This window comes from Rathayibacter sp. PhB152 (assembly GCF_003751395.1).
Lineage (GTDB): Bacteria > Actinomycetota > Actinomycetes > Actinomycetales > Microbacteriaceae > Rathayibacter > Rathayibacter festucae.
Genome location: NZ_RJUT01000004.1, coordinates 111,663 through 225,672, shown reverse-complemented (window position 1 = coordinate 225,672; position 114,010 = coordinate 111,663). Strand labels below are relative to the sequence as shown.

Here is a 114,010-nt window from a genome sequence, read left to right as displayed (position 1 = left end):
ACGAACGGGGGCGCGGGGAGTGCAATAGGCTTGTCGTCACTGCCCGTTCGCGGCTGAGCGCGGTCGTCGGCCTCCGGCTGTCGAGCACCGAGGCCGAGGGGCGGGACGACAGCGAAAGGCGGCACCCGATGCTGACTCCAGACGGCGACATCGACACCGTGTCCACCCCCGGCACCGTGTCACCCGACGACAGCGCGTCCTCCGAGACGACCGACGCTCCCGAGAGCACCGGCGCCCCCGAGGGCGCCGACGGCCCGGCCGAGACGGACGCTCCCGAGACGGGAGAGGACTCCCCCGAGGCGGCGACGTCCGGATCCGAGACGGCCGAGGCGGCGACCTCCGACGACGTGGCGGCACCCGAGGAGGCAGCGACCACCGTCGAGGCGGTGCCCTCCGACGAGGCGGTGACTTCCGACGAGGCCTCGACCTCCGAGGAGGCGACGACTCCCGAGGGCGCGGTGCCTCCCGCCGTCCCGACGGCTCCCCGCCCGCAGGCGGGCGCCCGGCAGCCGTGGGGCCGCGTGGGCGACGACGGCACGGTCTACGTCCGCGTCGGCGACGAGGAGCGCGAGGTCGGCCAGTACCCCGACGCGACTCCCGAGGAGGCCCTCGCCTACTACGAGCGCAAGTACACCGAGCTCGCCGGGCAGGTCTCCCTGCTCGAGCAGCGGGCCAAGCGCGGCGCTCCGGCGAACGACGTGTCGCGCGGGGTGCAGACGCTCACCGCGGCCATCTCGCAGGCGCACGCCGTCGGCGACCTCAACGCCCTGCAGGCCCGCGTCAGCGCGCTCAGCGGTTCGGTCGAGGATCTGACCGAGCAGCAGGCCGCCGAGACGAAGGCCGCTCTCAGCGACGCGATCGCGCACCGCGAGGCGATCGTCGCCGAGGCCGAGGCGCTGGCCGCCGTCGACCCGGCGAAGACGCAGTGGAAGCAGGCCAGCGCCGCGATCGACGACCTCTTCGCCCGCTGGCAGAGCCACCAGCAGCAGGGTCCGCGCCTCCCCAAGAACGACGCCAACGAGCTGTGGCGCCGCTTCCGCGGAGCGCGCACGACGATCGAGCAGAACCGCAAGGCGTTCTTCGCCGACCTCGACTCGGCGCACCGCGAGGCCAAGCAGGCCAAGCAGTCGCTGATCGATCAGGCCGACGCCCTGGTCTCACGCGGTGCCGAGGCGATCCCGGAGTACCGGGCCCTCCTCGAGCGCTGGCGGGTGGCCGGTCGCGCGGGCAAGCGGTTCGACGACGCCCTCTGGGCGCGCTTCAAGGCCGCCGGCGACGCGATCTACGGCGCGAAGGCCGAGGTGGTCGCGCAGGAGAGCGTCGAGTACACCGAGAACCTCGACCTCAAGCTCGCCCTCCTCGAGGAGGCGGAGCCGCTCCTGCAGGAGCAGGACCGCGAGAAGGCCAAGCGCGTGCTGCTCTCCGTCCAGGAGCGCTGGGACGCCGTCGGCCGCGTGCCGCGCGAGCAGGTGCGCACCGTCGAGGACCGCCTCCGCAAGGTCGAGGCGCACGTGCGCAAGCTCGACGAGGAGCACTGGAACCGCAGCAACCCCGAGCGCAAGGCGCGCTCGGAGGGTCTCGCCTCGCAGCTGACCGCCGCCATCCAGAAGCTGCAGGACGAGCTCGACGAGGCGAAGGCCCGCGGCGACCGTGCCGCCATCGCCCAGGCCCAGGAGGCCCTCGACGCCCGCAAGGTGTGGCTGGACGCCCTGGGCTGATCCCGGGTGTACCGAGAACCACTCCTCGAGCGAGGTGGATCTCGAGACGCCCGCTGCGCGGGCTACTCGATCAGCATGAACAAGCGTCCGTGACCGGCATGCCGGTCGAGTAGCCGCCGGAGGCGGCGTATCGAGACCCACTCCTCGGACGACGTGGATCTCGATACGCCCGCTGCGCGGGCTACTCGATCAGCATGAGCACGCGCCCGTGACCGGCATGCTGGTCGAGTAGCCGCCGGAGGCGGCGTATCGAGACCCACCGCTCGCAGGCGGGAACCGCACAGCGCTGGTTCGGGCGGATCCGTCCACAGATGTGTCCCGGATGTCCCGCGGGGGCCGCGGCTCGGCCAGCATGGGCGGATGACGCGCCTCCTGCCCTCCGTGCTGCTCCCGGGGCAGCTGCCACTCGCGGAGCTCTGCGCCGCCCGTCTCGACGGCGAGGTCGTCGCCCTCGACGAGGGCTTCCTCCTCGCCGATCTGCCGGTCGGCCCGGCCGAGCGCGGCGCGGCGCTGCGGGCGGTCGTCCCGTCGAAGGCGGTGGCGGACCGGCTGTCGGCGGCCTGGGTGCACGGCGCGATGCCCGCCGCTCCCCCGGTGCACAGCGCCTCCATCGACCGACGGAACCGGCTGCACCCGCCGATGCTCGCGCGGGTGCGCTTCCACGAGGTCCGGCTCACCGACGAGGACGTCGTGCTCCTCGGCGGCTGCTCCGTCACGACCCCCGAGCGCACCCTGATCGATCTGGCGCGCACCCGCAGCACCTGCGACGACGACCTCCTGCGCAGCCTCGCGGCCGTCAGCGGCGTCTCGCTCGAGCGGGTGCTCGAGCGATTGGACAGCGGCCCTCCGGTCTCGAGCCGCCGGATCGCCCTGCTCCGCCTGACCGCGGCGCTCAGCTGACCCGACCCTGAGCCCGGGTACTGCGCTGGCCGCGCCGGCCGATCAGCCCGCGTTCACCCGGTAGACGTCGTAGACGGCGTCGATCCGACGGACGGCGTTGAGCACCCGGTCGAGGTGCGTCGTGTCGCCCATCTCGAACACGAACCGGCTGATCGCCAGTCGGTCGCTGGAGGTGGAGACCGTGGCCGACAGGATATTCACGTGGTGCTCGGAGAGCACGCGCGTGACGTCGCTGAGCAGGCCGGACCGGTCGAGCGCCTCGACCTGGATCTGCACCAGGAAGATGCTCTTCGAGGACGGCGCCCACTCGACGTCGACGATCCGCTCCGGCTCCTTGAGCAGCTCCTGCACGTTGTGGCAGTTGGCCTGGTGCACCGAGACGCCGGCGCCGCGGGTGACGAAGCCGACGATCTGATCGCCCGGAACCGGGGTGCAGCACTTCGCCAGCTTGACCAGGATGTCCGGTGCGCCCTTGACCAGGACCCCGGACTCGCTGCTGCGGCTGCGCGGACGCGGGGAGCGCGGGAGGGTGACCTCGTGCTCGTCCGACTCCGGGTCGCCCTGGATGGTCGCGACGACCTTCTCCAGCACCGACTGGGTGGAGACGTGCCCCTCGCCGACCGCGGCGTAGAGCGCCTCGACGTCGTTGTAGCGCAGCTGGCTGGCCACCTCGGTGAAGGTGTCCTGGCTCATCAGCTTCTGCAGCGGCAGGTTCTGCTTGCGCATGGCCCGCGCGATGGAGTCCTTGCCCTGCTCGATCGCCTCGTCGCGGCGCTCCTTGGTGAACCACTGGCGGATCTTGTTGCGGGCCCGCGGGCTCTGCACGAAGTTGAGCCAGTCCTGGCTCGGACCGGAGTCGGGGTTCTTCGAGGTGAAGACCTCGACGACGTCGCCGGTGGTCAGCGAGGACTCGAGCGGCACGAGGCGCCCGTTGACCTTCGCCCCCATGGTGCGGTGGCCGACCTCGGTGTGCACGGCGTAGGCGAAGTCGACCGGGGTCGCGCCGGTCGGCAGGCCGATGACCCGCCCCTTCGGCGTGAAGACGTAGACCTCCTTCGCCCCGATCTCGAAGCGGAGGGAGTCGAGGAACTCGTTCGGGTCGGTCGTCTCGGACTGCCAGTCGGAGAGGTGCGCGAGCCAGGCGAGGTCGGTGTCGTTCGAACCGGAGGCGACCTTGCCCGTCGCCATCTGCTCCTTGTACTTCCAGTGCGCCGCGATGCCGAACTCGGCGTGCTGGTGCATCTCGTTGGTGCGGATCTGGATCTCGACCGCGCGGCCCTTCGGCCCGATCACCGTGGTGTGCAGCGACTGGTACAGGTTGAACTTGGGAGTCGCGATGTAGTCCTTGAAGCGCCCGGGCATCGGGCTCCAGCGCGCGTGGATTGAGCCGAGCACGGCGTAGCAGTCGCGCACCGAGTTGACCAGCACGCGGATGCCGACCAGGTCGTAGATCTCGTCGAAGTCGCGGCCTCGGACGACCATCTTCTGGTAGATCGAGTAGTACTGCTTCGGCCGGCCGACGACGCGGCCGCGGATCTTGCCCGCCCGCAGGTCCTCGCCGATGAGGTCGATGATGCTCTGGACGAACTCCTCGCGCTGCGGGGTCCGCACCTTCACGAGGCTCTCGATCTCGTTGTAGATCTTCGGGTAGAGCACCGCGAAGGACAGGTCCTCGAGCTCCCACTTGATCGCCTGGATGCCGAGGCGGTTCGCGAGCGGCCCGTAGATCTCGAGGGTCTCGGTCGCCTTGCGGGCCGCGGACTCGGCGGGGACGAAGCCCCAGGTGCGCGCGTTGTGCAGGCGGTCAGCCAGCTTGATGATGAGCACGCGGATGTCCTTCGACATCGCCACGATCATCTTGCGGACGGTCTCGGCCTGCGCGCTGTCGCCGTACTTGACCTTGTCGAGCTTGGTGACGCCGTCCACCAGCATCGCGACCTCGTCGCCGAAGTCGGCGCGGAGCTCGTCGAGCTTGTAGTCGGTGTCCTCGACGGTGTCGTGCAGCAGCGCGGCGGCGATCGTCTTCGAGCCGATGCCGAGGTCGGCGAGGATCTGCGCGACGGCCAGCGGATGCGTGATGTACGGCTCGCCGCTGCGGCGCTTCTGGTTCGCGTGCGCACGCTCGGCGACCGAGTAGGCCCGCTCGATCAGCGCGATGTCGCTCTTGGGGTGGTGCGTCCGCACCGTCCGGACGAGCGTATCGACCGCCCCGGAGGGCTGTGCGCGCGAGAAGATCCGCGGGACCAGCCGGCGCAGGGCGGCGGTCGAGGACGTGGTCGTGGTGTCGCTCACGCGGAGATCTCCATCGCCTCATTATCGCCCGTCGCGGGGCGCCTCGTGACCGGTCCGCCGGGAGCGGACAGGCCCGCGGTCAGTCGATCCGGCCCGGACGTCCCTCATCGTCGACGACCTCGCCGCCGGCGGCCGCCCAGGCAGTCATCCCGGCCTCGATGTTCGCCGTCTCGTAGCCGGCACCGTCGAGCGCCTGGACGACCATGGCCGAGCGGACGCCGGAGTGGCAGACGACGAGGATCGCCGCGTCGCGCGGGAGCTCGTCCTGCCGCTCGCCGATGCTGCCCATCGGGATGTGGTGCGCGGCTGCGGCGTGCCCGAGCGCCCACTCGTGGGGCTCTCGCACGTCGAGCAGCCACACCTCGTCGCGCTCGACGAGGCCGATCGCGTCCGCGGCGGTGACCTGTGCGTAGTCGGCCACGATCAGCCCTGCACAACGGGGGTCGCGGCGCGCTCGCGGGCCGAGACGACACGCTTGTCGTGCTTGCCGATCTCGGCCTCGCCGCTGCGCAGCTGCGCGTAGAGCGGGGCCGCGACGAAGATCGTCGAGTAGGTGCCGACGATGATGCCGATCAGCAGGGCGAGCGAGATGTCGCGCAGCGTGCCGGCACCGAGGACGAAGGCGCCGATCACGAGGATCGCGGCGACCGGCAGGGCCGCGACGATCGAGGTGTTGATCGAGCGCACCAGCGTCTGGTTCTCGGCGAGGTTGACCGTCTCGGAGAAGGTCTTCGTGGTGCTGCCGAGCGCCTCCGCGGTGTTCTCGCGGATCTTGTCGAAGACCACGACGGTGTCGTAGAGCGAGTAGCCGAGGATCGTCAGCAGACCGATGACCGCCGCCGGCGACACCTCCGTCCCGGTGATGCCGTAGACGCCGGCCACGATCACGAGGTCGTGCAGGAGCGCGACGATCGCGGCGAGGGACATCTTCCAGGTCCGGAAGTACGCCCACATCGCCAGGGCGGCGAGGATCACGAAGATGATCAGGCCGCGGACCGCCTGCTGCGTGACGTCCGAGCCCCAGGCGGCGCCGATGAAGGACGACGCGACCTGCTCCGTCGGGACGGAGTACGCCTCGGACAGCGCGTTGCGGACCTGGGTCGACTCGTCGGTCGACAGCTGGCTGGTCTGCACCCGGATCGAGTCGTCGCCGACGATCGAGACGCGCGGGACGGCGTCGGGCGAGACCGAGGTGACGGCGTCCGTCGCCGCGGTCTGGTCCAGGTTCTCCGGTGAGGTGACCGTGAACTCCGAGCCGCCGGTGAACTCGATGCTGAAGTTGAAGCCACCGCGCGCCGCAGTGCCGAGCACGGTGAGCAGGATGATCGCGATCGAGATGAGGTACCAGGTGCGCCGGCGGCCGACGAAGTCGACCGAGCGCTTGCCGGTGTAGAGGTCGTTTCCGAACTGCGAGAAGCTGGCCATCACGCGTCCTTCCCGTTCGAGTCGTTCGAGGAGCTGCGCGCGGCGGCCGCCTCGGCGGCCTTGCGCTCGGCGATGGTCTGGCGGCGGGCGGCCTCGCGGGCGGCGGAGGAGCCCTTGCCCGAGGCGCCCTTGCCGGCGAGCACGGCGTCCTGCGGACGGAACGCCGCTCGGCCGCGGTAGACCGCGCCGAGTGCGCGCGGATCCAGTCCGGAGGCCTTGTGCCCCTCGGAGAAGAACTTGGTCGTCGCGAGCAGCTGCAGCATCGGGTGGGTGAAGAGGATCACCACCACGAGGTCGATCAGCGTCGTGATGCCGAGCGTGAGCGCGAAGCCGCGGACGCTGCCGACCGCGAGGGCGAAGAGCACGACGGCGGCGAGCAGGTTCACCATGTCGGAGGCGAAGATCGTGCGCAGCGCGCGCCGCCAGCCGGCCTCGACCGAGGACTCGAGTCCGCGGCCGTCGCGCAGCTCGTCGCGGATCCGCTCGAAGTAGACGATGAACGAGTCCGCCGTGATGCCGATCGCCACGATCAGACCCGCGACTCCCGCGAGCGAGAGGCGGAGTCCCTCCCGCCAGGAGAGCAGGGTGACGACGAGGTAGGTGACGATCGCCGCCACCATCAGCGACGCGATGGTCACCGCGCCGAGCACGCGGTACTGCGCGATCGAGTAGACGACGACGAGGATGAGGCCGATCAGGCCCGCGAGCAGGCCGCTGGCGAGCTGGGTCGAGCCGAGCGTCGCGGAGATGCTGTCGGAGCTCTGCACCTGGAAGCCGATCGGCAGGGCGCCGTACTTCAGCTGGTCGGCGAGGGTCTTCGACGACTCCTGGGTGAAGGAGCCGGAGATCTGAGCGTTGCCGTCGGTGATCGCCGCGTTGGTGGAGGGCGCCGAGATGACGCGGCCGTCGAGGACGATCGCGAACTGGTTCTGCGCCCCCTGCAGGCCGACGAGGCGCGAGGTGACGTCGCCGAAGGCCTGGGTGCCCTGGTCGTCGAAGGAGAGGTTGACGGCCCAGGTGCCGGTGCTGGCGCCGGAGGACGTCGTCATCAGGCCGTTCGAGGCGTCGGAGATGTCCTCGCCGGTGATCTCGACGGGCCCGAGGATGTACTTCGCCGTGTCGTTGTCGTCGCAGGTGATCAGGGGCTGATCGGCCGGCGCGAGATTCGGGTCCTGGTCGTTCAGGAACGCGCAGTCGAAGGAGGTGTACTGCGCCTCGAGCGCCGGCGTGATGTAGGCGAGGTCGCTCGCGCTGGTCGGCGCGGCCGTCGGCTCGGTGGCGAGCGAGGGGTCGACCGGGGTCGGCGTGGGCGAGGCGGTCGAATCGCCGCCGACCGAGCTGTTGGTCGCCTGGCTGGCGACGAGCACCGGGCGGAAGTCGAGCTTCGCCGAGGCCTCGATGCGCTGCAGCGTCGCGTCGTCCGGCGTCCCCGGGATCGAGACGACGATGTTGCTCGAGCCCTGGGTCGTGATCTCGGATTCGGAGACGCCCGCGGCGTCGATCCGCTGGCGGATGATCGAGACGGCCTGCGTCAGCTGCTCGGACGAGACGGTCTGGCCGTCCGAGAGCTGGGGCTGGAGCACGATCTGGGTGCCGCCCTCGAGGTCGAGCGCGAGCTTCGGCGTCCAGGAGCCGCCGCCGAAGGCGACGGCGGCGGCGTTGAGGCCGACGAGCGCGAGGATCAGGACGCCGAGCCAGCTCAGCGAGCGCCGAGCCTTCCGGACGGGGGTTGATGCGGCCACCCAGGGCTCACCTTCTTCTTCGGTCGGCGCCGGCTCTCCGGCCGACGCTGGCTCTGCGGTCGACGTCGATCCTCGCGCAGGCGCCGACCCCGGGGGCCGCGCCTGTCGTCCGATCGACGGTCTTCGGTCCGGGGCGCACCCCGGACGTGGAAGGGCGGGCGGGGTGCCGATGCACCCTGCCCGCCCTGGAGACTACTGCGCGTCGGGCCTGCGGTCGCGCTCGATCGGGTCGACCAGCGGGTCGGACGTGTGCGCGGCGTCGCGCTCGCCGAACGCGGGCGACTCGACGGCTGCCACGGACTCGGCCTCGTCCTCGTCGGCGACGACCGCGTTCTCGGTCGGGTCGATGAGGCGGGCGATGGCCTGACGGTGGATCGTCAGGAGCGTCCCGGGGGTCGACTCGATGACGATCTTGTTCTCGTCGTCGTCGATCGAGACGACGGTGCCGAACAGGCCGGAGCCGGTCATCAGCTCGACACCGGGGACCAGCCCGGACTTCATCTTCTCCGCGTCGCGCTGCCGCTTCTTGTTGTTGCGGAACATGAAGATGATCATCACGGCGAGAAGCAGGACGAGCAGGATGATCGTCGGATCCATGGGTGAGCCTTCCGGAGTTGAGGGTGATCCGCCGCGCGCACAAGGGGTGGCGCATGCGGATCGAGCGGCCCGTCGGGCCTTGAAGATTATAGGTCATCTCCGAACAGGGGCCGCTGGGAGGCCGAGGCGGCTCCCCCGCGCGGATCCACGCCGAAGTGCCGGTACGCGGCCGGGGTCGCGACGCGGCCGCGCGGCGTGCGGGTGAGCAGCCCGATCCGGACGAGGAACGGCTCGACGACCGCCTCGACCGTCTCCGCCTCCTCGCCGACGGAGACCGCGAGCGTGTTGAGCCCGACAGGTCCGCCGTCGAAGCGGGTGAGCACGATGTCCATCACGGCGCGGTCGAGGCGGTCGAGGCCGAGCTCGTCGACGTCGTAGAGGTCGAGTGCGGCGCGGACCGCGGTGACGTCGGCACGGCCGCCGTGCACGAGCGCGAAGTCGCGGACCCTGCGCAGCAGGCGGTTCGCGATGCGCGGGGTGCCCCGGCAGCGGCCGGCGATCTCGGCGACCGCCTCGCCGTCGATGTCCAGGTCGAGCAGCCGCGCGGCGCGGGTGAGCACCTGGCGCAGCTCGTCCTCGGCGTAGAACTCGAGGTGGGCGGTGAAGCCGAAGCGGTCGCGCAGCGGATTCGGCAGGAGGCCCGAGCGCGTGGTCGCGCCGACGAGGGTGAACGGCGCGAGATCCAGGGGGACGGAGGTCGCGCCGGCGCCCTTGCCGACCATGATGTCGATCCGGAAGTCCTCCATCGCGAGGTAGAGCATCTCCTCCGCGGAGCGCGCCATCCGGTGGATCTCGTCGATGAAGAGGATCTCGCCGGGCAGCAGCGAGGAGAGCACGGCGGCCAGGTCGCCGGCGTGCTGGATCGCGGGGCCGCTGGACATCCGCAGCGGCGAGGAGCTCTCCTCCGCCACGATCATCGCGAGGGTGGTCTTGCCGAGGCCGGGCGGGCCGGCCAGCAGGATGTGGTCGGGCGTGCGGCCCTGCATCGCCGCCGCCTTCAGCAGCAGCTCGAGCTGGCCGCGGACCTTGCGCTGGCCGACGAACTCGCCGAGGTTCTTCGGGCGGAGCGCGCCCTCGAAGGCGATCTCGGCCTCGGAGGCGACCTCCGGGCCCATCACGTCGTCGCCGCTCACGAGCGCGCCGCCGGACCGAGCCGGGCCAGGGCGAGGCGGAGCAGGGACTGCACGCTCGCGGCGTCGGAGGCCTGGGCGTCGAGCAGGATCTCGTCGACGACCTCGGCGGCGACGCGCTCGGGCCAGCCGAGACCGACGAGTGCCGAGAGCACGCTCTGGGCGGCCGTCGCACCCGGCCCGGAGCCGCGGGCGGCGCGCGGGCGGACGGCGAGCTTGCCCGCGAGCGACAGGATGATGAGCTTCGCGGTCTTGGGGCCGATGCCGGAGACCTTGCGGAAGACGGCGTCGTCCTCGTCGGCGACGGCCTGCGCGATGCGCTCGGGCTCGACCGCGCCGAGCACGCCCAGCGCGGACTTGGGGCCGACGCCGGTGACGCCGATCAGCAGCTCGAAGATCTCGAGCTGCTCCTCGTCCGGGAAGCCGTACAGGGTCAGCGAGTCCTCGCGCACGATCAGCGTCGTCGTCAGCACGGTCTCGTCGCCGACCCGCAGCTCGAGCGCGTGCTGCGGCGTGACGTTGACCGCGTAGCCGACGCCGTGGACGTCGACGACGGCGAGGCTCCCGCGAGCGGAGAGGACGGTGCCGCGGAGGGAGGAGATCACCGCGTCAGTCTAGAGGCTCGAACAGGCGTTCGAGTGGCGGCCTCCGCGGCGCGCCAGGCCCGCTGGGCCGCGGTCTCCCCCTCGGCGGCGGCGGGGCCCGCGGCGAGGGGACCGCGCCAGGCGTGGCAGACGGCGAGGGCGAGGGCGTCGGCGGCGTCGGCCGGCTTCGGCGGGGCGTCGAGCCGGAGGATGCGCTGGATCATCGTGGTGACCTGGCGCTTGTCGGCCGATCCGTAGCCGGTGACCGCGGCCTTCACCTCGCTGGGTGTGTGCATGCCGACGACGAGATCGCGGCGGGCGGCCGCGACCAGGGCCACGCCGCTGATCTGGGCGATGCCCATCACGGTGCTGACGTTGTTCTGCGCGAAGACGCGCTCGATCGCCACGGCCTCGGGCCGGTGCTCGTCGAGCAGCGCCTCGATCCCGTCGCCGAGGGCGAGCAGCCGGCGCTCGAGCGGCGCGTCGGCGGGGGTCCGGAGGACGCTCACGTGCACGAGCGTCGCGCGGCGGTCGCGGCCGACGTCGACGATGCCGACGCCGCACCGGGTGAGCCCCGGGTCGATCCCGAGGACGCGCATCAGCGCGCCCGCCCGGGACGAGCCGGGGTCACCGGGTCACTCCTCGTCGTTCTCGAGCTCGGCCCGGACCTCGGGCGTGATGTCGAGGTTCGTGTAGACGTTCTGCACGTCGTCCGAGTCCTCGAGCGCGTCGATCAGGCGGAAGACCTTGCGCGCCGTCTCGGCGTCGGCCTCGACCTGCAGCGAGGCGACGAACTCGACGTCGGCGGCGTCGTAGTCGATGCCGGCCTCCTGGAGCGCCGTACGCGCCGGGACGAGCTCGGCGGCCTCGGTGCGAACCTCGAAGGACTCGCCGTGGTCGATGACGTCGTCGACGCCGAAGTCGAGGACCGCGCCGAGCACGTCGTCCTCGGTCACGCCGTCGCCGTGCGGGACGGTGATGACGCCCTTGCGCGCGAAGTTGTAGGCGACGCTGCCCGGGTCGGCCATCGTGCCGCCGTTGCGGGTCATCGCGGTGCGGACGTCCGCGGCGGCACGGTTCTTGTTATCGGTGAGGCACTCGACGAGCAGCGCGATGCCGTTCGGGCCGTAGGCCTCGTACATGATCGTCGTGTAGTCGATGACCTCGCCGGTGAGGCCGGCGCCGCGCTTGATCGCGCGGTCGATGTTGTCGTTCGGGACCGAGGTCTTCTTCGCCTTCTGCACGGCGTCGACGAGCGTCGGATTGCCGGACATGTCGGCGCCGCCGATCTTGGCGGCCACCTCGATGTTCTTGATCAGCTTGGCGAAGGACTTCGCGCGGCGCGAGTCCTTGATCGCCTTCTGGTGCTTGGTCGTGGCCCACTTGGAATGCCCGGACACGGTGCTCCCTCGGAAATCTCGTTCGTGCGACTCCCTCGGGCGCCGCTGATGGCTGGTCCAGTGTAATCGAGCGCCGGGCGGGGCGGTCCGAGCCGCGCCCGAGGGCCCGAGGACGCATGCCAGGGCGGCTTCGGCACCGGGAAGCGCGTCCGGCTCGTCGGAACCGGGCGGTTCTGCGAGCCGGAGGGGGTTCCACGAGCCGGAGGTTGATCGCGCGGCCCTCCGGCACGGACCCGATCGTCGGGGACCTCTGCGGAAGCCCGTCGTCCAGCGGATCGGTGACGATCCGACGAGCGGGATCCGTGCGCTCGGGATCGTCCGATCGAGCCACCGGCACGATCTGCGCCAGCGATGCGGCGCCGCCCGCTCGTCGTCGGCAGAGTGGCCGGCGAGCCGGGTCGCACCCTGCCGTCCAGTCGACGCGAACGAGAACGAGGACACCGATGCCACCCGATGAGCGCCACCCGCACGACGACGAGCGCCGATCCTCCCCTCCGCCGGGCATCGCACGGCGGACCGCTGTCACGGCCGCGTGGACGACCCCGGTGGTCGCCGCCGCGGTCACCGCTCCCGGCGCCTCGGCGTCCCCCGCCCCGGTGGGAGACGGAGCGTTCCTGGGTGTGACTCTTCAGGGCTACCGCTCCGGTGTCTTCGTGACGGCGGTCCTCCTCAATGTCCCTCAGACGTCCTTGTCGCCGATCGTGCTCGAGCGCGCCGCGGAGATCCGGATCACGGCGGGGCACGACGTCGCGTACTGGGGATCCGGGATCGTGGCGGAGAGCCCCCGAGCGGGCCGCCTGCTCGTCCCTGCGGGCTCGTACTCGGTCGACGCCATCTACGACATCGCCGGACGACGCATCTCGGTCGCGTCCCCGCTCGGACAGCTGACCTCCGGACTCACTGCCTCTCCGACCGGCTCGTTCCCCGTGACCGTCGCTGTGGTGAGCGGACCGGTCTACCCCGGTCCCGACCCGTCCGTCACGCAGGGATACGGGCTTCCGTCGCAGACCGTCATGATCACGGTCTGACGATCGCCGGCGGTCAGCGCGGCAGCTGGGAGAGGACGCGGTCGGCCTCCGACGCGTCGCCGGTCCGGAAGGTCGGGCGGAGCGGGCAGCTCTGCGGCGTCGATCGGATCGGATTCCGTCCTCCGCCAGGAGGCTGTGGGCGGACGGCCGGAGTCGCCGCCGAGGCCGCGCTCCGCGGCAATCCCGCCAGGCGGCACGATCGGTGCCAGAGATTCGCCCCTCGTCCCCTCACACCGAGAAGGTGATGCCGGCGCTGGAACGCTCCGCGCGGCGCCTGCGGTTCGAACGAGGACGATGACCCACCAGGACGCAGGGCCGCGCGGCCGAGACGAGAACGAGGACCGCGATGACGAACGACCCGCAGAGGGACGACACGACCGGACTGGACGGGGATCGTCCACCGGGGATCGGGCGCCGGTCGGCGCTCGCGGTCGCCTGGACGGTCCCGGTGATCGCGGGCGCCACGGCCGCCCCTGCGGCCTCCGCCTCCACGCCGCCGAAGGAGGACGGCACCTTCCTCGGCGTCTGGCTCGCCTCCCTCGGCGGCGAGTCCCCGCGGGCCTTCCGCGTCGAGGTGTACCTCAACGGGACCGGGACTCCGGGGACCCCGGTCGTCCTCCCCCAGGACGCGGTTGTGCGCGTCGACTCACCGGACCACGACGTCGCCGTCTGGCCGGACGGGATCGTTCCCGAGGGGCCTCGGGCCGGCACGATCACGATCCCCGCCGGGGTCTACCCCACCGTCGAGACCTACACGGTCCGCACCAGGAGCGTGGTGGTCACCGCCCCGTACCCGGGGCCTCAGACCGTGTGCGAGCTCGCCGCCGATCCGCGGGGACGATTCGCAGTGGAGGCGAAGGTGACCCGGGGACCCACCTACCGAGGTCCCGACCCGTACGCGACCGGCATCCACGGCCGCCCGTCCGCGGTGGCCGTCCTCACGTTCTGAGAGGCGTTCCGGCACGCTCGAACCGGTCGATTGCGCACGTCGGAGAGTGTGCCGCGCGCCGGGGATCAGCGGCGCGGCTCTCCGGCACGCGGAGCTGCGTCCGGCACGTCCGAACGGACCGATCCAGCGAGCCGGGGGATGTTCCACGAGCCCGAGGTCCGCCCCGCGGCCCCTGGCACCGACGTGCAGGATCCGCGCGCTCGGGATCGTCCGATCGAGCCACCGGCACGATCTGCGCCACCGATTCGGCGCTCACGGCCCCTCGTCGGCAGAGTGGCCGGCGAGCCGGGCAGCTCTCTGCCGTCCGGTCGCCGCGAGCGAGAACGAGGACCGATGACACCCGACGAGCACCCCCCGCACGACGACGAGCTCCGATCGTCCCCTTCGCCCGGAGTCGCGCGGCGGACCGCGGTCATGGCCGCGTGGACGACCCCGGTGGTCGCCGCCGCGGTCGCGGCACCCGGAGCCTCGGCGTCACCTGCGCCGGTGACCGCCTCCACCTTCGTCGGGGTGAAGGTCTCGACATACGTCGTCGGCACCTTCGGCGTCACCGCCTACATCAACATGATCGGAACCACCGGGTCGACCGTCCAGCTGGACGAGGAGACGTGGGTCGACATCGCGACCGACCAGGACGTCTCGCACTGGGATTCCGGGCTCATGGCGATCGGCCCCCGTGCCGCCCGCCTGGTCGTCCCCGTCGGCCCCTACCGCGTGGACCGGACCTACCTGATCGGCGGCCAGACCGCCTCGGTCTCCTTCAACGAGACGTACACGTCGAACCTCAGCGCAGAGCCGAAAGGCAGATTCACCGTGTCGGCCACCGTCACGCGCGGTCCCGTCTACCTCGGGCCCGACCCCGGCGCCGCCCAGCAGTTCGGAGCGTCGTCCTCCACGGCGAGCGTGCCGAACTGACCGCGCGCTACTTCAGCAGGCGGGAGAGGACCCGGTCGGCCAGGAGCTTCCCGCCGGTCTGGCAGGTCGGGCCGAGCGAGCGGTCCTGCGGCGTCGATCGGAGGAGGTCCGGTCCTCCACGAAGAGGCTGTGGGCGAACGGCCGGAGTCGCCGCCGAGACCGCGCCCGCGGCGGATCCCGCCAGGCGGCACGATCGATGCCAGAGATTCGCCGCTCGCCCCCTCCCCTCGGGAAGGTGATGCAGGCGCAGGAACGCTCCGCGCAGGAACGCTCCGCGCGGCCCCGCGATTCGAATGAGGACGAGGACGAGGACACACCATGACGCAGGACCACCACCACGACGACGGTCTCCGCTCGTCTCAGCCCCCGGGCATCGCGCGCCGCACCGCCGTCGCCGCCGCATGGACCACCCCGGTCGTCGCCGCCGCCGTCGCGGCTCCCGGCGCCACCGCGTCACCCGCACCGGTCGGCACCGGGACCTTCGCCGGCGTCATCCTGTCGAGGGTCTACCCCCGCAGCTTCCAGACCAGGGTCATCGTGAACGGGGACCGGACCGCCACCGGGCAGATCGTGCTCGCGGAGGACGTCGAGGTCAGGATCACGGTCGAACACGACGTCGAGTCCTGGGGGACCGGCGTCGTAGCCGAGGGACCCCGCTCCGGGCGCTTCCTGTTCCCCGCCGGATCGTACCCGGCCATCGAGAGCTACCCCTTCGGCACCACTCTCATCTGGGTCTCCTTCTCCTCCAGGCCCCCGGTGACACGCCTCAGTGCCAGTCCGACGGGCGCGTTCTCCGCGACGATCGCCATCGTGCGAGGGCCGGTCTTCCCGGGCCCGGATCCCTCCGCGACCCGAGGATGGGGTCTGCCGTCCGCCACCAGCACCATCGACGTCTGACCGGAGCTCCTCCGCTCCGAGCCGAGCCGAGGAGGACGTCCTCGGCGGCGAGCGCGCCGAGCCGATGGCGCGCTACTTCAGCAGGCGGGAGAGGACGCGGTCGGCCAGCGGCTTCCCGCCGGTCTGGCAGGTGGGGCAGTACTGCAGCGTCGAGTCGGAGTAGATCACCTGGCGGATCGTGTCGCCGCAGACCGGGCAGGCCTCGCCGGTGCGGCCGTGCACGCGCATCCCGAGCTTCTTCTCGCGCTTGAGATCGGCGGCGTGCAGGCCCTCGGCACGGCCGAGCGCCTCCTCCAGGGTGTAGTGCAGGGCGGTGAACAGGCGGTCGAGCTCGTCCGGCGTGAGTGTCGCCGGCTTGAACGGCGACATCTTCGCGACGTGCAGGATCTCGTCGGAGTAGGCGTTGCCGATGCCCGCGATCCGGGACTGGTCGCGGAGGACGCCCTTGAGCTGGGCGCGACCGGCGGTGGCCAGGATCGCGCCGAGGATCTCACGGGTGAACTCGGGGTCGAGCGGATCCGGCCCGAGCCGCTCGACGCCCGGCACGTCCCGCGGATCCGCCACGATCGAGATCGCCAGGCTCTTCTTCGTGCCGGCCTCGGTGATGTCGAAGCCGGAGCCGTCGTCGAGGATCAGGCGCGCGGCGAGCGGGCCGCGGCCCGGCTTCACCGGCGCGGTCGGCCGCTCGGGCCGCCAGCGCACCCAGCCCGCGCGCGCCAGGTGCAGCAGCACGTGCACGTCGCCGATCGCGAGATCGAGGAACTTGCCGTGCCGGCTCACCCCGTGCACCGTCTCCCCCGCGAGCGAGGACGGCGGGATCGCGACGGTCTTCAGCGCGGAGATCGCGAACACGTCGAGTCGCTCCAGCACGCGGCCGCCGAGGCGCTCGTCGAGGTCGCGGGCGAGCGCGTGCACTTCGGGGAGTTCGGGCATCCCCCTACTGTGCCGTGCCGAGGCGATCGGCGGCGACCCTCAGGAGGAGCCGCCGATGGTCGCAGTAGAGGAGCACGGCGCACATCGGTATGTCGGATCCCGCCAGCGCACATCGGCCGCGCCACGGGTTCGTCGGTGCAGGCGCTCAGCCGTCAGGCTCTCGGTGGCCCGGCGCGCTCGCACCGCGCTGCAGACGACCCACGACGAGGAGCACCACGATGATCGGCCGCCACCACGACCACCCCGACCACATCTGTCGAGGCACGTCAGATCCGGACGGCTGCGAGAGCGGCGTCGACCGCAAGGCGTCGCCCCGAGTCGCGCGGCGCTCCTCAGCGGCGGTCGCCTCGACGAGCCCGGTGATCGCCACCGCCGCCGCACCCGGCGCCCCCGCGTCCGTCCCGCCGTCGAGCGCATCGTCGGGCCGCCACTCCGCCCGGGCAACGACGCGGGGAGACTCCTCCGGAGACGTCGCGGACAACCGAGGATCGGACCTCACGGCGAGGAACACGACCGTCGAGGTCTGAGCAGTCCCTGCGGGCCCGCTCTCCGTGCGAGCGGGTCCGCGGCCGAGGAGACCGGCGCGCCCCTAGGCGTCGGCGCCGAAGCGGGTGGCCGCGACCTTGCGCAGGAACAGCTCGTGGAAGCGGTAGTCGCCGGTGATCTCGGGGTGGAACGAGGTGCCCAGCAGGGCGCCCTGCTCGACGGCGACGACCCGGCCGTCGGCCAGGGCGGCGAGGGCGTGCGCGCGCTCCCCCAGCTCCTCGACGACGGGGGCGCGGATGAAGACCGCATGCATCGGCGGGTCGCCGATGCCGTCGATGTCGAGGTCGGTCTCGAAGGAGTCCAGCTGGTTGCCGAAGGCGTTCCGGCGGACCGTCACGTCCAGGCCGCCGAAGCTGCTCTGGCCGTCGATGCGGTCGAGCACGCGGTCGGCGAGCATGATCAGCCCGGCGCAGGTGCCGTAGACGGGCAGACCCGCCGCGATCGCGGCCTTCACCGGCTCGGCGAGGCCGAACAGGCGCGAGAGCTTGTCCATCACCGTGGACTCGCCGCCGGGGATCACCAGACCCGCGACGGAGTCGAGTTCGGCCGGGCGGCGCACCAGCACCACCTCGGCGCCGAGCTCGCGCAGCACGTGCGCGTGCTCGCGGAAGTCGCCCTGCAGGGCGAGGACGCCGACCCGGAGCCCCGCGAGGGACCCCCGGGTCTCGTCCTCGCCCGCGACGGGCGCGCTCTCGCTACCAGCCACGCTCGGAGAGCCGGTGCGGCGCGGGCACGTCGGCCACGTTGATGCCGACCATCGCCTCGCCGAGACCGCGGGACGCCTCGGCGACGACCTTCGCGTCGTCGAAGAACGTCGTCGCCTTGACGATCGCAGCGGCGCGCTTCGCGGGCTCGCCCGACTTGAAGACGCCGGAGCCGACGAAGACGCCGTCGGCACCGAGCTGCATCATCAGCGCGGCGTCGGCCGGGGTGGCGACACCGCCGGCGGTGAAGAGCACGACGGGGAGCTTTCCGGTCTGCGCGATCTCGGCGACCAGCTCGTAGGGCGCCTGCAGCTCCTTGGCGGCGACGTAGAGCTCGTCCTTGGTCAGCGACTTCAGGCGGTTGACCTCGGCCGAGATGGTGCGGATGTGCTTGGTGGCCTCGGAGACGTCGCCGGTGCCGGCCTCGCCCTTGGAGCGGATCATGGCCGCACCCTCGGTGATGCGGCGCAGGGCCTCGCCGAGGTTGGTGGCACCGCAGACGAACGGGACGGTGAACTTCCACTTGTCGATGTGGTTCACGTAGTCGGCGGGCGAGAGGACCTCGGACTCGTCGATGTAGTCGACGCCGAGCTCCTGCAGGATCTGCGCCTCGACGAAGTGGCCGATGCGGGCCTTGGCCATCACGGGGATGGAGACGGCGGCGACGATCCCGTCGATGAGGTCGGGGTCGCTCATCCGCGCGACGCCGCCCTGCGAGCGGATGTCGGCGGGGACGCGCTCGAGCGCCATCACGGCGACGGCTCCGGCGTCCTCGGCGATGCGCGCCTGCTCGGCGTTGACGACGTCCATGATCACGCCGCCCTTGAGCATCTCGGCGAGCCCGCGCTTGACGCGGCTCGAGCCGAACTGCTCCGAGGCGGAGGAGGACGTGGGGGTGGTGTCGGTCATGTTCGCGAGTCCTGTTCTGTGCGGCGACTTCCGCCGACGGCAGCGTCCAGTCTACGAGACGGGGCTGCCCGACATCGGCGCTGGACATGCGGGCGGGGCGGGTCTCGAGACGCGGCTGCGCGGCCGGCAAGGAGGGCGGCATGAGGCGGTCCATGCTGATCGAGTAGCCCGCGGAGCGGGCGTATCGAAATCCACCGGCGTCGGGACTGGAGTCTGCAGACTCGGCCTGCTGACGACGGTGGGTCTCGATACGCCCCTGCGGGGCTACTCGACCAACATAGGTGGCCGCTGCGCGACTACTCGAGAGGCGGCGGGGCTAGGGGCGGGGCCAGGCCGCGGCGAGGCTCGCGCGGACGTCGCCGAGGAGCTGGGGCAGGGCCTTGGTGCGGGCGATGATCGGGAAAAAGTTGGCGTCGGTCGCCCAGCGCGGCACGACGTGCTGGTGCAGGTGGGCGGCGATGCCGGCGCCGGCGACGGCGCCCTGGTTCATGCCGAGGTTGAAGCCGTCGTTGTTCGAGACCTCGCGGAGGACGCGCATCGCCGTCTGGGTGAGCGCGCCGATCTCGGCCACTTCCTCGGGAGTGGCCTCGTCGTAGAGCGGGATGTGCCGGTACGGGCAGACCAGGAGGTGGCCGGAGTTGTACGGGAAGAGGTTCAGCAGGACGAACGCGTGCTCGCCGCGCGCGACGATCAGCGCCTCCTCGTCGCTCAGCGTCGGCGCGACGCAGAACGGGCAGTCGTCGTCGCCGGGCTGGCCCTTCTGGATGTAGACCATCCGGTGCGGGGTCCACAGGCGCTGGAACTCGTCGGGGACGCCGGCGAGGTGCGCGGAGGACTCGGCACCCTCGGGGACGGCGTCGTCGAACGGCTCCGCCATCGCTAGACCTGGGCCTTGGTCGCGATGGCCTCGCGGATCCGGGCGACGGCGTCGGCGACGGGGATGCCGTTCTCCTGGGTGCCGTCGCGGAAGCGGAAGCTGACCGCTCCGGCGTCGCGGTCCTTCTCGCCGACGATCAGCTGGAACGGGACCTTCTGCAGGGTCGCGTTGCGGATCTTCTTCTGCATCCGGTCGCTGGAGTAGTCGATCTCGGCGCGGACGCCGGCCTTCTTCAGCTGACCGACGACGTCCTCGAGGTAGGGCAGGTACTCGTCGGCGATCGGGATGCCGACGACCTGCACCGGCGAGAGCCAGACCGGGAACGCTCCGGCGTAGTGCTCGGTGAGGATGGCGAAGAAGCGCTCGATCGAGCCGAACAGGGCGCGGTGGATCATCACCGGGCGCTTCTTCGAGCCGTCGGACGCGGTGTACTCGAGCTCGAAGCGCTCGGGCTGGTTGAAGTCGAGCTGGATGGTCGACATCTGCCAGGTCCGGCCGATGGCGTCGCGCGCCTGGACCGAGATCTTCGGGCCGTAGAACGCGGCTCCACCCGGGTCGGGGACCAGCTCGAGGCCGGACTCGACGGCGACGGCGCGCAGCGACTCGATCGCCGACTCCCACTGCTCGGGGTCGCCGACGAACTTCGGGTTCCCCTCCTCGTTGGTGGAGAGCTCGAGGTAGAAGTCGTCGAGGCCGTAGTCGCGCAGCACCTGGAGCACGAACTCGAGGTTCCGGGTCAGCTCGGCCGACACGTCCTCCTGCGTGACGTAGATGTGCGCGTCGTCCTGGGTCAGCCCGCGGACGCGGGTCAGGCCCTGCAGGGTGCCGCTCTTCTCGTAGCGGTAGACGGTGCCGAACTCGGCCAGGCGCAGCGGCAGCTCGCGGTAGCTGCGCCCGCGCGAGCGGAAGATCAGGTTGTGGAACGGGCAGTTCATGGGCTTCAGGTAGTAGTCCTGGCCCTGGCGGGTGACGGTGCCGTCCTCGTCCTGCAGCTCGTCGAGGTGCATCGGGGGGAACATGCCCTCGGCGTACCACTGCAGGTGGCCGCTGGTCATGAAGAGGTCGCCCTTGGTGATGTGCGGCGTGTAGACGAGCTCGTAGTCGTGGGCGAGCAGCTGCTCGCGCATGTACTGCTCGATCTCGTAGCGGATGATGCCGCCCTTGGGGTGGAAGACCGCGAGGCCGGAGCCGATCTCGTCCGGGAAGGAGAAGAGGTCGAGCTCGTGGCCGAGCTTGCGGTGGTCGCGGCGGGCGGCCTCCTCGAGGCGGGCCTGGTGCGCGCGCAGCTCGTCCTTCGTAGGCCACGCGGTGCCGTAGACGCGCTGCAGCTGCGGGTTCTTCTCCGATCCGCGCCAGTAGGCCGCGGCGTTGCGGGTCAGCGCGTAGCCGTTGCCGATCATCCGGGTGTTGGGCAGGTGCGGGCCGCGGCAGAGGTCCTTCCAGACCGTCTCGCCGGTGCGCGGATCGACGTTGTCGTAGATGGTGAGCTCGGCGCCGCCGACCTCGACCGACTCGCCGTCGGCGCCCGCGCCCTTGAGCCCGATCAGCTCGAGCTTGTACGGCTCGGCAGCCAGCTCGGCGCGCGCCTCGTCCTCGGTGACGACGCGGCGCACGAAGCGCTGGCCCTGGCGGATGATGCGGTCCATCGCCTTCTCGAGCGCCTTCATGGCCTCGGGCGTGAAGGGCTCGGTGACGTCGAAGTCGTAGTAGAAGCCGTCGGTGACGGGCGGGCCGATTCCGAGCTTCGCCTCCGGGTTGCTCTGCTGCACGGCCTGCGCGAGCACGTGCGCGGCGGAGTGGCGGAGGATGCTCAGGCCGTCGGGCGAGGAGATCAGGACGGGCTCGATGCTGTCGCCGGGGACGACGTCGGCGGCCAGGTCCTTCAGCTCGCCGTTGACGCGGATCGCGACGACCGCCCGGTCGGTGAAGTGCGTGAACCCCGTGCCGGCCTCGGTGACGACGGCGGCGTCGGCGGTGGGACGGGACGATTCGGGGACGTTCGACGATGCGTTCGACACGCGCGGGTGCTCCTCTGGGGCTGGGGGACCCCTCGACTTTAGTCGTCGGCGCGGCCGCCTCGACGCGGCGACGCGGCCCGGGAGGTGACCTCCCGGGCCGCGCAGGGATTCCCGCGCCCCGTCTCGATTCCTGGCGATCGGGGGCGGCAGTGCTCCCCTGGCACCGGGGCGCGACCCGATCGCACTCCCGGCACCGGGACGATTCTAGGAGGATCGCTGAGGAACGCCCGGGAGAAGATCGAGGATGTCACTCCCTGTGCGACCCCCATACTGGGGCCACGCACTGGGTTGCCAGGACCGCTATGTTCGGCTGAGAACCACCCGACCACCGGGACCGGAGCGCACGAACCCTGTCGTGCCGCGCCGCCCCGACGCGAGGCCCCGCCTCGACCGATCTGCTCATCCTGGGAGCACGACGGTCACAGCGGTGCCGACGTGGCGACGATGCATCGCGGCCCCGAAACCGCGACGTCCTCCGAGCCCGCCCTGCAGTACCCCCCTTCCCTGTAAACCCGAAATGCAGGTTGATCCTTTGTATGCACCACTGGTGCGCGCCTTCAGCGCGCCCACACGGCTCCCTCCCTCCTCGAGACCCCGTCGCCTCCCCCCGGCGACCCGGCATACGAGCGGCGGTGAGAGCAGGAGACCGCGGTGACCGCCGTCTCCACCGCGGCCCCGACTCCTCAGCGCGATCCGCGCGCCCTCGTCCTCGTTCCGGCACCGCCGGCGGAGGCTTCGAGCTGGCGACGCCGATTCTCGCGGAGGGTCCTGGCCGCGGACGTCTTGGTCGTGCTCGGGGCCGTGTCGCTGGCCGCCGGCCTGCGCTCGACCGCCGAAGCGCGATCCGCCGAGGCGCGCTCGGCCGACCTCGTGGTCGCCGGCGTCCTCGGCGCCCTCTGGGTCTGCTCCGTCCTCCTCGCCCAGCGGCGCCTCGCGCACCGCATCGGAGCGGGAGCGGACGAGTTCCGCCGTCTGCTCTCGGCGACGGTCGCGACGTTCGGCCTCGCCTCCGTCGCCTCGGTCCTCACCCACGTCGACCTGCCACGCGCGCACGTGCTGATCGCCCTGCCCGTCGGGCTCGGCGGGATGCTGGCGGCGCACGCCCTCAGCCGCGGGCACCTGGCCCGGGAGCGACGGGCCGGCCGCGCCCTGTCCCGGGTGATCGTCGTCGGCAGCGCCGGTGACGTGACGCACATCGTCACGCAGATCGACCGCAGGCGCGGCCGCGTCGAGTACGACGTCGTCGGCGTCGCGCTCGCGACCGCCGGTGAGCGCACTCGCCTCGCCGACCCGCGGCGCTCGATCACCGTCCGGGGCCGCTCGATCCCGGTCGTCGGAGCGATCGACACGATCGCCCAGGCGGTCGTCGAGCAGCGCGCCGACGCGGTCGTCGTAGCCGGTCAGGTGGACGGCGGCGATGCCTACCTCCGCCGGCTCTGCTGGGCGCTCGAGCCGTTCGCGGTCGAGCTGGTGCTCGCACCGGGGCTCAGCAGTGTCGCCGGACCGCGCATCCACTGGCGCCCGGTGGACGGTCTCCCGCTGATGCGGGTCGAGCCGCCGCGCTACTCCGGTCCGCGCCACGCGCTCAAGCGCGTGCTGGACGTGAGCGTCTCGGCCCTCGCGCTGCTGGTGCTCTCGCCGCTGCTGGCCGTGCTCGCGGTGATGATCCGGCGCGACAGCACCGGGCCCGCCCTGTTCCGGCAGCAGCGGGTCGGCCGCGCCGGGCACCTCTTCACCATGCTGAAGTTCCGCTCGATGAGCATCGACGCGGAGTCGCGGCTGGCGGAGCTGAGTGCGGCGAACGAGGGCTCCGGCCTGCTGTTCAAGCTGCGCGACGATCCGCGGGTGACCCCGCTCGGCCGCGTCCTGCGGCGGTACTCGCTCGACGAGCTGCCCCAGTTCTGGAACGTGCTGCGCGGCAGCATGAGCCTGGTCGGCCCTCGCCCGCCGCTGCTCAGCGAGGTGGAGCGCTACGACGACGTCGTGAACCGCCGCCTCTACATCAAGCCCGGCATCACCGGGCTCTGGCAGACCGGCGGCCGCTCCGAGCTCGACTGGGAGGACGGGATCCGACTCGACCTCTACTACGTCGAGAACTGGTCGCTGGCCGGCGACCTGCTCATCCTCTGGCGGACCCTGCGCGTGATGCTGCGCCCGGTCGGCGCGTACTGACGCACGACCGCTCCCCTCCTTCCTCTCCTCTCCCTCTCCTCCTCCGGCGCTCTCCCCGCCGTCCCCTCCCTCGGCGCGCCCTGACGCGCCGTCCCCACCCGTCCGCGCGCTCCTTCTCCCTGGTCGGAGCGCCCGGTCCCCTCGGCGTGCCCGCATGCCGCCCTCCTCACCCGAAGGAACCCGCCATGACCACCACCATCCCCTCCCGGAGGCTCCGCGTCGCGCTCGTCGGCGCCGGCTACTGGGGCCCGAACCTCGCCCGGAACTTCTCCGCCAGCGCCGACTGGGACCTGGTCGCGATCTGCGACCTCGACCCGGTCCGTGCGGAGGCCGTCTCCCGCGCCAACGGCTCCGTGCCGGTGCTGCGCTCCCTCTCGGACGTCCTCGACCTGCCCGGGCTCGACGCGATCGCCATCGCCACCCCGGCGCGGACCCACCACGCGATCGCCATGGCGGCGATCGCCGCGGGACTGCACGTGCTGGTGGAGAAGCCGCTCGCCGACTCGAGCGTGCTCGGGATCGACATGGTGAACGCCGCCGAGCGCGCCGGAGTCGTGCTGATGGCCGACCACACGTACTGCTACACGCCCGCCGTGCTGAAGATGAAGGAGCTGATCGCCGCCGGCTCGCTCGGCGACGTGCTCTTCGTCGACGCGGTGCGGATCAACCTCGGTCTCATCCAGCCCGACGTCGACGTGTTCTGGGACCTCGCTCCGCACGACCTGTCGATCCTCGACTTCATCATCCCCGGAGGCCTGCGCCCCGGGAACGTCGCCGCCCAGGGCTCCGACCCGCTCGGCTCCGGCCGCGCCTGCGTCGGCTACCTGACCGTCCCGCTCGGCCAGGGCGCGATCGCCAACGTGCACGTGAACTGGCTCAGCCCGACCAAGATCCGCCGGATGGTGATCGGCGGCTCGCGGCGCACGCTGGTCTGGGACGACGTGAACCCGCAGCAGCGGCTCAGCGTCTTCGACCGCGGCGTCGACCTCGGCACCTCGCTCCGCGGCGGGACCTCCCGCCACGACGCGGCGATCTCCTACCGCCTCGGCGACACCTGGTCGCCCGCCCTGCCCGAGCGCGAGCCGCTCGCCGACATGGTCACGGAGTTCGCGACCTCGATCTCGGAGCGCCGCGCGCCCCGTACCGACGGCCGCGCCGCCCTGCGCGTCCTCAGCGTCCTGGAGCAGGTCAGCGACCGGCTGCTCGACGCCGGCCAGGTCAGCCGCACCACCGCTCCGGCGGTCCGCCTGGAGGAGGCGTCGTGGCTGAGCTGACCCCCTCCCCCGTCTCGCTCGACGGCGCCGAGGTCCTGGTGACCGGCGGTGCCGGCACCATCGGCTCGACGATCGTCGACCGCCTCCTCGACACCGGCGTCAGCCGGGTCGACGTCCTCGACAACCTCGTCCGCGGACGCCGGCAGAACCTCGAGCACGCGCTCGCGGACGGCCGGGTCCGGCTGATCGAGGGCGACATCCGCGACCGCGCGACGGTCGACTCGGTCGTCCGCGGCAAGGACGTCGTCTTCCACCAGGCGGCGATCCGGATCACCCAGTGCGCGGAGGACCCGCGCCTGGCCTTCGACGTCCTCGCACAGGGCTCCTTCACCGTCTTCGAGGCGGCGGCGGCGCACGGCGTCGGCCGGGTGGTGGCCGCGTCCAGCGCCTCCGTCTACGGACTCGCGACGCAGTTCCCCACTCCGGAGAGCAACAACCCCTACGCCAACGACACGATCTACGGCGCGGCGAAGGCCTTCTCGGAGGGCATGCTCACCAGCTTCGGCGCGATGAACGGCCTGCGCTCGACGGCGCTGCGCTACTTCAACGTCTACGGACCGCGGATGGATGTGCACGGCCTCTACACCGAGGTGCTCGTGCGCTGGATGGAGCGGATCGAGGCGGGCGTCCCGCCGCTGATCATGGGCGACGGCGCGCAGACGATGGACTTCGTGCACGTGGACGACGTCGCCCGGGCCAACGTGGTCGCGGCGACGGCCGGACGCGACGGCGCGTTCAACATCGGCACGGGGGTCGAGACCAGCCTGCTGGAGCTCGCCCGCACGCTGCTGCACGTCATGGAGTCCGACCTCGACGTCGTCTTCGCGCCGGCGCGCTCGGTCAACGGCGTCACCCGCCGCCTGGCCGACACCCGGGCGGCGCGCGACGAGCTCGGCTTCGTCACCGCGTACGACCTGGAGAGCGGTCTGCGCTCCCTGGTCGAGTGGTGGCGCGCCGAGCGGCTCGACGCCGCCGTCCTGAGCGGAGCGACCCGATGAGCGCGGCGAGCACCGGCGCGGCGAGCACCGGGCGCATCGACGTGATGCGCCCCTGGCTGGGCACCGAGGAGAGCGACGCGCTCGCCGAGGTGATCGCCTCCGGCTGGATCGCGCAGGGCCCCCGGGCCGCGCGCTTCGAGGCGGCCTTCGCCGAGGCGATGGGCGTCGGCCACGCGGTCGCGCTGTCCAGCTGCACCACGGCCCTCCACCTCGGGCTCGTGGTCGGCGGCGTGAGCGCCGGGGACGACGTCGTGGTCCCCTCCTTCTCCTTCATCGCGACCGCCAACGCGGTCGTGCACGCCGGCGGCCGGCCGGTCTTCGCGGATGTCGACCCGGTCACGGGCAACGTCACCGCGGAGACGATCGCCGCGGCGCTGACCCCGGCCACCCGCGCGGTGATCGCGGTCGACCAGGGCGGCGTGCCCGTCGACCTCGAGCCGATCCGCGCGCTCTGCGACCCGCTCGGTGTCCTCGTCCTCGAGGACGCCGCCTGCGGCGCGGGCTCGCGGTACCGCGGCCGCTCCGTCGGCGCCGGCGCGGCTCTGACCGCCTGGTCGTTCCACCCGCGCAAGCTCCTCACCACCGGTGAGGGCGGGATGCTCACGACGGACGACGCGGACCTCGCGGCCCGCGCCCGCCGCCTCCGCGAGCACTCGATGTCCGTCTCCGCGGCGGACCGGCACGGCAGCGTGCTCGCCGCACCGGAGCACTACGACGAGGTCGGCTTCAACTTCCGGATGACCGATCTGCAGGCGGCCCTCGGCCTCGTGCAGCTCGGCCGGCTGCCGGCGCTGATCGAGCGCCGCCGAGCGCTCGCGGCCCGCTACGCGGCGGCCTTCGCCGACGTCCCGGGGCTGCGCACGGTGACCGACCCGGAGCACGGCACGAGCAACTTCCAGTCGTTCTGGATCGAGGTCGGCGACGACTACCCGCTCGAGCGCGACGGCCTGATGGCCGAGCTCGCCTCCCGCGACGTCTCCGCCCGCCGCGGCATCATGGCGGCCCACCGCCAGCCGCCGTACCGCGCCCACCCGAACGCGGACCGCCTGCCCGTCACCGAGCGACTGACCGACCGGACGCTGATCCTGCCGCTGTTCCACGCCCTCACCGAGCAGGACCAGGACCGGGTGATCGAGGCCGTTCTCGCCCCGTCGCGCCTGGCCCGCGAGCACGAGACGGCGGTCCTCCGTGCGTGACCTGATCCTCGTCGGCGCGAGCGGACTGGCGCGGGAGACCCTCGCGCTCCTCGCGGTGAGCGGCAGCCACCGCGTGATCGGCGTGGTGGACGACGGCGCCGCGCGCTGGGGCACCGAGATCTCGGGAGTCCCCGTGATCGGCGGCCTCGACGCGATCGCCGAGCACCCCCGCGCCGAGATCGCCGTCTGCGTCGGCCACGGCAGCGGCCGGGCGCGCATCGTCGACCGCCTCCGCGCGCTCGGCGTGCACGACCACCGCTACGCCCGGATCGTGCACCCGGCCATCCACGTGCCGGACGACTGCCGGATCGGCGCGGGGAGCATCCTGCTCGCCGGCGTCGTGCTGACCGCCGATGTGGCGATCGGCCGGCACGTGGTGGCCATGCCGAACGTGACCCTCACCCACGGCGACCGCATCGGCTCGTTCGCCACCCTCTGCGCCGGGGTCACCCTCGGCGGCGGGGTGCGGGTGGGCGAGGAGGCGTACCTGGGCATGGGCGCCTCCGTCCGCGAGCGCTCGCGGATCGGCCGCCGGGCGACGCTCGGCATGGGCGCGGTGCTGCTGCGCGATCAGCCGGCCGGCGAGACCTGGCTCGGCGTGCCCGCGGCTCCGCGGATCGAGCCCGACGCCGTCCGGCGCGCGGACAGCACCCTCGAAGGAGCGTCCGCATGAGCGCCGTCCGCGGGCACCGGTCGCCGGTGCTCCCCCTCTCCGGCCCGGCGCCGCTCGTCTCGGTCGTGATCGCGGCCGTCGACGGCGCATCTCCCCTCGCCGCGCTGGCGAGCGTCCTCGCGCAGCGCGGCGTCCGGCTGGACGTCGTCGTCGTGACGGACGCGGATCCGGTCGTCGACGACGAGCGCGTGCGCGTGCTCGAGGTGCCCGCCGGCCTCGGCGCGATCGCCGCCCGCAACGCCGGGCTCGCGCTCGTCCGCGGCGAGTCCGTGCTGGTGCTGCCGAGCACCGACGCGCTCACCGCCGGGGCGCTCGAGCGGGCGGCGGCCCTGCTGGCCGCGCACCCGTGGGTGGGCGCCGTGCACGGCGACGCCGAGATCTCGGTCCGGCCCGCGACCGCGGGCACCGGGCGCGTGGAGTGGACGCTGTGGAGCGGGGCCGACTGGATCGAGCGCACGAGCCGGCACGGCTCCGACCTCCTGGTCGACCACGCCGTGCTGGTCCGCCGCTCCCTCGCCGACGCGCTCGGCGGCTACGCCGAGGACCTCCCCCGCACCGCCGACCTCGACTACGGGCTGCGGCTCGCGGCGCTCGGCGGGATCGGCCGGATCAGCGGCGTCGTCCAGACCCGCTGCCACCCGCAGCCGAGCAGCGACCCGCTGGCGGAGCTGCGCGAGCGCCGCGGCACGATCGAGCACTTCTTCACCAGCACCGGGCACGACTCCTCCGGCCGCCGGGCGCAGGGCGGGGACCGCCGCGCGAACGCCGGCCGCGCCCTCGCCCACGAGGCGATGGGCCGGGCGCTGCGCAGCCGCGCCTCGGCGCGTCCCGAGGACCAGGCCGAGGGCGCCCGCTACGCTTCGATCGCCGCCGAGTGCTGGCCGGCCGTCGTCGACACGGCCGAGTGGCGGCGCTTCGTCCGCGCCGGCGAGCGCGCGCGGAGGCCGCTCTCGTGACCGCCGTCGAGTCCCCTCCGGTCTCCGCGGGCCGGAGCCGCATCGCGTCGGCCCTGGGCTGGAGCGCGCTCAGCACGATCGCGCTCCGGCTCGGCAGCCTCGCCCTGGGCGTCGTGCTGGCCCGGCTGCTCGCGCCCGAGGCGTTCGGCGTCTACGCGCTCGCGCTCACCGTGCAGTCGGTGCTGATGGCGCTGTCCGACTTCGGACTCAGCACCGATCTGATCCGCTCGAGCGAGCCCGAGCGGCGCGCGCCGACCGTGGCCGTGCTCGGCCTGGTCCTCGGCGGGACTCTCGGCGCGGCGATGGCGGCCTCGGCGCCGATGATCGCCGCGGCGACGGGCTCGCCCGAGACGGCCGGCGTGCTGGCGGTCCTCGCGATCACCCTGCCGCTGGCCGGGGCCGGAGTGGTCCCCTACGCCGCGCTGCAGCGCCGCTTCGCCCAGCGGCCGCTCTTCCTGATCGCCGCCGTCGACTTCGTCGTCTCCACCGCGATCACCCTCGCGCTGCTCGCCGCCGGCACCGGGGTACTGGCGCTCGCCGTCGCCCGCGTCGTGGCGCAGACCTGCACGATGGTGCTGCTCTTCGTCGCCGCCCGCGAGCGGCCGCGCCTGGGCTGGGACCGCTCGATCGCCCCCTCCGCGCTGCGCTTCGGCCTGCCGGTGGCGATCGCCAACCTGATCTCCTGGGGCGTGCTCGGCACCGACAAGGTGGTGATCGCCGGCCTGATCGACCCGGTGGCGCTGGGCTACTACGTCCTCGCGTTCAACATCTCCACCTGGCCGATGACCGCGGTGGGCCAGGTCGTCCGCTCCGTCGCTCTGCCCGCGTTCTCCCGGGCGCACGAGGACGGCCGGCCCCTGCCCGTCGCCGCGGCGACCGGGCTGACCTGGGCGCTCGCCGCTCCGCTCGGCGCGCTGCTCGCCGCCCTGGCCGCCCCGCTCGTGCACGTCGTCTACGGCGAGCGCTGGGCTCCCGCCGCGGCGGCGCTGGGACTGCTCGGCGTCGTCGGTGCGCTGCGGGTGGTGGCCGATCTCTTCAGCTCGGCGGCGCTCTCGAAGGGCGGCTCCGGTCGCGTCGCGATCGTGCAGGGCGTCTGGTTCGCGGCGCTCACGCTCGCGCTCGTCCCGGCGGTGCTGGGCGGCGGCTTCGTCGGCGCGGCCTGGGCGCAGATCGGGGTGGCCGCGCTCGTGGTCGGTCCCGTCTTCGCCTGGCTGCTGCGCTCGATCGACGTCGACCTGCGCGCCGTCGGCCGCTCCCTGGTGCCGCCGGCGCTCGCCGCGGCGGCCGCGGCCGGTGCCGCGCTGCTCGTCCCGATCGGACTCGCCGCCGTCGGCCTCGACGCCGACTGGCTCGCCCTCCTCGGGGGCGGCGCGACCGGCGGCGTCCTCTACCTCCTCCTCCTGCGGACCTGGCTGCTGCGCCGGGTCCGCGAGCTCACCTCCGACCGAAGGAACCCGTCATGACCACCGAGCCGATCGTCCCGCTCGCCGATCTGCACCTCCAGCACCTCGTCGTCGCCGACGTGATCCGGGAGGGCTTCGACCGCGTGCTCGCGGACTCGTCGTTCGTCCGCGGTCCGGACGTGTCCCGCTTCGAGGAGGAGTTCGCCGCGTACTGCGACGTGCGGCACACCATCGGCGTCGGCAACGGGACGGACGCGCTCGAGCTCGCCCTCCTGGCGCTCGACCTCGCACCCGGCGACGAGGTGCTCGTCCCCGCGAACACCTTCGTGGCGACCGCCGAGGCCGTCGTCCGCGCCGGCGCCCGGCCGGTGTTCGTCGACTGCGACGACGACTACCTGATCGACGTCGACTCGGCCGCGGAGGCCGTCACTCCCCGCACCCGCGCGGTGATGGCCGTGCACCTCTACGGGCAGTGCGCCCCGGTGGAGCGGCTCTCCGCCGCTCTCGGCGAGGAGGTGCGGATCGTCGAGGACGCGGCGCAGGCCCAGGGCGCCCGGCGCTTCGGCGCCCGCGCGGGCTCGCTCGGCGCCATCGCCGGCACCAGCTTCTACCCGGGCAAGAACCTCGGCGCCTACGGCGACGCGGGCGGAGTGATGACCGACGACGACGAGCTCGCCGCGGCCGTCCGCCGCCTCGGCAACCACGGCGGCCTCAGCGCCTACCGGCACGACGTCGTCGGCACGAACTCCCGGCTCGACTCGCTGCAGGCGGTCGTGCTGAGCGCGAAGCTCGCGCACCTGGACGAGTGGAACCAGCAGCGCCGAGACGCCGCCGCGCGCTACGCCGAGCTCCTCGACGGCGTCGACGGGCTGGTCCTCCCCCGCACCGCGCCGGGCAACGAGCACGTGCACCACCTCTACGTCGTGCGCACCCCGGAGCGGGAGCGCCTGCGCGCGGCGCTCGCGGAGGCGGGCGTCGCGACCGGCGTGCACTACCCGACCCCGGTGCACCTGCTGGCCCCGTTCCTCCCCGCCTCCGGCCGCCCGCGCTCGCTGCCGCGCGCCGAGGCGTTCGCCGGGCAGCTGCTGACGCTGCCGCTGTTCCCCGGCATCACGGCGGCGCAGCAGGAGTACGTGGCGGAGTCGCTGATCGCCGCGCTGCGGAGCACGACCTCCGCCGCCCCGAGCCCGGCGGGGGTGCTGTCGTGACGACCGCCGTCGCCGCGGGGACCCGGCGCGGTCGCACGGTGCCGGTCGAGGACGTCGACACCTCCGATGCCACCGTCTCGGTCCTCATCCCGCTGCACGACTACGCGCAGTTCCTCCCCGCCGCCGCGGCGAGCGCCCTCGGCCAGACCGGCGTCCGCGTGCAGCTGGTGATCGTCGACGACCGCTCCACCGACGACTCGCTCGCGGTGGCCCGCTCGATCGCGGCCGGCGACGACCGCGTCCTGGTGCTGGCGAACCCGAGGAACCTCGGTCCCGTCGGCAGCGTGCTCGCCGCGCTGGCCGTGGCGACCGGCGAGTTCTCCTGGTACCTCGACGCCGACGACGTGATCGCCCCGGGCGCCCTGGCCCGCGCGGTCGCCGTCGCCCGCGCGCACCCCTCGGTCGGGCTGGTCTACGGCCACCCCGTCCACTTCCCCGACGGGTCGGTGCTGCCGACGGCGCGGACGACCCCGACCTCATGGCTGCTCTGGTCCGGCGGCGACTGGCTGCACGAGCGCTGCCGCACCGGGCTCAACGTGATCACCTCGCCCGAGGTGCTCGTGCGCCGGTCGGTCCTCGACCGGGTCGGCTGGCCCCGGCCGCTGCCGCACACCTACGACATGGAGCTCTGGCTGCGCCTCTCGGCCGCGTCCGACGTCGCCTACATCCAGGGCGTCGACCAGGCCTGGCACCGCGAGCACGCGGGCAGCCGCTCGGACACCGTGACGCCGCTGCACGACCTGCGCGAGCGCCTGCTCGCCTTCGAGACCTTCTTCGCCGATCCCGGCGGACCGCTCGAGCGGCGCGAGGAGCTCGAGCACCTCGCGCGGCGGGCCCTCGCCCGCGACGCCCTCGTCAAGGGCGCGCAGCGCTTCGACAGCGGCGGCGCCACCGCGGCGGACCTCGAGGAGCACCTCGGCTTCGCGCACCAGGTCTACGGCGACGCGGCCCGGCTGCCCGAGTGGGAGCGCCTGCAGTCGCGGCTGCTGAGCGCGCCGAGCGACCGCTTCTCCCCGCGCTTCCTGCTGGAGCGGGTGCTGCGGCGCCTGCGCACCGACCGGTCCTGGCGCCGCTGGCACCGCGAGGGGAGCTTCTGATGCGCGCCTCCCGCGTCCCCCGAGAGCTCGTCCGGCGCCTGCGCAGCACCGGCGGCCGCGATCTGCTGCAGCGCGCCGTCCGCTCGCTCGGCGACCGCGTCGGCGTGCGCGAGCTCGACATGCCGCTGCTCCCCGGCGACATCGCGGACTCCGGCCTCCTCCACCTGCCCGCCGCCCCGGCCCGCGCCGAGGGCCCCGCGTCGATCGGCTGGATCTGCACCCCGCCCGACCGCGGCTCCGGCGGCCACACCACCCTGTTCCGGATGGTGCAGGGCCTGGTCGAGCGCGGCCACCGCTGCACCCTCTTCCTCTACGACCGGCACGGGGCCGACTTCGAGACCCGCGCCGCGATCATCCGGGCCGGCTGGCCCTGGCTCGACGTGGACATCCGCAGCGCCGACGACGGCGTCACCGGCGTCGACGCGGCCGTCGCGACCTCCTGGGAGACGGCGCACGTGCTCGCCACCCGCGGAACGGCGCCGATGGCCCGGCTGTACTTCGTGCAGGACTACGAGCCGTTCTTCCACCCGCGCGGGACCCTCGCGGCCCTGGCGGAGGACAGCTACCGGTTCGGCTTCCGCACCATCGCCCTCGGCGAGATGGTGCGCTCGCACCTCGACGCGCTGGGCGTCGCGAGCGACCTCGCGCCGTTCGGCTGCGACACCACCACCTACACGCTGGACAACCCCGACGGCGAGCGCTCCGGCGTGGTGTTCTACGCCAAGCCCACCGCCGACCGGCGCGGCTACCTGCTCGGCCGGCGGGCGCTCGTGCTCTTCCACGCCGAGCACCCCGAGGTGCCGATCCACGTCTACGGCACGGCGCCCGGAGCGTGGGACGTGCCGGTGATCGAGCACGGCACCCTCGCGCCGAGCGAGCTCGCCGCCCTCTACAACCGCTGCTCGGCCGGCATCGCGCTCTCCTTCACCAACATCTCGCTGGTGGCGGAGGAGCTGCTCGCCTGCGGCGCCGTCGCCGTGGTGAACGACGCCGTCGACGCCCGCGCGGATCTGCCGCACCCCGGCGCGAGCTGGGCCCGGCCGACCCCGGCGGGCATCGCGGAGGCGCTCGGCCGCGCGGTCGACGCCGCCCGGCCCGGCCGCGAGGTCGCCGCCGGCGTCCGGCACGGCTGGGGCATCGCCCAGGAGGTCGTCGAGCGCGTCGTCCTGGACGAGCTCGCCCGGACGACCCTCGCCGGCCCGGCACGCACCGCGGCGCCGGCCCCCGCACTCGTCCCCTCACTCGCCCCCGCTCGATCGGAGAGCTGACCCATGACCCTCGAAACCCACCGCCGGGTCGTCCTCGGCGGCAGCCCCGTCGATCTCGCCCGGCACGAGGAGGCGGTCCGCACCATCGCGGACCGCGCCGCCGCCCTGCACGACGCACCGCTGGGCGTCCTCTCCGTGAACGTCGACCACGTCAACCACTTCGGCCACGGCGGACGCTGGCAGCATGTGCTCGAGCGCCGCGCCCTGCCGGTCGCCGAGGCGCCGACCCTCGTCCTGGTCCCGGTGGCCGAGGGCGAGACCGAGTGGACCGACGCGCCGGTCGACGTCCCGGCCCGCCCGGTCGAGTGGCTCTCGCTCATCGACGGCAGCCCGATCGCCAAGCAGGCCGAGCGGCTCACCGGCGTCTCCTGGCCGCGCCTGGCCGGCAGCGACCTGATCGGGCCGCTGCTGGACCGCGCCGCGACCGACGGCGTGCGCGTCGGCGTCCTCGGCGGCTCCGAGGCCGCGCAGTCCCGGCTGCGCGCCCGCCTGTCCGAGGAGCGGCCCGACCTGGTGATGGCCGGACTCTGGTCGCCGTCCCGGGCCGAGCTCGCCGACCCCGCCGCCAACGCCGCGCTGGTCGAGTCGATCCGCGGTGCGCGGGTCGACCTCCTCATCGTCGGACTCGGCAAGCCCCGCCAGGAGCTCTGGATCGACGAGCACGGCCCGCGCACCGGCGCGCACGTGCTGCTGGCCTTCGGCGCGGCCGTCGACTTCCTCGGCGGCTCCGTCCGCCGGGCGCCGCAGTGGGTCGCCGACCGCGGCGTGGAGTGGCTCTGGCGCCTCGCCCTCGAGCCGCGCCGCCTCGCGCGCCGCTACCTCGTCGAGGGCCCGCTCGCCTACGCGAGCCTGCGCCGGCACAGCTCGACCACCCCGCAGCGCGGCCCCGTGCTCGGCAGGGCCGCGCAGCCCGCCGCTCCGTCCCCCGTGCTGCCCGTGGTCCTGCCCGGCGGGAGCGCCCGCTTCGTCGGAGCCGGCGAGCGCGCCGACGTCGCCGCCCTCGTCGTCAGCTACCGCTCGGCCGCGACGATGGAGCGCCTGCTGACGAGCCTGCGCGCGGAGGCCGCGACCGGCGTCCGGATCCGCGTGGTCGTCGTCGACAACGCCTCCGACGACGGCTCGCTCGCCCTCGCCGCGGCGCACCCCGACGTCGTCGCCGTCGACGCGGGCGCCAACGTCGGCTACGCGGCCGCGATCAACATCGCCCGGCGGCACGCGGGCGACGCGGGCGCGCTGCTCGTGCTGAACCCCGATCTGGTCGTGCTGCCCGGCGCCGTCTCGACGCTGCTGGCGCGGATGGACTCCTCCTCCGCGGGCATCGTCGTGCCGCTCCTGCTCGACGCCGCGGGCGCCCCGTCGCGCTCGCTCCGCCGCGAGCCGACCCGGCTGCGCGCCCTCGGCGACGCACTGCTCGGCGACAAGGTCCTCGACCGCCCCGCGTTCTCCAGCGAGACCGACAGCGACCCGGAGAGCTACCGGCACGCCCACCGGATCGACTGGGCCACCGGCGCCGCGATGCTGATCGACGCGCTGGTCGCCGCCCGCCTCGGCGACTGGGACGAGCGGTTCTTCCTCTACTCCGAGGAGACGGACTACTTCCGCCGCGCCCGAGACCTCGGCGCCGAGGCCTGGTTCGAGCCCGCCGCGCAGGTCGTGCACGACGGCGGCGGCTCCGGCTCCTCCACCGCCCTCGCCGCGCTGCTCGCCGTGAACCGGGTGCGCTACGTGCAGAAGTTCCACGGCGCGCTGTACTCGAGCACCTTCCGCCTCGTCGTGCTGGCCGCGGAGTCGGCCCGCAGCGTCCTCCCCGGCGCCCGAGGCCGCGAGCACCGGCACGCGGCCCTCGCGCTCGCGGTCGGCGCCCGGCTCGCCTCGCTCCCCTCCGGCGCGCTCGCCCGGCCGCTCGCTGCGCCGCACCCCAGCGGTTCGGTCGTCGTCCCCGCGCACGACGAGGAGTCGGTGATCGCCCGCACTCTGGCGCCGCTGGCCGCCGCCGCTGCGAGCGGAGCCCTGGAGGTGATCGTCGTCTGCAACGCCTGCACCGACGCCACCGCCGAGATCGCGCGCAGCTTCGCCGGCGTCACCGTGGTCGAGCTCGCCGAGGCGTCCAAGACCGCGGCCCTCAACGCGGGCGACGCGGTGGCCGCCACCTGGCCGCGCCTCTACCTCGACGCCGACGTCGGCGTCACGGCGGACGCGGTCTGGAACGTCTTCGACGCCGTCACCCGCGGCGGGCTGCTCGCCGCCCGGCCGACCGCGGTCTACGACGCGACCGGAGCCGACGCGCTGGTCCGGGCCTACTACCGCGCCCGCTCGCGCACGGCCTCGCTGCACACCGCGCTCTGGGGCGCCGGCGGCTACGCCGTCAGCGGCCCGGGACACGAGCGGATCGGGACCTTCCCCGCCCTGATCGCCGACGACGAGTTCGTCGACGGCCGGTTCTCCGTCGCCGAGCGCGCCGTCGTCGCCACCGCCCCCGCCGTGGTGCAGGTGCCCCGGAGCGCGACCAGCCTGCTCGGCGTCCTGCGCCGCACCCAGCGCGGCAGCGCGCAGCTGGCGGCGGCGACCCCCGGCGGCGAGCGCCGCTCGTCCCGCACCGCCGTGCAGGTGCTGCGGTCCGCCCGGGGTCCGCTCGAGCTCGCCGACGCCGCCGTCTACCTCTGCTTCGCCCTCGCCAGCCGGCTGCCGGAGCGGCAGGCGGCGGGCTGGACCCGCGACGAGACCACCCGCCGGGCCTCCTCCGCGCAGACGGGGGCCTGACCCGTGGCCGTCATGATCGAGCGGACCGGGCCCCCGACGCTGCTGCGCCTGGTCGCCTACGCGCTGTTCCTCTTCCCCGCGGATCAGGTGCTCGCTCCCCTGGGCGCGTCCGGCTCGGTCGCGATGGTGCTCGCGCTGCTGCTCACCGGCGCGTGGGCGGCGTCGGCCCTGCTGGGGCTGCACGACCCGATCCCGATGCGCCACCCGGGGCGGGCCGCGCTCACCCTGCTTCTGCTCGTGAGCATCGCGTCCTACGTCCGCTACGCCGTCAACGACACCATCCCGCGCACCGGCGAGGGGCAGCTCAGCGCCGACCGCTGGCTGCTGCTGCTGCTCGCCTCCGCCGGGATCGCCCTGGTCACTACCCAGAGCGTGCGCACCCTCGAGGACGCGCGGGTGCTGCTCGGCTCGCTCGTGAACGCGGCGTCGATCTGCGCGATCGTGGCGATCATCCAGTTCACCACCCACGTCGACCCGGTCGAGTGGATCCGGAGCGTCATGGTCGGCTTCGTCGACAACGGCGGCAGCACGCCGTTCCAGGACCGGGACGGGCTCACCCGGGTGGCGGGCACCACCTTCCACCCGATCGAGCTGGCGGTCGTCTCGGCGATGCTGCTGCCGCTCGCCGTCTGGCGGCTGCTGTACGACCGGACGACCCCGCGGTTCCTCCGCGCCGCGTCCTGCGTGCTGCTGGTCGTCGCCCTGGCGCTGACGGTCTCGCGGTCGGGAGTGCTCTCCCTGGTGGTGGGCGCAGTGGTCTGCGCGGTCTTCCTGCCCGCCTACGCCCGGCGGTGGGGCTACGTGATCGCGCCCGTCGCCGTCGCCGCGTTCTTCGTGACCACCCCGGGCCTGCTCGGCACCCTCACCGGCTCGATCGGCGCGGGCACCAGCGACTCCTCGATCACCAACCGCCTCGACAACTACCCGCGCGTGGCGGCCCTCGTCGCGCACCAGCCCCTGCTGGGCACCGGCCCGGGCACCTACCTCCCGGACAGCGCCCTGCTCATCCTCGACAACCAGTACCTCGGCGCCGCCATCACGCTCGGCCTCCTCGGCGCCGTCGCGGTGCTCGCCTACTTCGGCGTGCCGGCCCTCTTCGGGCTGATCGCCGCCCAGTTCGCCCGGGACCCGCGCCTGCGCGCCCTGACCGGGAGCGTCGCCGCCTCCGCGACGGTCGCCGCGGTCGCCTCCGCCACCTTCGACTCACTGGGCTTCCCGGTGTTCGCCCTGCTGTACCCGTTCGTGCTCGGCCTGTCCGGGAGCTGCTGGCTCCTGGTCCGCGCCGAGCTCGGACTCCCCTCCGCCCTGAGCACGGACGCCTCCGTCCCCGCCCGCGGCGCGATCGATCACGTCCCAGAAAGGCTGTCCTGATGGACCCCGTCTCCGTTCTCCGCACCCTCTGGCGCCACCGGCTCCTCGCCGGCATCGTCCTCGTTCTCACCGTCGCCGCGATGGCGTACGTCCTCGTCCTCTCACCGCGCACCTACGCCTCGACAGCGACCTACGCGCTGGTCAATCCGAAGCTGCCCTCCACCGCGGAGCTGGAGGCCGACCCGGCCCTCGCCGCGCTGAACTCGGACAACCCGTACCTGCGCTCCTCGGACAACTCGCTCGCCGCCCAGGTGCTCGTCACCGTGATGAACAGCGACGACACCGCGGAAGCGCTCGCCGCGCAGGGTCTCAGCACCCAGTTCGCGGTCGAGCGCTCGGCGTGGGCCGGCCAGGGGCTGCTGCTGAGCGTGACCGCCGACGCCCCGACGGCCGACGGCTCGCTCGCCACGACGACGGCGCTCGGCGACCGGCTCGTCGACACGCTGCGCAGCATGCAGACGATCAACGGCGCGGACGACCGCTACCTCTTCACCGCGCTCGAGGTGCAGACGCCCGGCAAGGCCGTCGAGCAGATCTCGGACCGGCTCCGCGCGGTGATCATGGTCGCCGTCGGCGGCGTGGTGCTGCTCTTCGGCGCGATCTCGATCGCCCGCGCCGTCGACGGCCGGCGCGCCGGTCGACGGGGCGCCCCGGATGGCACCTCGACGGCGGCGGCACCGTCGCCGCGCCTCCCGATCGCCGCGCCGAGCGCAGTGACCTCCGCGCACGACGCCCCGCCCGCCTTCCGCGCCGCCCCGCACGCCGGGTACAGCACCCCGCCCGCCCTGGTCCGGCACCGCGACCCCGTCCCCGAGCGGAGCGGGCTCACCCCGCACCGCAGCTGAGCGGGGCGCGGTGCCGGATGCGGTGCGGGCCGGGCACTGTGCCGGGCAGGCCCAGGCCTCAGACCCGGCTCAGCTCCCCGTCGCGCTCGACGTACTCCTCGCCGGTCTCCGGGCAGCGCCAGAGAGCGCCGTCCGCACCGTCGCCGGCCGCCTCGAGTCGCGCACCGGCCCGCCCGACCCAGCCGACCCGCCGTGCGGGCACGCCGACCACGAGGGCGAAGGGCGGCACGTCGGCGGCCACCACGGCGCCGGCCGCGACCATCGCCCAGGCGCCGATGCGCACCGGAGCGACGCAGACGGCCCGGGCGCCGATCGCCGCGCCCTCCTCCACCACGACCCCGACCGCGTGCCAGTCGTCCGCCGACTTCAGCGCCCCGTCCGGAGTGACGGCGCGGGGCCGCAGGTCGTTCGTGAACACCACGGCGGGGCCGACGAACACCCCGTCGCCGAGCACGGCCGGCTCGTAGACCAGCGCGTGGTTCTGGATCTTGCAGCGGTCGCCGACCACGACGCCCGGGCCGAGGTACGCGCCCCGGCCGATCACGCAGTCCCGGCCCACCCGGGCCTGCTCGCGCACCTGGGCCAGGTGCCAGACCAGCGTCCCGTCGCCGACCTCGGCGCGCGGATCGACGTCCGCCGACGCCTCGATGCGCGCCGGCCGCAGCGAGCGCCCGAAGCAGACCGAGTGCTCCGAGCCGAGGTACGAGCCGAACAGCGGGATCGGCGCGTAGCCCTGCTTCGTGTAGAACCGGATCGCGTCCGGCTGCAGCGTGCCCGTCTCCAGCACCAGGCGGACCGCCCCGCGCTCGCGAGCTCTGTCCTCCAGCGCGGCGAGCACGGCCGCGGCGACTCCGGAGCCGCGAGCGGCCCGGTCGACGAACATCCGCTTGACCTCGACCACGTCCGCACCGAGCACCGACTCCGGCAGGGGCCGCAGCCCGCCGCAGGCCACCGCGGCGCCGCCCTCGTCGACCGCGACGAGGAACACCGGCACGTCGTCGGCGGACGGCGGTGTCCCCGGCTCGTGGTCGTCCGAGCCGTAGCGCTCGTCCAGCTCGACCCGCTGCGCCGACCGCAGGCTCTCGGCCCGGGGGTCCGCCCACTCGACCTCGACGATGCTCCAGCCCATGGCTCCTCCTCCGGCGGCCGCGCGGCGAGCCCGCTCGACGGGTCCATCCTGCCCTGCGCCGCGGTCCCGCACCCCGCGGCGACCAGGCGGGACCGCGCTCCCGGTCCCGCCGCCCGGCCGCGCTGCTCCGCGCCGCCGTCCTAGAATCAGCGCATGCCCGACGACTCCGCCCCTCTTCCCGCGCCCGGCTGGTACCCGCACCCCGCCGACCTCGGCGCCGAGCTCTACTGGGACGGAGCGGCCTGGACGGATCGCTCTCGCCCCGCCGTGCCGCCCGCTCCCGCCTACGGGACGCCCGAGCCCGAGCAGCCCGCCACCCCCGGCTACGGAGCCGCGCCCGGCTACGGGGCAGCCGGCTACGGAGCCGCCCCCGGCTACGGCGCCGCCCCGCAGTACCCGGTCACTCCGGGCTCCGGACCGGCCCCCGGCTACGGCCTCGCCGTCGGCGACGGCGCCGCCCCCGCGCGCCGCAACTCCCTCGCGATCGCGAGCCTCGTCCTCGGCATCGCCAGCATCGTGATCAGCCAGCTGCTCGTCCTGTCGATCCTCGCGATCGTCTTCGGCGTCCGCGGCCGGGCCGCCTCCGCGCAGCTCGGCGGCCGCGGCTTCGCCACCGCCGGCCTGATCACCGGTGTCATCGGCCTCGTCTTCGGAGTGCTGTCCTTCCTGTCACGCGCCGCCGGGCTCTCCAGCTGACCGGCGTGACGCGGCGGAGCGCCCCCTGGCTCTTCGTCGTCGCCGTCGCCCTGGTCGCGCTCGTCCTCCGCGGCCCGATCGTGGCCGTGGCTCCCGTCATCGACGCGATCCGCGGCGACCTCGCACTCTCCTCCGGCCAGGCGGGCGTCCTCACCAGCATCCCGGTGCTCTGCTTCGCCCTGGCCACGCCGCTGGCCCTGCTCGTGATCCGCCGGGTCGGGCCGGACGCCGCGGTGACCGTCACCGTGCTCGGCGTCGCCCTCGGCACGATCCTGCGCTCGGCCGGCGACGTGGTCTCCGTGGTCGCCGGCACGATCCTCATCGGCGTCTTCATCACCATCGGCAACGTCGTCGTCCCCGTCGTCATCCGCCGCGACGTCGCACCCGAGCGCGTCGACCTCACGACCGGCGTGTACACCGCCGCGCTCAACATCGGCTCGACCATCACCTCGCTCGGCACCGCGCCGCTCGCCCTCGTCCTCGGCTGGCGCGGCGCACTGCTCGCCTGGCTGGTGCTCAACGTCCTGGCCGTCGCCGGCTGGCTGCTCGCCCGCGGTCCCGCCCGCGCCCTCCGCCCCGCCCCGCGCCCGCCGGCCGCGCGCGGACCACAGGAGCCGGCGCCCCGGATCTGGCGCAGCGCCACCGTGCTCGCGCTCGCGGTCTGCTTCGCCAGTCAGGCCTTCTCCTACTACGGCGTCACCGCCTGGCTGCCCTCGCTCCTGGTCGACCGCAACGGCTTCTCGATCGAGGCGGCCGGAGCGAGCTCCTCCGTCTTCCAGATCGCCGCGATCATCGGCGCGATCGGCGTCCCGCTGGTGGTCCGCCGGCTCCGGCCGCTCGGCAGCATCGTCCTGATCGGCCTGCTCTGGTGCACCGTCCCGCTCGGCCTGCTGCTCGCGCCGTCGCTCTGGGCGCTCTGGTGCCTCCTCGGCGGTGCGGCGCAGGGCGGCGGCATCACCGTCGTCTTCGTCCTGCTCGTGCGCCTCTCCCGCTCCGACCGGCACGCCTCCCGGCTGTCCGCCACCGTGCAGGGCCTCGGCTACGCCGTCGCGGCCACCGCCCCGACCGTGGTCGGCCTCGCACACGACGTCAGCGGCGGCTGGGACGCCCCGCTGCTGATCGTGCTCACCGCGACCTGCTCCTTCCTGGCCTTCGGGATCCTCGCCGCGAGCCGCCAGGGCCGCAGCGCCTGAGGCACCGTCTGAGGAGCCGTCGCGGGAGCACGGCCCGCGGGCACCCGGTCGGGGGCGCTGTCTGAGAGCGCTCCCCTCCCGGATCGGACGGCGCGGCGTCAAGGGGCCACCGTTCTCCCGCGCGGGGCAATAGCGTGGCGGCATGGCCGAGAAGAGCACGACCCGCGAGAAGACCGCGCCCGAGCCCGACGACGCGCGCAAGCCCGACGACGTCACCGACATCACCAAGCGCTCCTGGTTCTACGTCCTGAAGAAGACCGGACGCGAGTTCGGCGCCGACCAGTGCACCGACCTCGCCGCCGCCCTCACCTACTACGCCGTCCTGGCGCTGTTCCCGGCGCTGCTCGCCATCGTCTCCGTCCTGGGCCTCTTCGGCCAGGCGCAGGCGACCACGCAGACCGTGCTCGACCTGGTCGGCAACCTGGCCTCCGCCGAGGTCGTCGACCTGCTGCGCGACCCGATCCAGTCGCTGGTGAACTCCCCGGCCGCCGGCGTCGCCTTCGTCACCGGTCTCGTCGGCGCGCTCTGGTCCGCCTCCGGCTACGTCGGCGCCTTCGGCCGCGCGATGAACCGCGTCTACGAGATCGACGAGGGCCGCCCGTTCTGGAAGCTGCGCCCGACCATGCTCGGCGTCACCGTCGTCACCGTGATCCTGATCGTCGTCGCCGCGCTCATCCTGGTGCTGAGCGGCCCGGTCGCCAGCGCCGTCGGCGACGTCGTCGGTCTCGGCCCCGCCGCGCTGTCGGTCTGGAACATCGCCAAGTGGCCGGTGCTGGTGATCATCGCGGTGCTGACCATCGCGATCCTCTACTACTGGGCGCCGAACATCCGCCAGCCGAAGTTCCGCTGGATCAGCGTCGGGTCGATCCTGGCGCTCGCCATCTGGCTGCTCGCCTCGGTCGGCTTCGCGTTCTACGTCGCCAACTTCTCCAACTACAACAAGACCTACGGCTCGCTCGGTGGCGTGATCGTCTTCCTGCTCTGGATCTGGATCACCAACATCGCCCTGCTCTTCGGCGCCGAGTTCGACGCCGAGCTCGAGCGCGGCCGCGAGCTCCAGGCCGGCATCGAGGCGGAGGAGACCATCCAGCTGCCCCCGCGCGACACCGCCGCGAGCGCGAAGAAGGCCGCCGTGCACGAGAAGGACGTCCGCGACGGCCGCTGGCTGCGCCTCTCCAGCGAGAACCGCGGCCAGAAGGGCCCCTCCCAGGACGACGCGGCCGCGAAGGACTCCGAGAAGGCGGCCGCGAAGGACTGACGAGGGAGGACGCAGCAGCGCCCTCCATGCTGGTCGAGTAGCCCCGCAGGGGCGTATCGAGCGGCGAAGCCGCTTCGCGTCTCGGTGGTGAGGGAAAGGGACGCGGCTGCGCCGCGTCATGCTGGTCGAGTAGCCCCGCCAGGGGCGTATCGAGACCCGCCGTCACCAGCAGGGCAGGTCTGCAGACTCAGGTGCAGACGGTGGTGGATCTCGATACGCCCGCTAAGCGGGCTACTCGATCACCATGAACCTCGCCCCTCCATGCTGGTCGAGTAGCCCCGCCAGGGGCGTATCGAGACCCACCGTCCTCAGCACACCAGCTCCGCAGACTCCTGATCCGACGCCGGCGGATCTCGATACGCCCGCTCCCCCGGGCTGCTCGATCAGCAGGGCCGAGCTCCCGAGTCGCACTCGGCTCAGGACTCGAGCCCCCACAGCTCCCGGTAGTACCGCGCCCGCTCCTCGTCCGGCTCGATCCCGTACTCGCGGAGCAGCAGCGGCCCCCAGCCCTCGCCGTAGTTCCAGCCGAGGCTGACCACCGCGACCGTGAGATCGGCCCAGCGGTCGCCCACGCCGAGATCGCCGACGTCGACGGAGGCGCACCAGCGGCCGTCGACACCGATCAGGGTGTTCGGCGCGCAGGCGTCCCCGTGCACGACGACGGGCTCGTCCAGCGCCGGACCCGCGCCGAGCGCCGCGGGGCGCCGGTCGAACCACGAGTCGCCGCGCAGCGCCGCGGGCACCTCGGCCATGGGCAGCGCGTGCACCGCCCGCAGTCCCGCCGCGATCGCCCGCACCGCCTCCTCCGGCCGCGCGATCCACTCCGGAGCGACAGCACTCGCGCCGTCGAGCGGCGCCGTCAGCAGCCACTGCGCCTCGGCGTCCTCCCCGCGCTCGAGGATCCGCGGCACCGGATGCCTCCCCGCCAGCCACTCCAGCCGCGCCGCCTCCCGCCCGAGGTCGACGCCGCTCGCCCGCGGATTCCACTTCAGGTACCCGTCCCGCACCCGGAAGGTCAGCCCGTCCAGCTGGTTCCGCCACACCAGCTCCGGCGCGACTCCCCCGTTGAGCGCGCTCGCCACCTCGGGCACCCGCACCCCCGCCATCGACGTCTGCCTGCTCAGATCCGGCCCGCTCATCCCTCCACCCTCCCGCGAGATGCCACTTGTGCACGCTCTCCTCGGCGTGTCGCGTGCACAAGTGGCATCTCGCGAACGGTCAGCGCAGGTAGCGGAGGAGGAGGGTGTCGCCGGCAGCCAGCACGTGAGCCAGGCGCAGGTCACGCGGAGTCGCAGTGCCCCGGGCGATGCGGCCGGCGTCGCCCGACTCGAGGGACGGGCTGATCGTCAGGCACAGCTCATCGACCGCGTCCGCGGCCAGCAGTGTGCCGAGGAGGCCCGGGCCGCCCTCGCAGTGGATCCGGCCGAGCCCGCGCTCGACGAGTGCCGCGCGCATCCGTCCCGCGTCCAGGGCGTCCTCGCCGCAGACCAGCACGTCGGCGACGTCGGCCAGCTCCGCGCGCCGCCGCTCCGGCGACGCCCCGGTCGTCACCACGATCGGCCGCACCGGCGCCTCCGTGAAGATCCGCGACCCGGGATCGAGGTCCAGCGACCCCGACACGATCGCGAACACGGGATGCGGAGGCAGCCCGGCCGCCGTCCGCGCCGCCGCGGCCTCGTCGCCGAGCACCATCGGCCCGTAGCCCTCGGTCCGCACCGTCCCGGCCGCGACCAGCACCACGTCGGCCAGGCGCCGCAGCAGATCGAAGACCCGCAGATCCGCCTCGCCGCCCAGCGCCCCCGAGACGCCCTCGCGGGTCACCGCGCCGTCGATGCTCGAGACGAAGTTCACCCGCAGCCACGCGTCACCCGCGCCGTCCGCATAGGCCGCGAGCAGCTGCTCGTCGTCGAGGTCCTGGGCGGGCGCCGGCCGGAGCCGGTCGATCGCCGTGCTCACGCGCGATCCGCCGTCTCGTCGGCCGCGACGTTGTGCCGCAGATACGCCGGCTGCCGCCAGCCGAGCACCGCCTCCGTCAGCCGCACCGCGTCCACCGCCTGCCGCACATCGTGCATCCGCACGATCCGCGCGCCGTTCAGGATGCAGATCACCGCCGCCGCCAGCGACCCCTCGAGCCGCTCGCCCTGCGGCCGGTCGAGGGTCTCGCCGATGAAGTCCTTGTTCGACACCGCCGCGAGCACCGGCAGCCCGAGGACCGACAGCTCGCCCAGCCGCCGCGTCAGCTCTAGCGTGTGCAGAGTGTTCTTGTTGAGGTCGTGCCCGGGATCGACGATCAGCCGGTCGTCGGGGATCCCCGCCGCCCGCGCGCGGTCGACGCGCACGCGCAGGTGCTCGATCACCTCGGCCACGACGTCGTCGTACTGCGGCGCCGCCGGCTCACTGCGCGGCGCCCCGACGCTGTGCGTGACGACGAGCTGGGCAGAGGAGTCCGCGAGCACCGCGAGCATCCCGGGATCGTGCAGCCCGCTGGTGTCGTTGACGACGGAGGCGCCCTCGGCGATGCTCGCCCGGGCCACCTCGGCGCGGGTCGTGTCGACGGAGATCACCACGTCGCTGCGCCCGTGGATGGCCGCGACCACCGGCACCACCCGGTCCAGCTCCTCCTGCAGCGAGACGGCGGGCCCGCGGCCGAAGGGGACGCCGCCGATGTCGACCCAGTCGGCACCCTGCTCGGCAGCCCGCACCGCGGCGTCGACGGCTCGGTCGAGCGCGAAGGTGGAGCCCTTGTCGTAGAAGGAGTCGGGCGTGCGGTTCACGACCGCCATCACCGCGACCTCCCGCTCGAAGTCGAACCCGCGTCCGCCGATCGTGCGCCTCATCGTCCGTGGTCCCTCCGGCTGCCTGCGCCGAGCGAGCGTCGGCGCGCTCACCCTAGACGAGCCGCATCGGCGAGGGCTGCGGCGGCACCAGCGGCGTCGCTGCGGCGTCCTCGAGCAGCACCTGGAAGAGCACGTGGTCCTGCCACTCCCCCGCGATCCGCAGGTAGCGGCGGGCCACGCCGATCCGCTCGAAGCCGTTGCGCTCGAGCACCGTCTGCGAGCCGACGTTGTGCAGCAGCGTGCCCGCCTGCACCCGGTGCAGGCGCAGCTCGTCGCGGGCGAGACCGAGTGTCGCGCCGACCGCCCGGGTCATCACCCCGCGGCCCTCGAGCTCGCCGTCGACCCAGTAGCCGAGGTCCGCGCTGTCGAAGGCGCCGCGCACCACGTTCGAGAGGGTCACCCGCCCGACGAGCTCGTCGCCGCGCTCGAGCACCAGCGGGAGGAGCGCTCCGGACCGGTGCCCGTGCAGCGCGTCGGCGATCGCGTCGGTCTGCCCGCCTGACTCGAAGAACCGCGTCGACCGCAGCGGCTCCCAGAGCGCGAGGCGGCGCCGGTTGCGGCGGTACGCCTCGGCGAGCGCGGGACCGTCCTCCCGGGCGACCAGGCGGAGGACGGTGCCGTGGCCGACGGCGATCGAGGCTGACACCCTGCGAGGCTAGACCGAGCGGACCCGCCGACGCACGTGGTCCTCGACGATCCGCCCCGTTAACGCACGACACACCCGGCCGGAGCCGGGGGTGTCGTCGTGGTGGGCGATACTGGGATCGAACCAGTGACCTCTTCCGTGTCAGGGAAGCGCGCTACCGCTGCGCCAATCGCCCGCTGCTCCCGGAGGAGCGCCTCGCTCGGTGAACGATCGAGGTGGATACGGGATTCGAACCCGTGTATACGGCTTTGCAGGCCGCTGCCTCGCCTCTCGGCCAATCCACCGTGTACGGGATTCGGTGTCGGCGGCCCCTCGGAGCGTGAGCTCCTCGGGCCGACCAGGTGAAACACCGGCCCGGGGGCCGGTTCTTCGAGCGGATGACGAGATTCGAACTCGCGACCCTCACCTTGGCAAGGTGATGCGCTACCACTGCGCCACATCCGCATGATGTGTTGGTGCTGTATTGCTGTCTTGCTGCCTGTCTCCCCGGCGCTTTCGCTGCCCGGCTCGACCTAGAAGACTGTATCCGAACGCCGCGCGAACTTCCAAATCGACGGCGGCCCGATTCGCGCACCGCGACGCCGGACCCGCGTCTTTCCGCGCGAAACCGCCCCGCAATGCGCTGTTCACCCGGGCGTGGCGCGCCGTTCCCGGTGCATCCGAGCGCCGCGGATCCGCTACGATCGATTCTCGGGCCGTCCACAAGACGGCCGTCAGGGCGATTGGCGCAGTTGGTAGCGCGCTTCCTTCACACGGAAGAGGTCATCGGTTCGAGTCCGGTATCGCCCACCACGTTCCTCCCCTCCACCTTCCGCATCTCCACCCCGCGGAGGCACTCTCGTGATGGGTCGCTCCCACGCCGTCTCCGGCGCGCTCGCCTGGTCCGTCGTCACGACCGTCCCGGCCCTCGCCGCACCGCTCGGTCTCGCCGGCCTGCCGCTCGACCTCCGGCTGGTCGGCCTCGGCGTCGCCGCCGGCTGGGCGCTCGTCCCGGACGCCGACCACGCCCGGGCGACGATCTCGCGCTCGGCACCCGGTGCGTCCCTCCTCACCGCGACCGCCGGTCGCATCAGCGGCGGCCACCGGCACGGGATGCACTCGCTGCTCGCGGTCGCCGTCGTCTGGTACCTGATCCCGCTCCTGGTCGCCCTGCGCTTCCCCGTGCCGCTCGTCGGCCCGGTCTCACTGGCCGCCGTGCTCACCCTGCCGGCCATCGCCTTCGCCGCGAAGGCGGTCAGGGCGGCGCCCTCCTGGTCGATCGCCTGGGCCGGCGCGCTCGTCGTGACGGTGCTCCTGGTCACCCTCGCCGACGGCACCTGGGCCTGGCTGCAGGTCGCCGCGACCCTCGGCTACCTCGTGCACGTCGCCGGTGACGCCCTCACCACCGAGGGGATCAACTGGCTCTGGCCGCTGCGGATCCGCTCCCCGCGCTGGGTGCGCCGCACGCCTGTGCTGCGGCGGCTCTGGACGTCCGGCGGCTACGCCGCGATCCCCGTCCTCGGCTCGGCCGGCTCCTGGCGCGAGACGATCCTCTACTGGCTGATGTCGGCCGCCACGATCGTGCTGACGGCCTGGCTGCTCGCCGAGGAGCTCCTCTGACCCCGGGCGGGAGCCCTCAGTACACCGCCCCCGGGTTCATGATCCCCAGCGGATCGAACACCGCCTTGATCCCGCGCTGCAGCGCCATCGAGTTTTCGCCGAGCTCCTCCGCGAGCCAGCGCCGCTTCAGCAGCCCCACCCCGTGCTCGCCCGTGAGAGTGCCGCCGAGCGCGAGCGCCGTGCGGAACAGCTCGCCCGCGGCCGCCCAGACCTCCTCGCCGACCCCGTCGGACCCTGCTGGCACGACGAAGTTCGGGTGCAGGTTGCCGTCGCCCGCGTGGGCCACGGTCGGGATGCTCAGCCCGGTGCGCTCCTCGATCCCGCGGATCGCGGCGAACATCGCGGGCAGCGCCGAGCGCGGCACGCAGACGTCCTCGATCAGCACCTCGCCCTCGGCCTCGAGCGCGGGATGGAAGGCCCGCCGCACCGCGAGCAGCGCCTCGCCCGCCACCGGGTCGTCCGTCGACTCGGCGTCCCCGCCGGCCCCGGTGACGATCGCGAGGATCCGGCGCGCCTCGTCCTCCGCTCCCCCGCCGTCCGTCTGCACGAGCAGGTAGGCGGCGCCGCGGTCGAGCTGCGCGCCCGTGTAGCGGCCGATCGCGGCGAGCGCCCCCTCGTCCATCAGCTCCATCACCGCCGGTCGGAGGCGGGCGGCGGTGATCGCGGCGGAGGCGGCCGCCGCGGCCACGACGCTCGGGAAGTACGCGCCGACGGTGACCACGCGGCCCGCGGGGATCGGCCGCAGCTTCACCGTCGCCTCGATGATCACGCCGAGCGTCCCTTCCGAGCCGGTGAGCAGCGCCGTGAGGTCGTAGCCGGCGACGCCCTTCACGCTGCGCCGCCCGGTCCGCACCAGGCGCCCGTCGGCCAGCACGACGGCCAGACCGAGCACCGCTTCGCGGGTGACCCCGTACTTCGCGCAGAGCAGCCCGCCCGCGTTGGTGGCGATGTTGCCGCCGATGCTCGAGATCGCCTTGCTCGCCGGATCGGGCGAGAAGATCAGCCCGTCCGCGGCGACCGCGTCGGACAGCGCCTGATTGAGGACGCCCGGCTCCACGACCGCGAGCTCGTCCTCGAGCGAGATCTCGAGGATGCGGTCCATGGCCGCCGTCGAGAGGACGATCGCGCCGTCCCGGCCGACGGCGCCCGCGGCGAGCCCCGTCCCCGCGCCGCGCGGGACGACCGGCACCCGGTGCTCGGTGGCGAGCCGGAGCGTCGCCTGCACGTCGGCGACCGAGCGCGCGCGGACCAGCGCGAGCGCGCGTCCGCCGGCGGTCCAGCCGGACTTGTCGGTGTGCGCGGACTCGAAGTCCGGCCCCTCGGTCGTCACCGCGGCGCCGAGCTCCTCGCGCAGCCTCCGGAGGACGAGCGCACGGCCGGTCGTCCCGGTGCTCGTTCCGATGCCGGTCCCCGTGCTGACGGTCTCGGCGCCGCTGGTCACGGCGCCGCTGGTCTCGGTGCGGCTGGTCTCGGTGCTGCTCATGCGGGTCACTCCGGGCGGATCGCGGGTCGGCCCCTCGATCCTTCCACGGTGACCCGGGCAGGCGGCAGGATGGGCGGATGAGCGGAGCGCGGCGATGACGGGTCCCACGAGCGCGGGCATCCTCCTGCACCGGCTGCACGACGGCGAGCGCGAGGTGTTCCTCGGCCGGATGGGCGGCCCGCTGTGGACCCGCCGCCCGCGGGCCTGGTCGATCCCCAAGGGCCTGCACACGCCCGAGGAGGCACCGCTCGACGCCGCCCGGCGCGAGTTCGAGGAGGAGATCGGCGTCGCCGCCCCGGACCTCGACTACGCGCTCCTCGGCGCCTACCGCCAGCGCTCCGGGAAGACCGTCACCGTCTTCGTCGCGGAGTCCGCCGACGACGTCGCGTTCGTCGCCAGCAACACCTTCGAGCTCGAGTGGCCGCGCGGCTCCGGAGTGCTCCGCACCTACCCGGAGATCGAGCGCGCGGAGTGGCTGCCGCTCGAGCGCGCCCGCGAGGAGATCACCGCCGGCCAGGTGCCCGCCCTCGACGACCTCGAGCGGGCTCTGACCGCCGCGGACCGATCGGCGGCCCGCCGCCCGGACGCGCAGGACTCGGCTCAGTAGTCGAGGACGTCCAGCGGCATCGCCAGGTCGTCGTCGGTCGCCATCGGCACGGGCCGGCCGAGCCGGCGGGCGCGGTCGGCCAGGTCCGCGACCAGCGCCTCGTCGACGATCTCCGCGGCGTCCTCGGGCTCGTCCTCGACGAGCATCTGGCTCGACGGTCCGAGCAGCAGCCGGGCCGTCAGCACGCCCTCACCGCGCCGGACGGGGATCTCCACCGTGGCCGCGGTCGCCGTCGAGGCGAGCATCCGGGCGTACTCGAGCACCGCGTCCGCGATGTCGTCCCCGGTGAGGACGCTCCCCTCGGCGTAGTGGATGCGTCGCACGGCGGACTCCTTCAATCGGCGGAGCGGCCGGCTGCAGGAGAGCCCGGCCGGCTCCCTCCCCAGGGTGGCACGCGCTCCGCGGCGCGCAGGCGGATCGGCGGACATCCGCCGGGGGCTTTACTTCCCGGCCCCACCCTCGCCGTGCCCGCGGTCGTCGGCCGCCGAGTAGACCCGCAGCGCCAGCGGCACGATCCGGACCTTGGCCTCGTGGAAGCCCTCCGGCTCGCCGTCGAACACCTCGCTCTCGCCGTCGTGCGCCCACTCCGGGTCCACGCCGGCCGGTCGTCGCGCGCCGACCACGACGCCCGCGGTGCTGGCCGACTCGACCACCGGCGCGCGCCAGCCGGGCACCCGCCCGACCACCGGCGTCGCGCCCCGCCCGAGCGCCAGCGACACCGCGCCGCGGGTCCGGGGCGTCCGGCCCGAGTGCAGCACGCGGATGTCGAGCTGCCCGTCGTCCAGGCGCCGGCGGGCGAGCGGCGTCGCGGTGCGCGGGTGCTCCCGGTTCACCCCGACGAAGTACGACCAGACCAGCTCCGTCCGCCCGTCGCGCCGCAGCTCGAACGGATCGGTCGAGCGCACCACCTCGAAGGCGGCGAGGACCGCGGCGAGCGGCTTGCCGATCACCTTCTCGCGCTTCTCCCGCGCGGCCACGAACTCCGGGTACAGCCCGATCGAGACGGTGTTCAGCACCGTGACCGGCTCGGCGTCCCCGGCCGTCACCTCGGCCACGTCGACGTCGCGGCGCTCGCCGTGCGCCGCCGCGTCGAGCGCGTCCTGAATCGTCACCAGGCCCAGCGCCTTGGCGAAGTGGTTCATCGTCCCGCCCGGCAGCACCAGGAGCGTCATCCCCTCGGCCCGCGCGAGCCCCGCGCCGACCGCCATCGTCCCGTCGCCGCCGTAGACGCCCAGCACCTCGGGCCGAGCGTCGCCGGCGCGCGCCGAGCGCACCACCTCGCCCAGGTCCTCGCCCTCGGCCAGCCGGTGCACCCGCGCCGCGGGGAAGCGCTGCAGGATCAGCGGCTCCGGATCCGGCCGGTGCGAGTCGCGCCCGGCGCTCGGGTTGAGCACCACCAGCAGGCCGGCACCGTCGCCGAGCGGACGCACGTCGACCGGCGGCCGGCTCGCCCGCTCCGAAACGGGGACGTGCCGCGGGCGCGCCGGCACCAGCATCTTCCCGAGGCCCGCGACGGCCGCGCCGAGCGCCGCTCCGCCGACCACGTCGGAGAGCCAGTGCACCCCGACGTGCAGGCGCGAGAAGGCCACGGCCGCGGCGAGCGGCGCGACGGCCAGTCCCACCCGCGGGTTCTCGAGCGCGACCCCGGCGGCGAAGGCGGCGGCACTCGCCGCGTGGCCGGAGGGGAAGCTCGGCGAAGTGGGCACGCGGGCGAGCCGCCGCCCCACCGGTACGTCCACCACGAGCGGCCGGACGCCGCCGAAGAGCTGCTTGCCGACGAGGTTCGCCGCGGCGCTCGCGACGGCCAGCGAGGCCGCGCCGCGCGCCGCCTCCCGGGGCCGGCCGGCCAGCAGCAGCAGCGCCCCGAGCCCGAACCAGAGCACCCCGTGATCGGCGGCGCGCGAGAGCCCGACCAGCGCACCGTCCACGAGCGGCACCGGACGGCGCGCGTTGAGCTTCCGGGCGGCGCGGGCATCGGCCCGGCGCACGGCGCGCGGCACCGCGAGGACGCGCCGCAGCAGGACGGACGGGGGCCGGGTTCCGCGCAGAGGCATGCCTCCAGGGTAGGAGGCGCCTTCTGCGACTCCCTGAGCCCTGGGCGGCTAGACCTCGCCGAACCCCGACTCGACCAGGTCGGCTAGCCGCCCCACGGCCTCCTCCGCCTCGGCGCCGGTCGCCGAGATCGCGACCTCGTCGCCGCGATCCAGCCCGAGCGACATCACACCGAGCAGGCTCGTCGCGTCCTTGCCGTTCACGTCGATCCGGGCGTCGAAGCGGGTGGCGAGGGTGACGAAGTCGGCCGCCGGCCGGGCGTGCAGCCCGTTCGGGTTGATCAGCCGCACCGTCCGCCGCACGCTCGCCGACTCGGCGGGCGCCGCGGGCGACTCGGCGAGGAGTGCACCCCGCGCCGACTCCGCCGCCGCGAGCACGTCCGCCAGCGCGGCACCGGTGCCCGCCGCCACGGCCGCCGCCACCGCGCCCTCCACGAGCGGCGCGTCCGCGATCCGGACCCGCTCCCGCGCCTCGTCGTCCAGGAACTCCACCGCGGTCTCCGCGGTCATGATCGCCGAGCCGAGGTCGCAGAGCACCACGGCGCCCTCGCCGGAGTCGGCCTCGGCCAGCGCCGCGGTGATCCGCTCGAAGCTCGTACCGATCCCGCCGTCGTCCGTGCCGCCCGCGGCGATCAGCGCGACGTCGGGCGCCATCTGCGCCGCCAGCTCCACGAGTCCCTCGGCCAGTCGCGCGCTGTGCGAGACGAGGACGAGCCCGACGCTCACGCCGCCGCCTCGGCCGCGGCGCGCAGCAGCAGGACGCTCGACACGCTGCCCGGATCGCGGTGCCCGACCGCCCGCTCGCCCAGGTAGCTCGCTCGGCCCTTCCGCGCGACCATCGGGTCGGTCGACTCCGCTCCGCCCTGCGCGGCGTCCGCTGCCGCGGCGAGCACGGCGGCCGCCGAGGAGCCGTCGGCCGAGGCGGCCTGCGCGGCCTCGACCGCCGGCGTCCACGCGTCCACCATCGTCTTGTCGCCGACCTCGGCCTTGCCGCGCAGCACGATCCCGTCGCGCGCCGCCGCGAGCAGTGCCGCGACCGCGGCACCGTCGAGCGACTCCTGCCCGGTGACCGCGCCGGCCGCCTTGAGGAACGCGGTGCCGAACAGCGGCCCGGAGGCTCCGCCCACCGTCGAGATCAGCGTGGTCGCCACCAGCTTGAGCACCTCGGCCGGAGTCGCGAGCTCGGCAGCCGCGTCGAGCTTCGCCACCACGGCCTGGAAGCCGCGGTCCATGTTCTCGCCGTGGTCGCCGTCGCCGATCGCGCGGTCGAGCGTGATCAGCTCCACCCGGTGCTCCGAGACCGCCTGCGCCGCGGCCCGGATCCAGGCCACCGCCCACGCCGCGTCGAGCTCCTGCGCTCCCTGTCCGTCCTGCATCGATCCGTCCTCTTTCCCTGTGTCGCCTCTGCGACCGTCGTGTCGTCGTGCGGTCGTGTCGTCGTGTGCGCGCCGCTGTCCGGGCCGGGCGCCCGCCCTCTGCTCGGGGCCTCTCAGCGTCCCCAGCGCAGCGCGGCGGTCTGCACCGGTGCGTCCCAGAGCTCCGTCAGCGCGTCGTCCAGCTTCAGCAGCGTGATCGAGACGCCCTGCATCTCCAGCGAGGTGACGTAGCTGCCGACCAGGCTGCGCCGCACCGTCACGCCCTTCTCGGCCAGCACCTCCGCGGCCCGGCGGTAGACGAGGTAGAGCTCGACCTGCGGGGTGCCGCCCAGTCCGTTGACGAAGAGGAGCACGTCGTCGCCGGAGGAGAAGGGGAGGTCCTCGAGGATCGGCGCGAGCAGGCGGTCGACGATCCGGTCGGCCGGCTCGAGCGGGATCCGCTCGCGGCCGGGCTCGCCGTGGATGCCGATGCCGATCTCGATCTCATCCTCGGCCAGCTCGAAGCTCGGCTCCCCCGCGTGCGGCACCGTGCAGGGCCGCAGCGCGACGCCCATCGAGCGGACGTTCGCGACGACCGTCTCGGCGATCGCCGCCACCTCGTCCAGCGAGTCGCCGCGCTCGGCCGCCGCTCCGGCGATCTTCTCCACCATCACCGTCCCGGCCACGCCGCGGCGCCCCGCCGTGTAGAGGGAGTCCTTGACGGCCACGTCGTCGTCGACGATCACCGAGCGGACCTCCACGTCGTCGGCGAGGGCCAGGTCGGCCGCCGTCTCGAAGTTGAGCACGTCGCCGGTGTAGTTCTTCACGATGTGCAGGACGCCCGCACCGCCGTCGACCGCCTTCGTGGCGGCGACGATCGGATCGGGAGTGGGCGAGGTGAACACCGGCCCCGGCACCGCGGCGTCGAGCATGCCGACGCCGACGAAGCCGGCGTGCAGGGGCTCGTGCCCGCTGCCGCCGCCGCTGACGATGCCGACCTTCCCCTGCCGCGGAGCGTCGACGCGCACCACGAACAGCGGATCGGGCTCGACCCGCACCAGGTCGGCGTGCGCGAGGCCGAATCCGGCCACGGACTCCGCGACGACGTTCTTCGGGTCGTTGATGAGCTTCTTCATCGAGGTCTCCTCCAGGGCGCTCCGCTCCGTCGCGGACAGCGGCTCCACGTTACGCCCGCCGTCCCGGCTCGCGCAGGCCCGGCATCGCGGCTCAGGCGCCGCGCCGGGTCTCCTCGACCCACTGGTCCAGCTTCGCCGTCGCGGCACCCGAGTCGACCGCCTGCGCGGCGCGGTCGAGCGCCGAGCGGAGGCGGTCGAGGATCGCCGTCCGGATCAGCCCCGGGTCGCGCGCCAGATCGAACGCGATCAGTCCCGCCGCCGCGTTCAGCAGCACGATGTCCCGCACCGGCCCCTTCTCGCCTGCCAGGACCGAGCGGACGACCTGCGCGTTGTAGGCGGCGTCGCGTCCGCGGAGCTGGTCGATGCTCGCGCGGCGCAGGCCGAGGTCGCGCGGGTCGAGGTCGTGCTCGACGACCGAGCCGCGCGAGACCTCCCAGATGTGGCTGTGCCCGGTGGTCGTCAGCTCGTCGAGGCCGTCGTCGCCGCGGAAGACGAGCGCCGTCGCGCCGCGGGTCTGGAACACCCCGACGAAGAGCGGGACCCGGTCCAGGTGCGCGACCCCGACGGCGGACGCCTCCGGCCGCGCCGGGTTGCAGAGCGGCCCGAGGAAGTTGAAGACGGTCGGCACGCCCAGCTCGGCCCGCACGGGCCCCGCGTGGCGGAACCCGGGGTGGAACATCGCGGCGAAGACGAAGGCGATCCCCGTCCGGCGGAACACCTCGGCCACCCGGTCGGCGGAGAGCGACAGATCGACGCCGAGCGCCGCGAGCACGTCCGAGGAGCCCGACGAGGAGGACGCCGCGCGGTTCCCGTGCTTGATCACCGGCGTTCCGGCCGCCGCCGCGATGATCGACGCGGTCGAGGAGATGTTGACCGTGCCGAAGCGGTCCCCGCCGGTCCCGACGATGTCGAGAGCCATCGGATCCACGTCCAGCGGCACCGCGTGCTCGAGGATCGCGTCGCGGAAGCCGACGATCTCGTCGACCGTCTCGCCCTTGGCGCGCAGCGCGATCAGCAGGCCCGCGAGCTGCGCCGGCGTGGCCTCGCCCTGCATCACCCGCTCCATGGCCCAGGTCGCCTCCGACACCGAGAGATCGGAGGAGTCGAGGAGGGAGCCGAGAATGAGCGGCCAGGACAGGGTTTCCGACATGGCTCTCAGATTATGCGACTACGAAGGCCCCACGGGAAGTGCGAGTTCCCCCCCTTGCGATCGTCCATAATGGTCTGTGTGACGAGCACCTCTCTCTCCCCCACGGCCACCGTGCCCGCAGTGAACCGACCCAACCCGGTCGCGGTCGGAACGATCGTCTGGCTGGGCAGCGAGGTCATGTTCTTCGCGGGCCTGTTCGCGATCTACTTCACCCTCCGCAGCACCTCACCGGAGCTGTGGTCGGCCGAGACCAGCATCCTGAACGTCCCCTACGCGAGCGTGAACACGGTGATCCTGGTCGCCTCGTCGTTCACCTGCCAGTTCGGCGTCTTCGCCGCCGAGCGCCTGCAGCCCCGCTCCACCGGGCTCAGCCCGTTCAAGTGGGGCATGGTCGAGTGGTTCTTCCTCACCTACGCCCTCGGCGCGGTCTTCGTCTGCGGTCAGGTCCTCGAGTACGCGACCCTCGTCTCCGAGGGCGTCACGCTCTCGAGCAACGCCTACGGCTCCGCGTTCTACCTCACCACCGGCTTCCACGCCCTGCACGTGACCGGCGGGCTCATCGCCTTCCTCCTCGTCATCGGCCGCGCCTTCGCCGTCAAGAACTTCGGCCACAAGGAGGCGACCAGCGCGATCGTCGTGTCCTACTACTGGCACTTCGTCGACGTCGTCTGGGTCGGCCTCTTCGTCGTCATCTACTTCCTGAAGTGAGGCCAGCCGCCTCCATGCCCCACCACACTCCCGAACCCCGCAGGAAGGTTGCCTCGATGGCCTCCCCGAAGACGAAGAGCCGCGCCAAGAAGGGTCGCCGTCACCCCCTGGCCACGCTGGCCCTGATCGCGATCGGCCTCGGCCTCACCGGCGGCACCTACGCGGCCGTCGGCGTCGCGACCTCCGCCTCCGCGGAGACCTCGGCCACCAGCCAGCAGACGATCGACGAGGGCTCGAAGCTCTTCGCCGCCAACTGCGCCACCTGCCACGGCCTCGACGCCGCGGGCACCGACAACGCCCCGTCGCTGATCGGCGTCGGCGCCGCCTCGGTCGACTTCCAGGTCGGCACCGGCCGCATGCCGATGCAGATGCACGGCCCGCAGGCCCTCGAGAAGCCGGTGCAGTTCACCGACGACCAGGTCGCCGAGCTGGCGGCGTACGTCGCCTCGCTGGCGCCCGGCCCCGCCATCCCCACCGGCGAGGTCCTCGACGCCCAGGGCGACTCGGCCAACGGCGCCGAGCTCTTCCGGATCAACTGCGCGATGTGCCACAACGTCGCCGGCGCCGGCGGCGCGCTGACCGAGGGCAAGTTCGCTCCCCCGCTGGGCGGCGTCACCGAGGCGCACATCTACGAGGCGATGGTCACCGGCCCGCAGAACATGCCGGTGTTCAACGACCTCAACATCTCGCCGGAAGACAAGCGCGACATCATCTCCTACCTCAAGTACATCGAGGCCAACCCCTCCCCGGGCGGATTCGCCCTGGGCTCCCTCGGCCCCGTCGCCGAAGGCCTCTTCCTCTGGATCTTCGGACTCGGTTCCATCGTCGCCCTGACGGTGTGGATCACCGCACGATCCAACTAGCAGACACCGGCGCCCTGGCGGGCGCTCGACCCCCACGACGCCGAGCGGCGTCGACACGGCGTGAAAAGGAGAACCATGGCAGAGCACGATGAGGGTGGCACCGACCTCGCCACCTCGTCGGCCACCGGGCACGGGAGTGCTCCGGCCGGCACCGCGGTCGTGACGCGGGACCGCGTCCAGGACCCGGGCCTCCCGCCGCACCGCCCCCGGATGACCGACGTCGACCCCAAGGTCGCGAAGCGGGCCGAGCGCACGGTCTACACGCTCTTCTACCTCTCCTTCGCGGGCTCGATCTTCGCGGTGGCCGCCTACATGGCGTTCCCGATCACGGAGAGCATCGAGTCGGTCCGGCTGAACACGCTGTTCATCGGCCTCGGCATGTCGCTGGCACTCCTGGGCATCGGCATCGCCGCCGTCCACTGGGGCAAGCAGCTGATGTCCGACCACGAGGGCATCGACATCCGCCACCCCGTCCGCAGCGCGGAGGACACCCGTGCCCGCGCGCTCGAGATCTTCGACCAGTCCGACAAGGAGTCCGGCTTCGGCCGGCGCTCGCTGATCCGCAACAGCCTCATCGGCTCGCTGATCGTCTTCCCCCTGCCCGCCGTGATCCTGTTCCGAGGCCTCGGACCGCAGGACCAGAACCCCGTCGCCCTCCTCAAGACCACGATGTGGCGCGAGGGCACGCGGCTCACCCTGGACCCCTCCGGAGCGCCGATCCTCGCATCGGACGTCACGCTGGGCTCCGCCTTCCACGTCATCCCCGAGGGACTCGACGAGGTCGAGGGCAAGCTGGAGGAGAAGGCCAAGGCCGCCGTCCTCCTGATGCGCCTGAAGCCCGAGGACCTGACCGTCAGCGAGGGTCGCGAGACCTGGAACTACGACGGCATCGTCGCCTACTCCAAGATCTGCACGCACGTCGGCTGCCCCGTGGCGCTGTACGAGCAGCAGACCCACCACCTCCTGTGCCCGTGCCACCAGTCGCAGTTCGACATCAAGCGCGAGGCCGAGGTCATCTTCGGTCCTGCGAAGCGCCCGCTTCCGCAGCTCCCCATCACCATCGACGCCGACGGATACCTGGTCGCCCGCAGCGACTTCACGGAGCCGGTCGGACCATCCTTCTGGGAGCGATGACACACATGTCCACCACCACACCTTCCCGCCCCGCGGCATCGCCCGCGGAGCCCGGCGACGGCGTCATCCTCGGCAGCGGCAAGCTGCAGAAGGGATACGTCGGCAAGGCCTCCAACTACATCGACGAGCGCACGAGCATCTCGGCGGTCGTCAAGGAGTTCGGCCGCAAGATCTTCCCGGACCACTGGTCGTTCCTCCTCGGCGAGGTCGCGCTCTACAGCTTCGTGATCATCCTGCTCTCGGGCACCTTCCTCACGTTCTTCTTCCAGGCCTCCATGGTCGAGACGCACTACGAGGGCAGCTACCTGCCGCTCAAGGGCATCGAGATGTCCGCGGCGATGGCCTCGTCGCTCGACATCTCGTTCGACATCCGCGGCGGCCTGCTGATGCGCCAGATCCACCACTGGGCGGCCCTGCTGTTCGTGGCCTCGATCGGCCTGCACATGCTCCGCATCTTCTTCACCGGTGCGTTCCGCAAGCCGCGCGAGATCAACTGGGTCATCGGCTTCGTCCTCTTCATCCTCGCGATGGCCGAGGGCTTCACCGGCTACTCCCTGCCGGACGACCTGCTCTCGGGCAACGGCCTCCGCATCATCGACGGCATGGTCAAGGGCATCCCGATCGTCGGCACCTGGGTCTCGTTCCTCCTCTTCGGCGGCGAGTTCCCCGGCACCGACATCGTCGGCCGCCTCTACACCCTGCACATCCTGCTGCTGCCGGCACTGGTGCTCGCGTTCATCGCCCTGCACCTCGTGTTCGTGGTCGTCCACAAGCACACCCAGTTCCCCGGTGCGGGCAAGACCGAGCAGAACGTGGTCGGCTACCCGGTGCTCCCGGTCTACGCCGCGAAGGCCGGTGGATTCTTCTTCATCGTCTTCGGTGTCGTCGTCCTCATCGCCTCGCTGTTCACGATCAACCCGATCTGGAACTACGGCCCGTACGACCCCTCCCCCGTCTCGGCCGGCACCCAGCCCGACTGGTATATCGGCTTCGCCGACGGTGCCCTGCGTCTGGTCCCGCCGGGACTCGAGTGGGCGATCCCGGGCCTCGGCACGATCTCGTTCAACATCCTCCTGCCGCTCTCCGTGGTCGGCCTGTTCATCGTCGTCGTCCTGCTCTACCCGTTCCTCGAGGCCTGGATCACCGGGGACAAGCGCGAGCACCACCTGCTCGACCGCCCGCGCAACGCCGCCACCCGCACCGCGATCGGTGCCGCCGGAGTGACGTTCTACGCCGTCCTCTGGGCTGCGGCGTCCTCCGACATCATCGCGACGCACTTCCACCTCACGATGGAGGGCGTCATCCACGCCCTGCAGTTCCTCCTCTTCGCCGGTCCGGTCATCGCGTACTTCGTCACGAAGCGCATCTGCCTCGCCCTGCAGAAGAAGGACCGCGAGATCGCCCTGCACGGCTTCGAGTCCGGCCGCATCGTCCGCCTCCCCGGCGGCGAGTTCATCGAGGTGCACCAGCAGCTCGACGCGTACGAGCGCTGGAAGCTGGTCGGCCAGGAGGAGTACGAGCCCCTCATGATCCGCCCGGACTCCCGCGGCCGCATCACCGCCCCGGAGCGCGTGCGGGCCGGCCTCTCCCGCTGGTTCTTCGAGGACCGGATCACCCCCGTCACCCAGAAGGAGCTCGAGAGCTCGCACAGCGAGCACTGACCCCCTCCCCGAAGGGCCCGGACGCACAGCGTCCGGGCCCTTCGTCGTCCCCTGCTCGACCATCCCGCACAGAGCGCAGAACACCACTGACCGAGCGGCACCCCCGCACAGCAGAGCCCGCCCCCTCATGCTGATCGAGCAGCCCGCGCAGCACCGTCAAAACAAGAGTCTGCAGACCCGCTCTCCTGAGGACGGCGGGTCTCGATAAGCCCCTCTGGCGCTGCTCGACCAGCAAGGACAGCACGGCCGCCCTCATGCTGATCGAGTAGCCCGCGCAGCGGGCGTATCGAGATCCACCACCGTCAGAACACGAGTCTGCAGACCCGCCCTGCTGAGGACCGCTGGTCTCGATACACCCCTGCGGGGCTGCTCGACCAGCAGGAACAGAGCGCGGCTCCTTCCCCACGCACCATGAGCGGGCGACGCGGCACCACCTCCCGAGACGCCCGCGCAGCGGCTCGGACGGCTCCCGCCGGGCCGAACCCCTGCTGCCCGAGTAGCGACCGCAGGTCGCGTATCGAGTGGAGGGGGGCGCTTTCGGGGCCATCGCAGGGTGGGGAAGAGACCGACGTCCTTGCGGTGGGCGGGTCTCGACACGCCCCAGCAGGGCTACTCGACCAGCATGTCTGCGAAGGGTCTTCCAAGCAGATCCACCCACGCCAGAAGACGCAGTTCGTAGACCAGTACTGCGGAAGGGGCCGGGTCTGGACACGCCGCTGCGGGGCTGCTGACCACCATGTCAGCGTGCCTCTGTCGGACGCCCCGGTCGGCGTGGAGTCGACTTTGCTGATCGAGTAGCCCGTGAAACGGGCGTATCGAGATCCACCACCTTCAGAACAGAAGCCTGCAGACACGCCCTGCTGATTAAGCCAGGTCTCGATCCGCCCCTGTGCGGCTGCTAGACCTGCATGAAGGGAGCTCTGCCCCTCCAGATTCCCCGGAACGGACGCACGCCGCCGGCCGAGTCCCGTTACGGGTCCGCTCGAAGCCCAGTGGCCCCGCGAGTGGACCCGGAGCGGCCTCCAGGGGCCCATCCGAGCCCGTTTCGCGTCTGTTCGCGCGTGTCCCGCACTCCGAGAGGAATGCAGAGGCCCGGGCCCGCCCTGCGGGCTCACCCGCCCCACGCGAAAGGGCCGGGTGCCGGAGGTCGAAACCTCCCGCACCCGGCCCTCGGAGCCGTGCAGTCCGCCTAGCGGGCGAAGTACCCGCGGTAGTACTCGTACACCCAGCCGGCGATGGCGACCAGGAAGAGGCCGACCGCGATGTAGGTGATCCAGAAGCCGACCGCGAGGCCGAGGAAGGCCAGTGCGGCGGAGCCGCCCAGGATCAGCGGCCACCAGCTCCACGGGCTGAAGAAGCCCAGCTCGGGGTCGCCGTCGTCGATGTCGGCGTCGAGGCGGTCCTCCGGCAGCTCGGCGCCCTGGGCCTTGTGCACCCGGCCGACGTAGAAGGCGATGAAGCCCCCCAGCACCGACGAGAGCGCGATGCCCACGGTGCCGACCCACTCGACCTGGCCGGTGTCGATCAGCGACCAGAGGATGTAGGTGACGTCCGCGAGGAGGAAGAACCCGGCGAGCAGCCAGAACAGATTGACGTTGGCGCGCATGGCCCTACTTCACCGTGCCTTCGGACTTGTCGTACGTGGGGGCGTCCGGAGCGTCCTTCGCCGGACCGATGCCGACGGGGATGCCGGCCTCGGGGTGGTTGAGGTCGAAGGCCGGAGCCTCGCTGCGGATGCGCGGGATGGAGGTGAAGTTGTGCCGGGGCGGCGGGCAGGAGGTCGCCCACTCGAGCGAGCGCGAGAAGCCCCACGGGTCGTTCACCGTGACCTTCGGCGCCTTGCGGGCCGTGATGTACACGTTGAGGAAGAACGGGATGAGCGAGACAGCGAGGATCATCGCGCCGATCGTCGACAGCTGGTTCATCCAGGTGAAGCCGTCCTCGGGCAGGTAGCTCGCGTAGCGGCGGGGCATGCCCACGACTCCGAGCCAGTGCTGGATGAGGAAGGTGGTGTGGAAGCCGATGAACAGCAGCCAGAAGTGCCACTTGCCCAGGGTCTCGTTCAGCATCTTGCCGGTCCACTTGGGCCACCAGAAGTAGAAGCCCGAGAACATCGCGAACACGACGGTGCCGAACACCACGTAGTGGAAGTGCGCGACCACGAAGTACGAGTCGGACACGTGGAAGTCCAGCGGCGGCGACGCGAGGATGACGCCGGTGAGGCCACCGAAGGTGAAGGTGATCAGGAAGCCGATCGCCCAGATCATCGGGGTCTCGAACGTCACGGATCCGCGCCACATGGTGCCGATCCAGTTGAAGATCTTCACGCCGGTCGGGACCGCGATCAGCATCGTCATCAGCGAGAAGAACGGCAGCAGGACCGAGCCGGTGACGTACATGTGGTGCGCCCACACGGTCACGGACAGGGCGGCGATCGCGATGGTCGCGTAGATCAGCGTCTTGTAGCCGAAGATCGGCTTGCGGCTGAAGACCGGGAAGACCTCGGAGACGATGCCGAAGAACGGCAGCGCGATGATGTACACCTCGGGGTGCCCGAAGAACCAGAACAGGTGCTGCCAGAGCAGCACGCCGCCGTTGGCCGCGTCGTAGATGTGCGCGTCGAACACGCGGTCGGCACCGAGGGCGAACATCGCGGCGGCGAGGACCGGGAAGGCCAGCAGCACGAGGATCGACGTCACCAGGATGTTCCAGGTGAAGATCGGCATGCGGAACATCGTCATGCCGGGCGCGCGCATCGTGATGATCGTGGTGATGAAGTTCACCGCACCGAGGATCGTGCCGAAGCCGGACAGCGCCAGGCCGAAGACCCAGAGATTGCCGCCGAGCCCTGGCGAGAACGTCGTGCTCGAGAGTGGCGCGTAGGCGAACCAGCCGAAGGACGCGGCGCCCTGCGGGGTGATGAAGCCGGCGACCGCGATCAGCGAGCCGAAGCTGTAGAGCCAGTAGGCGAACGCGTTGAGTCGCGGGAACGCGACGTCCGGAGCGCCGATCTGCAGCGGCATGAGGACGTTGGCGAAGCCCGCGAAGAGCGGCGTCGCGAACATCAGCAGCATGATCGTGCCGTGCATCGTGAAGAGCTGGTTGTACTGCTCGCGGGTCTCGACCACGGCGAGGCCGGGCTCGAAGAGCTGGGCGCGGATGACCAGGGCCATCACGCCCGCGATGCAGAAGTAGATGAACGAGGTGATCAGGTACATGTACCCGATGACCTTGTGATCGGTGGACGTCATCCAGCGAACGAGGACGTTCGCCTTGCGCTCGACCGGCGGTGTGCCGAATGAGCGGGACGGGGCGGGTGCTGTGGCGGTGCTCATGCTCCCTCTACTCCTCGTTCTCGGTGCGGGCCGGCGCGCCGGTGCCGGGCAGGTTGCTGTTGCGGTCGTACTCGGCGCCGAGCTGGCCGGTCTGGCCCGCGTCGCGCAGCGACTGGATGTAGTCGTCGTACTCGCCCTGCGAGACGACCTTCACGTTGAAGAGCATCGCGGAGTGGTACTCGCCGCAGAGCTCGGCGCACTTGCCGGCGTAGGTCCCCTCCTTGAGCGGCGTGACGTACATGTAGTTCGTCTTGCCGGGGATCATGTCCTTCTTGTAGAGGAAGTCGACGACCCAGAAGGAGTGGATGACGTCGCGGGCGTCGAGCTGGATCTTGATCTTCTGGTTCACCGGCAGGTAGAGCGTCGGCACCTCGGACTCGACCAGCGAGCCGGCGCCGTCGGCGCTGTCCTCGTACTGGCCCTGGATGCCCGCGGAGTAGACGTCCTCGTCGACGTAGTTGAAGTCCCACGCCCACTGCTTGCCGTAGACCTGGATGGTCTCGTCCGGGTCGTCGTAGGCCTGCTCGATGGCGGCCTGGTCGCGCGCGGTGAAGGCGAAGAAGCCGATCACGAGGATCAGCGGCACGATCGTGTAGAAGATCTCGATCGGCATGTTGTAGCGCAGCTGCACCGGGAGGCCGGTCTGGCCCTTCCGGCGGCGGTAGACGACGACCGCCCAGATCGTCAGGCCCCAGGTGATGACACCCACGGCGAGCAGGACGATCCAGGAGGTGACCCAGAGTCCGATGACCCGGTCGACGTGGTTCGTCGTGCCGGGTTCAGTGGGGAGCCAGCCCTGCAGCTGCTCCTGCGTGCAGCCCGCGAGGACGAGGGCGAGAGCTCCTGCGACGGGTACTGCGACCCATCGGCGGAGACGGCGATTGAAGCGCACCGGTGACCTTTCGGAAGACTGGGGACCAGTTCACACGAAACTGTATTAGACCGGCCCTAGCCTACCCGCCGTCGTCGGCAGGGAGTGCACCGGCACCCGCTCTTGACCTCTCGCCGAAGTGGTGCTGCAACGGCGAACGGCGCCCGGCCGCCCGCCGGAGCGGGGAGTCGGGCGCCGTTCGAGCGGGCCGTGCGGCGTGTCGCCGCGGTCGATCAGTGGAAGCTGTCGCCGCAGGCGCAGCTGCCGCCGGCGTTGGGGTTGTCGATGGTGAAGCCCTGCTTCTGAATGGTGTCCTCGAAGTCGATCGAGGCGCCGTCGAGGTAGGGGACGCTCATCTTGTCGACGACCAGGCCCACGCCCTCGAACTCGACCGCCGCGTCGCCGTCGAGCGTGCGCTCGTCGAAGTAGAGCTGGTAGATCAGGCCGGAGCAGCCGCCGGGCTGCACGGCGACGCGCAGGCGCAGGTCGTCGCGGCCCTCCTGCTCGAGGAGGCTCTTCACCTTTGCGGCGGCGACGGGGGTCATCGAGACGCCGTGCGCCGCGGTGGTGGTGCTGGCGGTCAGTGTCGTGTCGGACATGTCACTCCTCGGTGGGATCGGTCGGAACAGAGCCGAGCGGGAACAGAGCTGGCGGGATCGGACGGCGTGCTGCCGACGATTCTACGGTGGCAACCCGGGCGCGGGCCGGGCTATTCCGAATCGCTCAGGCCCGGTGCTCGGCGGCGCGCAGCAGGAACAGCGCCTCCGTCTGCGCCGCGCGCTGGAAGACGCCGAGATGGAGGGACTCGTTCGGGCTGTGCGCGCGCGAATCCGGGTCCTCGACGCCGGTGACCAGGATCTGCGCGTCCGGGAACTCGCGCACGAGGTCGGCGATGAAGGGGATGCTGCCGCCGACGCTGGTCTCCAGCGGCGCGCGGCCCCAGGCGTCGGCCATCGCCTGCTCGACCAGGCCGACGGCCCAGCCCGAGGTGTCGACCAGGAAGGGCTCCCCCGTGTCGATGTCGGCGATCTCGAGGTGGGCGCCGAACGGGGCGTGCGCCCGCAGGTGCCGCTCGAGGGCGGTGAAGCCCTCCTGCGCCTCCTGGCCGGGAGCGATGCGGGCGCTGATCTTGACCCGCACGGACGGGCTGAGGGTGTTGGAGGCGTCCACCACGCTGGGCGCGTCGATGCCCGTGACCGTGATCGACGGCTTCGACCAGATCCGGGAGAGGAGCGGTCCGGAGCCGATCGGCGAGACGCCGTCGAGCAGGCCGGAGTCGCGGCGCAGGTCCTCCTCGGTGGTCTCGGGGACGGCACCGTCGTGCTCGGTGAGCCCGGCGACCGCGACCGAGCCGTCCTCGTTCCAGAGCGTGTCGAGGAGGCGGATCGTCGCGAGCATCGCATCGGGCACCGCGCCGCCGAGCAGGCCCGAGTGCGAGGCGTGGTCGAGGGTGCGGACGGTGAGGGTCAGCGTGACGTTGCCACGCAGGCCCACGGTGAGCGAGGGGGTGTCGATGTCCCAGTTGTCGCTGTCGGCGACGACGATCACGTCGGCCCGCAGCGCGTCGTGGTGCTCGCGGAGGAAGGTCGGGAACGAGCGGGAGCCGAACTCCTCCTCGCCCTCGATGAAGAGCACGAGGCCGAGGTCGTGGTCGTCGCCCGCCACCCGGCGCAGGGCCCGGACGGCGGCGAGGTGCGAGACCACGCCGGCCTTGTCGTCCGCGGCACCGCGGCCGTAGAGGCGGTCGCCGCGCACGGTCGGCTCGAACGGCGGCGTCTCCCACGCCTCCTCCGCCCCCTGCGGCTGGACGTCGTGGTGGGCGTAGAGCAGGACCGTGGGTGCGCCGTTGCGGGCGGCCCGCGTCGCGAGGACGGCGGGCTGACCGAGGAGGTCGGAGTCGCCGATGGTGGAGCTGCGGATCGAGACCTCGTCGAAGGCACCCGTCTCCCGGGCGAGCTCGGCGATCGCCTCGGCGCTGGCGGCGACGCGGGTGGCGTCGAAGCCGTCCCAGGAGACGGAGGGGATCCGGACGAGCCGGCCCAGCTCGCCGAGCGAGCGGGGCAGGTCGTCGCGCACCGCGGCGAGCACCTCCTCCTCGGCGGCGGACAGGGTGGAGGACGGAGTCGGAGCGTCGTGAGCCATGGAGGTAATCTTAAGAGACCCTCGATTCCAAGGACGTTCCCCTGTGGCCAAGCACCCGATCGCACCCGACACCCCCGACGACGCCGACGTGACGGCCATCGGGAAGGGCCGGCCGACCCCGACGCGCCGCGAGCAGGAGCTCGCCCGCAAGCGTCCGCTGGTCGTGACCGACCGCAAGCAGGCCGCGCGGGACGCCCGCGTGAAGACCGCGGAGCTGCGCGAGCAGGCCCGCGTCGGCATGGCCGCCGGCGACCAGCGCTACCTGCCGGTGCGCGACAAGGGCCCGCAGCGCAAGTACGTCCGCGACTACGTCGACGCGCGCTTCAGCTTCGGCGAGTTCCTCATCCCGGTGATGGTCGTCGTGCTGCTGATCAGCTTCTTCCCGCAGCCCGAGCTCGCCTCGCTCACGCTGATCATCCTGTGGGCGTTCTTCCTGCTCGCCGTCCTCGACTGCATCCTGCTCGGCCGCCGGCTGAAGAAGAAGCTCGCCGAGCGCTTCGGCGGCGCCGACAAGGTCGAGAAGGGCATCCCGTGGTACGCCGCGATGCGCGCCCTCCAGCTGCGCGTGATGCGCCTGCCCAAGCCGCAGGTCAAGCGCGGAGCGTTCCCGGCCTGACCCGGCGACGCGAGCCGGGCCGGCGGAGGCCGGACCCGGCGGCGCCGGACTACGCGGCGCGCAGCCTCGCGAGCCCGCGGTTGATCTGGCGGCCCCAGAGCGGTCCGCGGAAGACGAACGCCGAGTAGCCCTGCACCAGCGTCGCGCCGGCGTCGAGCCGCTCCTGCACGTCCTCCGCGGTGTCCACTCCCCCGACGGAGATCACGCAGAACTCCGCGGGGACGACGCCGCGGATGACCCGCAGCACCTCGAGTGCGCGGGCGGCGAGCGGAGCGCCGGAGAGCCCGCCCGCTCCCGCGCGCTCGACGGCGGTGCGGTCGGTGCGCAGTCCCTCGCGGGACAGGGTGGTGTTCGTGGCGATGACACCGGCGAGGCCGAGGCGCACCGCGAGCTCGGCGACGCGGACGACCTCCTCGTCCGAGAGGTCCGGCGCGATCTTGACCAGCAGCGGAGTTGTGTCCGCCGCCTCGGCGACCGCGGCGAGCAGCGGCTCGAGCTTGTCGATCTCCTGCAGGCCGCGCAGACCCGGGGTGTTCGGCGAGCTGACGTTGACGACCAGGTAGTCGGCGAGCGGCGCGAGCATCCGGGCGCTGACCAGGTAGTCCTCGACAGCGTCGTCGACGTCGACCACCCGGCTCTTGCCGATGTTGACGCCGATCACGGGGCGGCCCCGGGCACTGCGCAGGCGGGCGAGGCGACCGGCCGCCGCACGGGCGCCGTGGTTGTTGAAGCCCATCCGGTTGATCAGCGCGCGGTCGGCGATCAGCCGGAAGAGCCGCGGGCGGTCGTTGCCGGGCTGGGCGCGGGCGGTCAGCGTGCCCACCTCGACGTGGCCGAAGCCGAGCGCGCCGAGACCGAGCACGGCGGTCGCGTCCTTGTCGAAGCCGGCGGCCACGCCGAACGGCGTCCGGAAGCGCAGGCCGAGCGCCTCGACCGAGAGGTCGGCGCGCGGCACGGTGAGCCGGCGGACGAGCGGGGCGACGGGGCCGAGCGCCTGGATCACCGGGAAGGCGAGGTGGTGCGCCCGCTCGGGATCGAGGCGCGTGAGCACGGTGGAGAACAGCAGCGGGTACACGGCGGCCCTCACAGCTCGTCGGCGGTGTGCAGGGCGGCGGGGCGCTCGGCGCGCAGCAGGGCGATCGCCGACTCGAAGTCGTCGAGGGAGTCGAACGCCTGGTAGACGCTCGCGAAGCGCAGGTAGGCGACCTCGTCCAGCTCGCGGAGGGGGACGAGGATGGCGAGCCCGATGTCGTTCGCGTCGATCTGCGAGGCGCCGGTGGAGCGGAGGTTCTCCTCGACCCGCTGGGCGAGCACGGCGAGGTCGGTGTCGGTCACCGGGCGGCCCTGGCAGGCCTTCCGGACGCCGCTGACGATCTTCTCGCGGCTGAACGGCTCCACGACTCCACTGCGCTTGATCACGACGAGGCTCGCGGTCTCGGTGGTGGAGAAGCGGCGGCCGCAGGACGGGCACTGGCGGCGGCGGCGGATGGAGAGGCCGTCGTCGCTGGTGCGCGAGTCGATCACGCGGGAGTCGGGGTGCCGGCAGAAGGGGCAGAACATCTCGGGTGCCTCTCGAGGTCAGGCGAAGCGGGCGTCGACGGCGTCGCCGTGCGCGGGGAGCGCCTCGGCGTCGCTCAGCGCGCGGATGTGCGGGGCGACCCGCTGCAGGGCGGCGCGGTCGTAGGAGACGAGCTGCTGCGGGCGGAGGAAGGTGTGCGCGCCGAGACCGGAGGAGAAGCGCGCCTGCCCGAGGGTCGGCAGCACGTGGTTGGAACCGGCCAGGTAGTCGCCGAGGCTCACCGGGGTGGTCGGGCCGAGGAAGACGGCACCGGCGTCGTGGATCCGCTCGGCGGTGGCCTGCGGGTCGACGGTGTGCAGCTCGAGGTGCTCGGGGCCGTAGGCGTCGCTGAACGCGCAGGCGATCTCGAGGTCGTCGACGATCACGAGGGCCGACTGCGGGCCGGAGAGGGCGATGCCGACGCGCTCGGAGTGCTGGGTGCGCGCGGCCTGCTCGACGATCTCGCGGCCGACGGCCTCGGCGAGGGCCGGATCATCGGTGACGAGGAGGGCGGAGGCGGCCTCGTCGTGCTCGGCCTGGCTGACCAGGTCGGCGGCGATCAGGCGCGGGTCGGCGCTGGAGTCGGCGATGACGAGGATCTCGGTGGGTCCGGCCTCGGAGTCGATGCCGACCTGGCCGAGCACCTGGCGCTTGGCGGTGGTGACCCAGACGTTGCCGGGGCCGGTGATGATGCTGACCGGGTCGAGGCCGAGGGAGTCGACGCCGTAGGCGAGGGCGGCGACCGCTCCCGCGCCGCCCATGGCGTAGACCTCGTCGACGCCGAGGAGCCCGGCGGCGGCGAGGATCGTCGGGTGCACGGAGCCGCCGAACGCCTTCTGCGGCGGCGAGGCGAGCGCGACGGAGCCGACGCCGGCGACCTGGGCGGGCACAGCGTTCATGATCACGCTGGAGGGGTAGACGGCCTTGCCGCCGGGGACGTAGAGGCCGGCGCGGCCGACGGGCTGCCAGCGCTGGGTGACGGTGGCGCCGTCGTCGAGCACCGTGGTGCGCGCCGGGGGGATCTGCGCCGCGCTGGCCTTGCGGACGCGGGTGATCGCTTCCTCGAGGGCCGCGCGGATCGCGGGATCGAGGTCGCGGACCGCCGCGGCGATGTCCTCGGCGGGCACGCGCAGGTGCGGCGGGCGGATGCCGTCAAGGCGCTCCGCCTGCTCGAGCAGCGCCTCGGCGCCGCGCGCGCGGACGTCGGCGATCAGCTCGGCGACGACGGGCCCGACGGCGGCGGACGTGCCCGGATTGCGCGGAACGAGGGCGAGGAGCTCGGCGGCGGACGGACGCCGCCCCCGAAGATCGAGAGTCTGAATCATGGCCGCCCCAGCCTACCGGCCGCGCTCGCGCCGCTCCCCCGCGGGCGCCTCCCGCGCCGCCGACGCCAGGTCTCGATACGCCGCTGCGAGGCTACTCGACCAGCATGGGCAGCGCACGACTCGAGGCGAATCGGCGATCCGCGTGCCAGCGGATCGCCGCAGCCGAACGCAGGACGCTCTACTCGACGCAATCACCCGCACGAGCCGACCGCGGCGAGCCGGGCAGGGACCGGCTCGCACGACGGCTCAGTACAGACAGTTCGGCCCGAGGAGGCTCTTCAGCTCGCCGAAGAGGTCCGGCGTGATCCGGACCGGGAACGGGACCTCGAAGACGCGGGCGGTGTCGCCCTTGATCAGCTTGAGGCGGACCTCGGTGCGGCCGGAGTGGCGGATGAGCACGTCGCTGAGCTGCGAGACGGTGTCGGTGGTCGCGCGCGACTCCGGCATCGAGACGGTCAGCGGCCCGGAGTCGCCGTCCTGGCTCATCTCGGGGGCGAAGAGGCTGAACGCGTGCAGGTTCATCCCGTCGTCGCGCATGCTGACACGGCCGCGCACGACGACGATGGAGTCGTTGGTCAGCGCGGGAGCGAACTCCTGGTAGGCCTTGCCCATGAACATGCAGGTGATCTCGCCGCCGAAGTCCTCGACCTGGATCATCCCGTACTGGTTGCCCGACGCCTTCGCCATCCGGTGCTGCACGCTGGTGACGAGTCCGGCGACGACCACCGTCTCGCCGTCGCCGATCGACTCCGAGACCAGCAGGTCGGCGATCGTCGTGCTGTAGTGCTTGGCCAGCTCCGTCTCGAGCCCGGCGAGCGGGTGGTCGGAGACGTAGAGGCCGAGCATGTCGCGCTCGAACGCGAGCTTGTCCCGCTTGGCCCACTCCGGCCGGGTCGGCACCTGGATCGCGGCCTGCGGCTCGTCCCAGAGGCTGTCGAAGTCGAAGCCGACCTGGCCGTTGGCCTCGTTGCGCTTCTCGCCGACGGCGGCCTCGACCGCGTCCTCGTGCACCTCGACGAGCGCGCGCCGGGTCGAGCCGAGCGAGTCGAACGCGCCCGCCTTGATCAGCGACTCGATGGTGCGCTTGTTCGCGACCGGGAGCGGCACCTTGCGCAGGAAGTCGTGGAACGACTCGAAGCGCCCCTTCTCCTCCCGGGCGACCCGGATGCCCTCGACGACGTTGGTCCCGACGTTGCGGACGGCGCCGAGGCCGAAGCGGATGTCGGGCCCGACGGCGGTGAAGAAGCCGATCGACTCGTTGACGTCCGGCGGCAGCACCTTGATGCCCATCCGCCGGCACTCGTTGAGGTAGGCGGCCATCTTGTCCTTGGAGTCGCCGACGCTGGTGAGCAGCGCGGCCATGTACTCCGCGGGGAAGTGCGCCTTGAGGTAGGCGGTCCAGTAGGAGATGACGCCGTACGCGGCCGAGTGCGCCTTGTTGAACGCGTAGTCGGAGAAGGGCAGCAGGATGTCCCAGAGGGTCTTCACCGCGGCCATCGAGTAGCCGTTGTCGGCCATGCCGCCGGAGAAGCCCTCGAACTGCTTGTCCAGCTCGGACTTCTTCTTCTTGCCCATCGCGCGGCGGAGCAGGTCTGCCTGCGCCAGCGTGAAGCCCGCGAGCTTCTGCGCGATCGACATCACCTGCTCCTGGTAGACGATCAGCCCGTAGGTGCCGCCGAGCACCTCGGCGAGCGGCTCCTCGAGCTCCGGATGGATCGGCGTGATCTCCTGCACGCCGTTCTTCCGCAGTGCGTAGTTGGTGTGCGAGTCGGCACCCATCGGGCCCGGCCGGTAGAGCGCGAGGACCGCGGAGATGTCCTCGAAGTTGTCGGGCTTCATCAGGCGCAGAAGGCCGCGCATCGGCCCGCCGTCGAGCTGGAAGACGCCGAGCGTGTCGCCGCGTGCCAGCAGCTCGTAGGCGGCCGGGTCGTCGAGCGCGAGGTCCTCGAGGACGAGGTCCTGACCGCGGTTGGCGCGGATGTTGTCGAGCGCGTCGTCGATGATCGTGAGGTTCCGCAGCCCCAGGAAGTCCATCTTGATCAGGCCGAGCGACTCGCAGGCGGGATAGTCGAACTGCGTGACGATCTGGCCGTCCTGCTCCCGCTTCATGATCGGGATGATGTCCTTGAGCGGGTCGCTCGACATGATCACGCCGGCCGCGTGCACGCCCCACTGCCGCTTGAGGTTCTCCAGGCCGAGGGCCGTCTCGAAGACGAGCTTCGCCTGCGGGTCCTCGGCGATGACGTTGCGGACGTCGAGCGCCTCCTTGTAGCGCGGGTGCTCGGGGTCGTTGATCCCGGTGAGCGGGATGTCCTTGCCCATGATCGCGGGCGGCATCGCCTTGGTGAGCTTCTCGCCCATTCCGAACGGGAAGCCGAGCACGCGCGAGGCGTCCTTGAGCGCCTGCTTCGCCTTGATCGTGCCGTAGGTGACGATCTGGGCGACGCGCTCGTCGCCGTACTTGTCGGTGACGTAGCGGATGACCTCGCCGCGGCGACGGTCGTCGAAGTCGACGTCGAAGTCGGGCATCGAGACGCGGTCGGGGTTGAGGAAGCGCTCGAAGATCAGGCCGTGCTTCAGCGGGTCGAGGTCGGTGATCTTCATCGCGTAGGCGGCCATCGAGCCGGCTCCGGAGCCGCGGCCAGGGCCGACGCGGATGCCGTTGCGCTTGGACCAGTTGATGAAGTCGGCGACGACGAGGAAGTAGCCCGGGAAGCCCATCTGCAGGATGACGCGGGTCTCGTAGTCGGCGCGGTCCCGCACCTCCTGCGAGATGCCGTCCGGGTAGCGCTCGTTCAGCCCGGCCTCGACCTCCTTGACGAACCAGGTGTCCTCGGTCTCGCCCTCGGGCACCGGGAAGCGCGGCATGTAGTTCGCGGAGGTGTCGAACTGCACGTCGCAGCGCTCGGCGATCAGCAGCGTGTTATCGCAGGCCTCGGGATGGTCGCGGAAGACCTGGCGCATCTCGCGCGGGGACTTGAGGTAGAACTCGTCCGCGTCGAACTTGAAGCGCTTGGGGTCGTCGAGCGTGGTGCCGGACTGCACGCAGAGCAGCGCCGCGTGCGAGGTGGCGTCGTGCGCGTGGGTGTAGTGCAGGTCGTTCGTGGCGACCAGCGGCAGATCGAGGTCCTTCGCCAGCCGGATCACGTCGCCGATGACGCGGCGCTCGATGTCGAGGCCGTGGTCCATGATCTCGGCGAAGTAGTTCTCCTTGCCGAAGATGTCGCGGTAGTCCGCGGCCGCCTGGCGCGCCTCCTTGTACTGCCCGAGGCGCAGGCGCGTCTGCACCTCGCCGCTCGGGCAGCCGGTGGTCGCGATGAGGCCCTCGGAGTGCTCGGCGAGGATCTCGCGGTCCATCCGGGGCTTGAAGTAGTAGCCCTCGATCGAGGCGCGCGAGGACAGCCGGAACAGATTGTGCATGCCGGTCGTCGTCGAGCTCAGGAGCGTCATGTGCGTGTAGGCGCCCGAGCCCGAGACGTCGTCGCCGCCGCCGTCGCCCCAGCGGATCCGGGTCTTGTCCGAGCGGTGCGTGCCGGGTGTGATGTACGCCTCGGTGCCGATGATCGGCTTGATCCCCGCCGCGGTCGCGGTGCGCCAGAAGTCGAAGGCGCCGAACACGTTGCCGTGGTCGGTGACGGCGATCGCCGGCATGCCCTCCTCCACCGCCGCGTCGATCAGCGGCTTGACCCGGGCGGCACCGTCGAGCATCGAGTACTCGCTGTGCACGTGCAGGTGGACGAAGGAATCGTTACTCGGCAAAGGATGCGCCTCCGACGGACTGCGGGCAGGGAGACCGAAAGTCTACCCGCGTCACTCCCCGCGGAGGACGTCCAGCGCGTGTGCGAGGTCGTCGGGGTAGGTCGCCTCGAACTGCACCCACTCCCCCGTGCCCGGGTGGGTGAAGGCCAGCCGCACGGCGTCCAGCCACTGCCGGGTGAGGCCGAGGCGCTTGGAGAGCGTGGGATCGGCTCCGTACATCGCGTCGCCCACGCAGGGGTGGCGCTGGGCCGCCATGTGCACGCGGATCTGGTGCGTCCGGCCGGTCTCGAGCCGGATCTCGAGGAGCGAGGCGAAGGGGAACGCCTCGATCGTCTCGTAGTGCGTGACCGAGGGCTTGCCGTCGGCGCGGATCGCGAACTTCCAGTCCGAGGAGGGGTGGCGTCCGAGCGGCGCGTCGATCGTGCCGGTCAGCGGATCGGGGTGCCCCTGCACGACGGCGTGGTAGATCTTCTCGACCAGCCGGTCGTGGAAGGCGCGCTTGAGATGCGTGTACGCGCGCTCGGACTTCGCGACCACCATCAGGCCGCTCGTGCCGGCGTCGAGCCGGTGCACGATGCCCGCCCGCTCGGCGGCGCCGGAGGTCGAGATGGTGAAGCCGGCCGCGGCGAGGGCGCCGAGCACGGTCGGGCCCTCCCAGCCGACGGCCGGGTGCGCCGCCACCCCGACGGGCTTGTCGATCACCACGATGTCGTCGTCGTCGTGGACGATGCCGAGGTCGGGGACCGCGATCGGGACGATGCGCGGCTCCTCGCGGGGACTCCACTCGACGCTCAGCCAGGCGCCCGCGGCGACGCGGTCGCTCTTGTCGAGGACCCGGCCGTCGGCGGTGACACCGCCGGCGTCGATGACCTCGGCGGCGAAGGTGCGCGAGAAGCCGAGGAGCTTGCCGACGGCCGCGTCGGCGCGCAGGCCGGCGAGTCCGTCGGGGACGGGCAGCGCGCGGGACTGCACCATCAGGCGCCGCCGCGCGGCTCGGAGTCGATCGCCGCGGTGCTGTCGGTGTCCGGACCGTCCTCTGCGGCGGCCTGCTCGGCCTTCCGCGAGGAGCGCGTACCGTCGAGGTTCACGCCGCGCAGGCTGAGGATCACGAAGAGCCCCATCGCCGTGCAGATCGCGATGTCGGCGACGTTGTAGATCGCCGGCAGCAGCCACGGCGTGTAGAGGAAGTCGACCACGTGGCCGAGACCGAACGACGGCTCGCGGAAGAGCCGGTCGAACAGGTTGCCGAGCGTGCCGCCGAGCAGCAGGCCGAAGAACAGCGCCCACGCCGTCGAGCGGATGCGCCGGGCGAACCAGACCACGGCGACGACCACGCACGCGGCGATGATCGAGAAGATCCAGGTGGAGCCGCTCGCGAGCGAGAACGCGGCTCCGGGGTTCTTCACGTAGTGCAGGATCAGCACGTCGCCGAGGACGTGCACGTCCTCACCGAGCGTGAGCCGGGTGCTGACGAGGTGCTTCGCGGTCTGGTCGATCGCGAACACCGCGAGCGCAACGAGGCCGAGGGTGACGAGCACCCTCGGCCTGACGTTCGCTGCGGTGGTGCTACGCCCCAAAGCCGGGGAACGAGGACGACTCGGCCGACACCGGCTGGGTGTCGAGGTCGCGGAGCTGGCCCTCGATGTAGCTCTTCAGCTTCTGGCGGTACTCGCGCTCGAAGGTGCGGAGCTCGTCGATGCGGTGCTCGACCGTCGCGCGCTCCTCCTCGAGCTTCGCGACCTGGGCACGCTGCTTGGCCTCGGCCTCGGCGACGATGCGCGCGGCGGTGGCACGGCCCTCGGCGACGAGAGCGTCGCGCTTGTCGGCACCCTCGCGGACGTGCTCCTCGTGGAGACGGCGCGCGAGCTGCAGGAGTCCGCTAGAGCTCTCGGCCTCGTCGACCGGAGCCGACTGCGAGGCGGCGGGAGCGGCCTGGGCGGGAGCCGGGGTGGGCTCGGGCTCGGGCTCGGGCTCCGGCTCGGGAGCGGGGGCCTCGTCGACCACGGGAGCGGGGGCCGGCGTGGACGCGACGGGGGCGTCCGTCGGCCGCGAGTCACCGGAGGAGAGGCGCTGGCGCAGCTCCTCGTTCTCCTGGTTCAGGCGGCGGAGCTCCACGACGACCTCGTCGAGGAAGTCGTCGACCTCGTCCTGGTCGTATCCCTCGCGGAACTTCGTCGGCTGGAACCGCTTGTTGACAACATCTTCGGGAGTGAGCGCCATGGCTTTCCACCTTCGATTTCAAGTAGGTACACGTTCAAGAACGTTCGGCTGGAGCTAGCAACGACTAAAGCTAGCAACTGGGAGCGCGCGGCGCAGTGCGGGCACAGCGGAGCACGTCCGATCGACGCCAACGATACAGGGGACGCGGGCGACCCGTGCACCGCCGGGCATCAGACGCGCTGGAGCCAGGTGGCGATGTACATGCCCACGATGACGCAGAGCATGGTGAGGCTCCAGCCGAAGTCGAGGGCGATCGGGCCGATCGAGACCGGCTTGATCACGCGGCGGAAGAAGGAGATCGGCGGATCCGTGACCGTGTAGACGGTCTCGGCCGCCACGAGTCCCACGCCGCGGGGGCGCCATTCGCGGCGGATCACCCGGACGAGATCCAGGACGAACCGCGCCCACATGGCGAAGAAGTACAGCAGGAGCGCGAAGTAGAGGACGCTCGCGAAGAGCGAGATGACGGAGCTCACCGAACGACAGGGCTCCCGGGATCAGGACTTCGCGAAGAACGACGCGTCGGCGTCGCTCTCGGCGGAGGCCGAATCGCCCGCGACCGTGATGTGCGACGGGGAGAGGAGGAACACCTTGCTCGTGACGCGCTCGATGCGGCCGTAGAGGCCCTGCGAGAGGCCGCTGGCGAAGTCGATCAGGCGGCGCGCGTCGGCGTCGCTCATCTGCGAGAGGTTGATGATGACGGGGATGCCGTCGCGGAAGTTCTCCGCGATGACCTGAGCGTCGCGGTACTGCTTGGGGTGGACGGTGAGGATCTCGTTCATCTCAGCGTGTGCCGTCGCCTTCGGGGTCTGGGGGGTGGGCTTGCGGAGCGGGGTGACCGTCGCGCGGGGCTGCTGCGGGGTCGGCTCGACCGGCGGGACCGGCTGGACCGGGGAGACCGGGGCGCGGTGCGCTGTCGCGGGGGCCGCCTCGACGGTCTCGGCACGCTCGTACTCGACCTCTTCGTCGGCGAGTCCGAGGTACACCATCGTCTTCTTCAGCGGGTTGGCCATCAGTGTCCTCCGTGTTGTCGTCTCACCCACAGCTGGGTCACGACGAGGCTACGGGCGGGCGGGCCGATTGCCGGTGATTGCCGACCCGATTCGCAGGTGTGTCGCACCCTCGGCGATCGCCTCGGCGAAGTCGTTCGACATGCCGGCGGAGATGCCGGTCGCTCCGGGGTCGATCGAGCGGACCCGCTCCGAGATCGCGCGCAGCCGCGCGAAGGCCGGGCGGGGCTCCTCGCCGAGCGGAGCGACGGCCATCACGCCGCGCAGGGCGAGCCCGGGGGCGGCGGCGAGGGCCTCCGCGAGCGGCTCGACCTCGTCGGGGGCCGCTCCCCCGCGGTCGGGGTCGTCGGTGAGGTTGACCTGCAGGAAGACGTCGAGCGGGGCCTGCCCGGGCTCCGGCGCACCGGTGTCGAGCAGCGGGACGAGAGCGAGCCGGTCGACCGAGTGGATCGAGGTCGCGTAGCGGCGCACCTGGCGCGCCTTCTTGCTCTGCAGCTGGCCGATGTAGTGCCAGCGCGCGGGCGTGCCGGCGAGCTCTGCCGATTTCTCCTGAGCCTCCTGGTGACGGTTCTCGCCGAAGTCGGCGACTCCGAGCTCGAGCAGGTCGCGCAGGAGCGAGACGGGGTGGTACTTGGTGACGACGATCGTGGTCAGCTCCGACGGGTCGCGACCGGCCGAGCGGGCGGCGTCGGCGACCTGCTCGGTCACCGACGCCCAGCGCTCGGCCAGCTCGCGATCCACCACGGCGGCGACTACTTGAGGAAGTCGGGGATGTCGAGGTCGCTCTCGTCGTCGTCGAACGACGGGTCGGCGACGGGAGCCGGCGCGGCGACGGGGGTGCTCGACCAGATCGACCCGGCCGACGGCGCGGCGGCCGGGGCCGGTGCGGGCTCGGACGACGCCTCCGCGGGCAGGCTCTGCTGCGGGCGCGGCGCGGCGACGGCCGCGGGACCGGTCGCGCCGGGCTCACCGCCGTCGAAGCCCGCCGCGATCACGGTGACGCGCACCTCGTCGCCGAGGGTGTCGTCGATCACGGCACCGAAGATGATGTTCGCCTCGGGGTGCACGGCCTCCTGGACCAGGCGCGCCGCGTCGTTGATCTCGAAGATGCCGAGGTTCGATCCGCCCTGGATGGAGAGCAGCACGCCGTGCGCGCCGTCGATGCTCGCCTCGAGCAGCGGGGACGCGACGGCCAGCTCGGCCGCCTTGATCGCCCGGTCCGCGCCGCGCGACGAGCCGATGCCCATCAGCGCGGAGCCGGCGCCCTGCATGACCGACTTGACGTCGGCGAAGTCGAGGTTGATCAGACCCGGGGTGGTGATCAGGTCGGTGATGCCCTGGACACCGGCGAGCAGCACCTGGTCGGCCGTGGCGAACGCCTCGAGCATCGAGATGCCGCGGTCGCTGATCTCGAGCAGGCGGTCGTTCGGGACGACGATGAGGGTGTCGACCTCGTTCTTCAGGGTCGCGACACCCGCCTCGGCCTGGGTCTGGCGGCGGCGGCCCTCGAAGCCGAAGGGCTTCGTGACGACACCGATGGTGAGCGCGCCGATCGACTTCGCGATGCGCGCCACGACGGGCGCGCCGCCGGTGCCGGTGCCGCCGCCCTCGCCCGCGGTGACGAAGACCATGTCGGCGCCCGCGAGCACCTCCTCGATCTCCTCCGCGTGGTCCTCGGCGGCGCGGCGGCCGACCTCGGGGTCGGCGCCGGCGCCGAGTCCGCGGGTCAGCTCGCGGCCGACGTCGAGCTTGACGTCCGCGTCGCTGAGCAGCAGCGCCTGCGCGTCGGTGTTGATCGCGATGAACTCGACGCCGCGGAGGCCGAGCTCGATCATGCGGTTGACGGCGTTGACGCCGCCACCGCCGATGCCGACGACCTTGATCACGGCGAGGTAGTTCTGGTTTGAAGTCACGTGTCCGGCCTCCGGGCTGAACCTTAAACCTGTAGTTGAGGCTTAAAGTTATGCTGAGTATGCATTTGGGGTGTGGGCTCGACGGTAGGCGGAGTGCGCGCCGCGCTGCGACAGACACGCCCGCAATCGGAAAAGAGCCGTGCGGATCCGTCCGGCGCGCCGCTCACCGCCGGGCGACGACGGCGGCCTCGGGCGAGGAGACGTCGTAGGAGGCGACCGCCGCGGGATCCGTCGCCGCCATCAGCTTCTCCAAGACGACGGCCTTGAGCGCGGAGTCGTCCGACCCGCCCCAGAAGACGACGGCGCCGTCCGCGAGGGTCAGGGAGACGTCGTCCCCCGTGGTCGCGGCCGCCGAGGCGACCTGGCTCTCGAGCGACTCCGGCAGGGTGAGCAGCACCCGTGCGGTCGCGCGGAACGCCGCTCCCGAGGCGGAGCCGGTCGGCGTGCTGAGCAGCGGGTAGCCCTCCTGCGCGGCGGGCGCTGTCTCGATCACTACGCCCGCCGGGTCGACGAGGTCGAACTCGGCGCCGTCGGCGATCACGCCGACCGGGGTCCGCTCGACGACGCTGACGATGAGCGTGCTCGGCGGTCGCGTCTGCACGGAGTAGCTGCGCACCAGGGGGTAGCTGCCGAGCACCCGCCCAACGGCGGCGCGGTCCACCAGCGTGAGCGGCACCCCGACCTGGTCGGCGAGCGAGTCCTGGATGTCCTGGGCGCTGACGCGCTGGGTGCCGGTGATCTCGATCGTCTTCACGGCCATCAGCGGCGAGTAGGCCGCCGCGGCGACGACCAGCGCGAGGAGGACGAGCGAGCCGGCCGTGACCAGGGCGATGGTGCGGCGGCGGCGCGCGCGCTTGGTGAAGCGGCGGACCTCGCCGCGCTCGAAGCGCCGGCGCTCCCGAGCCGCCTTCGCGAGCGCGCGGCCCTCCGACCCGGGCAATGAGAGTCCCCGGAGCCGGGACAGCGGCGTCCTCCGCGACTCGGCCGCCGTCTCGGGCGGAGTCCTCTCCGACTCGGGCGTGGTGGGCTCCGCCTTCGCGGGTCCCGCCTTCGCGGGTCCCGCCTTCTCCGGCCTCGCCTCCGCGGAAGCGGCCTTCGTGGGTGCGAGCTTCGTGGGTGCGAGCTTCGTGGGTGCGGCCTTCGCGGCCTTCGCCGATCTCCCGGCCTCCGCCGCCTTCTCCGCCTTCAGCCGCTCGGCCTGCAGCTTCCCCGCCGCACTCCGGGGAGCGGGCGGCACCTGCAGCGACGCCCGCGTCGTCAGCCGGATCGGCTGGGTGGGGTGCTCGTCGTCACTGGACGGACGCGACTGCGCCGGCGGAGGGCCCGCCGGACGAGCGGGTGCTGAGCGCACTCCGCTCGGCGGCCGCACGCCGTCCGGCCGCTTCATCGCGCGACCGGCGCGACCTCGCTCGCGCCGAGCGACTCGAGCAGCTGCGGGATGATCCGGTAGACGTCGCCGCAGCCGAGGGTGATCACGAAGTCGCCCTCGCGCGCGATCTCCGCGGTGCGGCGGGACGCCTCCTGCCAGTCGGCGAGGAACGAGACGTGCGACGGATCGGCGAACTTCTCGCTCACCAGCGCGCCGGTGACGCCGGGCTCGGGGTCCTCGCGCGCGCCGTAGACGTCGAGGACGATCGTCTCGTCGGCGTAGGTCTCCAGCGCCTCGGCGAACTCGCGGGCGAAGAGCCGGGTGCGGCTGTAGAGGTGCGGCTGGTGCACGGCGATGATCCGGCCGGAGCCGACGACGGTCCTCGCGGCCGAGAGGGCGGCGGCGACCTCGGTGGGGTGGTGCGCGTAGTCGTCGTAGACGCTCACGCCGCGCACGGCGCCGTGCAGCTCGAAGCGGCGCTCCGTGCCGCCGAACTCGGAGATCGCCGCCAGGGCGGGAGCCGGTTCGAAGCCGAGGCCGACGAGCACGGCGAAGGCGCCCGCCGCGTTGATCGCGTTGTGGCGGCCCGGGATGCGCAGTCGCGTCGTGTAGCGGCGGCCCTCGTACTCGACGGTGAAGCCGACCGGGCCGACCAGCTCGAGGTCGACGACGCGGACGTCCGAGCCCTCCGCCTCGCCGAATGTCAGGACCTTCGGTCCGTCGATGCGGCGGGTGACGCTGACGGCGCCGGGGTCGTCGGAGGAGATGACCACCAGCTCCCGCGCGCTCGAGGTGAAGGTGACGAACGCCTCCTCGAACGCCTCGAGCGAGCCGTAGTGGTCGAGGTGGTCGGGGTCGACGTTGGTGACGAGCGACACCGCGGTGTCGTAGAGCAGGAAGCTGCCGTCCGACTCGTCCGCCTCGACGACGAAGACCTCGCCGGAGCCGGCCGCGGAGGAGGTGCCGAGGCCCTCGATGATGCCGCCGTTGACGAAGCTGGGGTCGGCGTCGAGTCCGAGCAGACCGGTGACGATCATGCCGGTCGAGGTGGTCTTGCCGTGCGCGCCGGCGACGGCGACGAGGCGCTTGCCGCGGACGAGCCAGGCGAGCGCCTGCGAGCGGTGCAGGACGGGCAGGCCGCGCTCCTTGGCGAGCAGGTACTCGGGATTGTCCGGCCAGAGCGCCGACGTGACGACGACGGCCTCGGCGTCGCCGAGGTGCGCCGCGTCGTGCCCGATGGCGACCGGGATGCCGAGCTCGCGGAGCTGCTCGATCGGGTGCGACTCGCGCACGTCGGAGCCGGTGACGCGGTGACCGGCGCGGTGGAACAGCCGCGCGATCCCGCTCATCCCCGAGCCGCCGATGCCGATGAAGTGGACCGAGCCGAGCTCGTCGGGGACGGTGATGCCGAGGTCGGGCTTGATCACGGGGCTCTCGCTTTCGGGTGGTCGGCTCGGCGTGCGGGGTGCCGCAGGCCGGGCGAAGGGATCAGTTTAACCGCGGAGCGATCAGTGCGGACGGAGACCGGACCCGATGAGGTCGACCAGCCGGCCGGAGCCGTCGCGCACGCCGACGGACGCGGCACGGCGGCCCATCTCGGCCAGGCGTGGAGCGTCGTGCAGGAGCGGCACCAGGTCGCTCGCGACCCACGCCGGGGTGAACGCCGCGTCCTCGACGAGGACCGCGCCGCCGGCATCGACGACACCGCGGGCGTTGAAGCGCTGCTCGCCGTTGCCGACCGGGTAGGGCACGTACACCGCGGGCAGGCCGAGCGCGCTGAGCTCGCTCACGGTGGCCGCTCCGGCGCGGGAGACCGCGACGTCCGCGGCGGCGAGAGCGAAGTCCATCCGGTCGCAGTACGCCAGCAGGTGGTACCCCGCGACGCCGGGGTCGGTGATCTCGGCGCGGTCGCCGGTGATGTGCAGCACCTGGAACCCGGTCGCGACGAGCGCGGAGGCACTCGCGTGCACGGTCGCGTTGATCCGCCGGGCGCCGAGCGAGCCGCCGGTGACGAGCAGGGTGCGGCGCGCGGGATCGAGACCGAAGGCGACCATCGCCTCGTCGCGCACGGCCGCGCGGTCCAGCTGCGCGATCTCGCGGCGCAGCGGCATGCCGACGACCTGCGCGTTCCGCAGCGGCGTCCCCTCGAAGGCGACGCCGACGTACGGAGTGAAGCGGGCGCCGAGCCGGTTGGCGAGACCCGGCCGGGCATTGGCCTCGTGCACCACGAACGGGATCCCGGCGCGCCGGGCCGCGAGGTAGGCGGGCGCGGCCGCGTAGCCGCCGAAGCCGACGACCGCATCGATCCGGCGCTCGCGGAGGGTGCGGACGATGCCGTCGATCGTCGCGCGGAAAGCGGAAGGGAAGCGCAGCGCGGCGCCGTTCGGGCGACGCGGGAACGGCAGGCGCGGGATCACCGACAGCTCGTAGCCGCGGAGCGGTACCAGTCGGGCCTCGAGCCCCTCGGCGGTGCCGAGGACGAGGACCTCGTCCTCCGGGTGGCGCGCGCGGATCTCGTCGGCCGTGGCGAGCAGCGGATTGACGTGGCCGGCGGTGCCGCCGCCGGCGAGCAGGAAGCGGGTCATCGGGCGGCGGCCTTCTTGGCGGCGCGCGCGGCGGCGCCGTCGCTCGGCGAGGTCTGGTGGCGGGCGAAGGAGAGCACGACGCCGATGGCGAGGAGCGAGCTGAGCAGGGCGGTGCCTCCGGAGGAGATCAGCGGCAGCGGCACTCCGAGCACCGGCAGCACCCCGAGCACCACCCCGATGTTGACGAACGCCTGGCCGATCAGCCAGACCATGACCGCGCCCGTGGTGATGCGGACGAACGGGTCGGTGGACGCGTGGATGATGCGGAAGAACGCGATCGCGAGGACGACGAAGAGCGCGAGGACCACGATCGCCCCGATCAGGCCGAGCTCCTCGCCGATGATGGCGAAGATGTAGTCGTTGTCGGCCGCTGGCAGCCAGGACCACTTGGCCTTGGAGTTGCCGAGGCCGACGCCGAAGATGCCGCCGGAGGCCATCGCCCAGGTGCCGTGCACGGGCTGCCAGCAGGAGGTCTCGTACTGCTCCGAGCCCGAGCAGTCGCCGAGGAAGGACATGATCCGGGTCAGCCGGTTCTCGCTCGAGACCGCGAAGAGCACGGCGCCGACCGCGCCGACGAGCACGATCGGGATCAGCACCTTCATCTGCACGTTCGCGTAGAAGAGCGCGGCCAGCACGATCCCGGCGAGGATCAGGACGGTGCCGAGGTCGCCGCCGCCGAGGACGAGGCCGATCGAGCCGCCCGCGACGATCAGGACGGGCATCAGCGCGTCCTTCCAGTCCTTGGGGCCGCGGTAGCGGCGGGCGAGCAGCAGGCCGAGCCAGAGCGCGAGCGCGAGCTTGATGATCTCGGACGGCTGCATCGTGAAGCCGCCGATCCGCAGCCAGTTGCGGTTGCCGCCGACCTCCCAGCCCAGCGGCGAGAACAGCACGAGCAGCTGCAGGACACAGCCGGCCCCGAGCAGGAGGGGTGTGGCCTTCTTCCAGAAGCGGATCGGCACGCGCGACACCACGAGCATCAGCGGCACGCCGAGCAGGGCGAAGCCGCCCTGGCGGAAGAAGCCGCCGAAGGAGTCGTCGCTCCGGACGTAGGAGGTGACCGACGAGGAGGAGAGCACCATCGTCAGCCCGAAGAGCACGAGGAAGAGCGTCGTGCCGAAGAGCAGGAAGAAGTTCGGCGACCCCGAGGCGAGGACGCGGGCGAGCACGATCCGCGCGGTGCGCAGTCCGCCGCGCTCCTTGTGCTGCTCGCCCTCGGTCGCCTCGGCGCGCGAGCGGTCAGTGCGCGAGCGGCCCGGGCTGCGGTTCGTCGTCGGAGCGGTCATCGGCTCCCCCTCCCAGATACGTCGCCACGGCGGCCGCGAAGAAGCGGCCCCGCTCCGCGTAGTCGCGGAACTGGTCCATCGACGCCGCGGCGGGTGCGAGCAGGACGACGTCGCCCGTGCGGGCGAGCACCGCGGCGGCCTCGACGGCCGCCTGCATCACCGCCCCAGTGTCATCCGGGACCACCTCGGTCACGGGGAGGGCGGGCGCGTGTCGCCGGAATGCCTCGAGGACCTCCGCGCGGTCCGCGCCGATGACCACGGCGCCGCGCAGGCGGCCGACGTGGGCGCCCACGAGAGCGTCGATGTCGACGCCCTTCAGCAGCCCGCCGACGAGCCAGACGACGGACGGGTAGGCCCGGAGCGAGGCGTCGGCGGCGTGCGGGTTGGTGGCCTTGGAGTCGTTCACCCAGACCACGCCGGAGCTCTCCGCGACCACCTGGATGCGGTGCGCGTCGAGCTCGAAGGTCGCGAGGGCGCGGCGGACGGCTGCGGGCTCGATGCCGCAGGCCCGCGAGAGCGCTGCGGCCGCCAGCACGTTCTGCACGATGTGCGGGGCGGCGAGGCCTCGGGCGGCGAGCTCGTCGACGGTCGTGATCTCGATCGCGCTCGTCGCGCGGTCCTCGAGGAAGGCGCGGTCGCAGAGGATGCCGTCGACGACGCCGAAGTCGCTCGGCCCAGGGACCCCGAGGCCGAAGCCGATGGCGCGCGCGCCCTCGATCACCTCGGCGTCGACCACCATCTGCTCGGTGGCGGCGTCGGCGCGGTTGTAGACGCAGGCGACCCGGGTGTTCGCGTAGACCTTCGCCTTCGCGGCGCGGTAGGCCTCGAACGAGCCGTGCCAGTCGAGATGGTCGTCGGCGATGTTCAGGCAGGTGCTCGCGAGCGGCTCGATCCGGCCGAGGTAGTGCAGCTGGTAGCTCGACAGCTCGACGACCAGCACGTCGAAGCCCTGCGGGTCGCGGACCGCGTCGAGCACCGGGATGCCGATGTTGCCGCAGGGGGCGGCCCGCAGTCCGCCGGCGACGAGCATCGTCGCGGTGAGCTGCACGGTCGTCGTCTTGCCGTTCGTGCCGGTGACCAGCACCCAGTCGGCCGGGCTGCCGTCGGCGCGGACGACCTTGTCGCGCACGCGCCAGGCGAGCTCGACGTCGCCCCAGAGCGTGATGCCCGACTCCCCCGCCCACTCGACGATCGGATGCGTCGGCGCGAAGCCGGGCGAGACGACGACGAGCTCGGGGGCGAACGACGCCAGCTCCTCCGGAACGCGGTCGAGCCGGTCGGCGCGGTGCAGGCGCGCTCCGATCACCTCGAGCAGGCGCTCGCGCTCCTGGTCGGCGCGGTCGGCCAGGACGAGCACCTCGGCGCCCAGCTCGGTCAGCGTGTCGGCGACGGAGAAGCCGGTGACGCCGAGGCCGAGCACGGCGACGCGGAGACCGCGCCAGTCCGCGTGCCAGCTGGTCAGCGACTCGGGGCGGGCGGACGAGGCGGGATCGGTCATGCCAGGGAGAGCCATTCGAGGTAGAAGAGCCCGACACCGGCCGCGACGAAGATGCCGGCGATGATCCAGAAGCGGACCACCACCGTGATCTCGGCCCAGCCCTTGAGCTCGAAGTGGTGATGGAGCGGGCTCATCAGGAAGATGCGCTTGCCCCGGGTGAGCTTGAAGTAGATCCGCTGCACGATCACCGAGCCGGTGACGATGACGAACAGGCCGCCGATCAGGATGACGAGCAGCTCGGTGCGGGTGAGGATCGCGAGGGCCGCGAGCGCGCCGCCGAGGCCCAGCGAGCCGGTGTCGCCCATGAAGATCTGAGCGGGCGAGGTGTTCCACCAGAGGAAGCCCACGAGCGCGCCGGAGATCGCCGCGGCGATGATCGCGAGGTCGAACGGATCGCTCACCTGGTAGCACTTGTCGGCCACCTCGGGGTTGAGCTGCGCATCGAAGCACCACTGGTTGGACTGCCAGAAGCCGATGATGACGTAGGAGCCGATCGCGAGGATCGAGGAGCCGGTCGCGAGGCCGTCGAGGCCGTCCGCGACGTTGACGCCGTTGGACGTGCTGGTCACGATCACGCAGATCCAGAGCACGAACAGCCCGATGCCGATCCAGCCGAGCGTCGCGAAGTCGAACGGCAGGTCGCGGATGAACGAGATCGACGTCGAGGCCGGCGTCAGTCCGTTGGAGTCGCGGACCATGATCGCGATGACCGCGAAGGCCGCCGCGACGATGATCTGCCCGGCGATCTTCGCCCAGCCGCCGAGCCCGAGGCTGCGCTGGTTGCGGGTCTTCAGGAAGTCGTCGATGAAGCCGACGAAGCCGAGCCCGACCATCATGAAGAGCACCAGCAGCGCCGACGGCGCGAGCGCCCGGTTGCCGAAGAGCGAGCCGAGGAAGTAGCCCGCCACGGTGGCGATGATGATGACGATGCCGCCCATCGTCGCCGTGCCGTGCTTGACGTGGTGCGACTTCGGTCCGTCCTCGCGGATGAACTGGCCCCACTGCAGGCGGTGGAACAGCCGGATGAACAGGGGCGTCAGCAGCAGCGTGAAGGCGCCGGAGAAGGCTCCGGCCAGAAGGAGTGCTCTCATCGGTGGCGCTCTCCCAGTCGGTCGCCCAGGAATCGCAGCCCGGCGGAGTTGGACGACTTCACCAGGACGGTGTCGCCGCTCCGAAGATAGCCGTCGAGCAGGTCGTAGGCCTCGTCGGCGGTCTCGACGAAGACGGACTCGCCGCTCCAGGAGCCCTCGCGCTCGGCGGCGACGTGGATCCGTCGCGCCTTCGCGCCGACCACCACGATCTGCGCGATGTTGAGCCGGACGGCGAGCAGGCCCACGCGGTCGTGCTCCTCGTCGGCCCACTCCCCCAGCTCGCTCATCTCGCCGAGGACCGCGACGGTGCGCCCCTCCGGCTTCGCGATCTGGGCGAGGGTCCGCAGGGCGGCGGCGGTGGAGTCGGGGCTGGCGTTGTACGCGTCGTTGACGACCGTGACGTCGGCGCCGCCGAGCACCTGCATGCGCCAGCGCTCGGCGAGCGTGACGGTGCCGAGCGCGTCGACGATCGCGTCGAGCGGGACGCCGACGGAGAGCGCGGCCGCGGTGGCCGCCAGCGCGTTCATCACGTGGTGCTCGCCGAGGACGCGGAGGAAGAGCTCGGCGCGGGCGGCCTCGCGGCCCTCCCCGGCGCTGATCTCGACGGTGAAGCGGGTGCCCTCGGCCGTCGGCTCGATGTCGACGGCGCGGACGTCGGCCTGCTCGCCGTGGCCGAACCACAGCACCCGGGCGGCGGTCCTCGCCTGCATCGAGGCGACGCGGCCGTCGTCGGCGTTCAGCACCGCGACGTCGTCGGCCGTCAGGTCGGCGACCATCTCGGTCTTCGCCTCGAGCGTGCGCTCGATGCCGCCGAACTCGCCGGCGTGAGCGAGGCCGACCGCGAGGACGATCCCGACGTCGGGCTTCGCCATCCGGACGAGGCGGCGGATCTCGCCGACGGCGCTCGCGCCCATCTCGGCCACCAGGAAGCGCGTCGAGGGCGACACCTTCAGCATCGTGATCGGCGCGCCGACCTCGTTGTTGAACGAGCCCTGCGGGGCGACGGTCTCGCCCTCGCGCTCGAGGATCGTGCGGAGGAGGTTCTTGGTGGTCGTCTTGCCGTTGGAGCCGGTGACCGCGAGGACGGTGAGGTTCCCGAGCGCGCGCACGCGCCGGACGACCTCGGTCGCCAGGGCGCCCAGCGCCTCGACGGAGTCGTCGACGAGCACCTGCGGCACGTCGAGGTCGAGCGGCCGCTCGACGATCAGCAGGGCGGCGCCGCGCTCGACGGCGACCGGAGCGAAGAGGTGGCCGTCGGTGTGCTCGCCGCGCTTGGCGACGAAGATCCCGCCGGGCGCGATCTCGCGGGAGTCGGTCTCGGTCGCGCCGTCGACGACGGTGCTCGCGTTCGCGGAGGAGCCGGCGAGGTGAAGCCGGCCGGAGACGGACGCGGCGATCTCGGTGAGGGTCAGGGCGATCATCTAGAGCCAGCCCGCCTCGCGCAGGGCCTGCCGGACGTCGTCTCTGGCCGAATACGGCATGTGCACTCCTGCAATCTCCTGATAGTCCTCGTGGCCGGGTCCGGCGTAGAGGATCGCATCGCCCTCGTCCGCGAGGGCGACGGCCGCCCGCACGGCGGCCCGCGGGTCGGGGATCTCGTGGATCTCCCGGCCGGGCGCGGCCTCGGTCGCCGCGGCGAGGAGGACGGCGCGGATCGCCGCCGGGTCCTCCCAGCGCGGGTGGAAGTCGGTCACGATCACGACGTCGGACAGCTCGGCGGCGATGCGCCCCATGTCCGCGCGCTTCGTGGTGTCGCGGTCGCCGTCGGCGCCGAAGACCATGATCAGCCGGCCGGGCGTCAGCGCCCGCAGCGCCTCGAGCGCGTTCGAGAACGCGTCCGGGGTGTGGCCGTAGTCGACGTAGACGCGGGGGCCGCGGTCGCCGGAGACGCGCTCGGCGCGACCGGGGATGTAGACGTCGAGCACGCCCTCCTCGAGGGTGTGCGCGATCGCCTCGAGGTCGAACCCGGACTCGACGAGCATGACGATCGCGAGCGCCGCGTTCGCCGCCATGTACCAGCCGATCAGCGGGATGCTCACGACGACGGAGCGGTTCTCGGGCCCTTCGAGGCGGAAGGTCGTGCCGTCGGCGGTGCCCTCGACGACGGTCATCGACCAGTCGGCCGGCGTGCTCGGAGCGACTCCGACGACGGGCGAGCTGGCGAGCGTCGTCACGGGGATGCGGCTGCGCTCGACGAGCTCGCGGCCCCAGCTGCTGTCGACGGTCACCACGCCGCGGCGCGCGCGGTCCGGACCGAACAGGTCGGCCTTCGCCTCGAAGTAGTGCGCCATGTCGGTGTAGTCGTCGAGGTGGTCGTGCGTCAGGTTGGTGAAGCCGACGACGTCGAAGACGAGGCCGTCGATGCGGTGGCGGCTGAGCGCCTGCGCGGAGACCTCGATGGAGACCGCGCGGACCGCGGACTCGCGCATCCGGGCGAGCAGCGCGTGCAGCTCGCTCGCCTCCGGAGTGGTCAGCGAGCTGACGACCGCCACGTCGCCGATGCGGCGCTCGGCGGTCGAGCTGAGACCGGAGACGACGCCGAGGCGGCGCAGCAGCGCGTCGAGCAGGTAGACCACGCTCGTCTTGCCGTTGGTCCCGGTCACGCCGAACAGCGTCGGCGCGTCCTCGCGGGTGCGGTGGATCCAGGCCGCGACGTCGCCGAGGGCGGCGCGGGGGTCGGGCGTGACCAGCACGGGGAGGCCGCTGCCGGCGGCCAGCTCGGCGCCCTCGGGATCGGTCAGCACCGCGACCGCACCCGCGGCGGCGGCACCGGTCGCGAAGGCGGCGCCGTGCGCGGCCCGGCCGGCGACGCCGACGTAGAGGTCGCCCGGCTGGACGCAGCGCGAGTCGAGGGTGACCCCGCTGACCTCGACGCCGTCGATCCCGCGGACGGGCCCGAGCGAGAACTCGGCGACGAGCCGCGCGAGCGCGCGGGGCGCCGGGTGCTCGGGCCGGAGGGAGGACTGCGGGCGAGTGTCGTGCAATGCCCGCCCTCTCTCTCCTGCTGGTGCTGTCTCTCGTGCCCGTGCTGTCTCTCGCGCCGGTGCTGTCTCTGGTCTGCTGCGTCTGGTCCCGGGGAGGGCGGTCACCACGTGGTGGGGTACTCGACCGGCGGGACCGTGGACGGCTCCACCCGGTTGGTCTTGAGCACCTGGGTCATGACCTGCTGGAACACGGGGGCCGTCGCCTGGGACGTGTTCATCTTAACCGGATCGGCGATGGTGACCGTCACGACGTACTCCGGGTCCTCCGCGGGCGCGAGGCCGGCCAGCGAGACGGTGTAGCTCTTCGAGTAGCCGCCGTTGCCGTCCGGCTGCTGCGCCGTGCCGGTCTTGGTGGCGATGTTGTAGCCGTCGACGTGGATGTCGTTCGCCAGCCAGCCCTCGTTGTAGTGGGTCTGCAGCATGTCCACGACGTCCTTCGCGGCACCGGCGGAGACCACCGGGGTCCCGGTGCTGTCGGGCACGTCGATCACGGAGCCGTCGGGCGTGGTGCAGCCCTCGACCAGCTGCGCGGGCAGGCGCACCCCGCCGTTGCCGAGGGTCTGGTAGATGCTCGCCACCTGGACCGCGGTCGCCGAGACACCCTGGCCGAACATGGTCGTGTAGTTGGTCTGGTTGTCCCAGTCGTCGGAGTCGGCGAGGAGGCCGCCGGACTCGCCGGGGAAGCCCACGGCGGTCGAGGCGCCGAGGCCGAACTTCTTCAGGTAGTCGTAGCGCTGCGAGGCGGAGAGCTTGGAGCCCATCATCGCGATGCCGACGTTCGAGGAGTCCTTGAGGATCCCGGTCAGCGTGTAGTTCGTGGGCGTGTGCGCGAAGTCGTCGCTGAAGGAGGCGCCGTCCTTCTCGAAGGTGTCCGGGACGACGACCTGGCTCGTCGGGCTCGCGAGACCCTGATCGATCAGCATCGCCGCGGTCATCGGCTTGAAGGTCGATCCCGGCTCGAACGGAGCGCGGAACGCCCGCGAGCTGCGGTCGTCGGGCGCGCTGGCGGCGACGTTGTTCGGGTCGACGGTCGGCGTCTCGGCGACGGTCAGGAGCTTGCCGGTCTTGACCTCCTGCACCACGACGATGCCGTAGCTGCCGCCGACCTCGGCGACCCGCTGCGCGAGCACCTGCTGCGAGTAGTACTGCAGGTCGGCGTCGATGGTCAGCTCGAGCGTCCCGCCGTCGACCGCGGGGGTCTCCGCCACGGTGCTGCCGGGGATGCGGACGTAGTCGGCGCTGCGCTCGTAGCTCTCGGAGCCGTTGGCCCCGGCGAGGCAGGCGTTCTCGGCGTACTCCATGCCCTCCTGCGCGGCGCCGTCGCCGCCCACGTAGCCGATCAGGTTGCCGGCGACCGCGCCGTTCGGGTACGTCCGTCCCTGCTGCGTCTCGAAGTAGGTCCACGGGATGTCGAGGGCGACGAGCTTCTGGTACGCCTCGAGGTCGAGGCCCTCGGAGAGGATCAGGTAGTTCGCCTTCGGGTCCTTCGCGACCGCGTCGCCCACGGCCGTGACGATCTGCGGGACCGTCTGCCCGGTGATGGCGCCGATCTCGGAGGCGGCCTGCTCGACGCTGACCATCACCTCCTGGCCGTCGGGCATCTCGCGCAGGAACTCCGCGACGTTCTTCGGCGAGGTCGTCAGCCGGTACCGGGTCGTGGCGTCGGCGAGCACCGTGCCGGAGCGGTCGACGATCGAGCCGCGGGTGCCGTAGGTGATGACGCTGTTCGACTGGTTCTGCGCCGCCTCGTCGGTCAGCTCGTTGGCGCGGACGACCTGGATGTCGACCAGCTTGCCGATGAACAGTCCGACGACGGCGGCGATGACGAGGAAGGTGACGGCGGTGCGTCGCCTGCTCGAACGGTGATGTCTCACGGCGCTAGGGGCCCTTCGGTGCGTGGTCGGAGCGGCTCAGTGCGTGCTCGGGCGGAGTCAGTGCGTGATCGGGGCGGGCAGCTCGCCCTGCAGCGGTGCGACCGCCGTGGCGGAGCCCGGTGCGGCCGCGGCGGCCGGCGGTGCGATCAGCGCGTTCGGCACGGCGGAGGCGGTCGCGGCGGTGCCGACCTCGCTCGCGGCGGCGGTGGCGGGATCGCCCAGCACGGCACCGTCGGAGAGGCGGAGGTAGACGGGCGCGGTGTTCGCGACCATGCCCAGGCCCTGCGCGGCGGTCGCGAGATTCTGCGGCGAGCTGAGGGTGTCGACCGCGTCCTGCTTCTCCGCGTTGCCGCGGGTGAGCGTCTTCTGCTCGCCCTGCAGCGTCGCGATCTGGTACGCGCCCTCGGAGAGGCCGACGCTGACCAGGAGCTGGATCACGATGATCGCGAACAGCCCCGCGACGGCGACGATCCCGTAGACGAGCTTCGGCCGGGCCTGGCGCACCGGAGCGGGGACCGCCTCGATGCGGGGTCGCTGGGCCGGCTCGGCGGGCTGCGCCGGTCGTCCAGTGCTGCGGTCGATGACGGGGTCGATGACGGCGGTCGCGCTCATGCGGTGCTCCTGATCCTCTCGGCCGCGCGCAGTCGCACGGGTGTTGCTCGGGGGTTGGCGGCCTTCTCGTCGTCCGAGGCGAGCTCGGCGCCGCGGATGACGAGCCGGAACTCGGGTCGGTGCTCGGGCAGCTCCATCGGCAGGCCGACCGGCGCCGTGGAGGAGGAGGCGGCCTGCAGGGCGCGCTTGACGATGCGGTCCTCGAGCGACTGGTACGCCTCGACGACGAGGCGCCCGCCGACGGCGATCCGGCCGAGTGCGGCGGGGATCGCCCGCTCGAGCACGGAGAGCTCCTGGTTGACCTCGATGCGCAGCGCCTGGAAGACGCGCTTGGCCGGGTGCCCGTTGCGCTGGATCGCGACCGGGGTCGCCGCCTGGATGATCTCGACGAGCCGGCCGGAGCGCACGATCGGCGCCGACGCTCGGGCCTCGACGATCTTCTTGGCGTAGCGCGCTGCGAGCCGCTCCTCGCCGTACTCGTGGAAGATCCGCCGGAGCGCGATCTCGTCGTAGTCCGCGAGGATGCTCGCCGCGGTGAGCGGCGCCGACGCGTCCATCCGCATGTCCAGCGGGGCGTCCTTGGAGTAGGAGAAGCCGCGCTCGGTCTCGTCGAGCTGCAGCGAGGAGACGCCGAGGTCGAAGAGGGCGCCGTCGATCGTGTCGATGCCGAGCTCGTCGAGGACGTCGGGCAGCTCGTCGTAGACGGCGTGCACGAGGTCGATCCGCGCGGAGTGCGCGGCGAGCCGGGCACCCGCCAGCTCGAGGGCCTCCCGGTCGCGGTCGAGGCCGACGAGGTGGAGGCGCGGGAAGCGCTCCAGCAGCGCGAGCGAGTGACCGCCCATGCCGAGCGTCGCGTCGACGAGCACGGCGCCGTCGCGCTCGAGCGCCGGAGCGAGCAGCTCGACGCAGCGCTCGAGGAGCACTGGGAGGTGCCGCTCCTCGGTCGGGCGCACGCCGGGGCGTGCGGCGTCGGCGCTGGTCGCGTCGTCCGCGCTCACGTCCGCGCGGTGCGCAGGGGTGCTCTCGGTGCTCTCTGTCATGGCGGTCCCGCCGTCCTGTTCCTGCCGTCCGATCCCCATCCAGCTCACGACCGGACACCGGGGAAGGTGCGTCCGGGCGCCGAGTGGCTGGGAGTCGCGCGGCAGGAGCTAGAACAGTCCGGGGATCACCTCCTCCTCGGTGTCGGAGAACACGGACTCCTGCTCGGTGAGGTAGCTGTCCCAGGCGTCCTGGGCCCAGATCTCGGCGCGATTGCCCGCACCGATGACGGTGAGGTCGCGGTCGAGACCGGCGTAGGCGCGCAGCGGCGCCGGGAGGGTGATGCGGTTCTGCTTGTCCGGTGTCTCGGCGCTGGCGCCGGAGAGGAACACGCGAAGGAAGTCGCGGGCCTGCTTGCTGGTGACCGGCGCCTGGCGGATCTTCTCGTGCATCGCCTCGAACTCGCGCTGGCTGAAGACGTAGAGGCACCGCTCCTGGCCGCGCGTGACGACGACTCCGGAGGAGAGCTCGTCGCGGAACTTGGCGGGAAGGATGACGCGGCCCTTCTCGTCGAGCTTGGGGGAGTGAGTGCCGAGGAACAACGGACTGCCCCCACTTCTCTCCGGCCAAGGTTGGCGTGGGCCCCACAGTACTCCACTTCCCCCCACCCACAACCCCTCCGAGCGCCGCGACGCGCCGCAGTGAGGCCGTCGATCCGCGTCGTTCAGCGGATCAGCAGCGGTGGAGCACAGTGGAGGGGAATCGCAATCCCAGGGAGCGTCCGGGCACGAAAAAAGGGCCGATCCGTGAGGATCGACCCTGTGGGTGGTGCGGGGTGGAGGACCCGCGCCGTGGAGCGCTAGGAGCGGCCGTCGCCGCGGTTGTCCCACCGGTCGTTCAGACGGTCCATGAAGTTGGACCCCTGGCGTCCACTCGCGGAGCGCGGCTTCGAGGGCCGACCCGCCTCGGGGATTCCGGAGGTGGTGGAGCCGCCGGGCGCGGGGCGCATCGCGACGACCACGCCGGCCAGCATCAGCGCGAAGCCGGCGACGCCCACGAGGGGCTGACGGACGATCACGCCGGCGACGAGGACTCCCAGGCCGACGATGGCGAGGAGGATGCCGAGCACGAGCGCGCGGTAGTTGGTGCCGCCCCGGCCCTTGCTGACCGCCGCGACGAAGTCGGCGTCGTTCTGATAGAGATTGCGCTCCATCTCGTCGAGGAGCCGTTGCTCGTGTTCCGAAAGCGGCATCGGGACCCCTTCAGGGTGTGGCGTCGACCCGGCGGGGACGGCACCGAGGGTGGGCGGGCGGTCTGCTCGACCGGGCTGGTGGCGCTTCAGTGTAGACCGCGGCCCGCCGAGGCGCCAGGCGCCATCGGTGCATAGGCTGGTCGGGTGAACCACAGCACTCGTCTGGTCGATCGCGTCCAGTTCCGAATCGATGAATTCCTCACCGGGCGCACGCCAATTCTGCGCTCCATCGGAGAGGACGTCTCCGCCCTCGGCGACCTTTCGCGGGACTTTCTCAGCGGGGGCAAGCGCTTCCGGGCGCGCTTCTGCGAGGCGGGCTGGACGGCGGTCTCCGCGGTCCCGAGCGACGCGCACCGGAGCGCCTCGGATCCGATCGCCCGGGTCGGCGCGAGCCTGGAGCTGTTCCACGCCGCGGCCCTGGTCCACGACGACGTGATCGACAACTCCGACACCCGCCGGGGCGCCCCCTCGGCGCACCGCCGCTTCGCGTCGCTGCACGCGGGCGGCGGCTGGTCGGGCGACGCGGACGAGTTCGGCCGCTCCTCCGCGATCCTCCTCGGCGATCTGCTGCTGGTCTGGTCCGACGAGATCTTCGCGGACGCCGAGTGGGCGCTCGAGGACCGCACCGCCGCGGCGCGGGCCCGGGCGGAGTTCAACCTGATGCGCACGGAGGTGACCCTGGGCCAGTACCTCGACATCCTCGAGGAGAGCGCCTGGGTGCGGCACCCCGAGCACGAGCACCTCGAGCGCTCGGAGCGCGTGGTCGTCTTCAAGAGCGCGAAGTACAGCATCGAGGCGCCGCTGACCATCGGCGGCTCACTCGGCGGCGGCGACGACGCTCAGATCGACGCCCTGCGCCGCTTCGGCCTGCCGCTCGGCATCGCCTTCCAGCTGCGCGACGACGTGCTGGGCGTGTTCGGCGATCCGGCCGTGACCGGGAAGCCCGCCGGCGACGACCTCCGCGAGGGCAAGCGGACCGTGCTGCTCGGCCTCGCCCGCGCGGCCGCCTCGGCCGGCGAGCGCGACGAGCTCGACGCCGTGGTGGGTCGTGCGGACGCGAGCGCCGACGACATCGCCCGCACTCAGGAGATCGTGGCGGGCTCCGGGGCGCTCGACCGGCTCGAGGAGCGCATCGCCCGCGACGTCGAGGCCGCGCTGGCCGTGCTGCCGGACGCGCCCCTGCGCGAGGAGGGCGTCGCGGAGCTCCGCGAGCTCGCCGACCGGGTCACCGCGCGGACGGCGTAGGACGACTCGGACCGGACCGGCTCAGTGCCGAACCGGCTGCGCGCCGGCTCGGCTCAGGCGAGCGCCTGGGCGACCCGGCGCACCTCGGCCTTGCGGCCGGCGAGCAGCGCCTGCACCGGGCTGGTGCCGAGGCTGTCCTCGTCCGAGAGCAGCCAGTCGATCGCCTCGTCGTCCGAGAAGCCCTGGTCCGACAGCAGGATCGCCGTGCCGCGGATCTCGCTGAGCGGCTCGCCGTTGCGGAGGAAGACGGAGGGGACGACGAGCTTGCCGTCGCGGCGGGTGCCGAGCAGGTGGCGCTCCTCCAGGAGCCGGCGCACCCGGCTGACGCCGAGACCGGTGACCTCGACCAGGTCGGGCACGGTCAGCCACTCGATCTCGGGAGCGGACGGGGAGGCGGAGGCAGCGGACGAGTCGGTCACCCGTCAAGAGTGCCACGAGCCGCCTCCGCGTTGCACGCCGGTTGTCCGGAGGGTCTTGCCTAGACTCGTCGCGTGACCACCAGCCAGCTCGACCCTCTCCTCGGCCGTCTCGTCGACGGCCGGTACGAGGTGCGCTCCCGCATCGCGCGGGGCGGCATGGCCACCGTCTATCTGGCGCACGACCAGCGCCTCGAGCGCCGGGTCGCCATCAAGGTGATGCACGGGCACCTCTCCGACGACGCGACGTTCAAGAACCGCTTCGTCCAGGAGGCGCGCTCCGCCGCGCGCCTGGCCCACCCGAACGTGGTCAGCGTCTTCGACCAGGGCCAGGACTCCGACATGGCCTATCTGGTGATGGAGTACCTCCCCGGCATCACCCTGCGCGACCTGCTCAAGGAGCGCGGGCGGCTGACGGCCCAGCAGGTCGTCGACATCATGCACTCGGTGCTGTCCGGCCTCGCGGCCGCGCACCGGGCCGGGATCCTGCACCGCGACCTCAAGCCCGAGAACGTGCTGCTCGCCGACGACGGCCGGATCAAGATCGGCGACTTCGGCCTCGCCCGGGCGGCGAGCGCGAACACCGCGTCGGGTCAGGCGCTGCTCGGCACGATCGCGTACCTCTCCCCCGAGCTGGTCACCCGCGGCACCGCCGACACCCGCAGCGACATCTACGCCATCGGCATCATGATCTACGAGATGCTCACCGGCGAGCAGCCCTTCACGGGCGAGCAGCCGATGCAGATCGCCTACCAGCACGCGAACGACTCGGTCCCCTACCCCAGCGCGAAGGTGCCCTCGGTGCCGACCTCGCTCGACGAGCTCGTGCTCTGGGCGACGGAGCGCGACCCGGACATGCGCCCGCGGGACGCCGGCGTGATGCTGGCGCAGCTGCTCGAGGCCGAGCGTCTGATGGGCATCACTCCGACCGACCGCCGCGGCGCGGACACCCAGGCCGTCACCCCCCTTCCGGTGGCGGAGCCCGCGACCGCGCTGCTGTTCGACGAGGCGGTGACCGGGCACACCTCGGTGATCGAGGGCTCGCCGGCGGAGCTCGAGCAGAGCGACGACGACGACGCGGTCGCGCGGCTCGCGACGAAGCGCCGCACGCGGCGTCGCCGAGGCGTGCTGCTCACGGTGATCGTGCTGCTGCTCGCCCTCATCGGCGGCGGGACCGCGTGGTGGTACGGCGAGGGCCCGGGCGCGATCGTGAACGTGCCGGACGTGGTGAGCCGCTCGCAGGACGAGGCGACGGCCGCGCTGGTGAGCCAGGGCTTCGAGGTCTCGCCACAGCAGGCGAACGACCTGACCGTGCCCGCCGGCACGGTGCTCAGCACCGACCCGCCCAGCGGTCAGGGGCTGCACAAGGGCGAGGTCGTGACGCTGGTCGTCTCCAGCGGCCCGCGGCAGATCGAGGTGCCCGCACTGGCCGGTGTCTCCGAGGAGGAGGCGACGGCCGCGATCCAGGCCGCGCCGTTCACCGTGGGCGACGTGACGCGGATCTTCGACGCCGACGTCCCCGCGGGCGTCGTCGTCTCGGCGGCGCTGCCCGACGGCGGCGAGCTGCCCACGACGATGTCCGAGACGAGCACGATCGCGATGACGGTCAGCCTCGGGGCGATCCCCAACGTCGTCGGGCTGACTGTCGACGAGGCGACCGCCGCGGCGAAGGACGCCGGGCTCGCCCTCGACCGCGAGCGCGAGGACTGGAGCGACACGGTCGCCGCCGGCGTCGTCCTCACCCAGATCAACCCGGAGGCGCCCGCGACCACCGGCGACACGGTCTCCGTCGTCGTCTCAAAGGGCCCGCAGCCCGTCGCCGTCCCGAACGTCGTCGGGATGACGCGCGACCAGGCGAAGGCCGCGCTCAGCGCCGTCGACCTGAAGTGGAGCTACGGCCTGACGACCCCGCTGATCGACCAGGTGCCGGACGAGGTGACGAAGGTGACCAACCAGTCCGACAAGGAGGGCGCCCTCGTGCAGCGCGGCACCACGATCCAGCTCTCGATCACGATCACGATCTGACCGCGGAGCACTGCGGCCGAGTCGGTACGCCGTATCGGCATGCCGAGTCGGCATGCCGCGAATGCATGCTGGTCGAGCAGCCCCGCAGGGGCGTATCGAGACCAACCAACCTGACCGCGGTGGATCTCGATACGCCCGCTCCGCGGGCTACTCGATCAGCATGTGGACGCCCGCTCAGCGGGCTCCTCGATCAGCATGACGGGCCCGCCCAGCGGGCTGCTCGATCAGCATGACGAGCCCGCCCAGCGGGCTCCTCGATCAGCAGCGAGGGCCCGCCGGCGGGCAGCGGCCGGCTCAGCGCTCGCGCAGCTCCTCGGCCACGAGGAAGGCCAGCTCGAGCGACTGCATGTGGTTGAGGCGCGGGTCGCAGACCGACTCGTAACGCGTCGCGAGAGTGGCCTCGTCGATGTGCTCCGACCCGCCGAGGCACTCGGTGACGTCGTCGCCGGTGAGCTCGACGTGGATGCCGCCCGGGTGCGTGCCCGCAGCGCGGTGCGCCTCGAAGAAGCCCTTGACCTCGTCGACCACGTCGTCGAAGCGACGGGTCTTGTAGCCGGTGGGCGTCGTCAGGCCGTTGCCGTGCATCGGGTCGGTGACCCAGAGCGGCAGAGCGTCGCTCGCCTTGACCGCCTCGAGCAGCGGCGGCAGGGCGTCGCGGATCTTGCCGGCGCCCATCCGGGTGATGAAGGTGAGGCGGCCGGGCTCGCGGTCCGGGTCGAGCTTGTCGATCAGCTCGAGCATCGTCTCGGGCGTCGTCGACGGGCCGAGCTTCACGCCGATCGGGTTGCGGACGCGCGAGAGGAAGTCGACGTGCGCGCCGTCGAGCTCGCGGGTGCGCTCGCCGATCCAGATGAAGTGGCTGGAGGTGTTGTACGGCGTGCCGGTGCGCGAGTCGATCCGCGTCATCGGGCGCTCGTAGTCCATCAGCAGGCCCTCGTGGCCGGTGTAGAACTCCGTGCGCTTCATGCCCTCGAAGTCCGCGCCGCAGGCCACCATGAACTTCACCGCGCGGTCGATCTCGCGGGCGAGCTGCTCGTAGCGCTGGTTCTGCGGGTTCTCGGTGAAGCCCTTGTTCCAGTAGTGCACGAGCCGCAGGTCGGCGAAGCCGCCCTGAGTGAAGGCGCGGATGAGGTTCAGTGTCGAGGCGGCCGTGTGGTAGCCCTGCACGATGCGGCGCGGGTCGGCGGTCCGCGACTCCGGGGTGAAGTCGTAGCCGTTGACGATGTCGCCGCGGTAGGCGGGCAGCGTCACGTCGCCGCGGGTCTCGAGGTCGCTCGAGCGGGGCTTGGCGAACTGGCCCGCCATGCGGCCCATCTTGATGACGGGCATGCTCGCGCCGTAGGTGAGGACGACGGCCATCTGGAGCACGGTCTTCACGCGGTTGCGGATCTGGTCCGCGGTCGCTCCGGCGAAGGTCTCGGCGCAGTCGCCGCCCTGCAGCAGGAAGGCCTCGCCACGGGCGGCGGCGCCCAGGCGCTCGCGCAGCTGGTCGACCTCGCCTGCGAAGACGAGCGGGGGCAGCGCCGCGACCTCGGCGGACGCGGCGGCGACCGCGGCGGCGTCCGGCCAGTTCGGCTGCTGCTTGACCTCGAGCTCACGCCAGTAGTCCAGGCCGGCGACCACGGAGGGGGCGGCGAGGACGTACGGTTCGTTCGGATCGATGACCACGAGGGTTCCTGGTTCTGACGGGCGCGCGGCGCGCGCAGTGATCGCCGCCCGGTCGGACGGCGACGGTTGACGAGCTTATCGGCTCGGCAGGACGCTCAGCGGAGGTGCGCCGAGTCGTGAGGTTCAGCGCAGCAGGGCCGCGCGCTTCTCCTTGACCGAGGTCGCGTAGACGTCGAGATACTCCTGGCCGCTCAGTGCCAGCAGCTCGTACATGATCTCGTCGGTGATCGAGCGGAGGATGAAGCGGTCGCCCTCCATGCCCTCGAAGCGGCTGAAGTCCAGCGGCTCGCCGAAGACGATGCCGATCCGCCCGAGCTTCGGGAGCCGGCTGCCGATCGGCATGATCCGTGCGGTGTCGATCATCGCCACCGGGACGACGGGCACCCGCGCCTCGAGGACCATCCGCGCGACGCCGGTGCGGCCGCGGTACATCCGCCCGTCGGGGCTGCGGGTTCCCTCGGGATAGATGCCGAGCGCCTCACCGCCGGCGAGGACGCGGAGCCCCGTGTTCAGCGAGGCCTCGGACGCCTTGCCGCCGGAGCGGTCGATCGGCAGCATGCCGGTGGCGGTGAAGAAGAGCTTCGTCGCCCAGCCCTTCAGCCCCTTGCCGGTGAAGTAGTCGCTCTTGGCGAGGAAGACCATGTTGCGCTCGATCACCAGCGGGAGGAACACCGAGTCGATGAAGGAGAGGTGGTTGCTCGCCAGGATGACGCCGCCGGTGGCCGGGACGCGGTCGGCGCCGACCACCCAGGGCCGGAAGATCGTCTTGAGCAGGGGCCCCGCGACGATGTGCTTCATGAACCAGTAGAACAAGGGGTGCTCCTCAGCGGTCCGCGACCGGGGTCACAGCGAGCTCGCGTGCAGGCGGGCGAGGTCGGCGGCGCCGACGACCCCCGCGTCGTTGACGAGCTCCGCGATGCGGAACTCGGGCTCGGGGTGGTACCCCCGGGCGGGCAGGTTGTCGAGGTAGGCCTGGCGGATCGGGTCGAGCAGGAGGTCGCCGGCCTGCGCCACTCCCCCGCCGATCACGAACATCTGCGGGTCGAGGACCGCGCTGAGGCTCGCCGCCGCCTCGCCGAGCCAGTGGCCGAGCTGGCGGAGAGCCGCGAGGGCGCCCAGGTCACCGGCGCTGATCAGCTCGGCGATGACGCCGCCGTCGAGCTCGCCGCCGTTCCTCGCACGCGCGTCGGCGATGCCCTGGCCGATCCCGCCGGCGTCGGCGAGCTCGGCGGCGAAGCGCTGCAGTGCGCGGCCGGAGCCGTACTGCTCGATGCAGCCGCGAGCACCGCAACCGCAGGGCAGGCCGCCGGGGACGACCCGCATGTGGCCGATCTCCGCCGCCGCGCCGAAGCCACCGCGCAGGAGCCGGTCGTTGATGACGATCGCGCCGCCGACGCCGGTGCCGATCGTCAGCATCAGCATGTCGCTCACCAGTCGGCCGGCGCCGTAGCGGAACTCGGCCCAGCCGGCCGCGTTGGCGTCGTTCTCAATGATGATCGGCAGGTCGATCCGCGCCGAGAGCTTCTCGCGGAAGGGCTCGTTGCGCCAGTTGATGTTGGGGGCGTAGTAGACGATCGACTGCGAGGCGTCGATGAAGCCGGCCGCGGCGACGCCGACAGCGGAGACGTCGCCCGCGGGGAGGCCCTCGCGCAGGCGCGCCACCATCTCCACGACGACGTCGACGATGAGCTCGGGGTGACCGGCGGGCGTCGGCTGGCGGTCCTCGCGGACGATGCCGCCGAACTCGTCGACCAGGGCTCCCGCGATCTTCGTGCCGCCGATGTCGATACCGATCGCGTGCACGCGAACCGCCTTCCGCTAGCCTCCGGCGCCGCTGCGCCGCGGGTCCGCCCTGGAGCGGCGGCCACATCGAGTGTAGTGACCCGCTGAGAACCGACGTGCGGATCGTTACCCTGAGTGGATACACAGTCGGGAAGCGCCGGTAGGCTGGATCCGACAATCATTCAGGTACCGAAGGAGTTGCCGTGGAGCAGTTCGATTCCCCCCTCGTGGTCGCGCCGGATCCGCAGGCCAACACGACGGCGCTGCTGCTCGACCGTGTGCGGGAGACGCCCGACCGGGCGCTCTTCGCCCTCCCCGAGGCCGGCGGCTGGCGCGACGTCACCGCCCGCGAGTTCCTCGACCAGGTCACCGCGCTCGCGAAGGGCCTCGTCGCGGCGGGCATCGAGCCCGGCGACAAGGTCGGCCTGATCTGCAAGACCCGCTACGAGTGGACGCTGATCGACTTCGCCGTCTGGTTCGCCGGCGGCGTGCTCGTGCCGGTCTACGAGACCTCCTCCCCCGCCCAGGTCCAGTGGAACCTCTTCGACTCCGGAGCGCGGGCCGTCATCGTCGAGACGGCGGACCACTTCGCCCGCTTCGACGAGGTCCGGCCGGATCTCCCGGACGTCCGGCTCGCCTGGCAGATCGGCCTGGGCGACCTCGACAAGCTGGCCGCGCGCGGGGTCGACGTGCCGGACGCCGAGATCGAGCGCCGCCGGTCGATCGCCACCGGCGCCGACATCGCGACGATCATCTACACCTCGGGCTCGACCGGCCGACCCAAGGGCTGCATCATCCGGCACTCCAACTTCGTCGAGCTCAGCCGCAACTCCGCGGTCGCGCTCACGGAGCTGATCCACCAGCCGGGCGCCTCGACGCTCCTCTTCATCACGACCGCGCACGTGTTCGCCCGCTTCATCGCGATCCTCTGCGTGCACGGCGGGGTCAAGGTCGGCCACCAGGCCGACACGAAGCAACTGCTCCCCTCGCTCGGCTCGTTCAAGCCGACGTTCCTGCTGGCCGTGCCGCGCGTGTTCGAGAAGGTGTACAACTCGGCGGAGCAGAAGGCCGAGGCCGGCGGCAAGGGCAAGATCTTCCGGCGCGCGGCCGACGTCGCCGTCGCCCACTCGATCGCCGTCGAGGCCGGCTCGGTGCCGCTCGCGCTGAAGCTGCAGTTCCTGCTGTTCGATCGGCTCGTCTACTCGAAGCTGCGCACGGCGATGGGCGGCAACGTCCGCTTCGCCGTGTCGGGGTCCGCGCCCCTCGGCGACCGGCTGGGCCACTTCTTCCACAGCCTCGGCATCAAGATCCTCGAGGGCTACGGGCTCACCGAGACGACGGCGCCCGCGACGGTCAACCGGACGGAGCGGTTCAAGATCGGATCGGTCGGCCCGGCGATGCCCGGCTGCTCCATCAGGATCGCCGCCGACGGCGAGATCCAGGTGCGCGGCATCGACGTCTTCGGCGGCTACTGGAACGACGAGAAGGCGACGGCCGAGGCCTTCGACGGCGAGTGGTTCAAGACCGGCGACCTCGGCTCGCTCGACGAGGAGGGCTACCTCCGCGTCACCGGGCGCAAGAAGGAGATCATCGTGACCGCGGGCGGCAAGAACGTCGCGCCGGCCGCGCTCGAGGACCCGATCCGCGCCAACCCGCTCGTCGGCCAGGTCGTGGTCGTCGGCGACCAGCGCCCGTTCATCGCGGCGCTGGTGACCCTCGACCCCGAGATGCTGCCTACCTGGCTCGCGAACAACGGCCAGGATGCGAAGCTCTCGCTCGAGCAGGCGGCCGTGAATCCGGCCGTCCTCGCCGAGGTGCAGCGCGCCGTCGACGCCGCGAACGCCCGCGTCTCGCGCGCCGAATCGATCCGCAAGTTCGTGATCCTGCCCACCGAGTTCACCGAGGCGAGCGGCCACCTCACCCCGAAGATGAGCATCAAGCGGAACGTCATCCTCGACGACTTCGCCGCGACCATCAGCAGCGTCTACAGCGCCGCCCCGGCCACCGAGGGCATCAGCCTCCGCTGACGCCTCCGCCCACGGCCCACTCGATCAGCATGGGCAGCCTCATGCTGGTCGAGTAGCCCCGCAGGGGCGTATCGAGACCGCCGTCGTCAGCAGGTCGGGTCTGCGGACTCTTGTTCTGACGCTGGTGGATCTACTTGGAAGAGACGCCCGCAGCCATGCTGGTCGAGTAGCCCCGAAGGGGCGTATCGAGACCCGCCCACCGCAAGGACGTCGGTCTCTTCCCCGCCCTGCGATGGCGCCGGAGGCGCCCCCTCCGCTCGATACGCCCGCTCCGCGGGCTACTCGATCAGCATGCTGAGCCGCTCCGCGGCCTACTCGATCAGCAAGGAGCGCGGAGACCGCAGGTCCTCCGCCGGTCGAGTAGCCCGCAGGGCGTACCGAGACCCGACCTCCTGACCACGTGGATCTCGATATGCCCACTCCGCGGGCTACTCGATCAGCATGGAGCGCGAGCTGCGCTTTCAGCATGCGTTCGGGCACGATGGCCGAAGGCCGAGCCGTATCCGGGAAAGCGCGTCTCAGCGCTTTCCCGTCGGCGGACGCACGACGCTCTGCGGAACGCGCCCACCTCAGGAGGCCGACCGCGCCGAGCCGGGCAGGGACCGGCTCGGCAACGAACTCAAAACCAGGAGCTCTCGCGGACTTCCTTCATGGCGGCTCGGCGGTCGTCCTTGGAGAGGCGGTCGAGGTAGAGGCGGCCGTCGAGGTGGTCGCACTCGTGCTGGAGGGCCTGGGCCATCAGGCCGTCGCCCTCGAGGACGATCTCGTTGCCGTCGAGGTCGGTGCCGCGGACCTTCGCGTGCGGGTAGCGGATCGCGGGGTACCAGAGGTTGGGGACGGAGAGGCAGCCCTCGTCGACGGGCTCCGGCTCGCCGCTCAGCTCGACGATCTCGGGGTTGAGGATGTAGCCGACGACGCCGTCGACGTTGTAGCTGAAGGCGCGGAGGTTGACGCCGATCTGGGGCGCGGCGACGCCGGCGCGGCCGGGGGTGCGCACGCTGTCGACGAGGTCCTCGACCAGTCCGCGGATCCCGTCGTCGACGGTCTCAATCGGGGCGGACACCGTCTTCAGGACGGGATCGCCGAAGATCCGGATCTGGCGTTCGGTCATGCGGTGCGCTCCCTCAGTGCCTCCTCGGCGGAGAGGAGGGCGTTCTCGACGACTTCGCTCGCCGCGGGGTGCGGCCAGTACTGGCTGCGGGCGAGACCGCGGATCCCGACCCCCGCGCTGGCGGCCTGGACGAGCGGCTGAATGAGGATACTCGCCTGCGGGCCCATCAGGTGCGCGCCGAGCAGCTCGCCGTCGAGTCCGACGACGAGGGTGCAGATGCTCGAGTCGTCCTCCATCGCCCAGCCGTACGCGGTGGAGCCGAACTCCTGGGTGACGGCGACGACGTCGATGCCGCGCTCCCCCGCCTCCTTCTCCGTGAGGCCGAAGTGCGCGATCTGCGGGTGCGCGAAGATCGCGCCGGGCACGGGAGCGAGGGTGTTCGAGAGCATCTCGCCCGGGTGCAGGAGGTTGTGCGCGACGAGCCGCGCCTCGTGGTTGGCGACGTGCTTGAGCTGCCACTCCGAGGAGACGTCGCCGAGGGCGAAGAGCCCGGGGACGACGCGCCCGCCTGAGAGGACCCGCTGCTCGTCGTCGACGACGACGCGGCCGTCCGGGTGCAGGTCGATGCCGACGGAGGCCGCGGCGATGGTGTCGCTGTTCGGGTCGCGCCCGGTGGCGACGAGGATCGTGTCGGTCTCGACGCGCGAGCCGTCGTCGAAGGTCGTGACGAGGCCGCCCGGAGTCGCCTCGACGCTCTCGGCGGAGACGCCGGTGCGGACGTCCCAGCGCTCGCGCGCCAGCGCGGTGAAGCCGCGGGCGATGCCCTCGTCGAGCGAGCGGAGCAGACGGTCACCGCGGACGGCGACCGTCACCGCGGTGCCGAAGGCCGAGAAGATGTGGGCGAACTCGACGGCCACCGCGCCGCCGCCGAGGACGAGCATCCGTGCGGGGAGGTCGTCGATGCGCATGATCGAGTCGGAGTCGTGGATCCGCGGGTCGGGCTCGTAGGCTGCGAGGAGCGGTCGCGGACGTGAGCCCGCGGCGACGACCACCTGCGGTGCGCTGATCCGGACCCCGCTCGCGCTGACCAGCACGTGCGGCCGGTCGCCGTCGCCGAGCGACTCGAAGCCGAAGCTCTCGCGCAGCACGGTGACGTTCTCGGACCGGTTCGCCCGGTAGTCGAGGCCGCCGGCGCTGATGGCGTCGGTGCGGCCGAACACGCGGTCACGGACCTCGGCCCACTCGGGCCGGGCCACGCGGCCGTGCACGCCGACCCTGTCGCCCTGGTCGACGTCGGTCACGATGTCGGCGACGTGCACGAACATCTTGGTCGGGATGCAGCCGGCGTTGAGGCAGGTGCCGCCGAACCACTCGCCGTCGTCGAGGATCGCGACGCGGGAGCCGGCCCACTCGGGGCCGACGATCGAGTTGCCGGAGCCGGCGCCGAGCACGATCAGATCGAAGGTCAGGGTCTCCGTGGAGTCGACCGCCTCGGCGGACTGCAGAACCGCGTCAGGCACGACGGACCGGGATGCCCTCGACGACGAGCGCGGCCAGCAGGCGCGCCGCCTCCTGGGTCGCCGGGCGCAGCTGCTCCCACTTGACGACCGAGCCGGCGGCGAGCACCGGGTCGTAGGGGATGCGGACGATGTCGCGCACCCGCGAGCGGAAGTGCGACTCGATCTCCTCGAGCTTCACCAGGCTGGTGCCCTGGGTCGCCGTGTTCAGCGCGACCACGGCGTTCCGGACGAGATCGCCGTAGCCGTTGGCGTCGAGCCAGGTCAGGGTCTCGGAGGCCAGGCGCGCCTCGTCGACACTGCCGCCGGAGACGATCACCACGCTGTCCGCGCGCTGCAGGGTGGCGCGCATCACGGAGTGCACGATGCCGGTGCCGCAGTCGGTGAGCATGATCGAGTAGAAGCGCTCGACGAGATCGGCGACGACGTTGTAGTCGTCCTCGTCGAAGGCCTCGGAGAGCTGCGGGTCCGTGTCCGAGGCGAGCACGTCGAGCCGGGTCTCGTCGCGCGAGACCATCGTCGAGAACTCGGTGAAGCCGGTCACGCCGGAGGCGCGGTTGACGACGTCGCGGACGGTCGAGCGGGTCTGCTTGGGGACGCGCTCGGCCAGGGTGCCGCGGTCGGGGTTGGCGTCGACCGCGATGATGCGGTCCTCGCGCGAGTCGGCGAGGGCCATGCCGAGCAGGGTCGTGACGGTCGTCTTGCCCACGCCGCCCTTGCGGGTCATCACCGGGACGAAGCGGGTGCCGCCCTCGAACTGGCGGCCGATCCGCTCGTCCATCGCCTTCCACGCCTGGACCTTCGCGGAGTCGCCGAGATTGACGGTGTGGAAGGTGAGTCCGTAGACGAAGCGGTTCCAGCCGCCGGTCGGCGCGGGCCGGGTCTTGCGGTTGACCTCGAGGAGCCGGTCGGGCGTCAGCATCGACGCGGACTCGGGCGCGGAGGACGACCCGCCGGTGCCGGACTCGGCGCGGAGGCGGTCGCGCCGGGTGACGCCGGGAGCCGGATCCGCAGCAGCCGTCTCGGACTCGCGCTCGATCTCCGGGGCGGGCTCGGCAGGACGCTGCTCGCCACGACCGCGCGGTCGCTCGCCCGAGTCCTCGGGGAGCACCGACACCTCGTCGCGCGAGGCGATGCCGGCCGAGACCGGCCGGACGGCGCCCGGTGCGTCCGGGATGCCGAGGCGTCCGACGTCGATCGTCGGGTCCTCCACGGGCGCCGGAGCGCTCGACCGACGGCGCGCCGGAGCGGGCGAGTCGAGGCGGATGCCGTCGGGGATGCGGGTCGGAGCGGTGTCGCTCGCGCGCGGGGCGTACTGCTCGGAGTCCCGCGCCGCGTCGAGCGCCGTCCGCGGAGTCGGGCCGGTGTCGAGATCGGGCTGGTCGTCGTTGCGCTCATCCATGCGAACGAGCCTCCTTCCGCTTGCCGCCAGTGTACCGACGGGCCCGGCGGCGCACGGGGGCTCTGCTCCCGTCCTCGCGCCTGCTAGGCGCCGAGTGGAACCGTGTGCAGGGAACGGTTAGGTTCTCCCACCCGAGGGAAAGTAAAGTACTCAGCCATGCATGTACTCAGCGTGAGCTCCCTCAAGGGCGGCGTCGGCAAGACCACCGTGACGCTCGGCCTTGCATCCGCGGCGTTCTCGAAGGGCCTGCGAACGCTGGTCGTCGACCTCGACCCGCAGTCCGACGTCTCCACCGGCATGGACATCAACGTCGCCGGTCACCTCAACATCGCCGACGTCCTCACGTCGCCCAAGGAGAAGATCGTCCGCTCGGCGATCGCCCCCTCCGGCTGGACGAAGGAGCGCCAGGGCACCATCGACGTCCTGATCGGCAGCCCGTCCGCGATCAACTTCGACGGACCGCACCCCAGCATCCGCGACATCTGGAAGCTCGAGGAGGCGCTCGCGAGCGTCGAGGCCGACTACGACCTCGTCCTGATCGACTGCGCGCCCTCGTTGAACGCGCTCACCCGCACGGCCTGGGCCGCGAGCGACCGGGTCGCCGTGGTCACCGAGCCGGGCCTGTTCTCGGTGGCCGCCGCCGACCGCGCGCTGCGCGCGATCGAGGAGATCCGCCGCGGTCTCAGCCCGCGACTGCAGCCGCTCGGCATCATCGTCAACCGCGCCCGCGTGCAGTCGCTCGAGCACCAGTTCCGGATCAAGGAGCTGCGCGACATGTTCGGCCCGCTGGTCCTCAGCCCGCAGCTGCCCGAGCGCACCTCGCTCCAGCAGGCGCAGGGCGCCGCGAAGCCGGTGCACGTCTGGCCGGGCGAGAGCGCGCAGGAGATGGCGCACAACTTCGACCTGCTGCTCGACCGCGTCATCCGCACCGGCCGCATCGGCGAGCAGGCGGTCCCGGCGGCGACGAGCTAGTCCGGCGAGGTCCGCGCACGGCGTCGCAGCCTCGGCTGCGGCGCCGTCGCTGTGTGCGGGAGCGGATCACGCCGAGACGCCGGCGTCGGACGGCGGGTCTGCCCGCGGGGCGTGCTGGGGGCGGCGGGTCTCGATACGCCCCTCCGGGGCTACTCGACCAACATGAGTGGCGCCGTCCGTGGGCTACTCAACACGAGTGACGCCGTCCGTGGGCTACTCGACCAGCATGTGTGCGCGCAGCGCCGGCGTGCGGCGATCGACCGGCGAGAGGGGCGGGTCAGCCGACCTTGCGGGAGGCGCGGCGGCGGGCGAGCTCGTCGGACGGGTCGACGGACTGGTGGTCGAGCTCGACGAGGCTGGTCTCGACCTCGCGGAGGACCTTGCCGACGGCGATGCCGAAGACGCCCTGGCCGCGGCTGAGGAGGTCGATGACCTCGTCGTTCGAGGTGCAGAGGTAGACGCTCGCGCCGTCGCTCATCAGCGTCGTCTGCGCGAGGTCGTCGACGCCGGACTCGCGGAGCTGGTTCACGGCGGTTCGGATCTGCTGGAGGGAGATGCCGGTGTCGAGGAGGCGCTTGACGAGCTTCAGCACGAGGATGTCGCGGAAGCCGTAGAGGCGCTGAGTGCCGGAGCCGGAGGCGCCGCGGACGGTCGGCTCGACGAGCTCGGTGCGCGCCCAGTAGTCGAGCTGGCGGTAGGTGATCCCGGCGGCCCGTGCAGCGACGGCTCCGCGGTAGCCCGCGTCGGCGTCGAGGTCGGGCAGTCCGTCGGTGAAGAGGACGAGGTCGCGCTGGCCGCTGACGTCGCGGCTGACTTCTCTCATCCCTGTGCCTTCCGGATACGAACGCCGGTCGCTCCGAACGCGCTCCCTAAGCTACCGACCCGGGGATGCCGAGTAAACGACATCCGCTCTTCCGAGGGGGCGTGTCGTCCGCCTCGGCCGCGGATCACGAGCGCGCGATCCGCGAGAGGGCGCTGCGCACCATCGCCTCGCGGATGGTGCCGAGGTGCGCGGCGAGGCCGATCGCGTTCTCAGCGGCGCCGGCCGATCCGGACGCGTCGCCGCGGCGGGTGCTCGAGGCGACGACGCTCTCGATCAGCGACATCTCGCGCTCCACGGCGATGCGGAGCGGGCGGAGGTGGCGCGGCTCGATGCCCGAGCGGCCGAGGTCGACGAGCGCCTTGAGCGTCGTGACCGCCTCCTCGCCGAAGACGTCCCCGCCGCGGACCAGCCCGGCGGCGATCGCCTCGCGCACGAGCGCCGGGCTCGCTCCCGACTCGCTCGCGAGACCGTCGCGGGTGAGCCGGGTGGCGGGAGCCAGCAGGGAGGGTGCGGCGCCACCGGCACCGGCGGGGAGGGACGGCTCGCGCCCGGCGTCGACGTCGTCGAGGTAGCCGCGGATCACCTTGAGCGGCAGGTAGTGGTCGCGCTGGAGCGCGAGGATCATCCGCAGGCGCTCGACGTCACCGGTGGAGAACTTGCGGTAGCCCGAGTCGGTGCGGGCGGGCGAGACGAGCCCCTGCTCCTCGAGGAACCGCAGCTTCGACGGCGTGACGTCGGGGAACTCGGTGGTGAGGTGCGAGAGGACCTGGCCGATGCTCAAGAGAGCGGCCGGGCCGGACGGGAGTGCGCGAGCGGTCGAACGACCCACGGCTACGCGTCCGGAGCGGCGACGAGGTCGGCGCGGGACGCGTAGAAGGTGAGGCGGAACTTGCCGACCTGCACCTCGGAGCCGTCGGTGAGGATCGCGGACTCGATCCGGACACCGTCGAAGTAGGTGCCGTTCAGCGAGCCCAGGTCGCGGACCTCGAACGAGGTGCCGCGGCGCACGAACTCGGCGTGCCGACGCGAGACGGTGACGTCGTCGAGGAAGATGCCCGCATCCGGGTGCCGGCCGACGGTCGTCGAGTCGATGTCGAGCAGGAAGCGGGCCCCGGTGTTGGGCCCACGACGGACGACGAGCAGGGCGGAGCCGGAGGGCAGAGCGCCGACGGCCTCGGCCTCCTCGCGGGACGCCCGGTTGTCGAGCGCCGCCAGCTGGGCGCCGATGTCGTCGGTGAACGTGAGGGTCGTCTCCGTCGACGGCTCGACGGGAACGGACGGATCTGCGGATGACGCTCCGCGCACGGACTCGACCAAGACGTACCTCCTCGCTATCCCCTCAGCGTATCGGAATCGGAGGGCCCGCCGGTCGCCCCTGACGCTCCGTCGACCCCCAGGACGAGGCCTCGGGTCTGCACCGCGTAGACGATCCCCGCCCACCAGTAGAGGAACGCGCCCCAGAGCGCGAAGGCCCAGGCGACGGGGAGGGACGCCGGGGCCAGCGCCGGGAAGGCCTGCCCGAGCATGATCAGCGGCAGCGCGTAGAAGAGGCAGAACGTGGCGAACTTGCCCAGGTGATGCACCGGCAGCGGTCCGTAGCCGTGGTTCGCGAGGACGACCGCGAGCACGACGAGCATCAGATCCCGCGCGACCAGCACGGCCACCAACCACCACGGCACCAGCTCGCGGACGGCGAGGCCGATCACCGTCGCGAAGATGTAGAGGCGGTCGGCGGCCGGATCGAGGACGGCGCCCAGGCGCGTGATCTGGTCGAAGCGGCGCGCGATCCAGCCGTCGAGGTAGTCGGTGAGGCTGGAGAGGACGAGCGTCAGCAGGGCGAGCGCGTCCTCGCCCTCGATGATGAGCACGAGGAACACCGGCACCAGTGCGAGCCGCACCATGCTGAGGATGTTCGGGACCGTCCAGATGCGGTCCTCCGCCGCGCGCGCCATGCCGGGAGCCCTCGTCAGCGCTTGTCGCGCCAGACCCGCTCGAAGGGCAGCCGCCAGGCGTGCGGGGCGATCAGCTGGTGGATCGCGTTCGGGCCCCAGGAGCCCGGCGCGTAGAGGCGCACGGGCGGCGGGTCCTGCAGGAGCGGCGCCGACACCTCCCAGAGGCGCTCGATGCCCTCGGCGGTGGTGAAGAGCGTGTGGTCGCCGCGCATCGCGTCGAGGATCAGCCGCTCGTAGGCCTCGAGGGCGTCGCCCGCGCGATCGGTCTCCTGCAGGGCGAACTGCATGCTCAGCTTGTCGAGCCGCATGCCCGGGCCGGGGCGCTTGCCGTAGAAGGACAGCGACACCTTGGACGCGTCGGCCAGGTCGAAGGTGAGGTGGTCGGGGCCGTGCGCGCCGACTCCGGAGCCCTGCGGGAACATGCTCTTCGGGGGCTCGCGGAAGGCGATGGAGATGATCCGCTGGCCCTCCGCCATCCGCTTGCCGGTGCGCAGGTAGAACGGCACTCCGGCCCAGCGCCAGTTGTCGATCTCGCACTTGAGGGCGACGAAGGTGTCGGTCTCGGAGTCGGGCGCGACGCCCGGCTCCTCGCGGTAGCCGATGTACTGGCCGCGGACGACGTTCTCGGGGTTGAGCAGCCGCATCGAGCGGAAGACCTTGTTCTTCTCCTCGCTGATCGCCTTCGGCTCGAGGGCGGTCGGCGGCTCCATCGCCATGAAGGCGAGCACCTGGAAGAGGTGGGTGACGACCATGTCCTTGTAGGCGCCGGTCGACTCGTAGAACTCGGCGCGGCGGTCGAGGGTGAGCTTCTCGGGGATGTCGATCTGGACGTGGTCGATGAAGTTGCGGTTCCAGATCGGCTCGAAGAGGCCGTTGGCGAAGCGGAAGGCGAGGATGTTCTGCGCCGGCTCCTTGCCGAGGAAGTGGTCGATCCGGAAGATCTGCTCCTCGTCGAACGTCTCGTGCAGCTCGGCGTTGAGGACGACGGCGCTCTCGAGGTCGACGCCGAAGGGCTTCTCCATGATGATCCGCGAGCGCTCGACGAGGCCGGCCTCCGCGAGCATGCGGACGACCGAGAGGGCGGCGCGCGGCGGGACGCTGAGGTAGTGCAGGCGGCTGACGTCCGGGCCGAGCACCTTCTCCGCGTCGGTGACCGCCTTCGCCAGCGCGGCGGGGCCGGCGGACTGCGGGACGTAGCGGAGCTTGGAGGCGAACTCGTCCCACTGGGCGGGGGTCAGCGAGCGGCTGCCGAACTCGTCGTAGGCGAGCTTGGCGAAGGCGCGGAAGGACTCGTCGTCGTGCTCCTCGAGCGAGGTGCCGACGATCTGCAGGTCGGGTGCGAGCGAGGACAGCGCCAGGTGCGCCATGCCCGGGATGAGCTTGCGGCGGGACAGGTCGCCCACGGCCCCGAAGAGGACGACGACGTGAGGGGCGGCCTGCTCGGTCTGGACGGCGGGGGCGGGAGGTGCAGGGGTCACGGTCACCCTTCGATCATTCCATTCCGCCGCGTGACAGTGGCGTCATCCGCCGGACACGCGCCGCCGCTAAGGTCGTGCCGTGCCTCCGATCTCCGACGCGCCAGCCGCGACCGCAGCACCCGCCTCCTCCGCCTCCTCCGCCGACGGGACCGTCGCGCCGCCGATGGACGACCGCATCCGCGGCGACGTCCATCTGCTGGGCGAGCTCCTCGGCCAGGTCCTGCGGGAATCGGGCGACGACAGCCTCTACACCGATGTCGAGCGGCTCCGCGCTCTGACGATCGGCGCCTACGACAGCGGGCACCCGGACGAGCTGGCCGCGGCGGAGGATTTCGTCGCGTCGCTGACCGCCGAGCGCGCCGAGGAGGTGGCTCGGGCGTTCACCTGCTACTTCCACCTCGTGAACGTGGCGGAGGAGTTCCACCGCGTGCGGGTCCTGCGCCGTCGCGACGCCGACGCCGGCGCCCAGCGGCCCGAGGACTCGATCATCGCGTCGATGGCGACCCTCACCGACGAGCTGGGCGAGGAGGAGGCGTTCGAGCGCCTCTCGCGCCTGGAGTTCCGCCCGGTCCTCACCGCGCACCCGACGGAGGCGCGCCGCCGCGCGGTCTCCTCCACCATCCGCCGGATCAGCGCCCTGCTCGAGCAGCGGGACGACCCGCGCACGGGCGGCGTCGTGCTGGTCGAGAACCGCCGGCGCCTGCTCGCCGAGGTCGACACGCTCTGGCGCACGGCGCCGCTGCGCGAGTCGAAGCCCAGCCCGCTCGACGAGGTCCGGACCGCGATGAGCGTGTTCGACGAGTCGCTGTTCTCCGTCCTGCCGCGGGTCTACCGCCGGCTCGACGACGCGCTGCTCGGCGACGCCTCCGGCACCCGCAAGCCGATCGCCCCTGCGTTCGTGCGCCTGGGCACCTGGATCGGCGGCGACCGCGACGGCAACCCGTTCGTCACCGCCGAGACGACCCTCGAGGCCGTCGACATCGCCGCCGAGCACGTCCTGATCGGGCTCGAGCGCGTCGCCCGCCGGGTCGGCCGCTCCCTCACGCTGGACGCCGGCACCACTCCCCCGTCGGCGGCCGTCGAGGC

The 114,010-nt window shown here is 72.3% G+C and carries 102 protein-coding genes, 4 tRNA genes and 1 pseudogene (1 of these 107 running past the window's edge); 36 read left to right on the top strand and 71 right to left on the bottom strand.

Annotation, left to right across the window (positions count from 1 at the left end):
* Positions 1 to 128: 128 nt before the first annotated feature.
* Complete coding sequence (locus EDF36_RS11010) at positions 129 to 1,718, top strand: DUF349 domain-containing protein (protein WP_123733046.1); 1,590 nt, start codon at positions 129 to 131, stop codon at positions 1,716 to 1,718.
* A gap of 360 nt (positions 1,719 to 2,078) precedes the next feature.
* Positions 2,079 to 2,618, top strand: coding sequence for a type IV toxin-antitoxin system AbiEi family antitoxin (locus EDF36_RS11005; protein WP_123733045.1), 540 nt, complete (start codon positions 2,079 to 2,081; stop codon positions 2,616 to 2,618).
* 42 nt (positions 2,619 to 2,660) lie between these two features.
* Here the strand turns inward: EDF36_RS11005 and EDF36_RS11000 are convergent, their stop codons facing one another.
* The 9 genes from EDF36_RS11000 to EDF36_RS10960 all read right to left on the bottom strand — a co-directional run bounded on the left by EDF36_RS11000 (position 2,661) and on the right by EDF36_RS10960 (position 11,788).
* On the bottom strand, positions 2,661 to 4,910 hold the full coding sequence (locus EDF36_RS11000; protein WP_123733044.1) for a bifunctional (p)ppGpp synthetase/guanosine-3',5'-bis(diphosphate) 3'-pyrophosphohydrolase: 2,250 nt from the start codon (positions 4,908 to 4,910) through the stop codon (positions 2,661 to 2,663).
* Between the two features lie 79 nt (positions 4,911 to 4,989).
* A complete protein-coding gene (locus EDF36_RS10995) occupies positions 4,990 to 5,331 on the bottom strand; it encodes a rhodanese-like domain-containing protein (protein ID WP_123733043.1) in 342 nt (113 codons plus the stop codon).
* Positions 5,332 to 5,333: 2 nt separating this feature from the next.
* Positions 5,334 to 6,335, bottom strand: a complete 1,002-nt coding sequence (gene secF, locus EDF36_RS10990; protein ID WP_123446199.1) for a protein translocase subunit SecF — start codon at positions 6,333 to 6,335, stop codon at positions 5,334 to 5,336.
* Positions 6,335 to 8,077: a protein translocase subunit SecD gene (secD, locus tag EDF36_RS10985; protein ID WP_123733042.1), complete on the bottom strand. Its 1,743-nt coding sequence runs from the start codon at positions 8,075 to 8,077 to the stop codon at positions 6,335 to 6,337. The genes secF and secD overlap by 1 nt, the downstream gene beginning before the upstream one ends.
* Before the next feature lie 192 nt (positions 8,078 to 8,269).
* Positions 8,270 to 8,674, bottom strand: a complete 405-nt coding sequence (gene yajC, locus EDF36_RS10980) for a preprotein translocase subunit YajC (protein WP_123446197.1) — start codon at positions 8,672 to 8,674, stop codon at positions 8,270 to 8,272.
* 86 nt (positions 8,675 to 8,760) lie between these two features.
* Complete coding sequence (gene ruvB / locus EDF36_RS10975; protein WP_123446196.1) at positions 8,761 to 9,789, bottom strand: Holliday junction branch migration DNA helicase RuvB; 1,029 nt, start codon at positions 9,787 to 9,789, stop codon at positions 8,761 to 8,763.
* Positions 9,790 to 9,803: 14 nt separating this feature from the next.
* On the bottom strand, positions 9,804 to 10,409 hold the full coding sequence (gene ruvA / locus EDF36_RS10970; protein ID WP_123704431.1) for a Holliday junction branch migration protein RuvA: 606 nt from the start codon (positions 10,407 to 10,409) through the stop codon (positions 9,804 to 9,806).
* Positions 10,406 to 10,987, bottom strand: coding sequence for a crossover junction endodeoxyribonuclease RuvC (ruvC, locus tag EDF36_RS10965; protein ID WP_123733041.1), 582 nt, complete (start codon positions 10,985 to 10,987; stop codon positions 10,406 to 10,408). Before ruvC ends, ruvA begins: the two co-directional genes overlap by 4 nt.
* 36 nt (positions 10,988 to 11,023) lie before the next feature.
* Positions 11,024 to 11,788: a YebC/PmpR family DNA-binding transcriptional regulator gene (locus EDF36_RS10960; protein ID WP_123446193.1), complete on the bottom strand. Its 765-nt coding sequence runs from the start codon at positions 11,786 to 11,788 to the stop codon at positions 11,024 to 11,026.
* Between the two features lie 443 nt (positions 11,789 to 12,231).
* Here EDF36_RS10960 and EDF36_RS10955 point away from each other — a divergent pair, with 443 nt between their 5' ends.
* The 4 genes from EDF36_RS10955 to EDF36_RS21275 all read left to right on the top strand — a co-directional run bounded on the left by EDF36_RS10955 (position 12,232) and on the right by EDF36_RS21275 (position 15,577).
* Positions 12,232 to 12,816, top strand: coding sequence for a hypothetical protein (locus tag EDF36_RS10955; protein ID WP_123733040.1), 585 nt, complete (start codon positions 12,232 to 12,234; stop codon positions 12,814 to 12,816).
* A 346-nt stretch (positions 12,817 to 13,162) separates the two neighbouring features.
* Complete coding sequence (locus EDF36_RS10950; RefSeq protein WP_123733039.1) at positions 13,163 to 13,765, top strand: hypothetical protein; 603 nt, start codon at positions 13,163 to 13,165, stop codon at positions 13,763 to 13,765.
* Between the two features lie 414 nt (positions 13,766 to 14,179).
* Entirely contained in the window at positions 14,180 to 14,680 is a 501-nt protein-coding gene (locus tag EDF36_RS10945) for a hypothetical protein (RefSeq protein WP_185020447.1), read from the top strand.
* Positions 14,681 to 14,998: 318 nt separating this feature from the next.
* The gene (locus EDF36_RS21275) at positions 14,999 to 15,577 is read left to right on the top strand and encodes a hypothetical protein (RefSeq protein WP_185020446.1); all 579 of its coding nucleotides are present in this window, start codon (positions 14,999 to 15,001) and stop codon (positions 15,575 to 15,577) included.
* A gap of 72 nt (positions 15,578 to 15,649) precedes the next feature.
* Here EDF36_RS21275 and EDF36_RS10930 read toward each other — a convergent pair whose 3' ends face one another.
* The gene (locus EDF36_RS10930; RefSeq protein WP_123733035.1) at positions 15,650 to 16,510 is read right to left on the bottom strand and encodes an Fpg/Nei family DNA glycosylase; all 861 of its coding nucleotides are present in this window, start codon (positions 16,508 to 16,510) and stop codon (positions 15,650 to 15,652) included.
* A 218-nt stretch (positions 16,511 to 16,728) separates the two neighbouring features.
* Between EDF36_RS10930 and EDF36_RS20915 the strand changes: the two genes are divergently transcribed.
* Positions 16,729 to 17,037, top strand: a complete 309-nt coding sequence (locus tag EDF36_RS20915; protein ID WP_148060021.1) for a hypothetical protein — start codon at positions 16,729 to 16,731, stop codon at positions 17,035 to 17,037.
* Positions 17,038 to 17,099: 62 nt separating this feature from the next.
* On the opposite strand, the gene pdxT is transcribed toward EDF36_RS20915, so the two are convergent.
* From pdxT to thrS, 4 genes are all read right to left on the bottom strand, one after another.
* A complete protein-coding gene (gene pdxT / locus EDF36_RS10920) occupies positions 17,100 to 17,678 on the bottom strand; it encodes a pyridoxal 5'-phosphate synthase glutaminase subunit PdxT (protein WP_243582549.1) in 579 nt (192 codons plus the stop codon).
* 73 nt (positions 17,679 to 17,751) lie between these two features.
* Positions 17,752 to 18,669, bottom strand: coding sequence for a pyridoxal 5'-phosphate synthase lyase subunit PdxS (pdxS, locus tag EDF36_RS10915; protein ID WP_123446185.1), 918 nt, complete (start codon positions 18,667 to 18,669; stop codon positions 17,752 to 17,754).
* Positions 18,670 to 18,985: 316 nt separating this feature from the next.
* Complete coding sequence (locus tag EDF36_RS10910) at positions 18,986 to 19,546, bottom strand: HIT domain-containing protein (RefSeq protein ID WP_123733032.1); 561 nt, start codon at positions 19,544 to 19,546, stop codon at positions 18,986 to 18,988.
* A gap of 2 nt (positions 19,547 to 19,548) precedes the next feature.
* A complete protein-coding gene (thrS, locus tag EDF36_RS10905) occupies positions 19,549 to 21,564 on the bottom strand; it encodes a threonine--tRNA ligase (protein WP_123733031.1) in 2,016 nt (671 codons plus the stop codon).
* Positions 21,565 to 22,215: 651 nt separating this feature from the next.
* Between thrS and EDF36_RS10900 the strand changes: the two genes are divergently transcribed.
* The 13 genes from EDF36_RS10900 (at position 22,216) to EDF36_RS10840 (ending at position 38,785) form a co-directional block, all read left to right on the top strand.
* Positions 22,216 to 23,736, top strand: coding sequence for a sugar transferase (locus tag EDF36_RS10900; RefSeq protein WP_123733030.1), 1,521 nt, complete (start codon positions 22,216 to 22,218; stop codon positions 23,734 to 23,736).
* A gap of 185 nt (positions 23,737 to 23,921) precedes the next feature.
* Entirely contained in the window at positions 23,922 to 25,010 is a 1,089-nt protein-coding gene (locus EDF36_RS10895) for a Gfo/Idh/MocA family protein (protein ID WP_123733029.1), read from the top strand.
* Positions 24,998 to 26,008 (top strand): NAD-dependent epimerase/dehydratase family protein, encoded by a 1,011-nt coding sequence (locus tag EDF36_RS10890; protein ID WP_260300679.1) that lies wholly within the window; start codon positions 24,998 to 25,000, stop codon positions 26,006 to 26,008. Before EDF36_RS10895 ends, EDF36_RS10890 begins: the two co-directional genes overlap by 13 nt.
* Positions 26,005 to 27,204 carry a DegT/DnrJ/EryC1/StrS aminotransferase family protein gene (locus EDF36_RS10885; RefSeq protein WP_123733028.1) on the top strand — a complete coding sequence of 400 codons (1,200 nt, stop codon included), beginning with the start codon at positions 26,005 to 26,007 and terminating at the stop codon, positions 27,202 to 27,204. The genes EDF36_RS10890 and EDF36_RS10885 overlap by 4 nt, the downstream gene beginning before the upstream one ends.
* Positions 27,197 to 27,877 (top strand): NeuD/PglB/VioB family sugar acetyltransferase, encoded by a 681-nt coding sequence (locus tag EDF36_RS10880; protein WP_123733027.1) that lies wholly within the window; start codon positions 27,197 to 27,199, stop codon positions 27,875 to 27,877. The genes EDF36_RS10885 and EDF36_RS10880 overlap by 8 nt, the downstream gene beginning before the upstream one ends.
* Positions 27,874 to 28,833, top strand: a complete 960-nt coding sequence (locus EDF36_RS20910; RefSeq protein WP_148060020.1) for a glycosyltransferase family 2 protein — start codon at positions 27,874 to 27,876, stop codon at positions 28,831 to 28,833. Before EDF36_RS10880 ends, EDF36_RS20910 begins: the two co-directional genes overlap by 4 nt.
* The gene (locus EDF36_RS10870) at positions 28,830 to 30,296 is read left to right on the top strand and encodes an oligosaccharide flippase family protein (protein ID WP_148060019.1); all 1,467 of its coding nucleotides are present in this window, start codon (positions 28,830 to 28,832) and stop codon (positions 30,294 to 30,296) included. Before EDF36_RS20910 ends, EDF36_RS10870 begins: the two co-directional genes overlap by 4 nt.
* Positions 30,293 to 31,444: a DegT/DnrJ/EryC1/StrS aminotransferase family protein gene (locus EDF36_RS10865; RefSeq protein ID WP_123733024.1), complete on the top strand. Its 1,152-nt coding sequence runs from the start codon at positions 30,293 to 30,295 to the stop codon at positions 31,442 to 31,444. The genes EDF36_RS10870 and EDF36_RS10865 overlap by 4 nt, the downstream gene beginning before the upstream one ends.
* Positions 31,441 to 32,541, top strand: a complete 1,101-nt coding sequence (locus tag EDF36_RS10860; RefSeq protein WP_123733023.1) for a glycosyltransferase family A protein — start codon at positions 31,441 to 31,443, stop codon at positions 32,539 to 32,541. Before EDF36_RS10865 ends, EDF36_RS10860 begins: the two co-directional genes overlap by 4 nt.
* On the top strand, positions 32,541 to 33,809 hold the full coding sequence (locus EDF36_RS10855; RefSeq protein WP_123733022.1) for a glycosyltransferase family 1 protein: 1,269 nt from the start codon (positions 32,541 to 32,543) through the stop codon (positions 33,807 to 33,809). Before EDF36_RS10860 ends, EDF36_RS10855 begins: the two co-directional genes overlap by 1 nt.
* A gap of 3 nt (positions 33,810 to 33,812) precedes the next feature.
* Positions 33,813 to 36,569, top strand: a complete 2,757-nt coding sequence (locus tag EDF36_RS10850) for a WecB/TagA/CpsF family glycosyltransferase (RefSeq protein WP_123733021.1) — start codon at positions 33,813 to 33,815, stop codon at positions 36,567 to 36,569.
* Between the two features lie 12 nt (positions 36,570 to 36,581).
* On the top strand, positions 36,582 to 37,940 hold the full coding sequence (locus tag EDF36_RS10845; RefSeq protein WP_148059172.1) for an O-antigen ligase: 1,359 nt from the start codon (positions 36,582 to 36,584) through the stop codon (positions 37,938 to 37,940).
* Entirely contained in the window at positions 37,940 to 38,785 is an 846-nt protein-coding gene (locus EDF36_RS10840; protein WP_123733020.1) for a chain-length determining protein, read from the top strand. The genes EDF36_RS10845 and EDF36_RS10840 overlap by 1 nt, the downstream gene beginning before the upstream one ends.
* Positions 38,786 to 38,843: 58 nt before the next feature.
* Here EDF36_RS10840 and EDF36_RS21595 read toward each other — a convergent pair whose 3' ends face one another.
* Positions 38,844 to 39,449, bottom strand: a complete 606-nt coding sequence (locus tag EDF36_RS21595; RefSeq protein ID WP_221181655.1) for an acyltransferase — start codon at positions 39,447 to 39,449, stop codon at positions 38,844 to 38,846.
* Between the two features lie 72 nt (positions 39,450 to 39,521).
* A pseudogene (locus tag EDF36_RS21590) lies at positions 39,522 to 39,914 on the bottom strand (GNAT family N-acetyltransferase); the annotation flags it as partial.
* Between the two features lie 153 nt (positions 39,915 to 40,067).
* Between EDF36_RS21590 and EDF36_RS10830 the strand changes: the two are divergent.
* The 3 genes from EDF36_RS10830 (at position 40,068) to EDF36_RS10820 (ending at position 43,061) form a co-directional block, all read left to right on the top strand.
* On the top strand, positions 40,068 to 40,610 hold the full coding sequence (locus EDF36_RS10830) for a DUF4190 domain-containing protein (RefSeq protein WP_123733018.1): 543 nt from the start codon (positions 40,068 to 40,070) through the stop codon (positions 40,608 to 40,610).
* Between the two features lie 5 nt (positions 40,611 to 40,615).
* On the top strand, positions 40,616 to 41,803 hold the full coding sequence (locus tag EDF36_RS10825) for a CynX/NimT family MFS transporter (RefSeq protein ID WP_260300678.1): 1,188 nt from the start codon (positions 40,616 to 40,618) through the stop codon (positions 41,801 to 41,803).
* 142 nt (positions 41,804 to 41,945) lie between these two features.
* Positions 41,946 to 43,061, top strand: a complete 1,116-nt coding sequence (locus EDF36_RS10820; protein WP_123733017.1) for a YihY/virulence factor BrkB family protein — start codon at positions 41,946 to 41,948, stop codon at positions 43,059 to 43,061.
* Positions 43,062 to 43,477: 416 nt separating this feature from the next.
* On the opposite strand, the gene EDF36_RS10815 is transcribed toward EDF36_RS10820, so the two are convergent.
* The 7 genes from EDF36_RS10815 to EDF36_RS10785 form a co-directional block, all read right to left on the bottom strand.
* Positions 43,478 to 44,200, bottom strand: a complete 723-nt coding sequence (locus EDF36_RS10815; protein ID WP_221181641.1) for an aminoglycoside 3'-phosphotransferase — start codon at positions 44,198 to 44,200, stop codon at positions 43,478 to 43,480.
* A gap of 79 nt (positions 44,201 to 44,279) precedes the next feature.
* Positions 44,280 to 45,017, bottom strand: coding sequence for a pyrimidine reductase family protein (locus EDF36_RS10810; RefSeq protein ID WP_123733016.1), 738 nt, complete (start codon positions 45,015 to 45,017; stop codon positions 44,280 to 44,282).
* The gene (folP, locus tag EDF36_RS10805) at positions 45,014 to 45,898 is read right to left on the bottom strand and encodes a dihydropteroate synthase (protein WP_123733015.1); all 885 of its coding nucleotides are present in this window, start codon (positions 45,896 to 45,898) and stop codon (positions 45,014 to 45,016) included. The genes EDF36_RS10810 and folP overlap by 4 nt, the downstream gene beginning before the upstream one ends.
* Positions 45,899 to 45,950: 52 nt before the next feature.
* Complete coding sequence (locus EDF36_RS10800; protein ID WP_123733014.1) at positions 45,951 to 46,544, bottom strand: GNAT family N-acetyltransferase; 594 nt, start codon at positions 46,542 to 46,544, stop codon at positions 45,951 to 45,953.
* A 100-nt stretch (positions 46,545 to 46,644) separates the two neighbouring features.
* A tRNA-Val gene (locus tag EDF36_RS10795) sits at positions 46,645 to 46,719 on the bottom strand.
* Positions 46,720 to 46,757: 38 nt separating this feature from the next.
* Positions 46,758 to 46,828: transfer RNA gene (locus EDF36_RS10790), tRNA-Cys, on the bottom strand.
* A gap of 88 nt (positions 46,829 to 46,916) precedes the next feature.
* A tRNA-Gly gene (locus EDF36_RS10785) sits at positions 46,917 to 46,988 on the bottom strand.
* A 272-nt stretch (positions 46,989 to 47,260) separates the two neighbouring features.
* On the opposite strand from EDF36_RS10785, the gene EDF36_RS10780 reads away from it, so the two are divergent.
* Both EDF36_RS10780 and EDF36_RS10775 read left to right on the top strand, forming a co-directional pair.
* Positions 47,261 to 47,336: transfer RNA gene (locus EDF36_RS10780), tRNA-Val, on the top strand.
* 51 nt (positions 47,337 to 47,387) lie between these two features.
* Complete coding sequence (locus tag EDF36_RS10775) at positions 47,388 to 48,143, top strand: metal-dependent hydrolase (protein ID WP_123733013.1); 756 nt, start codon at positions 47,388 to 47,390, stop codon at positions 48,141 to 48,143.
* Between the two features lie 16 nt (positions 48,144 to 48,159).
* Here the strand turns inward: EDF36_RS10775 and EDF36_RS10770 are convergent, their stop codons facing one another.
* Positions 48,160 to 49,626, bottom strand: a complete 1,467-nt coding sequence (locus EDF36_RS10770; RefSeq protein WP_123733326.1) for an FAD-binding oxidoreductase — start codon at positions 49,624 to 49,626, stop codon at positions 48,160 to 48,162.
* A gap of 94 nt (positions 49,627 to 49,720) precedes the next feature.
* On the opposite strand from EDF36_RS10770, the gene EDF36_RS10765 reads away from it, so the two are divergent.
* Entirely contained in the window at positions 49,721 to 50,233 is a 513-nt protein-coding gene (locus EDF36_RS10765) for an NUDIX domain-containing protein (RefSeq protein ID WP_123733012.1), read from the top strand.
* On the opposite strand, the gene EDF36_RS10760 is transcribed toward EDF36_RS10765, so the two are convergent.
* The 6 genes from EDF36_RS10760 to trpD form a co-directional block, all read right to left on the bottom strand.
* Complete coding sequence (locus EDF36_RS10760; protein ID WP_123733011.1) at positions 50,227 to 50,556, bottom strand: hypothetical protein; 330 nt, start codon at positions 50,554 to 50,556, stop codon at positions 50,227 to 50,229. The two genes, EDF36_RS10765 and EDF36_RS10760, sit on opposite strands and share 7 nt — an antisense overlap.
* A gap of 117 nt (positions 50,557 to 50,673) precedes the next feature.
* On the bottom strand, positions 50,674 to 52,287 hold the full coding sequence (locus tag EDF36_RS10755; RefSeq protein ID WP_123733010.1) for a bifunctional phosphatase PAP2/diacylglycerol kinase family protein: 1,614 nt from the start codon (positions 52,285 to 52,287) through the stop codon (positions 50,674 to 50,676).
* Between the two features lie 48 nt (positions 52,288 to 52,335).
* Positions 52,336 to 53,010 carry a dihydroxyacetone kinase phosphoryl donor subunit DhaM gene (dhaM, locus tag EDF36_RS10750; RefSeq protein ID WP_123733009.1) on the bottom strand — a complete coding sequence of 225 codons (675 nt, stop codon included), beginning with the start codon at positions 53,008 to 53,010 and terminating at the stop codon, positions 52,336 to 52,338.
* Positions 53,007 to 53,660 (bottom strand): dihydroxyacetone kinase subunit DhaL, encoded by a 654-nt coding sequence (gene dhaL, locus EDF36_RS10745; RefSeq protein ID WP_123733008.1) that lies wholly within the window; start codon positions 53,658 to 53,660, stop codon positions 53,007 to 53,009. The genes dhaM and dhaL overlap by 4 nt, the downstream gene beginning before the upstream one ends.
* Before the next feature lie 113 nt (positions 53,661 to 53,773).
* Positions 53,774 to 54,775, bottom strand: coding sequence for a dihydroxyacetone kinase subunit DhaK (gene dhaK / locus EDF36_RS10740; RefSeq protein ID WP_123704887.1), 1,002 nt, complete (start codon positions 54,773 to 54,775; stop codon positions 53,774 to 53,776).
* Between the two features lie 91 nt (positions 54,776 to 54,866).
* Positions 54,867 to 55,925, bottom strand: coding sequence for an anthranilate phosphoribosyltransferase (gene trpD / locus EDF36_RS10735; RefSeq protein ID WP_123733007.1), 1,059 nt, complete (start codon positions 55,923 to 55,925; stop codon positions 54,867 to 54,869).
* Between the two features lie 69 nt (positions 55,926 to 55,994).
* Here trpD and EDF36_RS10730 point away from each other — a divergent pair, with 69 nt between their 5' ends.
* The 4 genes from EDF36_RS10730 to EDF36_RS10715 all read left to right on the top strand — a co-directional run bounded on the left by EDF36_RS10730 (position 55,995) and on the right by EDF36_RS10715 (position 60,291).
* Entirely contained in the window at positions 55,995 to 56,633 is a 639-nt protein-coding gene (locus tag EDF36_RS10730; protein ID WP_123446158.1) for a heme-copper oxidase subunit III, read from the top strand.
* Positions 56,634 to 56,689: 56 nt separating this feature from the next.
* Positions 56,690 to 57,496, top strand: a complete 807-nt coding sequence (locus EDF36_RS10725) for a c-type cytochrome (RefSeq protein WP_123446157.1) — start codon at positions 56,690 to 56,692, stop codon at positions 57,494 to 57,496.
* Positions 57,497 to 57,571: 75 nt separating this feature from the next.
* Entirely contained in the window at positions 57,572 to 58,630 is a 1,059-nt protein-coding gene (locus tag EDF36_RS10720) for a ubiquinol-cytochrome c reductase iron-sulfur subunit (protein WP_123446156.1), read from the top strand.
* Between the two features lie 5 nt (positions 58,631 to 58,635).
* Entirely contained in the window at positions 58,636 to 60,291 is a 1,656-nt protein-coding gene (locus EDF36_RS10715) for a ubiquinol-cytochrome c reductase cytochrome b subunit (RefSeq protein ID WP_123704510.1), read from the top strand.
* A 1,189-nt stretch (positions 60,292 to 61,480) separates the two neighbouring features.
* Here EDF36_RS10715 and EDF36_RS10710 read toward each other — a convergent pair.
* The 5 genes from EDF36_RS10710 to EDF36_RS10690 all read right to left on the bottom strand — a co-directional run bounded on the left by EDF36_RS10710 (position 61,481) and on the right by EDF36_RS10690 (position 66,639).
* Positions 61,481 to 61,897 carry a cytochrome c oxidase subunit 4 gene (locus EDF36_RS10710; RefSeq protein ID WP_123446154.1) on the bottom strand — a complete coding sequence of 139 codons (417 nt, stop codon included), beginning with the start codon at positions 61,895 to 61,897 and terminating at the stop codon, positions 61,481 to 61,483.
* 4 nt (positions 61,898 to 61,901) lie between these two features.
* Positions 61,902 to 63,626 carry a cytochrome c oxidase subunit I gene (ctaD, locus tag EDF36_RS10705; protein ID WP_123446153.1) on the bottom strand — a complete coding sequence of 575 codons (1,725 nt, stop codon included), beginning with the start codon at positions 63,624 to 63,626 and terminating at the stop codon, positions 61,902 to 61,904.
* Positions 63,627 to 63,633: 7 nt separating this feature from the next.
* The gene (gene coxB / locus EDF36_RS10700; RefSeq protein ID WP_123446152.1) at positions 63,634 to 64,518 is read right to left on the bottom strand and encodes a cytochrome c oxidase subunit II; all 885 of its coding nucleotides are present in this window, start codon (positions 64,516 to 64,518) and stop codon (positions 63,634 to 63,636) included.
* Positions 64,519 to 64,730: 212 nt separating this feature from the next.
* Positions 64,731 to 65,096 carry an iron-sulfur cluster insertion protein ErpA gene (gene erpA / locus EDF36_RS10695; RefSeq protein WP_123446151.1) on the bottom strand — a complete coding sequence of 122 codons (366 nt, stop codon included), beginning with the start codon at positions 65,094 to 65,096 and terminating at the stop codon, positions 64,731 to 64,733.
* A 124-nt stretch (positions 65,097 to 65,220) separates the two neighbouring features.
* Positions 65,221 to 66,639, bottom strand: coding sequence for a dipeptidase (locus tag EDF36_RS10690; RefSeq protein WP_123733006.1), 1,419 nt, complete (start codon positions 66,637 to 66,639; stop codon positions 65,221 to 65,223).
* 43 nt (positions 66,640 to 66,682) lie between these two features.
* Here EDF36_RS10690 and EDF36_RS10685 point away from each other — a divergent pair, with 43 nt between their 5' ends.
* Positions 66,683 to 67,255 (top strand): DUF3043 domain-containing protein, encoded by a 573-nt coding sequence (locus EDF36_RS10685; RefSeq protein ID WP_243587142.1) that lies wholly within the window; start codon positions 66,683 to 66,685, stop codon positions 67,253 to 67,255.
* A 49-nt stretch (positions 67,256 to 67,304) separates the two neighbouring features.
* Here EDF36_RS10685 and EDF36_RS10680 read toward each other — a convergent pair whose 3' ends face one another.
* The 24 genes from EDF36_RS10680 to EDF36_RS10565 all read right to left on the bottom strand — a co-directional run bounded on the left by EDF36_RS10680 (position 67,305) and on the right by EDF36_RS10565 (position 94,566).
* Complete coding sequence (locus tag EDF36_RS10680) at positions 67,305 to 68,330, bottom strand: quinone-dependent dihydroorotate dehydrogenase (RefSeq protein WP_123733005.1); 1,026 nt, start codon at positions 68,328 to 68,330, stop codon at positions 67,305 to 67,307.
* An 8-nt stretch (positions 68,331 to 68,338) separates the two neighbouring features.
* Positions 68,339 to 68,815, bottom strand: a complete 477-nt coding sequence (gene nrdR, locus EDF36_RS10675) for a transcriptional regulator NrdR (protein WP_123446147.1) — start codon at positions 68,813 to 68,815, stop codon at positions 68,339 to 68,341.
* An 18-nt stretch (positions 68,816 to 68,833) separates the two neighbouring features.
* Entirely contained in the window at positions 68,834 to 70,138 is a 1,305-nt protein-coding gene (hisD, locus tag EDF36_RS10670) for a histidinol dehydrogenase (protein ID WP_123733004.1), read from the bottom strand.
* Positions 70,139 to 70,384: 246 nt separating this feature from the next.
* Positions 70,385 to 73,846: a DNA polymerase III subunit alpha gene (gene dnaE, locus EDF36_RS10665; RefSeq protein WP_243600275.1), complete on the bottom strand. Its 3,462-nt coding sequence runs from the start codon at positions 73,844 to 73,846 to the stop codon at positions 70,385 to 70,387.
* 102 nt (positions 73,847 to 73,948) lie between these two features.
* The gene (locus tag EDF36_RS10660; RefSeq protein WP_123733325.1) at positions 73,949 to 74,869 is read right to left on the bottom strand and encodes an RluA family pseudouridine synthase; all 921 of its coding nucleotides are present in this window, start codon (positions 74,867 to 74,869) and stop codon (positions 73,949 to 73,951) included.
* A gap of 2 nt (positions 74,870 to 74,871) precedes the next feature.
* Positions 74,872 to 75,435, bottom strand: coding sequence for a signal peptidase II (gene lspA, locus EDF36_RS10655; RefSeq protein WP_123733002.1), 564 nt, complete (start codon positions 75,433 to 75,435; stop codon positions 74,872 to 74,874).
* Positions 75,436 to 75,463: 28 nt separating this feature from the next.
* Entirely contained in the window at positions 75,464 to 76,117 is a 654-nt protein-coding gene (locus EDF36_RS10650) for a DivIVA domain-containing protein (RefSeq protein WP_123733001.1), read from the bottom strand.
* A 170-nt stretch (positions 76,118 to 76,287) separates the two neighbouring features.
* A complete protein-coding gene (locus EDF36_RS10645; protein ID WP_260300677.1) occupies positions 76,288 to 76,593 on the bottom strand; it encodes a YggT family protein in 306 nt (101 codons plus the stop codon).
* A 21-nt stretch (positions 76,594 to 76,614) separates the two neighbouring features.
* A complete protein-coding gene (locus EDF36_RS10640) occupies positions 76,615 to 77,130 on the bottom strand; it encodes a cell division protein SepF (RefSeq protein ID WP_123446142.1) in 516 nt (171 codons plus the stop codon).
* 48 nt (positions 77,131 to 77,178) lie between these two features.
* Positions 77,179 to 77,871, bottom strand: a complete 693-nt coding sequence (locus tag EDF36_RS10635; protein WP_260300676.1) for a YggS family pyridoxal phosphate-dependent enzyme — start codon at positions 77,869 to 77,871, stop codon at positions 77,179 to 77,181.
* An 8-nt stretch (positions 77,872 to 77,879) separates the two neighbouring features.
* Positions 77,880 to 79,040 (bottom strand): cell division protein FtsZ, encoded by a 1,161-nt coding sequence (ftsZ, locus tag EDF36_RS10630; RefSeq protein WP_123733000.1) that lies wholly within the window; start codon positions 79,038 to 79,040, stop codon positions 77,880 to 77,882.
* A gap of 163 nt (positions 79,041 to 79,203) precedes the next feature.
* Complete coding sequence (locus EDF36_RS10625) at positions 79,204 to 80,427, bottom strand: FtsQ-type POTRA domain-containing protein (protein ID WP_123732999.1); 1,224 nt, start codon at positions 80,425 to 80,427, stop codon at positions 79,204 to 79,206.
* On the bottom strand, positions 80,424 to 81,836 hold the full coding sequence (murC, locus tag EDF36_RS10620) for a UDP-N-acetylmuramate--L-alanine ligase (RefSeq protein WP_123732998.1): 1,413 nt from the start codon (positions 81,834 to 81,836) through the stop codon (positions 80,424 to 80,426). The genes EDF36_RS10625 and murC overlap by 4 nt, the downstream gene beginning before the upstream one ends.
* A gap of 81 nt (positions 81,837 to 81,917) precedes the next feature.
* A complete protein-coding gene (locus tag EDF36_RS10615; protein ID WP_123732997.1) occupies positions 81,918 to 82,994 on the bottom strand; it encodes a glycosyltransferase in 1,077 nt (358 codons plus the stop codon).
* The gene (gene ftsW, locus EDF36_RS10610; protein WP_123732996.1) at positions 82,991 to 84,277 is read right to left on the bottom strand and encodes a putative lipid II flippase FtsW; all 1,287 of its coding nucleotides are present in this window, start codon (positions 84,275 to 84,277) and stop codon (positions 82,991 to 82,993) included. Before ftsW ends, EDF36_RS10615 begins: the two co-directional genes overlap by 4 nt.
* A complete protein-coding gene (gene murD, locus EDF36_RS10605; protein ID WP_123732995.1) occupies positions 84,231 to 85,775 on the bottom strand; it encodes a UDP-N-acetylmuramoyl-L-alanine--D-glutamate ligase in 1,545 nt (514 codons plus the stop codon). The genes ftsW and murD overlap by 47 nt, the downstream gene beginning before the upstream one ends.
* The gene (gene mraY / locus EDF36_RS10600) at positions 85,772 to 86,866 is read right to left on the bottom strand and encodes a phospho-N-acetylmuramoyl-pentapeptide-transferase (protein ID WP_123732994.1); all 1,095 of its coding nucleotides are present in this window, start codon (positions 86,864 to 86,866) and stop codon (positions 85,772 to 85,774) included. The genes murD and mraY overlap by 4 nt, the downstream gene beginning before the upstream one ends.
* Entirely contained in the window at positions 86,863 to 88,287 is a 1,425-nt protein-coding gene (murF, locus tag EDF36_RS10595; RefSeq protein WP_123732993.1) for a UDP-N-acetylmuramoyl-tripeptide--D-alanyl-D-alanine ligase, read from the bottom strand. The genes mraY and murF overlap by 4 nt, the downstream gene beginning before the upstream one ends.
* Positions 88,288 to 89,850: a Mur ligase family protein gene (locus EDF36_RS10590; RefSeq protein ID WP_123732992.1), complete on the bottom strand. Its 1,563-nt coding sequence runs from the start codon at positions 89,848 to 89,850 to the stop codon at positions 88,288 to 88,290.
* Positions 89,851 to 89,951: 101 nt separating this feature from the next.
* Positions 89,952 to 91,724: a penicillin-binding protein 2 gene (locus EDF36_RS10585; protein WP_260300675.1), complete on the bottom strand. Its 1,773-nt coding sequence runs from the start codon at positions 91,722 to 91,724 to the stop codon at positions 89,952 to 89,954.
* Between the two features lie 57 nt (positions 91,725 to 91,781).
* A complete protein-coding gene (locus tag EDF36_RS10580; RefSeq protein WP_123732991.1) occupies positions 91,782 to 92,336 on the bottom strand; it encodes a hypothetical protein in 555 nt (184 codons plus the stop codon).
* Complete coding sequence (gene rsmH / locus EDF36_RS10575) at positions 92,333 to 93,376, bottom strand: 16S rRNA (cytosine(1402)-N(4))-methyltransferase RsmH (protein ID WP_123732990.1); 1,044 nt, start codon at positions 93,374 to 93,376, stop codon at positions 92,333 to 92,335. The genes EDF36_RS10580 and rsmH overlap by 4 nt, the downstream gene beginning before the upstream one ends.
* A 108-nt stretch (positions 93,377 to 93,484) precedes the next feature.
* On the bottom strand, positions 93,485 to 93,916 hold the full coding sequence (gene mraZ, locus EDF36_RS10570) for a division/cell wall cluster transcriptional repressor MraZ (protein WP_123446130.1): 432 nt from the start codon (positions 93,914 to 93,916) through the stop codon (positions 93,485 to 93,487).
* A 257-nt stretch (positions 93,917 to 94,173) separates the two neighbouring features.
* Positions 94,174 to 94,566, bottom strand: coding sequence for a DUF3040 domain-containing protein (locus EDF36_RS10565; RefSeq protein ID WP_123704544.1), 393 nt, complete (start codon positions 94,564 to 94,566; stop codon positions 94,174 to 94,176).
* Positions 94,567 to 94,710: 144 nt separating this feature from the next.
* Here EDF36_RS10565 and EDF36_RS10560 point away from each other — a divergent pair, with 144 nt between their 5' ends.
* Positions 94,711 to 95,811, top strand: a complete 1,101-nt coding sequence (locus EDF36_RS10560) for a polyprenyl synthetase family protein (RefSeq protein ID WP_123732989.1) — start codon at positions 94,711 to 94,713, stop codon at positions 95,809 to 95,811.
* A gap of 53 nt (positions 95,812 to 95,864) precedes the next feature.
* On the opposite strand, the gene EDF36_RS10555 is transcribed toward EDF36_RS10560, so the two are convergent.
* A complete protein-coding gene (locus tag EDF36_RS10555) occupies positions 95,865 to 96,230 on the bottom strand; it encodes an Rv2175c family DNA-binding protein (RefSeq protein ID WP_260300674.1) in 366 nt (121 codons plus the stop codon).
* A 72-nt stretch (positions 96,231 to 96,302) separates the two neighbouring features.
* Here EDF36_RS10555 and pknB point away from each other — a divergent pair, with 72 nt between their 5' ends.
* Complete coding sequence (pknB, locus tag EDF36_RS10550) at positions 96,303 to 98,252, top strand: Stk1 family PASTA domain-containing Ser/Thr kinase (RefSeq protein ID WP_123732988.1); 1,950 nt, start codon at positions 96,303 to 96,305, stop codon at positions 98,250 to 98,252.
* Between the two features lie 294 nt (positions 98,253 to 98,546).
* Here pknB and EDF36_RS10545 read toward each other — a convergent pair whose 3' ends face one another.
* From EDF36_RS10545 to EDF36_RS10535, 3 genes are all read right to left on the bottom strand, one after another.
* Positions 98,547 to 99,875, bottom strand: a complete 1,329-nt coding sequence (locus tag EDF36_RS10545) for a class II 3-deoxy-7-phosphoheptulonate synthase (protein WP_123704894.1) — start codon at positions 99,873 to 99,875, stop codon at positions 98,547 to 98,549.
* A gap of 168 nt (positions 99,876 to 100,043) precedes the next feature.
* The gene (locus tag EDF36_RS10540) at positions 100,044 to 100,733 is read right to left on the bottom strand and encodes a 1-acyl-sn-glycerol-3-phosphate acyltransferase (RefSeq protein WP_123446126.1); all 690 of its coding nucleotides are present in this window, start codon (positions 100,731 to 100,733) and stop codon (positions 100,044 to 100,046) included.
* Between the two features lie 30 nt (positions 100,734 to 100,763).
* On the bottom strand, positions 100,764 to 101,723 hold the full coding sequence (locus EDF36_RS10535; protein WP_123446125.1) for an ROK family glucokinase: 960 nt from the start codon (positions 101,721 to 101,723) through the stop codon (positions 100,764 to 100,766).
* A 182-nt stretch (positions 101,724 to 101,905) separates the two neighbouring features.
* Here EDF36_RS10535 and EDF36_RS10530 point away from each other — a divergent pair, with 182 nt between their 5' ends.
* Positions 101,906 to 103,729 (top strand): long-chain fatty acid--CoA ligase, encoded by a 1,824-nt coding sequence (locus EDF36_RS10530; protein WP_123732987.1) that lies wholly within the window; start codon positions 101,906 to 101,908, stop codon positions 103,727 to 103,729.
* Positions 103,730 to 104,348: 619 nt separating this feature from the next.
* Here EDF36_RS10530 and def read toward each other — a convergent pair.
* From def to EDF36_RS10515, 3 genes are read right to left on the bottom strand one after another with little or no spacing between them, the layout of a single operon-like run.
* The gene (gene def, locus EDF36_RS10525; RefSeq protein ID WP_123732986.1) at positions 104,349 to 104,840 is read right to left on the bottom strand and encodes a peptide deformylase; all 492 of its coding nucleotides are present in this window, start codon (positions 104,838 to 104,840) and stop codon (positions 104,349 to 104,351) included.
* Entirely contained in the window at positions 104,837 to 106,300 is a 1,464-nt protein-coding gene (locus EDF36_RS10520) for a mycothione reductase (RefSeq protein WP_260300673.1), read from the bottom strand. Before EDF36_RS10520 ends, def begins: the two co-directional genes overlap by 4 nt.
* A complete protein-coding gene (locus EDF36_RS10515) occupies positions 106,293 to 107,699 on the bottom strand; it encodes a MinD/ParA family protein (RefSeq protein WP_260300672.1) in 1,407 nt (468 codons plus the stop codon). Before EDF36_RS10515 ends, EDF36_RS10520 begins: the two co-directional genes overlap by 8 nt.
* Positions 107,700 to 107,855: 156 nt before the next feature.
* On the opposite strand from EDF36_RS10515, the gene EDF36_RS10510 reads away from it, so the two are divergent.
* A complete protein-coding gene (locus tag EDF36_RS10510) occupies positions 107,856 to 108,671 on the top strand; it encodes a ParA family protein (protein ID WP_123446122.1) in 816 nt (271 codons plus the stop codon).
* A 277-nt stretch (positions 108,672 to 108,948) separates the two neighbouring features.
* Here the strand turns inward: EDF36_RS10510 and EDF36_RS10505 are convergent, their stop codons facing one another.
* The 5 genes from EDF36_RS10505 to zwf all read right to left on the bottom strand — a co-directional run bounded on the left by EDF36_RS10505 (position 108,949) and on the right by zwf (position 112,924).
* Positions 108,949 to 109,494, bottom strand: coding sequence for a MerR family transcriptional regulator (locus tag EDF36_RS10505; protein WP_123446121.1), 546 nt, complete (start codon positions 109,492 to 109,494; stop codon positions 108,949 to 108,951).
* 124 nt (positions 109,495 to 109,618) lie between these two features.
* Entirely contained in the window at positions 109,619 to 110,323 is a 705-nt protein-coding gene (locus EDF36_RS10500; RefSeq protein ID WP_123732985.1) for a MerR family transcriptional regulator, read from the bottom strand.
* A 2-nt stretch (positions 110,324 to 110,325) separates the two neighbouring features.
* Positions 110,326 to 110,811, bottom strand: a complete 486-nt coding sequence (locus EDF36_RS10495) for an FHA domain-containing protein (RefSeq protein ID WP_279392406.1) — start codon at positions 110,809 to 110,811, stop codon at positions 110,326 to 110,328.
* 14 nt (positions 110,812 to 110,825) lie between these two features.
* Positions 110,826 to 111,446 carry a CDP-alcohol phosphatidyltransferase family protein gene (locus EDF36_RS10490; RefSeq protein WP_123446119.1) on the bottom strand — a complete coding sequence of 207 codons (621 nt, stop codon included), beginning with the start codon at positions 111,444 to 111,446 and terminating at the stop codon, positions 110,826 to 110,828.
* A gap of 14 nt (positions 111,447 to 111,460) precedes the next feature.
* Positions 111,461 to 112,924, bottom strand: a complete 1,464-nt coding sequence (gene zwf / locus EDF36_RS10485; protein WP_123704898.1) for a glucose-6-phosphate dehydrogenase — start codon at positions 112,922 to 112,924, stop codon at positions 111,461 to 111,463.
* 163 nt (positions 112,925 to 113,087) lie between these two features.
* Between zwf and EDF36_RS10480 the strand changes: the two genes are divergently transcribed.
* Positions 113,088 to 114,010, top strand: the beginning of a protein-coding gene (locus EDF36_RS10480) for a phosphoenolpyruvate carboxylase (protein WP_123733320.1). It continues 1,675 nt past the right edge of the window; 923 of the gene's 2,598 nt are visible here — the first part of the coding sequence; the start codon lies at positions 113,088 to 113,090; its stop codon lies beyond the right edge, outside the window.

Bases quoted from the DNA above. Each gene is read 5' to 3' on its own strand.
- EDF36_RS11010 (WP_123733046.1), top strand. From the start codon at position 129: ATGCTGACTCCAGACGGCGACATCGACACCGTGTCCACCCCCGGCACC.
- EDF36_RS11005 (WP_123733045.1), top strand. From the start codon at position 2,079: ATGACGCGCCTCCTGCCCTCCGTGCTGCTCCCGGGGCAGCTGCCACTC.
- secF (WP_123446199.1), bottom strand. From the start codon at position 6,335: ATGGCCAGCTTCTCGCAGTTCGGAAACGACCTCTACACCGGCAAGCGC.
- yajC (WP_123446197.1), bottom strand. From the start codon at position 8,674: ATGGATCCGACGATCATCCTGCTCGTCCTGCTTCTCGCCGTGATGATC.
- ruvB (WP_123446196.1), bottom strand. From the start codon at position 9,789: ATGGGCCCGGAGGTCGCCTCCGAGGCCGAGATCGCCTTCGAGGGCGCG.
- ruvC (WP_123733041.1), bottom strand. From the start codon at position 10,987: ATGCGCGTCCTCGGGATCGACCCGGGGCTCACCCGGTGCGGCGTCGGC.
- EDF36_RS10955 (WP_123733040.1), top strand. From the start codon at position 12,232: ATGCCACCCGATGAGCGCCACCCGCACGACGACGAGCGCCGATCCTCC.
- EDF36_RS10950 (WP_123733039.1), top strand. From the start codon at position 13,163: ATGACGAACGACCCGCAGAGGGACGACACGACCGGACTGGACGGGGAT.
- EDF36_RS10945 (WP_185020447.1), top strand. From the start codon at position 14,180: ATGGCCGCGTGGACGACCCCGGTGGTCGCCGCCGCGGTCGCGGCACCC.
- EDF36_RS21275 (WP_185020446.1), top strand. From the start codon at position 14,999: ATGACGCAGGACCACCACCACGACGACGGTCTCCGCTCGTCTCAGCCC.
- EDF36_RS10930 (WP_123733035.1), bottom strand. From the start codon at position 16,510: ATGCCCGAACTCCCCGAAGTGCACGCGCTCGCCCGCGACCTCGACGAG.
- EDF36_RS20915 (WP_148060021.1), top strand. From the start codon at position 16,729: ATGATCGGCCGCCACCACGACCACCCCGACCACATCTGTCGAGGCACG.
- pdxS (WP_123446185.1), bottom strand. From the start codon at position 18,669: ATGACCGACACCACCCCCACGTCCTCCTCCGCCTCGGAGCAGTTCGGC.
- EDF36_RS10910 (WP_123733032.1), bottom strand. From the start codon at position 19,546: ATGGCGGAGCCGTTCGACGACGCCGTCCCCGAGGGTGCCGAGTCCTCC.
- EDF36_RS10895 (WP_123733029.1), top strand. From the start codon at position 23,922: ATGACCACCACCATCCCCTCCCGGAGGCTCCGCGTCGCGCTCGTCGGC.
- EDF36_RS10885 (WP_123733028.1), top strand. From the start codon at position 26,005: ATGAGCGCGGCGAGCACCGGCGCGGCGAGCACCGGGCGCATCGACGTG.
- EDF36_RS20910 (WP_148060020.1), top strand. From the start codon at position 27,874: ATGAGCGCCGTCCGCGGGCACCGGTCGCCGGTGCTCCCCCTCTCCGGC.
- EDF36_RS10865 (WP_123733024.1), top strand. From the start codon at position 30,293: ATGACCACCGAGCCGATCGTCCCGCTCGCCGATCTGCACCTCCAGCAC.
- EDF36_RS10855 (WP_123733022.1), top strand. From the start codon at position 32,541: ATGCGCGCCTCCCGCGTCCCCCGAGAGCTCGTCCGGCGCCTGCGCAGC.
- EDF36_RS10850 (WP_123733021.1), top strand. From the start codon at position 33,813: ATGACCCTCGAAACCCACCGCCGGGTCGTCCTCGGCGGCAGCCCCGTC.
- EDF36_RS10845 (WP_148059172.1), top strand. From the start codon at position 36,582: ATGATCGAGCGGACCGGGCCCCCGACGCTGCTGCGCCTGGTCGCCTAC.
- EDF36_RS10840 (WP_123733020.1), top strand. From the start codon at position 37,940: ATGGACCCCGTCTCCGTTCTCCGCACCCTCTGGCGCCACCGGCTCCTC.
- EDF36_RS10830 (WP_123733018.1), top strand. From the start codon at position 40,068: ATGCCCGACGACTCCGCCCCTCTTCCCGCGCCCGGCTGGTACCCGCAC.
- EDF36_RS10820 (WP_123733017.1), top strand. From the start codon at position 41,946: ATGGCCGAGAAGAGCACGACCCGCGAGAAGACCGCGCCCGAGCCCGAC.
- EDF36_RS10815 (WP_221181641.1), bottom strand. From the start codon at position 44,200: ATGAGCGGGCCGGATCTGAGCAGGCAGACGTCGATGGCGGGGGTGCGG.
- folP (WP_123733015.1), bottom strand. From the start codon at position 45,898: ATGAGGCGCACGATCGGCGGACGCGGGTTCGACTTCGAGCGGGAGGTC.
- EDF36_RS10775 (WP_123733013.1), top strand. From the start codon at position 47,388: ATGGGTCGCTCCCACGCCGTCTCCGGCGCGCTCGCCTGGTCCGTCGTC.
- EDF36_RS10770 (WP_123733326.1), bottom strand. From the start codon at position 49,626: ATGAGCAGCACCGAGACCAGCCGCACCGAGACCAGCGGCGCCGTGACC.
- EDF36_RS10765 (WP_123733012.1), top strand. From the start codon at position 49,721: ATGACGGGTCCCACGAGCGCGGGCATCCTCCTGCACCGGCTGCACGAC.
- EDF36_RS10755 (WP_123733010.1), bottom strand. From the start codon at position 52,287: ATGCCTCTGCGCGGAACCCGGCCCCCGTCCGTCCTGCTGCGGCGCGTC.
- dhaL (WP_123733008.1), bottom strand. From the start codon at position 53,660: ATGCAGGACGGACAGGGAGCGCAGGAGCTCGACGCGGCGTGGGCGGTG.
- dhaK (WP_123704887.1), bottom strand. From the start codon at position 54,775: ATGAAGAAGCTCATCAACGACCCGAAGAACGTCGTCGCGGAGTCCGTG.
- trpD (WP_123733007.1), bottom strand. From the start codon at position 55,925: ATGTCGGAAACCCTGTCCTGGCCGCTCATTCTCGGCTCCCTCCTCGAC.
- EDF36_RS10730 (WP_123446158.1), top strand. From the start codon at position 55,995: ATGGTCTGTGTGACGAGCACCTCTCTCTCCCCCACGGCCACCGTGCCC.
- EDF36_RS10725 (WP_123446157.1), top strand. From the start codon at position 56,690: ATGGCCTCCCCGAAGACGAAGAGCCGCGCCAAGAAGGGTCGCCGTCAC.
- EDF36_RS10720 (WP_123446156.1), top strand. From the start codon at position 57,572: ATGGCAGAGCACGATGAGGGTGGCACCGACCTCGCCACCTCGTCGGCC.
- EDF36_RS10715 (WP_123704510.1), top strand. From the start codon at position 58,636: ATGTCCACCACCACACCTTCCCGCCCCGCGGCATCGCCCGCGGAGCCC.
- EDF36_RS10710 (WP_123446154.1), bottom strand. From the start codon at position 61,897: ATGCGCGCCAACGTCAATCTGTTCTGGCTGCTCGCCGGGTTCTTCCTC.
- ctaD (WP_123446153.1), bottom strand. From the start codon at position 63,626: ATGAGCACCGCCACAGCACCCGCCCCGTCCCGCTCATTCGGCACACCG.
- erpA (WP_123446151.1), bottom strand. From the start codon at position 65,096: ATGTCCGACACGACACTGACCGCCAGCACCACCACCGCGGCGCACGGC.
- EDF36_RS10690 (WP_123733006.1), bottom strand. From the start codon at position 66,639: ATGGCTCACGACGCTCCGACTCCGTCCTCCACCCTGTCCGCCGCCGAG.
- nrdR (WP_123446147.1), bottom strand. From the start codon at position 68,815: ATGTTCTGCCCCTTCTGCCGGCACCCCGACTCCCGCGTGATCGACTCG.
- hisD (WP_123733004.1), bottom strand. From the start codon at position 70,138: ATGATTCAGACTCTCGATCTTCGGGGGCGGCGTCCGTCCGCCGCCGAG.
- dnaE (WP_243600275.1), bottom strand. From the start codon at position 73,846: ATGCTCGACGGTGCCGCCCGGGTCAAGCCGCTGATCGACGCGGCGGTG.
- EDF36_RS10650 (WP_123733001.1), bottom strand. From the start codon at position 76,117: ATGGCGCTCACTCCCGAAGATGTTGTCAACAAGCGGTTCCAGCCGACG.
- EDF36_RS10640 (WP_123446142.1), bottom strand. From the start codon at position 77,130: ATGGCCAACCCGCTGAAGAAGACGATGGTGTACCTCGGACTCGCCGAC.
- EDF36_RS10625 (WP_123732999.1), bottom strand. From the start codon at position 80,427: ATGAAGCGGCCGGACGGCGTGCGGCCGCCGAGCGGAGTGCGCTCAGCA.
- EDF36_RS10615 (WP_123732997.1), bottom strand. From the start codon at position 82,994: ATGACCCGCTTCCTGCTCGCCGGCGGCGGCACCGCCGGCCACGTCAAT.
- ftsW (WP_123732996.1), bottom strand. From the start codon at position 84,277: ATGACCGCTCCGACGACGAACCGCAGCCCGGGCCGCTCGCGCACTGAC.
- murD (WP_123732995.1), bottom strand. From the start codon at position 85,775: ATGACCGATCCCGCCTCGTCCGCCCGCCCCGAGTCGCTGACCAGCTGG.
- mraY (WP_123732994.1), bottom strand. From the start codon at position 86,866: ATGAGAGCACTCCTTCTGGCCGGAGCCTTCTCCGGCGCCTTCACGCTG.
- murF (WP_123732993.1), bottom strand. From the start codon at position 88,287: ATGATCGCCCTGACCCTCACCGAGATCGCCGCGTCCGTCTCCGGCCGG.
- EDF36_RS10580 (WP_123732991.1), bottom strand. From the start codon at position 92,336: ATGAGCGCGACCGCCGTCATCGACCCCGTCATCGACCGCAGCACTGGA.
- rsmH (WP_123732990.1), bottom strand. From the start codon at position 93,376: ATGACAGAGAGCACCGAGAGCACCCCTGCGCACCGCGCGGACGTGAGC.
- EDF36_RS10565 (WP_123704544.1), bottom strand. From the start codon at position 94,566: ATGCCGCTTTCGGAACACGAGCAACGGCTCCTCGACGAGATGGAGCGC.
- def (WP_123732986.1), bottom strand. From the start codon at position 104,840: ATGACCGAACGCCAGATCCGGATCTTCGGCGATCCCGTCCTGAAGACG.
- EDF36_RS10515 (WP_260300672.1), bottom strand. From the start codon at position 107,699: ATGGATGAGCGCAACGACGACCAGCCCGATCTCGACACCGGCCCGACT.
- EDF36_RS10510 (WP_123446122.1), top strand. From the start codon at position 107,856: ATGCATGTACTCAGCGTGAGCTCCCTCAAGGGCGGCGTCGGCAAGACC.
- EDF36_RS10505 (WP_123446121.1), bottom strand. From the start codon at position 109,494: ATGAGAGAAGTCAGCCGCGACGTCAGCGGCCAGCGCGACCTCGTCCTC.
- EDF36_RS10490 (WP_123446119.1), bottom strand. From the start codon at position 111,446: ATGGCGCGCGCGGCGGAGGACCGCATCTGGACGGTCCCGAACATCCTC.